Origin of the sequence: Rhodovastum atsumiense, assembly GCF_937425535.1 — a bacterium.
GTDB classification, from domain to species: domain Bacteria; phylum Pseudomonadota; class Alphaproteobacteria; order Acetobacterales; family Acetobacteraceae; genus Rhodovastum; species Rhodovastum atsumiense.
Genome location: NZ_OW485601.1, coordinates 5,955,508 through 6,068,895, shown reverse-complemented (window position 1 = coordinate 6,068,895; position 113,388 = coordinate 5,955,508). Strand labels below are relative to the sequence as shown.

At 69.7% G+C, this 113,388-nt stretch carries 103 protein-coding genes, 1 tRNA gene, 1 other RNA gene and 1 pseudogene (2 of these 106 cut by a window edge); 62 read left to right on the top strand and 44 right to left on the bottom strand.

Annotation, left to right across the window (positions count from 1 at the left end; translation table 11 throughout):
- From mlaD to NBY65_RS27295, 7 genes are all read left to right on the top strand, one after another.
- Window positions 1-38: the 3' end of an outer membrane lipid asymmetry maintenance protein MlaD gene (gene mlaD / locus NBY65_RS27325; RefSeq protein ID WP_150038690.1), read on the top strand. The gene continues 460 nt to the left of window position 1, outside the view; 38 of the gene's 498 nt are visible here — the last part of the coding sequence; its start codon lies beyond the left edge, outside the window; it ends in the stop codon at window positions 36-38.
- On the top strand, window positions 38-259 hold the full coding sequence (locus tag NBY65_RS27320) for a hypothetical protein (RefSeq protein ID WP_150038910.1): 222 nt from the start codon (window positions 38-40) through the stop codon (window positions 257-259). Before mlaD ends, NBY65_RS27320 begins: the two co-directional genes overlap by 1 nt.
- Before the next feature lie 5 nt (window positions 260-264).
- Window positions 265-780 carry a DUF2155 domain-containing protein gene (locus NBY65_RS27315; protein ID WP_250265747.1) on the top strand — a complete coding sequence of 172 codons (516 nt, stop codon included), beginning with the start codon at window positions 265-267 and terminating at the stop codon, window positions 778-780.
- A 122-nt stretch (window positions 781-902) separates the two neighbouring features.
- Entirely contained in the window at window positions 903-1,568 is a 666-nt protein-coding gene (gene otsB, locus NBY65_RS27310) for a trehalose-phosphatase (RefSeq protein WP_239002622.1), read from the top strand.
- On the top strand, window positions 1,565-2,908 hold the full coding sequence (locus NBY65_RS27305; RefSeq protein WP_150038684.1) for an alpha,alpha-trehalose-phosphate synthase (UDP-forming): 1,344 nt from the start codon (window positions 1,565-1,567) through the stop codon (window positions 2,906-2,908). The genes otsB and NBY65_RS27305 overlap by 4 nt, the downstream gene beginning before the upstream one ends.
- A 164-nt stretch (window positions 2,909-3,072) precedes the next feature.
- Entirely contained in the window at window positions 3,073-3,801 is a 729-nt protein-coding gene (locus tag NBY65_RS27300) for an HAD family hydrolase (protein ID WP_150038682.1), read from the top strand.
- Window positions 3,802-3,813: 12 nt separating this feature from the next.
- On the top strand, window positions 3,814-6,105 hold the full coding sequence (locus NBY65_RS27295) for a glycoside hydrolase family 65 protein (protein ID WP_150038680.1): 2,292 nt from the start codon (window positions 3,814-3,816) through the stop codon (window positions 6,103-6,105).
- Between the two features lie 7 nt (window positions 6,106-6,112).
- Here NBY65_RS27295 and NBY65_RS27290 read toward each other — a convergent pair whose 3' ends face one another.
- Window positions 6,113-7,540, bottom strand: a complete 1,428-nt coding sequence (locus tag NBY65_RS27290) for a dihydroorotase (protein ID WP_150038678.1) — start codon at window positions 7,538-7,540, stop codon at window positions 6,113-6,115.
- 276 nt (window positions 7,541-7,816) lie between these two features.
- On the opposite strand from NBY65_RS27290, the gene NBY65_RS27285 reads away from it, so the two are divergent.
- The 6 genes from NBY65_RS27285 (at window position 7,817) to NBY65_RS27260 (ending at window position 16,914) form a co-directional block, all read left to right on the top strand.
- Window positions 7,817-8,938, top strand: coding sequence for an NAD(P)/FAD-dependent oxidoreductase (locus tag NBY65_RS27285; RefSeq protein ID WP_150038676.1), 1,122 nt, complete (start codon window positions 7,817-7,819; stop codon window positions 8,936-8,938).
- 32 nt (window positions 8,939-8,970) lie between these two features.
- A complete protein-coding gene (locus NBY65_RS27280; protein ID WP_150038674.1) occupies window positions 8,971-12,282 on the top strand; it encodes a transglutaminase family protein in 3,312 nt (1,103 codons plus the stop codon).
- A gap of 47 nt (window positions 12,283-12,329) precedes the next feature.
- A complete protein-coding gene (locus tag NBY65_RS27275; protein WP_150038672.1) occupies window positions 12,330-12,707 on the top strand; it encodes a hypothetical protein in 378 nt (125 codons plus the stop codon).
- A gap of 270 nt (window positions 12,708-12,977) precedes the next feature.
- Window positions 12,978-13,337 (top strand): hypothetical protein, encoded by a 360-nt coding sequence (locus NBY65_RS27270; protein ID WP_150044451.1) that lies wholly within the window; start codon window positions 12,978-12,980, stop codon window positions 13,335-13,337.
- Between the two features lie 200 nt (window positions 13,338-13,537).
- Window positions 13,538-16,042, top strand: a complete 2,505-nt coding sequence (locus NBY65_RS27265; protein WP_150044449.1) for a circularly permuted type 2 ATP-grasp protein — start codon at window positions 13,538-13,540, stop codon at window positions 16,040-16,042.
- Window positions 16,039-16,914, top strand: a complete 876-nt coding sequence (locus NBY65_RS27260) for a transglutaminase family protein (protein ID WP_150044448.1) — start codon at window positions 16,039-16,041, stop codon at window positions 16,912-16,914. The genes NBY65_RS27265 and NBY65_RS27260 overlap by 4 nt, the downstream gene beginning before the upstream one ends.
- A gap of 13 nt (window positions 16,915-16,927) precedes the next feature.
- Here NBY65_RS27260 and NBY65_RS27255 read toward each other — a convergent pair whose 3' ends face one another.
- The gene (locus NBY65_RS27255) at window positions 16,928-17,239 is read right to left on the bottom strand and encodes an SCP2 sterol-binding domain-containing protein (protein WP_150044446.1); all 312 of its coding nucleotides are present in this window, start codon (window positions 17,237-17,239) and stop codon (window positions 16,928-16,930) included.
- A 150-nt stretch (window positions 17,240-17,389) separates the two neighbouring features.
- On the opposite strand from NBY65_RS27255, the gene NBY65_RS27250 reads away from it, so the two are divergent.
- The 7 genes from NBY65_RS27250 to NBY65_RS27220 all read left to right on the top strand — a co-directional run bounded on the left by NBY65_RS27250 (window position 17,390) and on the right by NBY65_RS27220 (window position 26,599).
- Complete coding sequence (locus NBY65_RS27250; protein ID WP_150044444.1) at window positions 17,390-18,718, top strand: OmpP1/FadL family transporter; 1,329 nt, start codon at window positions 17,390-17,392, stop codon at window positions 18,716-18,718.
- A 118-nt stretch (window positions 18,719-18,836) separates the two neighbouring features.
- Window positions 18,837-20,540, top strand: a complete 1,704-nt coding sequence (locus NBY65_RS27245) for a long-chain-fatty-acid--CoA ligase (RefSeq protein WP_150044442.1) — start codon at window positions 18,837-18,839, stop codon at window positions 20,538-20,540.
- Window positions 20,527-20,970, top strand: coding sequence for a MerR family transcriptional regulator (locus NBY65_RS27240; protein ID WP_150044440.1), 444 nt, complete (start codon window positions 20,527-20,529; stop codon window positions 20,968-20,970). Before NBY65_RS27245 ends, NBY65_RS27240 begins: the two co-directional genes overlap by 14 nt.
- Window positions 20,971-21,012: 42 nt before the next feature.
- Window positions 21,013-22,140, top strand: a complete 1,128-nt coding sequence (locus tag NBY65_RS27235) for a thiolase family protein (RefSeq protein WP_150044438.1) — start codon at window positions 21,013-21,015, stop codon at window positions 22,138-22,140.
- Window positions 22,137-24,440: a 3-hydroxyacyl-CoA dehydrogenase/enoyl-CoA hydratase family protein gene (locus tag NBY65_RS27230; protein ID WP_275266335.1), complete on the top strand. Its 2,304-nt coding sequence runs from the start codon at window positions 22,137-22,139 to the stop codon at window positions 24,438-24,440. Before NBY65_RS27235 ends, NBY65_RS27230 begins: the two co-directional genes overlap by 4 nt.
- Before the next feature lie 20 nt (window positions 24,441-24,460).
- Window positions 24,461-26,239: an acyl-CoA dehydrogenase C-terminal domain-containing protein gene (locus NBY65_RS27225; RefSeq protein WP_150044434.1), complete on the top strand. Its 1,779-nt coding sequence runs from the start codon at window positions 24,461-24,463 to the stop codon at window positions 26,237-26,239.
- A gap of 96 nt (window positions 26,240-26,335) precedes the next feature.
- The gene (locus NBY65_RS27220; protein ID WP_239003088.1) at window positions 26,336-26,599 is read left to right on the top strand and encodes a hypothetical protein; all 264 of its coding nucleotides are present in this window, start codon (window positions 26,336-26,338) and stop codon (window positions 26,597-26,599) included.
- A gap of 30 nt (window positions 26,600-26,629) precedes the next feature.
- Here the strand turns inward: NBY65_RS27220 and NBY65_RS27215 are convergent, their stop codons facing one another.
- Window positions 26,630-27,346 (bottom strand): phosphatase PAP2 family protein, encoded by a 717-nt coding sequence (locus NBY65_RS27215; RefSeq protein ID WP_162530827.1) that lies wholly within the window; start codon window positions 27,344-27,346, stop codon window positions 26,630-26,632.
- Window positions 27,347-27,607: 261 nt separating this feature from the next.
- Window positions 27,608-29,368: an ABC transporter ATP-binding protein gene (locus NBY65_RS27210; RefSeq protein WP_150044430.1), complete on the bottom strand. Its 1,761-nt coding sequence runs from the start codon at window positions 29,366-29,368 to the stop codon at window positions 27,608-27,610.
- 231 nt (window positions 29,369-29,599) lie between these two features.
- On the opposite strand from NBY65_RS27210, the gene NBY65_RS27205 reads away from it, so the two are divergent.
- On the top strand, window positions 29,600-30,655 hold the full coding sequence (locus NBY65_RS27205) for a glycosyltransferase family 4 protein (RefSeq protein WP_150044428.1): 1,056 nt from the start codon (window positions 29,600-29,602) through the stop codon (window positions 30,653-30,655).
- A gap of 85 nt (window positions 30,656-30,740) precedes the next feature.
- On the opposite strand, the gene NBY65_RS27200 is transcribed toward NBY65_RS27205, so the two are convergent.
- The 5 genes from NBY65_RS27200 to NBY65_RS27180 all read right to left on the bottom strand — a co-directional run bounded on the left by NBY65_RS27200 (window position 30,741) and on the right by NBY65_RS27180 (window position 35,261).
- Window positions 30,741-32,150: an NAD(P)(+) transhydrogenase (Re/Si-specific) subunit beta gene (locus tag NBY65_RS27200; RefSeq protein ID WP_150044426.1), complete on the bottom strand. Its 1,410-nt coding sequence runs from the start codon at window positions 32,148-32,150 to the stop codon at window positions 30,741-30,743.
- A 10-nt stretch (window positions 32,151-32,160) separates the two neighbouring features.
- Window positions 32,161-32,547 (bottom strand): NAD(P) transhydrogenase subunit alpha, encoded by a 387-nt coding sequence (locus NBY65_RS27195; protein WP_150044424.1) that lies wholly within the window; start codon window positions 32,545-32,547, stop codon window positions 32,161-32,163.
- A 21-nt stretch (window positions 32,548-32,568) separates the two neighbouring features.
- The gene (locus NBY65_RS27190) at window positions 32,569-33,708 is read right to left on the bottom strand and encodes a Re/Si-specific NAD(P)(+) transhydrogenase subunit alpha (protein WP_150044422.1); all 1,140 of its coding nucleotides are present in this window, start codon (window positions 33,706-33,708) and stop codon (window positions 32,569-32,571) included.
- Between the two features lie 618 nt (window positions 33,709-34,326).
- The gene (locus tag NBY65_RS27185; RefSeq protein ID WP_203330694.1) at window positions 34,327-34,854 is read right to left on the bottom strand and encodes a glycine zipper family protein; all 528 of its coding nucleotides are present in this window, start codon (window positions 34,852-34,854) and stop codon (window positions 34,327-34,329) included.
- A gap of 230 nt (window positions 34,855-35,084) precedes the next feature.
- On the bottom strand, window positions 35,085-35,261 hold the full coding sequence (locus tag NBY65_RS27180) for a hypothetical protein (RefSeq protein WP_162530826.1): 177 nt from the start codon (window positions 35,259-35,261) through the stop codon (window positions 35,085-35,087).
- Between the two features lie 44 nt (window positions 35,262-35,305).
- Here NBY65_RS27180 and NBY65_RS27175 point away from each other — a divergent pair, with 44 nt between their 5' ends.
- The 6 genes from NBY65_RS27175 (at window position 35,306) to NBY65_RS27150 (ending at window position 41,524) form a co-directional block, all read left to right on the top strand.
- Window positions 35,306-36,163 carry an alpha/beta fold hydrolase gene (locus NBY65_RS27175; protein ID WP_150044420.1) on the top strand — a complete coding sequence of 286 codons (858 nt, stop codon included), beginning with the start codon at window positions 35,306-35,308 and terminating at the stop codon, window positions 36,161-36,163.
- Window positions 36,160-38,610, top strand: a complete 2,451-nt coding sequence (locus tag NBY65_RS27170) for a spermidine synthase family protein (RefSeq protein WP_150044418.1) — start codon at window positions 36,160-36,162, stop codon at window positions 38,608-38,610. The genes NBY65_RS27175 and NBY65_RS27170 overlap by 4 nt, the downstream gene beginning before the upstream one ends.
- Entirely contained in the window at window positions 38,586-39,620 is a 1,035-nt protein-coding gene (locus NBY65_RS27165; protein WP_239003086.1) for a protein-L-isoaspartate O-methyltransferase family protein, read from the top strand. The genes NBY65_RS27170 and NBY65_RS27165 overlap by 25 nt, the downstream gene beginning before the upstream one ends.
- A gap of 22 nt (window positions 39,621-39,642) precedes the next feature.
- Entirely contained in the window at window positions 39,643-40,263 is a 621-nt protein-coding gene (locus NBY65_RS27160) for a pyridoxamine 5'-phosphate oxidase family protein (protein WP_150044416.1), read from the top strand.
- A 206-nt stretch (window positions 40,264-40,469) separates the two neighbouring features.
- Complete coding sequence (locus tag NBY65_RS27155; protein ID WP_150044413.1) at window positions 40,470-40,976, top strand: disulfide bond formation protein B; 507 nt, start codon at window positions 40,470-40,472, stop codon at window positions 40,974-40,976.
- Window positions 40,973-41,524 (top strand): demethoxyubiquinone hydroxylase family protein, encoded by a 552-nt coding sequence (locus tag NBY65_RS27150; protein ID WP_150044411.1) that lies wholly within the window; start codon window positions 40,973-40,975, stop codon window positions 41,522-41,524. Before NBY65_RS27155 ends, NBY65_RS27150 begins: the two co-directional genes overlap by 4 nt.
- 29 nt (window positions 41,525-41,553) lie before the next feature.
- On the opposite strand, the gene thiE is transcribed toward NBY65_RS27150, so the two are convergent.
- Genes thiE through NBY65_RS27135 form a run of 3 tightly spaced genes read right to left on the bottom strand, consistent with a single transcriptional unit; the run spans window position 41,554 to window position 43,624 of the window.
- On the bottom strand, window positions 41,554-42,243 hold the full coding sequence (gene thiE, locus NBY65_RS27145; protein ID WP_150044409.1) for a thiamine phosphate synthase: 690 nt from the start codon (window positions 42,241-42,243) through the stop codon (window positions 41,554-41,556).
- A gap of 5 nt (window positions 42,244-42,248) precedes the next feature.
- On the bottom strand, window positions 42,249-43,169 hold the full coding sequence (locus NBY65_RS27140; protein ID WP_150044407.1) for a class I fructose-bisphosphate aldolase: 921 nt from the start codon (window positions 43,167-43,169) through the stop codon (window positions 42,249-42,251).
- A 41-nt stretch (window positions 43,170-43,210) separates the two neighbouring features.
- Complete coding sequence (locus NBY65_RS27135) at window positions 43,211-43,624, bottom strand: hypothetical protein (RefSeq protein WP_150044405.1); 414 nt, start codon at window positions 43,622-43,624, stop codon at window positions 43,211-43,213.
- A gap of 67 nt (window positions 43,625-43,691) precedes the next feature.
- Between NBY65_RS27135 and NBY65_RS27130 the strand changes: the two genes are divergently transcribed.
- The 20 genes from NBY65_RS27130 (at window position 43,692) to thiD (ending at window position 61,435) form a co-directional block, all read left to right on the top strand.
- Entirely contained in the window at window positions 43,692-43,880 is a 189-nt protein-coding gene (locus tag NBY65_RS27130) for a hypothetical protein (protein WP_150044403.1), read from the top strand.
- A 61-nt stretch (window positions 43,881-43,941) separates the two neighbouring features.
- Window positions 43,942-44,292, top strand: a complete 351-nt coding sequence (locus NBY65_RS27125) for a cell division protein ZapA (RefSeq protein ID WP_150044401.1) — start codon at window positions 43,942-43,944, stop codon at window positions 44,290-44,292.
- Between the two features lie 9 nt (window positions 44,293-44,301).
- Window positions 44,302-44,456: non-coding RNA, 6S RNA (ssrS, locus tag NBY65_RS27120), on the top strand.
- Window positions 44,443-45,021 (top strand): 5-formyltetrahydrofolate cyclo-ligase, encoded by a 579-nt coding sequence (locus NBY65_RS27115; RefSeq protein ID WP_150044399.1) that lies wholly within the window; start codon window positions 44,443-44,445, stop codon window positions 45,019-45,021. The genes ssrS and NBY65_RS27115 overlap by 14 nt, the downstream gene beginning before the upstream one ends.
- The gene (locus NBY65_RS27110; protein WP_150044397.1) at window positions 45,022-45,837 is read left to right on the top strand and encodes a TIGR00282 family metallophosphoesterase; all 816 of its coding nucleotides are present in this window, start codon (window positions 45,022-45,024) and stop codon (window positions 45,835-45,837) included.
- 237 nt (window positions 45,838-46,074) lie between these two features.
- Complete coding sequence (locus NBY65_RS27105; protein WP_150044395.1) at window positions 46,075-46,824, top strand: YebC/PmpR family DNA-binding transcriptional regulator; 750 nt, start codon at window positions 46,075-46,077, stop codon at window positions 46,822-46,824.
- A gap of 12 nt (window positions 46,825-46,836) precedes the next feature.
- A complete protein-coding gene (ruvC, locus tag NBY65_RS27100) occupies window positions 46,837-47,334 on the top strand; it encodes a crossover junction endodeoxyribonuclease RuvC (protein ID WP_150044393.1) in 498 nt (165 codons plus the stop codon).
- Window positions 47,331-47,930, top strand: coding sequence for a Holliday junction branch migration protein RuvA (ruvA, locus tag NBY65_RS27095; RefSeq protein WP_150044390.1), 600 nt, complete (start codon window positions 47,331-47,333; stop codon window positions 47,928-47,930). The genes ruvC and ruvA overlap by 4 nt, the downstream gene beginning before the upstream one ends.
- Window positions 47,927-48,967, top strand: coding sequence for a Holliday junction branch migration DNA helicase RuvB (gene ruvB, locus NBY65_RS27090; RefSeq protein WP_150044388.1), 1,041 nt, complete (start codon window positions 47,927-47,929; stop codon window positions 48,965-48,967). Before ruvA ends, ruvB begins: the two co-directional genes overlap by 4 nt.
- Window positions 48,964-49,404, top strand: coding sequence for a tol-pal system-associated acyl-CoA thioesterase (ybgC, locus tag NBY65_RS27085; protein ID WP_150044386.1), 441 nt, complete (start codon window positions 48,964-48,966; stop codon window positions 49,402-49,404). The genes ruvB and ybgC overlap by 4 nt, the downstream gene beginning before the upstream one ends.
- A 72-nt stretch (window positions 49,405-49,476) precedes the next feature.
- A complete protein-coding gene (gene tolQ / locus NBY65_RS27080) occupies window positions 49,477-50,202 on the top strand; it encodes a protein TolQ (RefSeq protein WP_150044384.1) in 726 nt (241 codons plus the stop codon).
- Between the two features lie 17 nt (window positions 50,203-50,219).
- On the top strand, window positions 50,220-50,753 hold the full coding sequence (tolR, locus tag NBY65_RS27075) for a protein TolR (RefSeq protein WP_150044382.1): 534 nt from the start codon (window positions 50,220-50,222) through the stop codon (window positions 50,751-50,753).
- Window positions 50,754-50,793: 40 nt separating this feature from the next.
- On the top strand, window positions 50,794-51,813 hold the full coding sequence (locus NBY65_RS33930; protein WP_284347521.1) for a hypothetical protein: 1,020 nt from the start codon (window positions 50,794-50,796) through the stop codon (window positions 51,811-51,813).
- 116 nt (window positions 51,814-51,929) lie between these two features.
- Complete coding sequence (gene tolB, locus NBY65_RS27065; RefSeq protein ID WP_150045361.1) at window positions 51,930-53,303, top strand: Tol-Pal system beta propeller repeat protein TolB; 1,374 nt, start codon at window positions 51,930-51,932, stop codon at window positions 53,301-53,303.
- Between the two features lie 214 nt (window positions 53,304-53,517).
- On the top strand, window positions 53,518-53,991 hold the full coding sequence (gene pal, locus NBY65_RS27060) for a peptidoglycan-associated lipoprotein Pal (protein ID WP_150045362.1): 474 nt from the start codon (window positions 53,518-53,520) through the stop codon (window positions 53,989-53,991).
- Between the two features lie 276 nt (window positions 53,992-54,267).
- Window positions 54,268-55,149, top strand: a complete 882-nt coding sequence (locus NBY65_RS27055; RefSeq protein WP_150045363.1) for a tetratricopeptide repeat protein — start codon at window positions 54,268-54,270, stop codon at window positions 55,147-55,149.
- Window positions 55,150-55,327: 178 nt separating this feature from the next.
- Window positions 55,328-56,632, top strand: coding sequence for a tRNA lysidine(34) synthetase TilS (gene tilS, locus NBY65_RS27050; RefSeq protein WP_239003217.1), 1,305 nt, complete (start codon window positions 55,328-55,330; stop codon window positions 56,630-56,632).
- Between the two features lie 133 nt (window positions 56,633-56,765).
- Window positions 56,766-58,691 (top strand): ATP-dependent zinc metalloprotease FtsH, encoded by a 1,926-nt coding sequence (gene ftsH, locus NBY65_RS27045; protein ID WP_150045364.1) that lies wholly within the window; start codon window positions 56,766-56,768, stop codon window positions 58,689-58,691.
- A 332-nt stretch (window positions 58,692-59,023) separates the two neighbouring features.
- Complete coding sequence (gene glmM / locus NBY65_RS27040) at window positions 59,024-60,397, top strand: phosphoglucosamine mutase (protein WP_150045365.1); 1,374 nt, start codon at window positions 59,024-59,026, stop codon at window positions 60,395-60,397.
- Between the two features lie 216 nt (window positions 60,398-60,613).
- Window positions 60,614-61,435: a bifunctional hydroxymethylpyrimidine kinase/phosphomethylpyrimidine kinase gene (thiD, locus tag NBY65_RS27035; protein ID WP_150045366.1), complete on the top strand. Its 822-nt coding sequence runs from the start codon at window positions 60,614-60,616 to the stop codon at window positions 61,433-61,435.
- Window positions 61,436-61,457: 22 nt separating this feature from the next.
- Here thiD and NBY65_RS27030 read toward each other — a convergent pair whose 3' ends face one another.
- Together NBY65_RS27030 and NBY65_RS27025 are read right to left on the bottom strand one after the other, a co-directional pair.
- Window positions 61,458-62,429: a S1C family serine protease gene (locus NBY65_RS27030; RefSeq protein WP_150045367.1), complete on the bottom strand. Its 972-nt coding sequence runs from the start codon at window positions 62,427-62,429 to the stop codon at window positions 61,458-61,460.
- 348 nt (window positions 62,430-62,777) lie between these two features.
- Window positions 62,778-63,545 carry an SDR family NAD(P)-dependent oxidoreductase gene (locus tag NBY65_RS27025; RefSeq protein ID WP_150045368.1) on the bottom strand — a complete coding sequence of 256 codons (768 nt, stop codon included), beginning with the start codon at window positions 63,543-63,545 and terminating at the stop codon, window positions 62,778-62,780.
- 455 nt (window positions 63,546-64,000) lie between these two features.
- Between NBY65_RS27025 and NBY65_RS27020 the strand changes: the two genes are divergently transcribed.
- A complete protein-coding gene (locus tag NBY65_RS27020; RefSeq protein WP_150045369.1) occupies window positions 64,001-67,129 on the top strand; it encodes an acetoacetate--CoA ligase in 3,129 nt (1,042 codons plus the stop codon).
- Here NBY65_RS27020 and NBY65_RS27015 read toward each other — a convergent pair.
- Entirely contained in the window at window positions 67,110-67,985 is an 876-nt protein-coding gene (locus tag NBY65_RS27015; protein ID WP_162530869.1) for an aldose 1-epimerase, read from the bottom strand. The two genes, NBY65_RS27020 and NBY65_RS27015, sit on opposite strands and share 20 nt — an antisense overlap.
- A gap of 410 nt (window positions 67,986-68,395) precedes the next feature.
- Between NBY65_RS27015 and NBY65_RS27010 the strand changes: the two genes are divergently transcribed.
- The 4 genes from NBY65_RS27010 to serA all read left to right on the top strand — a co-directional run bounded on the left by NBY65_RS27010 (window position 68,396) and on the right by serA (window position 72,831).
- Entirely contained in the window at window positions 68,396-69,559 is a 1,164-nt protein-coding gene (locus tag NBY65_RS27010; protein ID WP_150045371.1) for a RidA family protein, read from the top strand.
- A gap of 74 nt (window positions 69,560-69,633) precedes the next feature.
- Window positions 69,634-70,323 (top strand): 2OG-Fe(II) oxygenase, encoded by a 690-nt coding sequence (locus tag NBY65_RS27005; RefSeq protein WP_150045372.1) that lies wholly within the window; start codon window positions 69,634-69,636, stop codon window positions 70,321-70,323.
- Between the two features lie 7 nt (window positions 70,324-70,330).
- Window positions 70,331-71,005: a 2OG-Fe(II) oxygenase gene (locus tag NBY65_RS27000; RefSeq protein ID WP_150045373.1), complete on the top strand. Its 675-nt coding sequence runs from the start codon at window positions 70,331-70,333 to the stop codon at window positions 71,003-71,005.
- A 584-nt stretch (window positions 71,006-71,589) separates the two neighbouring features.
- Entirely contained in the window at window positions 71,590-72,831 is a 1,242-nt protein-coding gene (gene serA / locus NBY65_RS26995; RefSeq protein WP_150045374.1) for a phosphoglycerate dehydrogenase, read from the top strand.
- 14 nt (window positions 72,832-72,845) lie between these two features.
- Here serA and NBY65_RS26990 read toward each other — a convergent pair.
- The 9 genes from NBY65_RS26990 to recG all read right to left on the bottom strand — a co-directional run bounded on the left by NBY65_RS26990 (window position 72,846) and on the right by recG (window position 82,071).
- A tRNA-Leu gene (locus NBY65_RS26990) sits at window positions 72,846-72,932 on the bottom strand.
- Between the two features lie 79 nt (window positions 72,933-73,011).
- Window positions 73,012-74,304, bottom strand: a complete 1,293-nt coding sequence (locus NBY65_RS26985; RefSeq protein ID WP_150043972.1) for an O-acetylhomoserine aminocarboxypropyltransferase/cysteine synthase family protein — start codon at window positions 74,302-74,304, stop codon at window positions 73,012-73,014.
- 227 nt (window positions 74,305-74,531) lie between these two features.
- The gene (locus NBY65_RS26980) at window positions 74,532-74,774 is read right to left on the bottom strand and encodes a hypothetical protein (RefSeq protein ID WP_150043970.1); all 243 of its coding nucleotides are present in this window, start codon (window positions 74,772-74,774) and stop codon (window positions 74,532-74,534) included.
- 79 nt (window positions 74,775-74,853) lie between these two features.
- Complete coding sequence (locus NBY65_RS26975; RefSeq protein WP_150043968.1) at window positions 74,854-75,294, bottom strand: NUDIX hydrolase; 441 nt, start codon at window positions 75,292-75,294, stop codon at window positions 74,854-74,856.
- A 3-nt stretch (window positions 75,295-75,297) separates the two neighbouring features.
- On the bottom strand, window positions 75,298-76,452 hold the full coding sequence (locus tag NBY65_RS26970; protein WP_150043966.1) for a DUF4340 domain-containing protein: 1,155 nt from the start codon (window positions 76,450-76,452) through the stop codon (window positions 75,298-75,300).
- Between the two features lie 38 nt (window positions 76,453-76,490).
- Window positions 76,491-78,398, bottom strand: a complete 1,908-nt coding sequence (locus NBY65_RS26965; protein ID WP_150043964.1) for a GldG family protein — start codon at window positions 78,396-78,398, stop codon at window positions 76,491-76,493.
- Window positions 78,398-79,129, bottom strand: a complete 732-nt coding sequence (locus tag NBY65_RS26960; RefSeq protein ID WP_150043962.1) for an ABC transporter permease subunit — start codon at window positions 79,127-79,129, stop codon at window positions 78,398-78,400. The genes NBY65_RS26965 and NBY65_RS26960 overlap by 1 nt, the downstream gene beginning before the upstream one ends.
- Window positions 79,130-79,132: 3 nt before the next feature.
- Complete coding sequence (locus NBY65_RS26955; RefSeq protein ID WP_203330661.1) at window positions 79,133-79,894, bottom strand: ABC transporter ATP-binding protein; 762 nt, start codon at window positions 79,892-79,894, stop codon at window positions 79,133-79,135.
- 113 nt (window positions 79,895-80,007) lie between these two features.
- Window positions 80,008-82,071: an ATP-dependent DNA helicase RecG gene (recG, locus tag NBY65_RS26950; RefSeq protein ID WP_150043960.1), complete on the bottom strand. Its 2,064-nt coding sequence runs from the start codon at window positions 82,069-82,071 to the stop codon at window positions 80,008-80,010.
- A gap of 40 nt (window positions 82,072-82,111) precedes the next feature.
- Between recG and NBY65_RS26945 the strand changes: the two genes are divergently transcribed.
- Both NBY65_RS26945 and mfd read left to right on the top strand, forming a co-directional pair.
- Window positions 82,112-82,393: an FAD assembly factor SdhE gene (locus tag NBY65_RS26945; protein WP_150043958.1), complete on the top strand. Its 282-nt coding sequence runs from the start codon at window positions 82,112-82,114 to the stop codon at window positions 82,391-82,393.
- Window positions 82,394-82,583: 190 nt separating this feature from the next.
- A complete protein-coding gene (mfd, locus tag NBY65_RS26940) occupies window positions 82,584-86,030 on the top strand; it encodes a transcription-repair coupling factor (RefSeq protein WP_150043956.1) in 3,447 nt (1,148 codons plus the stop codon).
- A gap of 8 nt (window positions 86,031-86,038) precedes the next feature.
- Here mfd and NBY65_RS26935 read toward each other — a convergent pair whose 3' ends face one another.
- Window positions 86,039-86,710, bottom strand: a complete 672-nt coding sequence (locus NBY65_RS26935; protein ID WP_203330660.1) for a DsbA family oxidoreductase — start codon at window positions 86,708-86,710, stop codon at window positions 86,039-86,041.
- A 128-nt stretch (window positions 86,711-86,838) separates the two neighbouring features.
- The gene (locus tag NBY65_RS26930) at window positions 86,839-87,753 is read right to left on the bottom strand and encodes a LysR family transcriptional regulator (protein WP_150043954.1); all 915 of its coding nucleotides are present in this window, start codon (window positions 87,751-87,753) and stop codon (window positions 86,839-86,841) included.
- Between the two features lie 140 nt (window positions 87,754-87,893).
- Between NBY65_RS26930 and NBY65_RS26925 the strand changes: the two genes are divergently transcribed.
- Window positions 87,894-88,556: a peroxiredoxin-like family protein gene (locus NBY65_RS26925; RefSeq protein WP_162530803.1), complete on the top strand. Its 663-nt coding sequence runs from the start codon at window positions 87,894-87,896 to the stop codon at window positions 88,554-88,556.
- A gap of 23 nt (window positions 88,557-88,579) precedes the next feature.
- Here the strand turns inward: NBY65_RS26925 and NBY65_RS26920 are convergent, their stop codons facing one another.
- The 4 genes from NBY65_RS26920 to tatB form a co-directional block, all read right to left on the bottom strand.
- Window positions 88,580-90,106 carry a two-component system sensor histidine kinase NtrB gene (locus NBY65_RS26920; protein WP_162530802.1) on the bottom strand — a complete coding sequence of 509 codons (1,527 nt, stop codon included), beginning with the start codon at window positions 90,104-90,106 and terminating at the stop codon, window positions 88,580-88,582.
- 518 nt (window positions 90,107-90,624) lie between these two features.
- Window positions 90,625-91,899 carry a serine--tRNA ligase gene (gene serS / locus NBY65_RS26915; protein ID WP_150043949.1) on the bottom strand — a complete coding sequence of 425 codons (1,275 nt, stop codon included), beginning with the start codon at window positions 91,897-91,899 and terminating at the stop codon, window positions 90,625-90,627.
- A 3-nt stretch (window positions 91,900-91,902) separates the two neighbouring features.
- Complete coding sequence (tatC, locus tag NBY65_RS26910) at window positions 91,903-92,643, bottom strand: twin-arginine translocase subunit TatC (protein ID WP_150043978.1); 741 nt, start codon at window positions 92,641-92,643, stop codon at window positions 91,903-91,905.
- A 108-nt stretch (window positions 92,644-92,751) separates the two neighbouring features.
- Window positions 92,752-93,267, bottom strand: coding sequence for a Sec-independent protein translocase protein TatB (tatB, locus tag NBY65_RS26905; RefSeq protein WP_150043947.1), 516 nt, complete (start codon window positions 93,265-93,267; stop codon window positions 92,752-92,754).
- Window positions 93,268-93,528: 261 nt separating this feature from the next.
- Here tatB and NBY65_RS26900 point away from each other — a divergent pair, with 261 nt between their 5' ends.
- Window positions 93,529-94,140, top strand: coding sequence for an acetate uptake transporter (locus tag NBY65_RS26900; protein WP_150043945.1), 612 nt, complete (start codon window positions 93,529-93,531; stop codon window positions 94,138-94,140).
- Between the two features lie 30 nt (window positions 94,141-94,170).
- Here the strand turns inward: NBY65_RS26900 and scpB are convergent, their stop codons facing one another.
- From scpB to NBY65_RS26870, 6 genes are all read right to left on the bottom strand, one after another.
- Window positions 94,171-94,908 carry an SMC-Scp complex subunit ScpB gene (gene scpB / locus NBY65_RS26895; RefSeq protein ID WP_150043943.1) on the bottom strand — a complete coding sequence of 246 codons (738 nt, stop codon included), beginning with the start codon at window positions 94,906-94,908 and terminating at the stop codon, window positions 94,171-94,173.
- Window positions 94,889-95,719 (bottom strand): segregation and condensation protein A, encoded by an 831-nt coding sequence (locus NBY65_RS26890; protein WP_150043942.1) that lies wholly within the window; start codon window positions 95,717-95,719, stop codon window positions 94,889-94,891. Before NBY65_RS26890 ends, scpB begins: the two co-directional genes overlap by 20 nt.
- Complete coding sequence (locus NBY65_RS26885; RefSeq protein WP_150043976.1) at window positions 95,706-96,437, bottom strand: site-2 protease family protein; 732 nt, start codon at window positions 96,435-96,437, stop codon at window positions 95,706-95,708. The genes NBY65_RS26890 and NBY65_RS26885 overlap by 14 nt, the downstream gene beginning before the upstream one ends.
- Complete coding sequence (gene nagZ, locus NBY65_RS26880; RefSeq protein ID WP_338110435.1) at window positions 96,437-97,441, bottom strand: beta-N-acetylhexosaminidase; 1,005 nt, start codon at window positions 97,439-97,441, stop codon at window positions 96,437-96,439. Before nagZ ends, NBY65_RS26885 begins: the two co-directional genes overlap by 1 nt.
- A 33-nt stretch (window positions 97,442-97,474) precedes the next feature.
- Window positions 97,475-97,627, bottom strand: a complete 153-nt coding sequence (locus NBY65_RS26875) for a hypothetical protein (RefSeq protein WP_162530801.1) — start codon at window positions 97,625-97,627, stop codon at window positions 97,475-97,477.
- 191 nt (window positions 97,628-97,818) lie between these two features.
- A complete protein-coding gene (locus NBY65_RS26870) occupies window positions 97,819-99,054 on the bottom strand; it encodes an FAD-dependent oxidoreductase (protein WP_150043940.1) in 1,236 nt (411 codons plus the stop codon).
- A gap of 136 nt (window positions 99,055-99,190) precedes the next feature.
- Between NBY65_RS26870 and NBY65_RS26865 the strand changes: the two genes are divergently transcribed.
- On the top strand, window positions 99,191-100,171 hold the full coding sequence (locus tag NBY65_RS26865) for a VOC family protein (RefSeq protein ID WP_150043938.1): 981 nt from the start codon (window positions 99,191-99,193) through the stop codon (window positions 100,169-100,171).
- Here NBY65_RS26865 and NBY65_RS26860 read toward each other — a convergent pair.
- The gene (locus NBY65_RS26860) at window positions 100,168-101,037 is read right to left on the bottom strand and encodes an ATP-binding protein (RefSeq protein ID WP_150043936.1); all 870 of its coding nucleotides are present in this window, start codon (window positions 101,035-101,037) and stop codon (window positions 100,168-100,170) included. The two genes, NBY65_RS26865 and NBY65_RS26860, sit on opposite strands and share 4 nt — an antisense overlap.
- A gap of 80 nt (window positions 101,038-101,117) precedes the next feature.
- Between NBY65_RS26860 and yajC the strand changes: the two are divergent.
- Window positions 101,118-101,465: pseudogene (gene yajC / locus NBY65_RS26855) on the top strand (preprotein translocase subunit YajC); the annotation flags it as partial.
- A gap of 240 nt (window positions 101,466-101,705) precedes the next feature.
- Here the strand turns inward: yajC and NBY65_RS26850 are convergent.
- Window positions 101,706-102,308, bottom strand: coding sequence for a superoxide dismutase (locus tag NBY65_RS26850; RefSeq protein WP_150043932.1), 603 nt, complete (start codon window positions 102,306-102,308; stop codon window positions 101,706-101,708).
- Between the two features lie 150 nt (window positions 102,309-102,458).
- On the opposite strand from NBY65_RS26850, the gene NBY65_RS26845 reads away from it, so the two are divergent.
- The gene (locus NBY65_RS26845) at window positions 102,459-103,244 is read left to right on the top strand and encodes a squalene/phytoene synthase family protein (RefSeq protein WP_150043930.1); all 786 of its coding nucleotides are present in this window, start codon (window positions 102,459-102,461) and stop codon (window positions 103,242-103,244) included.
- Here NBY65_RS26845 and NBY65_RS26840 read toward each other — a convergent pair.
- Complete coding sequence (locus NBY65_RS26840; RefSeq protein ID WP_150043928.1) at window positions 103,241-103,888, bottom strand: NAD(P)H-dependent oxidoreductase; 648 nt, start codon at window positions 103,886-103,888, stop codon at window positions 103,241-103,243. The genes NBY65_RS26845 and NBY65_RS26840 overlap by 4 nt on opposite strands.
- Window positions 103,889-103,971: 83 nt before the next feature.
- Here NBY65_RS26840 and NBY65_RS26835 point away from each other — a divergent pair, with 83 nt between their 5' ends.
- Complete coding sequence (locus NBY65_RS26835; RefSeq protein WP_150043926.1) at window positions 103,972-104,586, top strand: TetR/AcrR family transcriptional regulator; 615 nt, start codon at window positions 103,972-103,974, stop codon at window positions 104,584-104,586.
- A 24-nt stretch (window positions 104,587-104,610) separates the two neighbouring features.
- On the opposite strand, the gene NBY65_RS26830 is transcribed toward NBY65_RS26835, so the two are convergent.
- The 3 genes from NBY65_RS26830 to NBY65_RS26820 form a co-directional block, all read right to left on the bottom strand.
- The gene (locus NBY65_RS26830; protein ID WP_162530800.1) at window positions 104,611-105,441 is read right to left on the bottom strand and encodes a methyltransferase domain-containing protein; all 831 of its coding nucleotides are present in this window, start codon (window positions 105,439-105,441) and stop codon (window positions 104,611-104,613) included.
- Between the two features lie 68 nt (window positions 105,442-105,509).
- Complete coding sequence (locus tag NBY65_RS26825; RefSeq protein ID WP_150043922.1) at window positions 105,510-106,571, bottom strand: MaoC family dehydratase; 1,062 nt, start codon at window positions 106,569-106,571, stop codon at window positions 105,510-105,512.
- 42 nt (window positions 106,572-106,613) lie between these two features.
- On the bottom strand, window positions 106,614-107,855 hold the full coding sequence (locus NBY65_RS26820; RefSeq protein WP_150043920.1) for a CoA transferase: 1,242 nt from the start codon (window positions 107,853-107,855) through the stop codon (window positions 106,614-106,616).
- A 302-nt stretch (window positions 107,856-108,157) separates the two neighbouring features.
- Between NBY65_RS26820 and NBY65_RS26815 the strand changes: the two genes are divergently transcribed.
- Both NBY65_RS26815 and NBY65_RS26810 read left to right on the top strand, forming a co-directional pair.
- Window positions 108,158-110,131 carry an acyl CoA:acetate/3-ketoacid CoA transferase gene (locus NBY65_RS26815; RefSeq protein WP_150043908.1) on the top strand — a complete coding sequence of 658 codons (1,974 nt, stop codon included), beginning with the start codon at window positions 108,158-108,160 and terminating at the stop codon, window positions 110,129-110,131.
- Window positions 110,128-111,174, top strand: a complete 1,047-nt coding sequence (locus NBY65_RS26810) for an HpcH/HpaI aldolase/citrate lyase family protein (RefSeq protein WP_150043906.1) — start codon at window positions 110,128-110,130, stop codon at window positions 111,172-111,174. Before NBY65_RS26815 ends, NBY65_RS26810 begins: the two co-directional genes overlap by 4 nt.
- 184 nt (window positions 111,175-111,358) lie before the next feature.
- On the opposite strand, the gene NBY65_RS26805 is transcribed toward NBY65_RS26810, so the two are convergent.
- A complete protein-coding gene (locus tag NBY65_RS26805; RefSeq protein WP_162530799.1) occupies window positions 111,359-111,562 on the bottom strand; it encodes a hypothetical protein in 204 nt (67 codons plus the stop codon).
- Between the two features lie 272 nt (window positions 111,563-111,834).
- A protein-coding gene (gene uvrA, locus NBY65_RS26800; protein WP_150043902.1) for an excinuclease ABC subunit UvrA crosses the window boundary here: on the bottom strand, window positions 111,835-113,388 show its 3' portion. Its footprint extends 1,305 nt past the window's final position; only the last 1,554 of its 2,859 coding nucleotides appear in the window; its start codon lies off the right edge, out of view; the stop codon is at window positions 111,835-111,837.

The following is a 113,388-nucleotide window of genomic DNA, read 5'->3' as shown; positions in this document are numbered from 1 at the left end:
GACAGGGCAAGGGCGGGGGACCGGGGGGCGAGAAGTGATCGCGCCACCGCAGGTCTGGCCCCAGCCCGACGGCGCGCCGGTCTCCTGCCGCGAGAAGCTGCGGACGCTGACCGAGAACCATGCCGAACTCGCTCAGGTCATGCAGGATGCGTTCGAGGACGCGGTGCTGATGGGCGTCGACGAGCAGGCGATGCGCCGCATCCTGGCCGACATGGTCGGGGCGTTGCGCAGCCCGCGCCAGGCCGGGGGCAAGGCATGAAGCCCATGCCCCTGGCGGTGCTGGCGATGGTGGTGCTGCTTGCGCCCGCGGCCCGGGCGCAAGCCCCCCAGCCAGGCTCGGGTGCCTTCCCGTTCTCGCAGCCCCGATTCGGCCCGGCGCCGTCCCCGGCGCCCCAGGCCCCTGGCTATCAGGCTCCTGCCTATCAAGCCCCGGCCTATCAGGCTCCGGTGCAGGCCCCGCCGCCTCCGGTCGCTCCGGTCGATGTCTGGCAGCCCCGGACTGGTGTCGAGCTGATCATGCTGGACAAGGTCAGCGCCCGCGCGACGCCGCTCGCCGGCCGGATCAACGAGCCGCTGCAATACGGATCGTTGACCATCCTCGTCCGCAGTTGCGTCGTGCGACCGTCGGATGCGCCGCCGGATGCGGCAGCCTTTCTCGAAATTACCGATTCACGCCCGGGGCCAGCTCCATTCCGGGCCTGGATGATATTATCGGATCCATCGGTTTCCATTTTCGAGCATCCTGTCTACGACGTCAGACTGGTTGGTTGTCGGCTCTGACGCCATGCCGTCCCAATTCCGCAAGGTTCCGTGATTTGACGGAACCGCGGACTATGCTGGAGGCATAATTAAAAATGAACGTTTCTGTCAGGCTGCCTGAACGCGCAGCATTATTACTGGATATGGACGGTACTTTGCTCGACATCGCGCCGACGCCCGCGGATGTCGTGGTGCCTGTCGAATTGCCCCTTGCATTGGTACGGTTGCGGGCACGGCTGGATGATGCCCTGGCGGTGGTGAGCGGGCGGCCGGTGGAGCAGGTCTACGACCTGCTCGGGGATGCGCCCTATGCCATCGCGGGCGAGCACGGGGCGGCGATCCGCCACGCCCCCGGCGAGGCGCTGGAACGCAAGTCGTTGCCGGCGCTGCCGGCGCCCTGGATCGCCCAGGCCGAACGGGTTGCCTCCGGCTACCAGGGCGTGTTGCTGGAACGCAAGGCGCACGGCCTGGTGCTACATTTCCGCCTGGAGCCGCAGGCCGGCTCGGCGCTGCGCCAGGCGCTGCTGTCGATCGTCGGCGACGCCAACCCGGATTTCGTGGTGATGGCGGCGCACATGGCCTGGGAGGTGAAGCCGCGTGCCGCCGACAAGGGCCGCGCCGTCGCCGCGCTGATGGCCCGTGCCCCCTTCGCCGGCCGCGTGCCGGTCTATATCGGCGATGACGTGACCGACGAGGATGGCATGCGTGTCGCCCGCGAGCAGGGCGGCATTGGCCTGCGCGTGCAGGAGGCGTTCGGCGATGCGGCCGACGTGCGGGCCTGGCTGGCCGCACTGGCGGCCCACTCGTGAGCCGGCTGGTCCTGGTCTCCAATCGCGTGCCGCCGCCCCGTGAGCGGTCGGGGGCGGCGGGGGGGCTTGCAGTGGCATTGCGCGAGGCGGTCTCCAGCCATGAAACCCTATGGTTCGGCTGGTCGGGCACGGCCGGGGCGCAGGCGGCGACGCAGCCGCGCATCCATCGCAGCGGCCGCATCACCTACGCCACCCTCGATCTCGCGCAGGGCGATTACGAGGGATATTATCGCGGTTTCTCCAACGGCATGCTGTGGCCGTTGCTGCACTACCAGGTGGCTCTGGCGGAGTTCCGGCGCGAGGACCTGGGCGCCTATCAGCGCGTCAACCACGCTTTCGCCGCCGCGTTGGTGCCGCTGCTGCGGCCGAACGACTTGATCTGGGTGCACGATTATCACCTGATCCCGATGGGGGCGGCGTTGCGCGAGGCCGGGGTGCAGGCCCGCATCGGCTTCTTCCTGCACGTGCCGTTCCCGCCGGCCGCGGTGTGGGCGGCGTTGCCGCAGGGCGACGAGATGGCGCGCGAGCTCGCCTGCTACGACGTGCTCGGGACCCAGACCGAGGAAGACGCCCGGCACATGAACGAGGTGCTGCAGGCGCAGGGGCTGCCGCCGAAGGCACGGTCCTTTCCCATCGGCATCGACCCCGAGAGCTTCGCCGCGGCGGCCCGCCAGGCCGAGGGCGGCACGGAGGTGCGGCGCCTGATCCAGTCGCTGGGCGGCCGCGCACTGATCCTGGGGGTCGACCGCCTGGACTACTCCAAGGGGCTGCCGCAGCGGTTCCGTGGCTTCGCGCGGCTGCTGCGCCGCTTTCCCGAGCATCGCAACCGGGTGACCTTCCTGCAGGTGGCGCCGGTCTCGCGCGGCGACGTGGCGCAGTATCGCAGCCTCCGGCGCGAGCTGGACGAACTGACCGGGCGGATCAACGGTGAGCACGCCGAGTTCGACTGGACGCCGTTGCGCTACCTGACCCAGGCGGTGCGGCGGGACGTGCTGGCCGGCTTCTACCGGATGGCCTCAGTCGGGCTGGTGACGCCGCTGCGCGACGGGATGAACCTGGTGGCCAAGGAATACGTGGCCGCGCAGAACCCGGAAGCGCCCGGGATGCTGGTGCTCTCGCGCTTCGCCGGCGCTGCCGAGGCGATGGAAGGGGCGCTGGTGATCAACCCGCACGATCCCGACGAGACGGCGGAAGCCTTGCACGCGGCGCTGTCCGCGCCGCCGGAGGAACGGCGGACGCGCTGGCGGCAGATGTGGACGGCGGTGAACCGCCACACCTCGGCGGACTGGGCGCGTGGCTTCATGGCCGAGCTGGAAGGGACCACCGCGCGCGCGGCGTGAGGGCGCGAGGCTCGGGAAGCCTTCTTTCAGGGGAATTCCCCGGCCGGGAAGAAACGCGCTGGCCGGCGGCGTTTCTTCCCGGCTAGTCTGCCGGCCTCATCCGGGGCCGGCCGCCGAGTCACGCGGTCCCGGATCTGACATGCAAGCAGAGGTGGAATTGCCGCATGCCAGCCCAATCCGCTTCCCACCGTTCCCAGCTCCTTGCCGCCATCTTCGACGTCGACGGTGTCCTGGTGGCCTCGCCGCATGAGCGCGCCTGGCGCGAGGCGCTGACGGGCCTGACCGATCCCGCCGCCTTCACCACGGAGTTCTACCAGGCCCATGTCGCCGGCAAGCCGCGACTCGACGGGGCACGGGCGGCGCTGGAGCGGCTTGGCGTCCCCGACGCCGCCCGCGCGGCCGAGGACTATGCCGCGCGCAAGCAGCGCCGCATCGAGGAGTTGATCGAGGCGCGCAGCTTCGACGCCTTTCCCGATGCGCTGCGCTTCCTGGCCGCGATCCGGGCGCGGGGGGTGCGCGTCGCGGTGGCGTCCTCGTCGAAGAACGCGACCCGGATGATGCGGCTGATCCCCTTCGAGCCGGGGCCGACCCTGGTGGATGCCTTCGACGCCAATGTGTGCGACCGGGAGCTCCGCCACGGCAAGCCCGATCCGGAGATCTTCCTGATGGCGGCCGCGGCGCTCGGCATCGCGCCGGAGCGGTGCGTCGTGGTCGAGGATGCGCCCGCCGGCATTGCCGCCGCGCGGGCGGGTAGCATGGCGGGGCTCGGCGTGGCCCGGCTCGACGATGCGGCGCTGCTGCAGGCGGCGGGGGCCGATCTGGTGGTGACCAGCCTGGACGAAGTCGCGGTGGATGCGCTGGCGGAGGGTGTCCTCCGCAGCCGGCCGAAGTAAGGGAGTGCGACGATGGAGCGCGTGCTGGAACCGACTGCCGACCCGCTCTGGATCCTGGAGGAGCAGGGCCACAACCCCTTGCGCGAGAGCGGCATCGAATCGCGTTTCACCATCGCCAACGGCTTCCTGGGGGTGCGCGGCGCGCGGGCGGTCAGTCGCGGCCCGACCTGGGTGTCCTGGCTGCACACGCTGACCTGGTCGTCCTGGCCGCGCACCTATGTCGCCGGCCTGTTCGACACGCCCGACACCGACCCGCCGGTGCCTGCGCTGGTGCCGGCGGCCGACTGGCTGCGCGTGCGCATCCTGGTCAACGGCGCGCCGCTGCTGCTGCGCGAGGGCCATCTGCTCGCGCACGAGCGCAAGCTGGACATGAATCGTGGCGTGATGCTGACCGAATGGCACCAGCGCAACAGCCGGGGCGTGGACGTGTGGGTGCGCACCCTACGCCTGGTGTCGCTGGCGGACCGCGCCGTCGGGCTGCAGTTGCTGCGCCTCGAACTCGACCGGGACAACCTGGACGTGCGGCTAGAGGCTTCGTTCGAAGGGGCGGGGCTCGGGCTCGATCCGGTGCTGGTGGAGCCGGACCTGGGTATCTGGCGTACCTGGCAGTCGGGCAAGACGCTGGCGATGACCGGGGCCGCGTCGCTGCATCTGGACGGGCGGGAGGTGATGCCGTCGCTGCGCGACCATCTGCGCTGGTCGTGGAACTGGCAATCGGTGGCCGGGCAGGTGGTGGCGCTGGACCGGTTGGCCGCCGTGTCGCGGGGCGACAGCCCGGATGGCGGGGCCGGCCGGATGGCGCGGGAAGCGCTGGAGCGGAACCGCGCGATCGGCTGGCGCGGCGTGGTGGCGGCGCACGAGGCGGCCTGGGCGACGCGCTGGGAGTGCAGCGACATCATGGTGGAGGGCGATGACGCGGCGCTCCGCGCGCTGCGCTTCGCCATCTACCACCTGAATGGCTCGGCCAATCCCGCGGACGAGCGCGTCTCCATCGGCGCGCGGGCGCTGACCGGGGATTCCTATCTCGGCCATGTCTTCTGGGACACCGAGATCTATCTGGTGCCGTTCTACATCGTGACCTGGCCCGAGGCGGCGCGGGCGCTGCTGATGTACCGCTATCACACGCTTGGCGGCGCGCGGGCGAAGGCGGTCCGGATGGGCTGGCGTGGCGCGCTCTACGCATGGGAATCGGCCGATACCGGCGAGGAAACCACGCCCGAGGAGATCATCGGCCCGGATGGCCAGATCATCCGCGTCCTCTGTGGCCGCGAGGAACAGCACATCAGCGCCGATGTTGCCTACGCGGTGATGCAGTACTGGCGGGCGAGCGGCGATGACGGGTTCCTGCTGGAAGCCGGCGCGGAAATCGTGCTGGAAACGGCCCGGTTCTGGGCCAGCCGCGGGGTGAAGGAGGCGGACGGGCGGCGCCATATCCGCGGCGTCATCGGCCCCGACGAGTTCCACGAGACCATCGACGACAACGCCTACACGAACATCATGGCGCAGTGGAACATCCGCACCGCGCTCGACCTCGCGGCGCTGCTGCGCGAGCGCTGGCCGGCGCGCTGGGCGGAGCTGGCCGGCCGGCTCGGCCTCGATGACGCGGAGTTCGCCTCCTGGCGCGAGGCGGCGGACACGCTGGTGACCGGGCAGCTTCCCGGCGTCGACCTGATCGAGCAGTTCGCCGGCTTCTTCCAGTTGGAGGAAGTCGATCTCGCCCAGTATGCCGGCCGCACCGCGGCGATGGACGTGCTGCTCGGGCGGGAGCGGACGAAGCGTTCGCAGGTGATCAAGCAGGCCGACGTGGTGGCGTTGCTGGCCCTGCTGCCCGACGCCTTCGACGCGCGCACCAAGCTCGCCAATTTCCGCTACTACGAGCCGCGCTGCGGCCATGACAGCTCGCTCAGCCGGTCCATGCACGCGGTGGTGGCGGCACGGATGGGCGATGTGGACATGGCGCTGCGCTACTTCCGGGCGACCGCGGCGATCGACCTGGAGGACAAGGCGGCGGGCAGCGCCGGCGGCGTGCACATCGCCGCGCTGGGTGGGCTGTGGCAGACGGCGATCTTCGGCTTTGCCGGGCTGTCGCTGCGCGGCGAGGCGCCGGCCTTCGATCCGCACCTGCCGCGGGACTGGCAGGGCCTGGGCTTCGGCGTGCACTGGCGCGGGCGGCGGATCCGGGTGCGGATCGAGCCGGACGCCCTGACCGCGACGCTGGAGGCAGGCGAGCAGGTGCCGATCCTGGTCCGCGGGGTCGCCCACGAGATCCCGCCGGGGGAGACGGTGCGGATCGCGTTGGGCTGACCCGGCGTCAGAGCTGCGGCGCGGCGATGATGTCCTCGGGGATGCGGCGCGGGATCCAGGTGCCGTCGGTGAGGTCGCCGGTCAGTTCGCCCTCCTGCATGACCACCTTGCCGCGCAGGATGGTCAGGCAGGGCCAGGCCTGCGCTTCCCAGCCATGCCAGGCGGTGTGGTCGGCCTCGTGCAGGTCCTCGCTGCGGATGGCGCGCCGGCGCGTCGGGTCGAGCACGCAGATATCCGCGTCCGCGCCTTCGGCGATCGCGCCCTTGCGGGGATAGAGCCCCATCACCCGCGCGGCATTGGTGGAAACCAGGTCGACGAAGCGCCGCAGCGTGTAGCCGCGCCGCCCGACCATCTCGGTGTACATCAGTGCCAGCCGGGGCTCGACGCCGACATGGCCGCCGGCGAGGTCATCGATGCGCGTGCCCTGCATCTTCTCGGCCAGGGTGCAGCAGATCTCGTCGGTGGCGATGCAGGTGATGCTGCCGTCCAGCGTGCCGGCCCACAGCGCCGCCTGGTCCTTCTCGGACTTCAGCGAGGGAAAGGTGTGCAGCAACTGGCCGTTGCGCTTGCGGTAATCCTCGCTGGTGAACAGCAGGTAGTGCGGCAGGCTCTCGCCATAGATCGCCAGGCCCTTGGAGCGTGCCTCGCGGATCGCCGCGACCCCGGTGGCGGCGCTGACGTTCACCAGGTACAGCGCCGTCCCCGGCACGCATTCGGCCAGCCGGATCAGCCGCCGGAACGCCAGGTCCTCGGAGAGGCCGTTATGCACCTCGGCCATGTTCTCGAAGCCGACGCGGCCTTCCTGCAGCAGCTTTTCATACATGTGCATGACGATGTCGTCGTCCTCGGCATGCACGACCATCAGGCCCTTGTTGGCGGCGACCACCTGGAACAGCTCCCAGATGCTGCCGAGGTCGACCTTGCGCCCGCGCCGGCTAGGCGTGATGTCGGTGGTGAAGACCTTCACCGAGGCATGGCCGGCCCGCAGCGCCTCGCCGAGCTGTTCGAGCAGGGGGGGCGAGGCGCTGCCTTCCACCAGCAGGTGAAAGGCGTAGTCGGTGTGGCAGGCGCCATCCCAGCGTTCCTGTCGGCGGCCGATGGCGTCGCTGACGGCGCTGCCTTCGGTCAGGCGGACGCAATCGATCAGCGTGGTGGTGCCGCCGTACACCGCTGCCCGGCTGACCACGCTCGCGGGCTGGCTGCGCCGCAGCGGGCCATCCGCCATCGGCATCGGCCAGTCGCAATTGACGTGCGGGTCGATGCCGCCGGGCATGACGATGCGGCCGGTCAGGTCGATCAGGCGGGCGGAGGACGTGCCGTCGAGGCTGCCGAATGGGGCGACACACAGGATGCGTCCGGCGGCGATGGCAATGTCACAGGCATCCACGCCATCCGGCGTGACCACGCTATCGCTGCGCAAAATCAGCTCGACCATGCGCGTCTCTCCGTTTCACCCGCATCCATCCTGGGGCGCGCGCGGGGCCATGCACAACCCCGCGCATCCTTCCGCCGGCGCCCGGAGGCGGGAAGACAAGGCAAGGCAACGTCACGAAGACGTCATCTGCATACGATGAGAAGAATATCCTGCCGTCGGCATATCCCGGCCGCGGGATCGCCGCCCCGCGAGCCTTCGCGCCGGCACATGGCCGGGCCTCCAGCATAAGATGGGGTCACACTTGCTTGCTGCGTTGCAACATCCGATCTTTCACCGATGGACACGCATACGACCGACGTCATCGTCATCGGGGCCGGCATCGCCGGCGCCACTGCCGCCGCGCAGATCGCCGCTGATCGCAAGGTGGCCCTGATCGAGGCGGAGGAGCAGGCCGGGTATCACACCACCGGCCGTTCCGCTGCCATGTGGATCCTGAACTACGGCCCCGCCGATGTCCGCGTGTTGACCGGCCTGTCGCGTCCGTTTTTCGAAACCCCGCCGCAGGGCTTCACCGACGTGCCGCTGATGTCGCCGCGGCCGTTCTGCTTCCTCGCCCCGCCTGACCAGCTTGACCATCTGCACCGACTGATGGCGGAGGGGATCGGCCTGCGCGAGGCCCCGATCGCCGAGCTGCGCGCGCGCATCCCGGCGCTGCGCCCGGACTATGCCGTGGCCGCCGCGGTCGAGGACGATGCCTTCGACATGGACGTGGCCGCCCTGCACCAGGGGTTCCTGCGGCTGCTGCGCCGGCGCGACGGGGTGCTGGCGCTGCGCAGCCGCTCCGGCCGGATCGAGCGCCGCGGCGGGCTGTGGGAGGTGGAGGTCACCGGCGGGGCGGTTTTCCGTGCTCCCGTGGTGGTGAACGCTGCCGGCGCCTGGGGCGACGAGGTGGCGGCGCAGGCCGGGGTGGCACCGCTCGGGCTGCAGCCGAAGCGGCGCACCGGCATCATCATCGACCCCGCCCCCTGGGATGTCTCCACCTGGCCGCTGTTCAACGACGTGGACCACACCTGGTACTGCCGGCCGGAGGCGCGCACCCGGTTGATGGTCACCCCTTGCGACGAAACCGACATGCCCCCGCATGACGTGCAGCCGGACGAGCTGGACATCGCCATCGGCATCGACCGCATGCAGCAGGCGCTCGCCATCGAGGTGCGCCGGGTGGAGCGCGCCTGGTCGGGGCTGCGCACCTTCACCCCCGACCGCAGCTTCGCCGTCGGCTGGGACGGCACGGCCGAAGGCTTCTTCTGGAGCGTCGGGCAGGGGGGGTATGGCATCCAGACCTCGCCCGCTGCCGGGCGGCTGGTTGCCGATCTTGTGTGCAACCGCGACCCGGGAGAAGCAGGTCGCATCCTATCCAGGGTAGACCCGCGCCGCTTTGCCCGGATAAAGGGCTGACTGTTTCGTTCCCTCAGGCAGATCCGAGGACCATGTCGATCCACGTTGCGCTGACCCACCGCACGTCGTACCGCTATGACCGCGCGGTTTCCCTGGGGCCACAGACCATCCGGCTGCGCCCGGCGCCGCATGCGCGCACCCCGGTGCTGTCCTATGACCTGCGAATCGAGCCGAAGCCGCACTTCCTGAACTGGCAGCAGGACCCGCAGGGCAATTTCCTCGCCCGCGTGGTCTTCCCCGACAAGGTGACGCGCTTCGAGGTCGCGGTGGATCTGGTCGCCGACATGGCGACCATCAACCCCTTCGACTTCTTCCTCGAGCCCGAGGCCGAGACCTGGCCCTTCACCTACGACGCCGTGCTCGACCACGAGCTGGCCCCGTTCCGCAAGCTGGACGCGTCGGGGCCGCTGCTTGCCGCTCTGCTCGCCGAGGTGCCGCGTGAGCCGCAGCGCACGGTGGACAAGCTGGTGGCGCTGAACCACGACCTGCAGCGACGCATCTCCTACATCGTGCGCATGGAGCCCGGCGTCTGGACGCCGGAGGAGACGCTCGCCGCCGGCCGCGGCAGTTGCCGTGATTCCGCCTGGCTGCTGGTGCAGGTCCTGCGCCACCTGGGCTTCGCCGCCCGCTTCGTCTCCGGCTACCTGATCCAGCTGGTCGCCGACGTGAAGCCGCTGGACGGGCCGGAAGGCCCGACCGCCGACTTCACCGACCTGCACGCCTGGACCGAGGTCTACCTGCCCGGCGCCGGCTGGATCGGGCTCGATCCGACCTCCGGCCTGATGGCGGGCGAGGGCCATATTCCGCTGGCTGCCAGCCCCGATCCGCAATCGGCGGCGCCGATCACCGGGGCGGTGGAGAAGTGCGAGGTCGCCTTCGACTTCGACATGCACCTCACCCGCGTCCACGAGACGCCGCGGGTGACCAGGCCCTATGCCGAGCGGCAATGGCAGGACATCCTGGCCATGGGCGCGCGGGTCGACCGGGCGCTGGCGGCGGGCGATGTGCGCCTGACCTTCGGCGGCGAGCCCACTTTCGTCGCCGCTTCCGATCCCGACGCGCCGGAATGGAACACCGAGGCCCTGGGGCCGACCAAGCGCGGCTATGCCGGGCGGCTGCTGCGCCGGCTGGTGAAGCTGTGGTCGCCCGGCGCGGCGCTGCAATACGCCCAGGGCAAGCATTATCCCGGCGAGCAATTGCCGCGCTGGGCGTTGTTTTCGCACTGGCGCGCTGATGGCGAGCCGGTCTGGACCGATCCCGGCCTGCTCGCCGACCCCGATCGCGACCGTGACACCGCCACCGCCGAGGACGCCGCCCGCTTCACCGGCCTGCTCGCCGAGCGGCTGCAGGTCGATCCGGCCATGGTGATCCCGGCACATGAGGACGTGCATTTCTTCCTCTGGCGCGAGCACCGGCTGCCGGCCAACGTGATCGCCGAGGACAGCCGGCTGCGTGACCCGCTGGAACGCGACCGCATGGCGCGGGTGTTCGGCCAGGGGCTTGCCTCCCCGGTGGGCAGCGTGCTGCCGCTGCGCCGCATCGGTACCGATGGCGGGCGCCGCTGGCAGTCCGGGCGCTGGTTTTTCCGCGGTGACACCCTGTTCCTGGTGCCCGGCGACAGTCCGGTGGGTTTCCGCCTGCCGCTGGAAAGCCTGCCCTGGGTCGATCCGGCGCGGATCGAAATTCCCTTCGAGACCGATCCCTTTGCGCCGCGCGCCCCCCTGCCGGGCCGGCAGGACCTTGCCCTGCGGCTGCGCGGGCAGGCGGCGTTGTCAGGCAATCCCTTCGCCCCGGTGCCGCAGGACCGGCCGGTGGTCGGGCAGGAGGATCCCGACCTCGTGCGCACGGCGCTGTCGGTGGAATCGCGTGGCGGGCTGCTGCACGTGTTCATGCCGCCGCTCTATGACGTGACCGACTGGCTGGAGCTTGCCGCCGCCGTCGAGGCAACCGCCGCCGAGACCGGGCGGCAGGTGGTGCTGGAAGGCTATGTCCCGCCCTCCGACCCGCGGCTGCTGCATTTCTCCGTCACCCCCGATCCCGGCGTCATCGAGGTGAACATCCACCCGGCGGCAAGCTGGCCGGAGCATGTCGAGCGCACCACGCAGCTCTACGAGGAAGCGCGGCAGGTCGGACTGGCCAGCGAGAAGTTCATGCTGGACGGCCGCCATGTCGGCACCGGTGGTGGCAACCACGTGGTGATGGGCGGCAACACGCCGGAGGACAGCCCGTTCCTGCGCCGGCCGGACCTGCTGAAAAGCCTGCTGGGCTTCTGGCACAACCATCCCAGCCTGTCCTTCCTGTTCAGCGGCCTGTTCATCGGCCCGACCAGCCAGCATCCGCGCATCGACGAGGCCCGCCAGGACGCGCTGAACGAGCTGGAGATCGCCTTCGCCCAGATCTCGCCCTTCCGACAGACCCCGCCCTGGCTGACCGACCGCCTGTTCCGCAACATCCTCACCGACATGACCGGCAACACCCACCGCACCGAGTTCTGCATCGACAAGATGTACGACCCGGCTGGCCCGGGCGGGCGTCGCGGCCTGGTGGAATTCCGCGCCTTCGAAATGCCGCCACACGCGCGCATGTCGGCGGCGCAGATGCTGCTGATGCGTGCCGCCCTCGCGGCGTTCTGGCAGTCCCCCTATGACCGGCAATTGGTGCGCTGGGGCACGCGGCTGCATGACGAGTTCATGCTGCCGCATTTTGTCGAGCAGGATTTCCGTGGCGCGCTCGACGAACTCGCGGGCCTCGGCTTCGCGCTCGATCCGGCCTGGTTCGCGCCCCATCTTGAATTCCGCTTCCCCCGGATCGGCGACGTCTCGGTGCGCGAGGTCGAACTGGAGATCCGCCACGCCCTGGAACCCTGGCACGTCCTGGGCGAGGAAGGGGCGATCGGCGGCACCGTCCGTTACGTTGATTCCTCCACCGAGCGGCTGCAGGCACGAGTCAGCGGCTGGGCGTCGGAACGCTACGTGCTGGCCTGCAACGGCCGCGCCGTGCCGCTGGCGCACACCGGAGTGGCCGGCGAGTTCGTCGGCGGCGTGCGCTTCAAGGCGTGGCAGCCGCCCTCCGCCCTGCATCCGGTGATCCCCGCCCAGACGCCGCTGGTCTTCGATGTCTGGGACCGCTGGAGCGGCCGCAGCCTGGGCGGGCTGACCCACCACGTGGCCCATCCGGGCGGACGCAATTACGAAACTTTCCCCGTCAATGCTAACGAAGCGGAAGCCCGGCGGCGTGCACGCTTCTTCCCGTTCGGCCATACGCCGGGGTCCATGCCCGAGCCTTTGACCGCGACAGGGCCCGAGCATCCGCGTACCCTGGACCTGCGTCGCTTCGCAGTATAACGGTTGCCTCCCTCAACAATATTCTCAGGAAGCCTGGATCCTTCTCGATGTCGTACCTGAAGATCGCCCTGACTGTTTCGACCTTGTTTGGCCTGGCCGGCGTCGTGGCCGGGCTGTTTCTGCCGCAGCAACTCGCCGCCGTGAACGATGCCTGGCTGGCGACGATGGTGCTTGCCACTGCTTACGCCTGGGTGCAGGCGAAGTGGCTGGACCCGGACGCGGAGACGGCGCTGGAAGCAGCCAAGCTGCTGAGCGCGATCACCGTCATCCTGTTCGTGGTGCCGCGGCTGCCGCATTCGGCTGTCGGCAACTTCATCGGCCACCTGGAGCCGGCGGCGATGACACTGGCGCTGAACCTCATCGCCCTGGCCGGGGCTGGCGTGCTGACCGCCCGCGCCGTGCTCGCGGAACCGGACGCGGCCTGAGGCGTCCGCTCGGCGGGGTTTCACCCCGCACCCGACCAGGAGGCTCCGCCTCCTGGACCTCCGCCAAGGGCTTCGCCCTTGGATCCCATTCCTTGCCGCGCAGCGTGATTGGGGTGCAGGGGCCTTGTGGCCCCTGCCGGGTCAAGGGCAGAGCCCTTGCCTTAATCTTTCTTTGCAACAGGGCAGCGCCGCTGCCGTGACTTCCTGGACTCCCAGCCCGCCAGGAGTTAAAGTTTCCAACGAAACTTAAAGCCCGCAGGAGGCCGATCCATGGTGTCCTTCAAAGATACCGTGCCGTCCGTTGATGCGACGCTGCAAAAGGTTTCGGCGCCGCTCTACTGGTTCTTCGGATCAGGGGTGCTGGCGCTGCTCACGCTGGTATTCCTGCTCCTTTCCCCCGTGACCGCGGCCTTCCTGCTCGCGCTGTGGCTGGCCCTGGCCGGGCTTGGCGCGGCGTTGTTCTGGGATCGCGCGGCGGGGCATCCCGACGCGGCCGGGGCGCATCGCACCGCCGCGCTGCTGACCGGCATCACCGCGGTGCTGGCCGCGACCGCCGGCCGCGCCCTGCCGGCCGTGATCGCCGTCATCATAGCCGGATTGCTGACCGCGCGGGGATTGCTGCGCGACTGAAGAACGCGTTAGCCCAGGACTTTAAGAAGCAACCTTATCGGCCGGCCGGCGTCGGTTCGGCCGATGATGCTGCCGGTATCGTTTCCCTCGTCTCGACTCTGGACCTGTGCCGCTCCGGCTGAGACAGTGCGCGGCGTGAACGCCGCCACTCTTCTCCCCCGTCCTCCGACCCTCCCCGAGCTCAGCCGGAAGCGGAGCCCATGACCACGCAGATTCCACGCGACGAGATGGTCGATGGCCAGGGTGGCCTGCGGCCGCACTGGCGGGGGGTCCTGGCTGCCTTTTCCGCCATGGGCGAGGGCGGGCTCGCGACCCGGGCGCGCCGGCTCGACCGTGCCTTCGAGGAAGAGGGGATCGCCAGCGTGCTGCCCGGCGCGGCCGGGCGGCCCTGGCGCTGCGATCCGGTGCCGCTGCCGCTGGCGGCGTCCGAGTTCGCCGTCCTGCAGGAAGGGCTGGCGCAGCGGGCGCGGCTGCTGGCGCTGGTGCTGCAGGACATCTACGGGCCGCAGACCCTGCTGGCCGAGGGGAAGCTGCCGCCGGCGCTGGTCTATGCCAATCCCGGCTTCCTGCGGGCCTGCCGCATTCCCGGCCATGTGCCCTTGCTGCACAGCTACGCCGCCGACCTGATCCGCGCGCCGGACGGCACCTGGCATGTCTGGGCCGATCGCACCGCCTCGACCGGCGGCATCGGCTATGCCCAGGAGAACCGGCGCCTGCTCGCCCGCGTGCTGCCCGAGGCGTTCCGCCCGCTGCAGGTGCGCCAGCTTCGGCCGTTCTTCGATCTGTGGCAGGATTCGTTGCGGCGGCTGGGCCCTGCCGGCCAACCCAACCCGACGGTGGCGCTGCTGACCCCCGGCAATGCGGCGCCGCAATGGTTCGAGCACATGTTCCTCGCCCGCGAGTTGTCCTGCGCGCTGGTGGAGGGTGGTGACCTGACGGTGCGCGGCGGCGCGCTCTACCTGAAGACGCTGAAGGGGCTGCAGCAGGTCGATGTGCTGTTGCGGCGCCTGGACGGGCGGATGATCGATCCGCTGGAGCTGGAGCCGGGCAGCCTGCTCGGTGTGCCCGGGCTGGTGGATACGCTGCGCCAGGGCAGTGTGCGCATCGCCAATGACCCGGGCTCGGGGGTGGCGGAGGCGCCGGCGCTGGCGGCCTTCCTGCCGGCGCTGTGCCAGCGCCTGCTCGGCGAGAAGCTGCTGCTCCCCGGCGTGCCGACCCTATGGCTCGGCGACCCGGCGGCCCGGGCGGTGCTGCAGGCGAATCCGGGCGGCTGGCGGGTGGCGCCGGCGCTGGACAGCACGGTGCCGCCGGTGCTGCCCATGGCGCTGTCGGAAGTGGCGCGCGGCGAGCTGATGGCGCGAATCGAGGCCCGCCCCTGGGAATGGGCGGCGACGGCCTCGCTGCCGCCTTCGGTGGCGCCCTGCCTGGACGGGCGGGGCCTGACGCCGCGGCCGGTGCTGCTGCGGCTGTTCCTGGTGGCGGACGGGGCGGAATGGCAGGCCATGCCGGGCGGGCTCGCGCGCGTGCTCGAGGATCCCGAGCGGCTGACCGGCCGCCGGCCGGAGGTGGGCGTCTCCAAGGACGTGTGGGTGCTCTCCGAGGAGCGCGGCATGATCATGGGGCCGCCGGCGCTGAGCGTGCCGGCGCTGAAGCTGCGCCGTCCCAGCGGCGACCTGCCGAGCCGGGTGGCCGACAACATGTTCTGGCTCGGCCGCTACGTGGAACGGCTGGACCGGGCGGCGCGGCTGATGCGGTCCGCATTGCAGCGGCTGACCCGCGGCACCGGCCTGCTGCCGCGCGAGCTGCTGGAGCTGCAGATGCTCGGGCGCTGCCTGGCCGAGGCCGGGCTGGTGCCCCCCGAGGCGGCTCCGGCCGAGACGCTGGGCGAGGCGCTGCTGGCCTCGGTGCGCGACGGCGGCGCGGTGGCGGGGCTGTTCGCCTCCGTCGCCCGGCTGACCGAGAGCGTGCGCGACCGGCTGACCGACGAGATGTACGCGACCTTCACCGCCACGCTGCGGGCGGCACGGGGGGACGCGGCTGCGGCCGGGCGCAGCCTGGACGGGCTGACCCATGGCATGGTCGGCATCACCCGCTTCGCCACCGCGGTGGCCGGGGTGGCGGCCGAGAACATGGTGCGTGGCGGCGGCTGGATGTTCCTTGAACTGGGCCGGCGGCTGGAGCGGGGCTGGGCGGTGGCGGGGCAGGTGTCGCTTGCGCTCGACCAGCCGCCTTCGCGCATCGAGGCGGGGCTGCGGCTGCTGCTGGAGATCTGTGATTCGGTGATCACCTATCGCAGCCGTTACCTGGACGTGCTGCAGCCGGCGCCGGTGCTGGACCTGGTGCTGGTGGACCAGGGCAATCCGCGGGGCCTGGGATTCCAGTTGACGCAGATGCACGGGTTGCTGGACGAGTTGTCGAGCACCGCCGGGCTCGACGTGGGCGCTGCCAACGCCAATCCGCGCGAGATGCTGGCGGGGGCAGCCGCGGGGTTGCTGGCCGAAGTGGAGATCATGGTCGAGATGGTGCTGGCGGCGAGCGACCAGGCCGCTGCCGCCGCCTCCCTGCCGTCGCAGCTACGGGGGGTGGAGGCCGGGGTGGCGGCGCTGTCCGACCGCATCACCCGCCGTTACTTCGCGCTGCTGCCGGCGGTGCAGACCCTGGGCTGGTCGCCCGGCGAGGTGCCGGTGCTGCGGGGGGCGGCATGAGGTACCGGATCCGACACACCACCGAATACGTCTATGCCGATCCGGTGGATCTCGCGAGCCACATGCTGCACCTGACGCCGCGCCCGTTGCCCGGGCAGCGCGTGCTCTCGGCCGAGGTGCTGGTGTGGCCGACGCCGGGGCGGATGACCTCCGGCCCCGACCATTTCGGCAATCACGTGACCTGGGTGTTCCTCGACCAGTCGCATCAGCGCTTCGATGCGACGGTGGAGGCTGAGGTGGAGGTGGACTTTGCGTCCCCCCCGCCGGCCGACGCCACCCCGCCCTGGGAGGATGTGGTCGCCGCGGCCCGGCGGGGCGGGCCGGGGGCGTGGCAGGCCGCCGAATTCAGCTTCGACAGCCCGATGGCGCCGGCCGATGCCTCGGCGGGGCTCTATGTGCGCCAGAGCTTCCCGCCGGGCCGCCCGGTGCTGCAAGGGCTGCTGGAGCTGAACGCGCGGATGCGGCGCGACTTCGCCTTCCGACCCGGCGTCACCACCGTGTACACGCCGGTGGCGCGGGTGCTGCTGCAGCGGGCCGGCGTCTGCCAGGACTTCACCCATGTCATGATCTCCGGGCTGCGGGCGCTCGGCCTGCCGGCGCGCTACGTCTCGGGCTACCTGCGCACCCGGCCGCCGCCGGGGCAGGCCCCGCGCCGCGGCGCCGACCAGTCGCATGCCTGGGTCGGCGCCTGGCTGGGGCCGGACCATGGCTGGGTGGACCTCGATCCCACCAACGACCTGGTGGTGCGTGACGAGCACGTGGTGCTGGCCTGGGGCCGCGACTACGGCGACATCAGCCCGGTGCGCGGCGTGATCCTGGGCGGCGGCCGGCACAGCGTGTCGGTGGGCGTCGATCTCGACGCGGTGGCGTGACGGCCCGCCATTCCTAATCCTCGTCGAGCAGGCTTGCGAGTTTCAAAGCCACGCCGCGCGAGCCTTCCACCCGCAGCCGTCCGGTCGAGAAAGCCAGCATCGGGCTGAGCCGGCCGGCGATCAGCCGGGCCAGATCCTCCGAGGACAGGCGCAGCACCGTATCCGCGGCCCCGCCGCCCGACTCCACCGTGGCGCTGCCGCCGGTGCCGTCGAGCAGCATCTCGTCGCCGGTGTCGGTGATCTCGAAGCGCACGCGGTAACCCAGTCCGCGCAGCGCCGGCGTGCGGGCCCGCATGGCAGCAATCAACGTGTCACTGTCCGGCATTTTCCGTTTCCCCTCAGGCGGTTCGATTGTGCGGTGCACTATAACGTCAGACAATTGACGTTAACGTCAATGTATGTTGCAGAATGGAGTTGGACAACATCACATGGCAATCGCGTCGCGACGTGACGGACGGGAGGATAACGGGGCACAATGGCTCAACAAGAGACTGCAGCACGCTGCATGCTGCTGGCCGGCGTCGCGATGGCGGCGCTCACGGTGGGAGAGGCGCGGGCCGGCGGCTTCGCGCTGAAGGAACAGAGCGCCATGTATCAGGGCGCCGCCTTTGCCGGGGCCGCCGCCCGCGCCGATGATCCGGCGACGCTGTTCTTCAATTCCGCCGGCATGACCCGGCTGCCGGGCTACCAGGTCAGCGTCAGTTCTTCGCTGATCATGCCGCAATCGACCCTGCAGAATGCGAACGCCACCACGGTCAGCGGCTTTCCGGTGCTCGGGACGCTCGGCGGCGACATCGCCGGCGATGCGCTGCTGCCCTCGATCTTCGCCACCGCCGAGATCGGCGGTGGCTGGTGGGCGGGCCTTGCCATCACCTCGCCCTTCGGGCTGACCACCAAATACGGCACCGATTCGATCGCGCGCTACTACGCGCTGACCAGCCAGTTGCGTACCTACAACATCACCCCCTCGGTGGCCTACCAGGTGCTGCCGAACCTGTCGGTCTCGGCGGGGCTGCAGATCGAGGTGGTGAACGCGACGCTGTCCAATTCGGTAGACCTGGGCTCGGTCGGGGCCTCGCGCCGCATCCCCGGCTACTTTCCCGGGCGCAATGACGCCCTCGCCCGGCTGAAGGGCGATGACACCGCGGTCGGCTGGCAGGTCGGTCTGTTGTACGAGCCGATCGAGGGCACGCGGGTCGGCGTGAACTACCGCTCCTCGATCTATCACCAGCTCGGTGGCTCGGTCGGCTTCGAGAACGTGCAGTACCCGCTGTCGCTGCAGCCGAATTTCCGCGGCGGCCCGGCCACGGCGAAGCTCGCCACCCCGGGGCTGCTGGGCATCGGCTTCTCGCACGATATCGGGCCCGTCACCCTGCTGGCCCAGCTCGACTACAGTTTCTGGTCGAGCTTCCGCACGCTCTACATCGACTATCCCGGCGGGCCGTCGATCACCGACGAGAACTGGCGTGACACCTATACCCTCTCGCTCGGCGCGGACTGGCGGCTGAACGACAAGCTGACCCTGCGCGGCGGCGTTGCCTACGACCAGACCCCGGTGCGCAACATCGACCGCACCCCGCGCATCCCCGACGGCGACCGCTACTGGCTTTCGGTCGGCGCTACCTACAAGCCGCTGCCCAAACTGGCCATCTCTGCCGCGTATACCCACATCTTCGTCGACAACACCCATATCGGGCTGGTTGATGGCGGGCCGGGAACACCCAACTATCTGCGTGGCAATTTCAGCGCCAGCTACAATAACCAGATCGACATCGTCTCGGTGCAGGGCACCTACGCCTTCTGATACCTTCCGGCCGGGCCGCAACCGGTCCGGCCGGACACCAGCGTTCCAAGAATACCAAGAATAAGCGTTCCAGAAACCAACGTGTCGTCAACTCACGTGGCCGGGGAGGAGTGCAGGAATGGTGACGCGACAGGATGTGCAGGATCCCGGGGCGCGGCCTTGGCTGCGCGCCTATCCAGCAGGCATCGACTGGGCGTTCGACGAGGCCCCGGCCACGCTGACCGCACTGATCGACGAGGCGGTGCGTCGCTTCGGCCCGCGTCCGGCGCTCGATTTCCTCGGCCGGCGCTGGAACTATGCCGAACTCGGCAGCCTGATCGACCGGGCCGCCGCGGGCTTCGCCCGGCTCGGCGCGGGGCCGGGCACGCGCATCGGGCTCTGCCTGCCCAACACGCCGTTCTTCGTGATCGCCTTCTTCGCCGCCCTGAAGACGGGCGCCACGGTGGTCAACTACAACCCGCTCTACACCGAGGAGGAACTGGCCGCGCAGGCGGCGGATTCCGGCACCTCGATCATGGTGACGATCGACGTGCAGCCGATCTTCGGCCGGGTGGTGGCGCTGCTCGGCCATGGCACGGTGAAGCGCATCGTGGCCTGCCGCTTCCACCGGGCCCTGCGGCCGATGAAGGCGGCCGTCTTCCGCGTGGCCAAGCGCCGCGTGCTGGCCACGGTGCCGCGCAACGACGACCGTGTGGTCGGCTTCGACGCGCTGGTCGCGGAGGCGCCGATCGCGGCCCCCCCGGCGGTGGCGCCGGCGGATCTGGCGGTGCTGCAGTACACCGGCGGCACCACCGGCCTGCCCAAGGGGGTGATGCTCACCCATGCCAATCTCGCCGCCAATGTCGGCCAGATGCTGCGCTGGTTCCCGCAGTTCAGGCCGGGCGAGGAGCGGGTGCTCGCGGTGCTGCCGCTGTTCCATGTCTTTGCCATGACCATGGTGATGAACGCCGGGCTCGCCCGGGGGGCGGAACTGGTGCTGCTGCCGCGCTTCGCGCCGGCGCAGTTGCTGGCGGTGCTGCGACGGCGCCGCCCGACCATCTTTCCCGGCGTGCCGACGCTGTTCAAGGCCCTCCTCGACCACGGGGCCGGACGGCGGGATCTCTCGGACGTTCGGCTGTGCCTTTCCGGCGGGGCGCCGCTGCCGCTGGAGATCAAGCACCGGTTCGAGCAGGCGAGCGGGTGTACGCTGGTGGAGGGGTATGGCCTGACCGAGGCAAGCCCGGTCTGCTTCTGCAACCCGGTGACGGAGGGGAATCGCGCCGGCACCATCGGCCTGCCCATTCCGGGGGTGGAGGCGGAGATCCGGGCGCTGGACGATCCCACCCGGCGGGTCCCGGTCGGCGAGCGCGGCGAACTGGTGGTGCGCGGCCTCAACGTCATGCAGGGCTACTGGCAGCGCCCCGCCGACACCGGGACCGTCCTGTTGCCAGACGGCTGGCTGCGCACCGGCGATGTCGGGATCATGGACGCGGACGGTTACGTGACGCTGGTCGATCGCATCAAGGACCTGATCATCGCCTCGGGCTACAAGGTCTATCCGCGCACGGTGGAGGAGGCGATCTACCAGCATCCCGACATCGCCGCCGCGACGGTGCTGGGCATGCCCGATTCCTATCGCGGCGAGAGCGTGGCCGCCTTCGTCCAGCTGCGCCCCGGGGCGACGCTGACCGAGGCGGGGCTGCGGGATTTCCTCAGGACCAAGCTCTCGCCGATCGAGATGCCGCGGCTGATCGAGATCCGGGCCGAGCTGCCCCGGACCGCCGTCGGCAAGCTGTCGCGCAAGGAGTTGCGGGAGGAGTTGCTGCGTCGTGGATCACAATGAACCGGTCAGGGTCGAAGGGCCGAAGGGGCGGGACCCGCGCCCCCTCTACTCCGTCAACCAACTGGCCGAAGAGCTGGGAGTCACGCCGCGTGCCATTCGCTTCTACGAGGCCAAGGGACTGATCACGCCACAACGGGTGGGCCAGGCGCGGGTGTTCGACCGGCGCGACCGGGCCCGGCTGCTGCTGGTGCTGCGCGGCAAGCGGCTGGGATTCTCGCTGGGTGAGATCAAGGACTATCTCGATCTCTACGATGCCGACCGCACCCAGGCCGGGCAGTTGCGGCTGCTGCTGGCGGGAACAGAGGCCCGCATCGCCGCGCTGGAAGCGCAGCGGCGCGACCTGGACCAGGCGCTGGCGGAGCTGCGCGACATCCAGGCCCAGGCCCGGGCCGCGCTCGCCGCGCGCGGGCGTCCGGCCGGCCGGAGCTGAACGTCAGACACAAGCGGACCATCTGAGAAGGAGAATGCGGGGATGCCCGACGTCGTGATCGCGGCCTATCGCAGGTCGCCTTTCCACTTCGCCAGCAAGGGGGACCTCGCGCGCGTGCGTCCGGACGACCTGGCCGCGATCGTGGTCCGGGCCCTGGTGGCGCAATCCGGGATCGATCCCGCCACGATCGAGGACGTCATCGTCGGCTGCGCCTTCCCCGAGGGCGAGCAGGGGCTGAACGTGGCCCGGCTGATCTCCTTCATCGCCGGGCTGCCGCAGGAGACGGCGGGGGTGACGGTGAACCGCTTCTGCGGATCCTCGATGCAGGCGGTGCACCAGGCGGCCGGGGCGATCGCGCTCGGCGCCGGCGAGGCCTTCATCTGCGCCGGCATCGAAAGCATGAGCCGCGTGCCGCTGGGCGGCTACAACATCCTGCCCAACCCCGCCCTCGCGCGCGATTATCCGCAGGCCTACATCTCGATGGGCGAGACCGCCGAGAACGTGGCGCAACGCCATCAGGTCTCGCGCGCGGCGCAGGAGGACTTCGCCGTGGCCAGCCATCGCAAGGCGGCGGCGGCGCAGGCGGAGGGACGGCTCGAAGCCGAGATCGTGCCGGTCGGAGGCGTGAGCCGGGATGGCTGCATCCGGCCCGAGACCACGGCGGAGAAGCTGGCGGAGCTGAAGCCGGCCTTCCGTGCCGATGGCAGCGTGACCGCGGGCACGTCGAGCCCGCTGACCGATGGCGCCGCCGCGGTACTGGTCTGCTCCGCCGAGTTTGCGCGCCGCCACGGGCTGGAGGTGCTGGCGCGGCTGAAATCCATCGCGGTGGCCGGCTGCGCGCCGGAGGTGATGGGCATGGGACCGGTCGGTGCGGCGCAGAAAGCCCTGACGCGGGCGGGGATTTCCGCGCGCGACCTCGACGTCGTCGAGATCAACGAGGCCTTCGCCAGCCAGGCGATCGCCTGCATGCGTGAACTCGGCCTCGACGAGGCGAAGACCAACATCGATGGCGGCGCCATTGCGCTCGGCCATCCGCTGGGGGCGACGGGGGCGCGCATCCTTGGCAAGGCGGCAGCGCTGCTGCGGCGCGAGGGCGGACGCTACGCGTTGGCGACGCAATGCATCGGCGGCGGGCAGGGGATCGCGACGGTGCTGGAGGCGGTGGCGTGATCGGCAAGGTCGGGGTCATCGGCGCCGGCCTGATGGGGACCGGCATCGCCGCGCAGGTCGCCAATGCCGGCCTGCCGGTGGTGCTGCTGGACATCGTGCCGGGCGCGGCCGCGCGCGCTGTCGCCGCCGCGCTGAAGGCCGAGCCGGCGGCCTTCATGCATCCACGCAACGCGAAGCGGGTAGAGGCCGGAGACCTGGACGCCGATTTCGGCAAACTCGCTGATTGCGACTGGATCATCGAGGCGATCATCGAGCGCCCCGGCGCCAAGCGGGAGCTGTACCAACGGCTGGAGGCGGTACGCAAGGACGGCTCGATCGTTTCCTCCAACACCTCCACCATCCGGCTGGCAGACCTCGCCGCGGACATGCCCCCGCGCTTCGCCGCCGATTTCCTGATCACCCATTTCTTCAACCCGCCGCGCTACATGCGGCTGCTTGAAATCGTCGCCGGGCCGGCGACACGGCCGCAGGCGGTGGCGGCGATCCGCGATTTCGCCGACCGGCGCCTGGGCAAGACGGTGATCGACTGCGCCGACACGCCGGGCTTCATTGCCAACCGCATCGGCGCGCTGTGGATCTCCGCCGCCACGCGCCATGCCATCGACCTCGGCCTGAGCGTCGAGGAAGCCGATGCCGTCGCCGGGAAGCCCTTCGGCGTGCCCAAGACCGGCATCTTCGGCCTGCTCGATCTGGTGGGCATCGACATCGTGCCGCATGTCGGCGACAGCCTGCTGGCCAGCCTGCCGCCGGATGATCCGTATCGCGCGGTCCATCGCGCGGAGCCGCTGATCGCGCGGATGATCGCCGAGGGCCGCACCGGGCGGAAAGGCAAGGGTGGCTTCTACACGCTGCATCGTAACGGTGCCGATCGCGTCAAACTGGCAATCGACCTCGCCAGCGGGGAGTACCGCCCGGCCGGCAAGCCGCGTCTCGATTCGTTGCAGGTGGGGGCGAAGGACCTGCGCCGCCTGGCCGAGCATCCGGACCGCGGCGGACGCTATGCCCGCGCCGTGCTGCTGGACACGCTGTCCTATGCCGCCTCGCTGGTGCCGGACGTGGCGGCCACGGTCGATGCCGTCGATACCGCGATGCGGCTTGGCTACAACTGGCGCTGGGGTCCCTTCGAGCTGATCGACCGGGTCGGCGCCACGTGGCTTGCCGAGGCGCTGCGCGCGGACGGGCGGCCCGTGCCGAAGCTGCTGGAAAGGGTGGGCGAGGGCACGTTCTATCGCGTGCAGGATGGCAGCCTGCAGACCTTCACCCCCGATGGCGAGTACCACGACGTGGTCCGCCCGGAAGGCGTACTGCTGCTGCAGGACATCAAGCGCCGCTCGCGGCCTCTGGCAAAGAATGGCTCGGCCAGCCTGTGGGACATCGGCGATGGCGTGGCCTGCCTGGAATTCCACAGCAAGGGCAATTCGCTCGATCCCGACACCATGGCGATGCTGGGCAAGGCCGTGGCGATGGGCGGCAAGGGTGCCTTCCGCGCCCTGGTGATCCATAACGAGGGCCAGCATTTCTCGGTCGGCGCCAATCTGGGGCTGGCTTTGTTCGCTGCCAACATCGCCGCCTGGGGCGAGATCGAATCGCTGGTGGAGGCGGGCCAGAAAGCCTATCGCGCGCTGCGGGCCGCGCCCTTCCCGGTGGTGGGGGCGCCCTCCGGCATGGCGCTCGGCGGCGGCTGCGAGATCCTGCTGCATTGCGACGCCGTGCAAGCCCATGCCGAGAGCTATATCGGGCTCGTCGAGGTCGGCGTCGGCGTCATCCCCGGCTGGGGCGGCTGCGCCGGCATGCTGGCCCGCCTCGCCACCGCGCCGGCATTGCCGAAGGGGCCGATACCGCCGGTCGCGCGGGCCTTCGAGATGATCGCCACCGCCCGCGTCGCCAAATCCGCCGCCGAGGCGCAGGAGATGCTGGTGCTGCGCCCGACCGACGGCATCACCTTCAACCGCGATCGCCTGCTCGCCGATGCCAAGGCGCGGGCGCTGGCCCTGGTGGAAGGCTACCAGCCCCCCGCGCCGGTGACGCTGCGCCTGCCGGGGCCGAGCGGGCGGGCGGCGCTCGATCTGGCCGTCCATGGCTTCGCCCTGCAGGGCAAGGCCACGCCGCATGACGTGGTGGTCAGCCGCTTCCTGGCCGAGACCCTGACCGGCGGGCCGAAGGCCGATCCGCTCGACGAGATCCCGCTCGAACGGATCTACGACCTCGAGCGCCGCGCCTTCATGACCCTGCTGAAGCAGCCTGCCACGCTGGCCCGCATCGAGCACATGCTCGAGACCGGCAAGCCCCTGCGCAACTGAGCGGAGGATCGGAGACAGCCATGCCCAGCTATCAGCCGCCACTGCGCGACATGCGCTTCGCCTTGTACGAGCTGTGTGACTTCGCCGCCCTGCGCGCCCTGCCGGGCGGCGAGGAGCTCGCGCCCGACCTGATCGATCCGGTGCTGGAGGCCGCGGGCACGTTCTGCGCTGAGGTGCTGTTGCCGCTGAACCGCAGCGGCGACGAGGAAGGCTGTCGCTTCGAGAACGGCATCGTGCGCACGCCGAAGGGCTTCCCCGGAGCCTACCGGGCCTTCCGCGAGGGCGGCTGGACCTCACTCGGCTGCGATCCGGCCTATGGCGGGCAGGGCCTGCCGAAGACCATCGGCGTGTTGGTCGAGGAGATGATCTGTTCCACCAATCTTTCCTTCGGCATGTATCCCGGCCTCGCCCACGGCGCCTATTCGGCGCTGCTGCGGCACGGGTCGCAGGAGCTGAAGGACCGCTATCTGCCGAAGCTGGTGTCGGGCGAATGGGCCGGCACGATGTGCCTGACCGAGCCGCAATGCGGCACTGATCTCGGGCTGATCCGCACCCGCGCCGAGCCGGACGGGGAGGGCGCGTACCGGATCACCGGCACCAAGATCTTCATCTCCGGCGGCGAGCAGGACCTCACCGAGAACATCCTGCACCTGGTGCTGGCGAAGTTGCCGGACGCGCCCTCCGGCACGCGCGGCATCTCGCTGTTCCTGGTGCCGAAATTCCTGCCGGCCCCGGATGGCCGGCCGGGGCCGCGCAACGGCGTCTCCTGCGGTGCCATCGAGCACAAGATGGGCATCAAGGCGTCCTCGACCTGCGTGATGAACTTCGACGGTGCCAGCGGCTGGCTGGTGGGCGAACCGCATCGCGGCCTTGCCGCCATGTTCACCATGATGAACGAGGCGCGGCTCGGCGTCGGCATCCAGGGGCTGGGGCTCGCCGAGATCAGCTACCAGAATGCCGTCGCCTATGCGCGCGAGCGCCTGCAGGGCCGGGCGCTGGATGGCGTGCGCGATCCGGCGCGTCCGGCCGATCCGATCCTGGTGCATCCGGATGTGCGCCGCATGCTGCTGACCATGCGGGCGATGACCGAGGGCTGCCGCGTGCTCGGGGTGTGGACGGCGCTGCAGGCCGACATCGCCGAGCGCCATCCCGATCCGCAGGAACGTCAGGCGGCCGAGGATTTCGTCGCGCTGATGACGCCGGTGGTGAAGGCGCTGTTCACCGATGTCGGCTGGGAGATGACCGCCCTGGGCATGCAGGTGCTCGGCGGCCATGGCTATATCCGCGAATGGGGCATGGAGCAGTACGTCCGCGACGCCCGCATCACCCAGATCTACGAAGGCACCAACGGCATCCAGGCGCTGGATCTGGTCGGGCGCAAGCTGCCCGCGCATGCCGGGCGCTATCTGCGTCGCTTCTTCCATCCGTTGCTGGCCTGGATCGAGGCGCACCAGGACGACGAAGCGCTCGGGGAATTCGTGCTGCCGCTGTCCAAGGCGTTCGGACGGCTGCAGCAGGCCACGGCGGAAGTGGCGCGGCGCGGCCTGGCCGATCCCACCGAGGCGGGGGCGGCGGCCAGCGAGTATCTGCGCCTGTTCGGGCTGACCGCGCTCGGCTGGATCTGGGCGCGCGCCGCGGCGGCGGCGCTGCCGCAGGCCGAAACCGACGCCTTCCACCGGGCCAAGCTGGCGACCGCGCGATTCTACATGCAGAAGCTGCTACCGCAGACCAGCGCCCTGACCGCGTCCATCATGGCAGGCGGGGCCACGCTGCGGCAGTTCGAGGACGCGGCCTTCTGATTCGGCGCCGCGGCTTCGTCCCTGGCAGGTTGCCCTCCATGAAGACGCCGCAATCGCGGCGTCTTCTGGTCGGTGCGATCGCAAGGAGAAGCCGGCATGGTCACCATGCGCAGGAATCACGTTCGCAGCCGGAGCCTGGCGGTGGCCGCCATGGCCGCACTCCTGGCTCTTGGCGGCTGCGTGGCCTATCCCGCCTATCCCGCCCCCGTCTATGGGCCTGGTTACGCCTATGCCCCGGGTTATGTCTATGCTCCCCCGCCCGTGGTGTCCGGCGGCGTCGTGGTCGGTGGCGGCGGCTATGGCTATGGTTGGCGCCGTCCCTATGGCTGGGGATATCGCGGCTGGGGGCCGCGCTGGTGACGCCAGCCGGTTCCGACGGCCCGGCCCGCGTCAGTGTGGGGCCAGAAGATTGAAAGCCAGCCCTGCGGCATTGCGGGACTGGCTGAACAGATGCGCGAACTCGCACGTGATCCAGAACGCGCCGGCATAGAATGATCCGGGATGCCTGGTCCGCCACAGGTCCAGACGCGCGCGTGTCTGTTCCAGCGGCAGCGACAGCACGGCCAGCATGCAGCCGATCCCGAACACCGCCCCGGCCATCACGTCGCTTGGATAATGCTGGCCCAGATACAGCCGCGGGAACTCGATCATCCCCGCGCACCACGCCAGCGCCAGCAGGCCGACCCGCCGGTTCACCCAGCACAGCCCGACCGCCAGGGAAAAGAACAGGATCGCGTGGCTGCTCGGAAAGGAGCCCCAAGGCCCCAGTTCCATGGCGTCACGCAGGTGCGCGATCTGCCCGGCCTCAAGCCCCGGCGGATGCCGGTGTACCGCCAGGACTGATTGCAGTGCCCGTGACAGCAGCACGACCACGAGCGAAGTGAGCAGCACCAGCGACAGGGTCTGCCGGCGCTCTTCCTGCCGGGCAGGCGGTTCTTGCGGGCTGGTGTGCCACCACGCGAACCAGAACAGCATGACCAGGAAGATGCCCTGGGCGAAATCGCACTGGGCCAGGGCCAGCATCGCCGCGTGGAACTGCTGGTTCTCGCCCACGCAGGCTGCGAGCAGCCCCAGGATGGCAAGATCGAAGCGGTCCAGCAGCGCCATGACTTTCCCCGGCGGCACGCGTGAGACGAAGCGGCGGATACATACGCTACCGTTCCGTTCCTGTCCTGGTTCGAATGCGTATAATTCTTTCACATACCCGTCAGAATTGAGACGCAGCCTGCAGACTGGCCACATGCCCCAGGGCGCTCGCGGAATCAACAGGCCCGTGATGGGCCGGATCACCGGCCATCACGGGCCTCGCGGAGTCGATTGCTGGAAGCTGGGCTTTCCCCGACGATCGGGGAAAGCGGACGCGCCTGCCTATGCCGCGGCTTCGATCACGCGGAAGCCTTGCCGGCGCAGCAGCTCGCGATAGGGGCCGTGGCGGTTCTCGAGCTCGGCCGGGGAACCGTCCTGCACGATGCGGCCGTTCTGCATGACCACGATGCGGTCGAAGTCGCGCAGGGTGGACAGGCGGTGCGCCACCGCGATCACCGTCCGCCCCTGCATCAGCCGGTCGAGCGCCCGTTGCACCGCCGCCTCGCTCTCCGTGTCGAGCGCGCTGGTCGCCTCGTCCAGCACCAGGATTGGCGCGTTGCGCAGGAAGGCCCGGGCGATCGCCAGGCGCTGGCGCTGCCCGCCCGAGAGCTTCACGCCGCGGTCGCCCACCAGGGTCAGCCAGCCCTGTGGCAGCGCCTCGATGAACTCGCGGCAGCCCGCGGCCTCGGCGGCGGCGCGCACTTCCTCGTCATGCGCGTCGGGACGGCCGTAGCGGATGTTCTCCATCACCGAGCGATGGAACAGCATGACATCCTGTGGCACCACCGAGATCGCCGCGGTCAGGCTTTCCTGCGTCAGGTCGGCGATGTCGACGCCATCGACCAGGATGCGCCCGGCCTGCGGCACGCGCAGCCGCTGCAGCAGTGCCAGCACGGTGGACTTGCCCGAGCCGGAGCGGCCGACGATGCCCACCCGGCTCCCCGGGGCGATGCCAAGCGTGAAATCGCGCAGCACGGCGCTGGCCTCGGGGTAGGAGAAGATGACGTTGTGGAAGGCGACCTCGCCGCGCGGCGCCGGCAGCGCCTGCGCATCCTCACGGTCCTGCAGCTCGTGCGGCAGCAGCAGGGTGGCCAGCGCTTCGCTGACCCGGGCGACGTGCTGCACCATGTCCACCAGCGCCACCGCAAGGTCGCGGGACCCGTGCAGGATGGTGAAGCCGAGCGTGCACACCAGCACCACGTCGCCGGCCGAGGCCAGGCCCTGCTGCCACAGCATCACCGCCCAGGCGAGCAGGCCGGCGGTGAGCACCGCGGTGGAGGCGGCGTGGAACAGCCGCAGCTTTTCCAGGTAGCGCAGGCTGCGGCCACGGCTCTGGATCTCGCGGTCGATCTTGCTGGCGAAGCGCTCGCGCTCGCGCAGCGTGGCGCCGAAGGCGCGCACCAGCGGCATGTTGTTGATGACGTCGACCAGCTCGCCATCCACCGCGGCGGCCTGGGTGGCGTAGTCCTGGTGCAGCGCGTCGCCGCGGGCGGCGATGCGCATGATCACCGCGGCGAGGCAGGCCGAGACCGCGATCAGCACCAGCGCCATCACCGGATCGACGGTGCCGAGCAGCACGATCGACAGCAGCACCGCCAGCGACGGCGGCAGCACGTTCCAGAAGAACATGCTTTCCACGAGGTAGATCGCGTTCGAGGTCGCGGTGATGCGGCCGGCCAGCATGCCGGGCAGGCGGTCGGCGAAATAGGACGGCGCGTGGCCGGTCAGGTGGCGGAACAGGTCACGGCGGATGTCGCCCGTGACCGCCACCAGCACATGGGTCGCGACCCAGCCGCCAACGCGCCAGGAGAGGTTGTCGGCGGCCACCAGCGCCGCGAGGATGGCAAAGGCCATCCACACATCTCCGTGATTCGACAGCGAGTCGACCAGGTTCTTCACGCCGTATTGCGCGCCGACCGAGAAGGCCACGGCGGCGATGACCGAAACCAGCAGCACCGCATGGCCAGGTAACCGCTGCCGGGCATAGCCGAGCATGAAGGCAATCGGATGACCGGTTCTGACAAGGACCGGAGAAGCCTGCATGTACCGAAACTCCTGTGCCTGCGCCGGCGCATAAAGGACCGGCTGCCTCGCGGTTCCGTCGCTGGGAGCCGCCCTCGAGCAAGTGGGGTTGCATGCTGCGGACTGTTCTGCCCGACGCACTAAGTAGAACTTTGCAATGGGGCAAATCTGGGGCAATCACTGCCCTAATCATGCCCAACATCTATGAGATTATGTGACTTGTAGTAGAATGTCGTTCAGGGAAAGACCAATATGCGCATCGCTCAGATCTCTCCCCTGTCTGAAGCGGTTCCTCCAAGATTTTATGGCGGCACCGAACGGGTTGTTTCCTATCTTACCGAAGAGCTGGTCGAGATGGGCCATGAGGTGACGTTGTTTGCCAGCGGCGATTCCTGCACCTCGGCAACGCTGGAGGCACTGTGGCCGCGCGCGCTGCGACTGGATCCGGGGGTGCGCGACGTGGTGGCGCTGCACACGCTGCTGCTGGAACATGTCAGCCGTCGCGCTGGCGATTTCGACGTGCTGCATTTCCACCTCGACTACCTGCCGTTCCCGCTGTTCGCCCGTCAGGCCACGCCCTTCGTCACCACCTTGCACGGACGGCTCGACCTGGCAGAACTGCAGACGGTGTACGCCGCCTTCCCGGAGCTGCCGCTGGTGTCGATCTCGGACGCCCAGCGCCGGCCGCTGCGACAGCAGAACTGGGCGGCCACCATCTATCACGGCCTGCCGGAGAACCTGCTCAGGCCGGTGCCCGGCGTGGTGCCGTCCTATCTCGCCTTCCTTGGCCGCATCTCGCCGGAAAAGGGGCCCGACCGCGCCATCCGCATCGCCCGGCGCTGCGGCATCCCGTTGAAGATGGCGGCGAAGGTCGACCGGGTCGACCAGGATTACTTCGATACGGTCATCCGGCCGATGCTGGCCGAAGGTGGCGCCGAAATGATCGGCGAGATCGGCGAATCACAGAAGGCCGAGTTCCTGAGCGGGGCACACGCCCTGCTGACGCCGATCGACTGGCCCGAGCCCTTCGGCATGGTGATGATCGAGGCCATGGCCTGCGGCACGCCGGTGATCGCCTGCAACCGCGGCAGCGTCCCGGAAATCGTGGAGGACGGCGTCAACGGCTTCATCGTCGAGGACGAGACCGGCGCGGTGGCGGCAGTGGAACGGCTGGACCGGATCGACCGGCGCACGGTCCGCCAGCACTTCGAGGCGCGCTTTACCGCGCGGCGCATGGCGCAGGATTACCTTGATGTCTACCGCGACCTGGTGCTGACCGGTCAGCCGAGGCTGCGGGTGGTCGGATAAATAAAAAAGAAAGCCCAGGAGGCTTTGCCTCCTGGACCTCCACCAAGGGCCACAAGGCCCTTGGATCCCATTCGTTAAGCCGAAATCAGTGGCCGAGGGACTTGACGATTTCCTCGGTCATCTTCTTGGCGTCGCCGAACAGCATCATCGTGTTGTCGCGGAAGAACAGCTCGTTGTCGACGCCCGCATAACCCGACGCCATCGAGCGCTTGATGAACAGCACCGTGCCCGCCTTCTCCACGTCAAGGATGGGCATGCCGTAGATCGCCGAGCTGCGGTCCGTCTTCGCCGCCGGGTTGGTCACGTCATTGGCGCCGATCACGTAGGCAACGTCCGCGGTGCTGAACTCGTTGTTGATGTCCTCGAGCTCGAACACCTCGTCGTACGGCACGTTGGCCTCGGCGAGCAGCACGTTCATGTGGCCGGGCATGCGGCCGGCGACCGGATGGATGGCGTACTTGACGTCCACGCCTTCCTTCTTCAGCAGGTCGGCCATCTCACGCACCGCGTGCTGCGCCTGCGCCACCGCCATGCCGTAGCCGGGCACCACGATCACCTTGGCGGCGTTCTTCATGATGAACGCGGCATCGTCGGCGGCACCGGACTTGACGGACCGCTGCTCCTTCGCGCCGCCCGCGGCGGCCGCGCCGCCCTCGGACCCGAACCCGCCCAGCAGCACGTTGATGATGCTGCGGTTCATGCCCTTGCACATGATGTAGGACAGGATCGCACCCGAAGCACCGACCAGCGCGCCGGTGACGATCAGCGCTAGGTTCTGCACGGTGAAGCCGATGCCGCACGCCGCCCAGCCCGAGTAGCTGTTCAGCATCGACACGACCACCGGCATGTCCGCGCCACCGATCGGGATGATCAGCAGGAAGCCGATCGCGACCGAGAGCAGGGCCAGGATCCAGAACACCGTCTGGTTGCCGCCGGTGGCGACGAACAGCACCACCAGCAGGAAGATCACGCCACCGAGGATGGCGTTGAACCGGTGCTGGTTGGGGAAGGTGATCGGCGCCCCGCTCATGATGCCCTGCAGCTTGGCGAAGGCGATCACCGACCCGGAGAAGGTGATGGCACCGATGGCCAGGCCCAGCGACATCTCGACCAGGCTCTGCGTGTGCAGGTGGCCCGGCGTGCCGATGTTGAAGGCTTCCGGCGCGTTCAGCGCGGCGGCGGCAACGAACACCGCGGCCAGGCCGACCAGCGAGTGGAAGGCCGCCACCAGCTGCGGCAGCGCCGTCATCTGGATCTTCCAGGCGACGAACGCGCCGACGCCGCCGCCGATCGCCATGGCCAGCAGGATCAGCGGAACGCCCGCGCCCGAGAACATGCCATGATGCGACAGGGTGACCAGCACGGCGACCGCCATGCCGATCATGCCGAACTGGTTGCCCCGGCGGGAGGTCTCGGGATGGGAAAGACCGCGCAGCGCCAGGATGAACAGCACCGCGGCGATCAGGTACAGGAACGAAGTGAGGGATGCGGACATGATCTGGCCCTCACGCCTTCTTCTTGGACTTGAACATGGACAGCATCCGGTAGGTCACCAGGAAGCCGCCGAAGATGTTCACGCTCGCCAGCGCCACCGCGATCGCGCCGAAGGCCGAGGCAGCCCCGGAAACGGCGAGCCCGGTCGCCAGCATGGCGCCGACGATGATGACCGAGGAAATCGCGTTGGTGACGGCCATCAGCGGCGAATGCAGCGCCGGCGTCACGTTCCACACGACGTAGTAGCCGACGAAGCAGGCCATCAGGAAGATGGCGAAGAGGAACACGAAGGGTTCCACCGCCTCGGCGACCGGCTCGATGCCGCTGGCCTGGGCCGCCTGCGCAACCGCCTGGCCCGCCAGCATCATGGCCTGGTCGGCCAGCTGGATCAGGTTCATCCTTGTCAGTCCTCCGGGGAGTTAGGCTGCCTGCTTGGGCAGGAAATCGGGGTGGACCACGGCGCCGCCGCGGGTGAGCATGACGCCCTTCACGATGTCGTCCTCGGGCGGCAGCTTCGGGGCCTTCTCCGCCTTGTCCCAGAACGTATTCAGGAAGGTCAGCAGGTTGCGCGCATAAAGGCTGCTCGCCGCCACCGGGATGCGGCCCGGCCAGTTGCGCCAGCCCAGGATCTTCACGCCGTTCGGCGTGATTGTCAGCTCGCCCGGCGTGGTCAGCGCGCAGTTGCCGCCGGCCTCGGCGGCGAGATCGACGATCACGCTGCCTGCCTTCATGCCCTTCACCATCTCCTCGGTGACGATGACGGGCGCCTTGCGGCCCATCACCAGCGCCGTGGTGATGACAAGGTCGTTCTTGGCGATGGTGGTGAGCATCAGCTCCGCCTGCTTGCGACGGAACTCGTCCGTCATCTCGCGGGCATAGGCGCCGGTCTGCTGCGCGCTCTCGGCGTCGTCGACACCGATATACGTGGCACCCAGCGAGCGGATCTCTTCCTTCGCGGCGGGGCGGACGTCGGTGGCCGAGACGATCGCGCCCAGGCGGCGTGCCGTGGCGATCGCCTGCAGCCCGGCGACGCCGGCGCCGATGACGAAGACGCGGGCGGGCGGAACGGTGCCGGCCGCGGTCATCATCATGGGGAAGCCGCGATCGAAGGCAGCGGCGCCCTCGATGACGGCGCGGTAGCCCGCGAGGTTGGCCTGGCTGGACAGCACGTCCATCGATTGCGCGCGGGTGATGCGCGGCAACAGCTCCATCGCCGCCGCGTCGATCCCGGCCTCGGCCAGCGACGGCACGAGAGCCCGGTCGGCATGGGCGCCGGCGGTGCAGACCAGGAGCGCGCCACGCGGAATGGCGGCACGCTCGGCGGGGGCGGGGGTGCGCACGGCGAAGACGATGTTCGCCCCGGCGAGGGTTGCCTTGGGGTCGGGCGCGATCTCGGCGCCGGCCGCGCGGTAATCCTCGTCGGAAATGGCCGAGGCCAGGCCGGCGCCGCTTTCGACGACGACGGTCAGGCCGAGGCCTGCGAGTTTCTTCACGGTTTCTGCCGTGGCGGCGACGCGTGTCTCAAAGTCGCCGCGTTCCTTCAGCACCGCAAGGCGCATCGGGTATCCTTTCGTGCTGGCGAGGGAGGCGGGGGGCAGCCGCCTGTTCAGAATCGGCGGCACCATGCCCGCGCGGGCAGGGGCAAGCAAGAGGGACAAGTTTCGGATGCAACCCGGTTGCAGCCGGGAGTTGGCGCGGGAAAACCCGCATGGTCCGGCCCTTTCCGGCCTGTTTCTTGTGCTGGCGCCTGTTCGCGTCCCGGCTTGTGACGGCGGCGTGCCAAAGCGGCCTTGATCCAGATCAAAGGCTTGGCGGTGTTCCGAGGCATCCCGGTACCGCCGGCCGTGAACGGGCCGCGGGAGGAACGGCAAAGAATCTTTGCGTACGAAGCTTTCCCGGTTTGCATCTCTGCGCCCGCCGCGACCCTGTATTGAAGTTTTCTTGCGCTCGGGGGCAGGGGCGATCTGCGCGGCCGGCGCCGGCCGGGCGCGGTCCGCCAGCGCGGCCGCACCTTGTCGGGGGCAGGCCGGGTGCCGGAGGCCGGGATTTTCAGGAGGCGAACCGATCCGGCTGCGGGCGGGCCGGAGTCGTCAGCCCTGGCAACGACTCCGCTGGCGCGGCGAGCGTATCATTCCCGCATCACCGCGCCGCCATCCGGGAGCCGGTCGGCCGCTGACTTACCAGGTGCGGCCGACGCCGTAGCTGACGGTGGGACCGTAATAGTAGGTCGGCGCGGGATAGGAATAGACCGGCACCGGGTAGCTGGGCTGCTGCACGGTGTAGCCACCCGCCACCATGCATTGCGTGTAGGCGATGTCGTAGCGCTGTTGCAACGAGGCGGCCGAGGTCCGTGCGTTGCTGGATCCGATCGCGCCGCCGGCGAGCAGGCCACCCGCGCCGCCGATGGCAGCGCCGGCCCCGGCATTGCCGCCGATCGAGCCGAGCGCGGCCCCTGCCGCGGCCCCGAGCGCCGTGCCCAGCACGGCGCTGCCGACGGCGCTCTGGTTGGCAGCCCGCGCCGGGTCGCCGTAGCCGATCTGCCCGCTGGCGTAGTTGCGGCAGTTGATATCCTGCGCCTGGAACTGTGCGAAGTTCTCGCCCTGGCGCGGCATCGCGACCACGGACGGGCCGGTCGGCGGTGCCACCGTACAGGCCGCGGCCGCGAGCGGGGCGAGAAGGGCGAAGCGAAGGAGGGGGCGGGTCATGGGATTGATCCTGTGGCCGACGTGAAGGCGCGCTGCCGGCAGCATGGCCGGTCGGCGTTCGGGGAGACGCCGTTGCGGACCGCCGGTGGAAAAGCCGCCTGGAAATCCAGGCATGCCGGTTTGAATATGGTTCGTCTCCGATGCCGGATGAAGTCCAATCCTGGCCGGGATGATGGCGAAATCGCGGATGGCATGTGCGGCGGCGGCCCGGTCAGGCCAGAATGTCGGCCCTACCGGCCGGTGCCGGGGGTCAGCGGCGCACAATTACGCCGTCCCTGCAGAAGGCAGTCCTCGGTGCGGCTGGCTTCGTGCAATGCTTGCGACAGCCAGACTCCGAGCACGGCAATCGCGATGACGGCAAGCAGGGCGATGATCGCGCCGCGGCGGGAAGGAGGTTGGTCGTCCATGACGTCTTGGTTGACATGACTCCAGGGTATTGGCAGTTGAGCGCATGCTTCGTGCCTCGGCAACAGCCACTTTCCTGCTCGCCTGCCTCTTGTTTGGCAGGCCGGCGCTGGCGGCGGACCGGTATTTCGTCACCAGTGACGGCGTCCGCCTGCATTACACGGAGGTCGGCCAGGGCCGTACCATCGTCATGGTCCCCGGCTGGACCATGCCGGCCTGGATCTTCGACCGGCAGATCCGTGCCTTTTCCCGCTTCTACCGGGTGGTGGCCTTCGACCCGCGCTCGCAGGGCGAGAGCGAGGTGGCAAGCAGCGGCCACGATCCCTGGCGGCGCGGGCAGGACATCGCCGAACTGCTCGAGCAACTCGGGCCGGAGCCGGTGCTGCTGATGGGCTGGTCGCTCGGCGTGCTCGACAGCCTCGCCTATATCAACGGCCATGGCGACCGGCGCGTGGCCGGGCTGGTGCTGATCGACAATTCGGTGGGCGAGGACCCGCCGCCCAGTGGCTCGGGCTCCGCCGCGCCGCGCCGCCGTGGCGCCCCGCCCACGCGCGCCGAGCGGATGCGCGCCTTCGTCGACGGCATGTTCACCCGGCCTTTGCCGAAATCCTATCTGGAACGGCTGGTGGAAGCCTGCCTGCGCACCCCGCCCGCGGCCGCGGCGGCGCTGCTCTCCTATCCGGTGCCGCGCACGTTCTGGAAGGAAGCGCTCTATTCCACCTCGCACCCGGTGCTCTACGTGGTCCGCCCGACCTGGGCCGGGCAGGCGGCGAACGTGGCGCAGCGCCACCCGAACGCCGAGACGGTGATCATGCAAGGCGTCGGCCACGCCTTGTTCGTGGACGATCCGGACCGCTTCGACCGCGTGGTCACCGATTTCATCCGCCGTCGCGTCTGGCCGTGAGGGCACGGGCCGGGCTCTCCGCGCTGGCGCCGCTGTTCCTGGTGTCGCTGGCGACGGTTGGTTACGAGATCGCGCTGACCCGGACCTTCGCCGTCGCGAAATGGTCGGAATACGGCTACTGGGTGATTTCCATCGTGCTCGCCGGCTTCGCGCTGAGCGGCGTGGTGATGGCGCTGGCGCGCGACCGCTTTGCCCGGCACGGCGCGGCCTGGCTGGCCTGGCTGCCGGTCGGGCTGATCGCGGCGGCGGCGCTGGGCTACCACCTGGTGGCGATCAATCCCTTCAACCCGCTGCAATTGCAGAATCCCGCGACCTTCGCCGACCAGCTCTGGAACATCGCCGGGTATTATGCCGGGCTGCTGCCGTTCTTCTTCCTCTCCGGCCTCTATATCAGCCTCTGCTTCGTGCTGAACGACCAGGATGTCGGCCGCGTCTACGGCTTCGACCTGACCGGGGCGGGGATGGGCGCGCTGGCCACGCTGGGGCTGATGGCGCTGGTGCACCCGTTCCGGCTGGTGCCCTGCCTGCTGCTGCCGCTGGCCGCCGCCGCCCTGTTCGCCCGGGTGCGGCGCCGCGCGGTGCTCGGCGCGGCGCTGGCGGCGCTGCTCGGCGGCGAGGCGCTGCTGCTGTTCGGCGCCCACGCACAGTTCAACGATTTCAAGGCGATCTACGCGCCGCTGCATGTGCCGGACAGTCAGGTGGTCAGCCAGATCACCTCGCCGCGCGGCCTTTACATGCTGCTCGACGATTTCACCGAGCGCGTGGACACCGACATCTCCAACAACGCCGGGATGCTTGGCCTGTCCGGCCCGCCCGAGACTTTCGGGCTCTACCGCGACGGCAACCGTCTCGCCGCGCTGCCGAAGGCCGCGGCCGAGGCGCCCTATGCCGGGGCGACGCTCGCCGCCCTGCCGTATGAGCTGCGCCCGCATGGGCGGGTGCTGCTGGCCGGCGCCTCCGGCGGCTTCCGCATCGCCGAGGCGCGGGCGCTCGGCGCGGCGGACATCCTGGCGCTGGAACCCGAGCCGGTGCTGCGCGGGGCGTTGCGGCAGGGGCTCGGCCCGTCCCCGGCGGTGGCGGGCGCGGCGATCTCTCAGGTGAGCCCGATCGCGGCGTCACGGGCGGGCGGGGGCTGGGACATCATCGACATCGCCCCGGATTTCCTGGACGCCGCCGAGGCCAATGCCAGCGCCTTCGCCGCCGAGGCGATCGCCACCTACCTGCAGGCACTGGCGCCGGGCGGCATCATCTCGATTCCCGTCTCGATCCGCGAATTCCCGGCCTATGCGGTGCGGGTGCTGGCGACGGTGCGGCAGGGCCTGCTGCGCGCCGGCATCACCGATGTTCCCGCCCATGTGCTGGTCTACCGCTCCGCCTGGAACGTGCGTGTGCTGGTATCGAACGCGCCCTTCGATGCCGGGCGGATCGCCGTGGCGAAGCGGTTCTGCGACGACCGCTCCTTCGACATCAGCTATTACCCGGGCATCGACGTCGTCGCTGCGCGGGCCTCGATCTACAACGACCTGCCGGCGGTTTCCTTCGAGGCGGGCGAGGTCACCTCGGGCGACGGCCCGCACGACGCCATTGCCGACGAGGCGCTGGCGGTGCTGCGCGGCGACCCGACCGCCTCCGGGGCCGCGTTCAACCTCGCGCCGATCACCTATGACCGCCCGTCCTTCTACGCGGTACTGCGCCTGTCGCAGCTCGGCACCATTCTCAACCGCCTGGAGATCCTGCCGCAGGCCGAGATCGGGCCGCTGGTCAATCTTGCCGTGCTGGCCCAGGCGGTGGTGATAGCGCTGCTGGTGTTGGCGGTGCCGCTGCTCGGCGGGCGGCGCTTCCGCGACGCCGGGACGGAACGGGTGGGGGCGGCGCGGGCGGCGCTCTATTTCGCGACCCTCGGGCTCGGCTTCCTGGCGATCGAGATCTTCCTGATCGAGCGGGCGAGTTTCTATCTCAACGACCGCACCACCGCCTTCGCGCTGGTGCTGACCGGGATGCTGATCTTCTCCGGCCTCGGCAGCATGCTCGCCGGACGCTTCGCCGGGCGGGAGCGGCTGGGGGTGGCGATCGCCGGCGGCGTAGTGCTGGCCTGGTGTGCGGCCCTGCTGCTGGGGCTGCAGGATTTCATGCTGGCGACGCTCGACCTGCCGTTTGCGGCGCGCGCGGCGGTGGTGCTGGCGCTGCTGGCCCCGGCCTCGGTGGCGCTGGGGCTGCCGTTCCCGCTCGGCCTGTCGCGCATGGGCCATGGCGGGTTCCTGCCCTGGGCCTGGGGGCTCAACGGCGCCTTCAGCGTGGTGGCGACCCCGCTTGCCAACCTGATCGCCATCACCTCCGGCTATGACCGGGTTCTGCTGCTGGCTTTGCTGCTGTATGCGGTGGCGGTCGTCTCTTGTCCCTCCAGCAGGCAGAAAGATTTGCAGTGGTCTCCAAGCGCAGTTCCCTGACACGTCGCTGTTTTTCCGCCGGCGCCGCGGCCACGCTGGTCGCCGGTTCCCCGCTGCTGGCCGGCCGCGCCGGAGCCGCCGCGCCCTGGACGCGGCAGGCCTATCTGGAGGCGATGGCCGCTTCCGGCCGCCCGACCGAGCTGTCGGAGACGCAGTTCCAGGCCATCCAGGCGCGCAAGCCCGCGGCCATGAAGCGGATCGAGACCTACCTGAAGGAACGCCTCGGCGAGGCCGATCCGACGGTGATGGCGGCCTTTCGCGAATTGCCGCGTGAGTATTTCCACTACCAGTACGACAACCGCCAGGCGACGCCGGGCGTCGCCTACGAGGAAACGCCGAAGCCCTGGGCGCTGGGCTACGGCTCGGCGCTGTCGGATTACCTGGGTCAGGCGTACATGACCCAGATCGCCAAACCGAAGCCGGGCGACGTGACGCTTGAGATCGGCACCGGCAGCGGCTTTCAGAGCGCGCTGCTCAGCCGTATCGTGAAGCAGGCCTATTCGATCGAGATCATCGAGCCGCTTGGCCGCGCGGTCGGCAGGATCTTCGCCCCGCTCGGCTTCACCAATGTCCATACCAAGGTGGGCGACGGCTATTACGGCTGGCCGGAAGTCGCGGGCGGGTTCGACATCATCATCGTCACCTGTGCCGCCCAGTATGCGCCGCCGGAGCTGTTCAAGCAGCTCAAGCCGGGCGGGCGGCTGGTGATCCCGATCGGCCAGCCCTTTAAGCGCGGGCAGATCCTGTACGTCTACACCAAGGACGAGGAGGGCAAGATCCACTCGCGGCGGGATGTCGGCGTGTATTTCATCCCCATGACCGGGGCGATGATGAAGACTCCGGCGCCGAAGCCCGAGACGAAGCCGCAGGCAGCGAAGCCCGAGCCGAAGCCCGAGGCTGCCACCCCCGGGACCGACGCTGCTCCGGATACCAGCGTTGAGGCGCCGGAGATGGAGGCTCCGCCACCGGGACCGGAGACACCGAAGCCGGACTCGGGTTCCGGCGGATAGGCCCAACGAAGGGGGGGGACACATGCCGACCGACCACGTGATCCGCGACGAAGCGGCGCTGGCGGCCTTGTACGGGGCGCCGGTACCGGCCTCGATCGCGAAGGAGGTGGATCACCTCCACCCCCTGTACCAGGAGTTCGTGCGGGCCGCGCCCTTCGTGGCGCTGGCCACGTCGGGCCGGGACGGCCTGGACGTCTCGCCGCGCGGCGATGGTCCCGGCTTCGTCGCCATCGGCGACCCGCATACCCTGCTGCTGCCGGACCGGCCGGGTAACAACCGCATCGACAGCCTGCGTAATATTCTTGCAGATTCAAGGGTTGCACTGCTTTTTCTCATACCGGGTGTGAACGAGACCCTGCGGGTGAACGGCCGCGCGGAGATCTCGGTCGATCCGGACCTGCTGGCGCGTTTCGAGGTCGGCGGGAAGCCGCCGCGCAGCGTGCTGGTGGTGCGGGTGGAAACCGTGTTCTTCCAGTGCGCGCGGGCACTGATGCGCGCCTCGCTGTGGGATGCGTCCCGCCATGTCGCGCGCACGGCGCTGCCCAGCAATGGCACCATCCTCGCCGCCCTGAGCGCGGGGCGGGTCGGCGGAGAGGAATACGACCGTTCGGCTCCGGCACGGCTGGCCAAAGGGTTGTATTAGCTTCAGGAAGGCCAGGGCTCCGCCCTGGACCTGCCAAGGGCCACAAGGCCCTTGGATCCCATTCTCGCTGCGCGGCACAGAGTTATGGGTTCCAAGGGCGAAGCCCTTGGTGGGGGTCCAGGAGGCGAAGCCTCCTGGTCGGGTGCGGGGCAACGCCCCGCCCACGCGAGTTGCCCAGCGCACGCAGCCGGGCCATAGGTCAGCGCATGACGTTGACGATTCCCCCGCTTCGCGCCGCCCTGGCGCTGAGTGCGCTGGTCGCGGCGGTCGCCCTGGGCGTGGCGTTCGCGGCCGAGATTTTCGCCGGTCTGGTCCCCTGTGCGCTGTGCCTGCTGGAGCGCTGGCCCTATCGCATCGCCCTCGGCATTGGCCTGATCGGGGTGCTGCTGCCGCCGCGCTGGGCGCGGGCGGCGCTGGCGCTGCTCGGCGTGGTGGTGTTCGCCGGTGCGCTGATCGCCGCGGTGCATCTCGGCGTCGAGGCGCGGTGGTGGCCAAGCCCGCTGCCGGAATGCGCGGCGCCGCGCCTGACTCATGGCTCGATCGCCGACCAGTTGGCGGCCTTGCCGGAACGCCCGGCCAAGCCCTGTGACGAGCCGACCTATCTGATCCCCGGCCTGCCGCTTTCGACCGCCGCGCTGAACCTGATCGTGGCCCTGGCCTTCTCCGGCGGCATCGCCACATTCCTGTTGCGAAGCAGAAGGAGTGCCGCATGAGCGAAACCGCTGCCGGCCGGCTGCCGGGTGATCCCACCGCGCGTGAAACGATCGAGCGCATCATCCGCGTGGACCATGCCGGGGAGTACGGGGCGAAGCGCATCTACCAGGGCCAACTCGCCGTGCTCGGGCGCCGTGAGCAAGGTGAACTGCTGCGTCACATGAAGCAGCAGGAACAGGCGCATCTCGACCGTTTTTCAGAGCTGGTGGTGGCAAGGCGGGTGCGGCCGACGGCGCTGCTGCCGCTCTGGCACGTGGCGGGCTTCGCGCTGGGGGCGGTGACGGCCGCGCTGGGGCCGCGTGCGGCCATGGCCTGCACGGTGGCGGTGGAGGAAGCGATCGACGAGCACTATGCCGGGCAGGCAGCGGAGCTCGGCGAGGACGAGGCGGAGCTACGCGGCACCATCGAGACCTTCCGCGCCGAAGAACTGGAACACCGCGACATCGGCCTCGCCCATGGCGCCGAGGACGCACCGGGGTACCGGGTGATGTACACCCTCATCAAGGCCGGGTGCCGCATGGCCATCGCTGCCAGCGAACGCGTCTGACCGATTGTTCCTGAAGCGTATTTTCCGCTTCACTCCCCCTGCGTCGGCTGGATCCCGGCCGGCCCCGCCGGCGGCAGGTCCCGCTCGGCCGCGGCGATGGCGGCGTTCATTGCCCGCACGCCCGCGACCGGACCGTCCGGATGGTTCCAGACCGCGCCCGTCACGGCGAGGAAATCCGCCCCGGCCTGGACCAGCGGGGCGCAGTTGGCCGGGGTGATGCCGCCGATCGCGACAGAGGGCAGTTCCATCACGCCCGACCACCAGCGCAGGATTTCCGGTTCGGCGCGGGTCGGGGCCTGCTTGGTGGTGGTGGGGAAGAAGGCGCCGAAGGCGACGTAGTCGGCGCCGGCCTCGCCCGCCTCCATGGCGAGATGGCGGCTGTCATGGCAGGTCACCCCCAGCATCAGGTCGCCGAGGATCTTGCGGGCAACCAGTGCCGCGGTGTCGTCCTGGCCGACATGGGCGCCGTCGCAGCCATGGGCGACGGCGAGGTCGGGCCGGTCGTTCAGGATCACCGCGACGCCGCGGGCCTGCGCCACCGGCCGCAGCACGTCGATGGCTCGTCGCAGCGCGTCGTCAGGCAGGTCCTTGAGCCGGATCTGCAACGCCGCCACGTCGTCCGCGTCCAATGCGCGGGCGAGCGTGTCAGCGAAGCCGACCGGCTCGAGGACGGGCGGCGTGATCAGATAGAGCCGGCACCGATCCTGCGCCGCCGACATGGGGGTCAGGCCTTCCCCTGGTAGATTTCGATGATCTTGTTCAGCATCGCCAATGCTTCGGCCTTGGGCCGCTGGAAGGTGTTGCGGCCGATGATCGAGCCGTTGGCGCCGCCGTCGCGCAGGCCACGGATGGTTTCGTACAGCCCTTCCGCGTCACTGGTCTCGCCGCCGGAGAACACCACGATGCGCTTGCCGCCGAAGCAGGCCTGCACCACGTGCTCGATGCGCTTCGCCATGGTGGAGCGGTCGATGTCGTAGGTCTGGTAGGTCTTCTTGGCGGCGTCGAGGCTGACCACGTCGGTGGGCGGCTTCACCTTGATGATGTGCGCGCCGAGCAGCGCGGCTATGTGCGCGGCATAGGCGCAGATGTCGAGCGCGGTCTCGCCGGCCTTGTCGAGCAGCGGGCCGCGCGGATAGCTCCACACCACCACGGCGAGGCCGGCGGCCTTGGCTTCCTCGGTCAGCTCGCGCAGCTCTTCCATCTGGTCGAAGGCGTATTCGCTGCCCGGATAGATGGTGAAGCCGATTGCCGAGCAGCCGAGCCGCAGCGCGTCGCTGACGCTGCCGGTGACCGCCTGGTCCTTGGTGGTGGCGAGGCTGTTGGAGCTGTTCACCTTCAGGATGGTCGGGATGGCGCCGGCATAGCTGGCCGCGCCGGCCTCGATCATGCCGAGCGGCGCCGCGTAAGCGGACAGCCCCGCCTCGACGGCGAGCTGGAAATGATAATGCGGATCGTAGGCCGGCGGGTTGGGGGCGAAACTGCGGGCGGGGCCGTGTTCGAAGCCCTGGTCGACCGGCAGGATCACCAGCTTGCCGGTGCCGCCGAGCTTACCCTCCATCAGGATGCGGGCCAGGTTGGCCTTGGTGCCGGGGTTGTCGCTCTCGTAGCAGTCCAGGATCTTCTTGACGCGCTGCGTGATGCGCATGGCGGCCTCCTTCTGGCTCGGCTCTCCGGATGGCGGCGGTCCTAGCTCACTGGCACGGTCCTGTCACCCCGAAGCCATGCATCGAGATGCCACGCGGCGCCGGGAAAGCCCAGGTCGAGCGCGGGGGGCGCCCGTTCCAGGATCGTCGCGCCGAGCGGGGCGGCCACGGCTGAAACCGTTGCGAAGGCGGGGCACCGCGGATCGAGCACGAGCCGGCGTTCGCCGACCCGCAGCGCCGCCATCGCCTGCCCGGGCGAATCGGCGCAATCCAGGATCGCGGAGAATTCAACCAGGGGGAATTCGCGCCGAAGATGTTCGACCATGGCATGCCACCACAGGCAACCGCCGAAGGAAGCCGCGCCCGGCGCGGAAACCAGGGTGGCAGGACGGCTGTATTGCAGGGCCATGCGCCCGTGGTCCAGCCCATGGACCATGACCGCCGGATGGAGGATCATGCTTGACGTTCAAGTCCTTCGGCGCTTGAAACTCAAGCCTCACCGGAGCGCCGGAGGGCTTGAGTAGATGGATTCCGACGACCCGGCCGATGCGGCGGCGCGACTTGAGGTGGCGCTGGAGCGTATCGCTGTGTTGGCACAGCGGCCCGCCGCGCCGCCGGCTGCCGGTTCTTCAGCCGATGTGCGAGAAATCGCGCAGCGGCTTGATGTGCTGATCGCGAAGCTGCGCGCTGCGCTGGACAGAAGTCCGGTCTGAATGGGGCTGTCGGCGGGTGCCGGCATAGGAAAGGCCGGATCCAGCAGGAAAGGAGACTGCCTTGGCGCAGGTCACGGTGAAGGTCAACGGCTACGTCTATACGGTCGGATGCGAAGACGGGCAGGAAGCCCACCTGCAGGCCATGGCCGCGCAGGTGGACAGCCGGATCGACAGCATCAAGGCGCTCGGCGGCCCCTCGGGCGAGTCGCGGCTGCTGCTGCTGGCCTCGCTGCTGATGGCCGACGAGATCCACGATATCCGCGCCGAGCTCGAACAGCTCCGGGCGCTGGTGAAGCGCACCTCGGCGATCCGTACCACGGCCGAGCCGGCGGTCGATGCCGCGACGACGAAACGGCTCGGCGATCTCGCCAAACGCGCGGAGGAGATTGCGGACAGCATGGAGCGTCCCTAAGTTGGGGATGCGGGGCTGCCCGGTGCGTCAGGCTTTTCATCCCCGGGGCCGATAAGCATCCTCCGGGAGCTGGCACTGCCGTGATCGTGGTCATGGTACCCGGCGCCCACCTGCTCACGCGGGCCTTGGGAGGGTGGTACGCCAACGGCCATGGCGGCTCCGCACAGTTCCTTTCCTGATCTCGCCGCCGCCAAGCGGGATTTGCGCCGCCGGATGCACGCCGTCCGGGCGGGTGCCGATCCCGCGGCGGGCACGGCGCTGTCCGCGCATGTGCTGCAGGCGATGCCGCCCGGTCCGGGGGCGGTGGTGTCCGGCTTCTGGCCGATGGGGCCGGAGATCGACATCCGCCCCTTGCTGGAAGCCCTGCACGCGCGCGGCCATGCGGTCGCGCTGCCCGAGACGCCGCCCCGCGGCAACCCGCTGATCTTCCGTCTGTGGCATCCCGGCATGGCGCTGCTGCCCGAACGATTCGGCACCGCGCGCCCGACCGGGGCAGTGGTGCGTCCGGACTGGCTGCTGGTGCCGCTGCTGGCCTTCGACCGGACCGGGCGGCGCCTCGGCTATGGTGGCGGCTATTACGATCGTACCCTGGCCGGCCTACCCGGTGCGATCGCGATCGGATGCGCCTATGCCTGCCAGGAGGTGGACGTGGTGCCGGCGGATGACTACGACGCCAGATTGCACGCGATCGCCACCGAGCGCGGCGTGATTCCCTGCAGCGGAGACTAGATGCGGATTCTGTTCCTGGGCGACGTGGTCGGGCGCACCGGCCGGGATGCCGTGGTGAAGCGGCTGCCCGGCCTGCGCGAGCAACTGCGCATCGACATGGCGGTGGTGAATGCCGAGAATGCCTCGCACGGATTCGGGCTGTCGCCGGAAATGGCGCGTGCCTTCTTCGCCGCCGGCGCCGACGTGATCACGCTCGGCAACCATGCCTGGGACCGCAAGGAGATCATCCCCTACATCGCCGAGACGCCGCGGTTGTTGCGGCCGATGAACTTCCCGCCCGGCACCCCGGGCGCGGGCAGCGTGGTGGTGGTGCTGCGTGGCGGCCACCGCGTGCTGGTGATGACGGTGATGGGCCGGCTGTTCATGGATGCGCTCGACTGCCCGTTCCGCGCCACCGCGGTGGAGCTGTCCAAGCACCGCATCGGCGTGAACTGCGCCGCCGTCATCATCGACGTCCATGCCGAGGCCACCAGCGAGAAGATGGCGTTCGGCCATTCCTTCGACGGCCAGGCCAGCCTGATCGTCGGCACCCACACCCACTGCCCCTCGGCCGATCACCAGATCCTGCCCGGCGGCACCGCGTTCCAGTCGGAAGTGGGCATGTGTGGCGACTATGACAGCGTCATCGGCATGCAGAAGGAAGTAGCGGCGGCCCGGTTCTGGCGGAAGATGCCGGGCGAGCGCCTCAGCCCGGCCGAGGGCGAGTGCACCCTGTGCGGCACTTTCGTCGAGGTGGACGACATCACCGGCCTGGCGAAGCGCATCGAGCCGCTGCGCGTGGGCGGGCGGCTGTCGCAGACCATGCCGGCAGTGTAGAAGCCCTCCGAACGACCGCGACGGGAAGGCCAGGGCGCTGCCCTGGACCCGGCAGGGCTCTGCCCTGCACCCGCCAGGGGCCCGAGGCCCCTGGACCCCATTCCTTCGTGAACGGGTTCCAAGGGCGAAGCCCTTGGCGGAGGTGCAGGAGGCGGAGCCTCCTGCCGGGGTCCGGGGCAGCGCCCCGGCTCTCCCGTCGCGGTCGTCTTGCGCGGTTTTCAGCCCCGGGGAACGATCATGGCAGGCCATTCGCAGTTCAAGAACATCATGCACCGGAAGGGCGCGCAGGACGCCAAGCGCGCGCGCGCCTTCGCCCGGTTGATCCGCGAGATCACGGTTGCCGCGCGCAGCGGCCTGCCGGATCCTGCCTCCAACCCGCGCCTGCGCGCGGCGGTCATGGCGGCGCGCCAGGCCAACATGCCCAAGGACACGGTGGACCGGGCCATCAAGAAGGCGGTCGGGGCTGGCGCGGGCGACGACTACGCGGAGGTCCGCTACGAGGGCTACGGCCCCGCCGGCGTCGCGGTGATCATCGAGGCGCTGACCGACAACCGCAACCGCACCGCCGCCGATGTCCGCTCGGCCTTCGCCAAGCATGGCGGGGCGCTGGGCGAGACCAACAGCGTTTCTTTTCTGTTCTCGCGGCTCGGGGTGGTGCGCTATCCGGCATCGGTGGCGGACGAGGATTCGATGCTGGAGGCGGCGATCGAGGCGGGGGCGGACAATGTCGAGAGCGGTCCGGACGGGCACGAGGTGACCTGTGCCGCCGACAGCTTCTTCCCCGTGCGCGATGCGCTGGAGGCGAAGTTCGGCTCGCCCGAGGAGGCGAAGGTGGAATGGCGCCCGGCCACCACGGTGACGCTGGACGAGGAGAAGGCGGCGTCGCTGCTGAAGCTGCTCGACGTGCTGGAGGACAATGACGACGTGCAGAACGTCTATGCCAATTTCGACATTCCCGAAGCCGTGCTGGCGAAGCTCTCGGGCTGAGGGGAGGCGACGCTGGTCTGCCTGCTCGGCATCGATCCTGGGTTGCGCTTCACCGGCTGGGGGCTGGTGGAGGCCGATGGCAACCGGTTGCGTCATCTCGGCGACGGGGTGATCCCCACCGATTCGGACGATCCGGTGCCGGAGCGGCTGCGCCGGCTGCACGAGGGGCTGACCGCGCTGATCGCCGAGTATCACCCGCAGGAGGCGGCGGTGGAGGAGACCTATGTCAACCGCAACGGTGCCTCCACGCTCAAGCTTGGCTATGCGCGCGGGGTGGCGTTGCTGGTGCCGGCGCTGGCGGGGATCTCGGTGGCGGAGTACGGCGCCATGGCGGTGAAGCAGTCGGTGGTCGGCACCGGCGCCGCGAGCAAGGATCAGGTGCAGATGATGGTGCGCCGGTTGCTGCCGGGGGCGCTGATCCGGCGCGCGGACGCGGCGGATGCGCTGGCGGTGGCGATCTGCCATGCGCATCACCGCGCGACGGCGCGGCGCTGGGCAGGGGTGCGATGATCGCGCAGCTCCGTGGCCGGGTCGAGCAGATCGAGGCCGATCGCTGCGTCATCGACGTGAACGGCGTCGGCTATCTGGTGCAGGCCTCCACCCGCACCCTGGCCATGCTGCCGGCCGGCGAGATCGCCACCGTGCTGGTCGAGACCCAGGTGCGGGAAGACGCCATCACCCTGTTCGGCTTCGCCGAGGCCGCCGAGCGGGAATGGTTCCGGCTGCTGACCACGGTGCAGGGGGTGGGGGCGCGGGTGGCGCTGAATATCCTCTCCGCCCTCTCGCCACGCGATCTGGTGGGGGCGATCCAGGCGGGCGACCGCGGCTCGCTGACGCGGGCGCAGGGCGTGGGGGCGAAGCTCGCGGTGCGGCTGCTGACGGAATTGCGCGAGAAGGCTGGCGGCATGCCGGTGGGGGTCGGCTTCTCGCCGGTGCTGCCGCCGCCGGTCGGCGGGGTGGAGGCGGATGCGCTGTCCGCCCTGTTGAACCTGGGCTACCGCCGGCCGGAGGCGGCGGCGGCGCTGGAGCGGGTGATGCAGCGGCTGGGCGATGACGCGGCGCTGGACGCGGTGATCCGCGAGGGCCTGAAGGAACTGGCAAGGTGAGCAAGGACGATCGCCCCGTCTCCCCCGCGCGCGCCGAGGAGGATGCCGCCGAGGCATCGTTGCGGCCGCAGACGCTCGCCGAGTTCATCGGCCAGAAGGCGTCGCGGGAGAACCTGTCCATCTTCATCCAGGCCGCGCGCGCCCGCGGCGAGGCGCTGGACCACGTGCTGCTGCACGGTCCGCCCGGCCTGGGCAAGACCACGCTGGCGCAGATCGTGGCGCGCGAGCTGGGCGTCGGCTTCCGCGCCACCTCCGGCCCGGTGATCCAGCGCGCCGGCGACCTCGCGGCGATCCTGACCAACCTGCAGCCGCGCGACGTGCTGTTCATCGACGAGATCCACCGGCTGCAGCCGGCGATCGAGGAAGTCCTTTATCCGGCGATGGAGGATTTCCAGCTCGACCTGATCATCGGAGAAGGGCCGGCGGCGCGCAGCGTGCGCATCGACCTCGCGCCCTTCACCCTGGTGGGCGCCACCACGCGGGCGGGGCTGCTCGCGACTCCGTTGCGGGATCGATTCGGCATCCCGCTGCGCCTGGTGTTCTACACGCCGGAGGAACTGGAACTGATCGTGCGCCGCGGCGCGCAGAAGCTGGGCTTCGGCCTGACGCCGGAGGGCGCGTCGGAGATCGCCCGGCGCAGCCGCGGCACGCCGCGCATCGCCGGGCGGCTGCTGCGGCGGGTGCGCGACTTCGCCCTGGTGCAGGGCGACGATCCGGTGGACCGCCCGACCGCCGACGCCGCGCTGCGGCGGCTGGAGGTGGACCGGCTGGGGCTCGATGCCATGGACCGGCGCTATCTGCGCCGCATCGCCGAGCACCACCATGGCGGCCCGGTCGGGGTGGAGACGCTGGCGGCGGCGCTGGCCGAGGCGCGCGACACGCTCGAGGACGTGGTGGAGCCCTTCCTGATCCAGGAGGGCCTGGTGCTGCGCACCAGCCGCGGGCGCATGCTGGGCGAGCGCGGCTGGAAGCATCTGGGGCTGCCGCCGCCCGCGGGCACGCAGCCGACGCTCGATCTGCTGGGAGAGGAAGAATGAGCGAACGATACGAATCGGCGTCGCAACCGGGCGGCCATCGTTATCGTTTGCGTACCTATTACGAGGACACCGATGCCGGCGGGGTGGTCTATCACGCCAACTATCTGCGATTCGCCGAGCGGGCGCGAACCGAAGCGTTGCGCGACGCCGGCGTTCCGCACGCGGAAATGGCATCACAGCATGGCCTAATCTTCATGGTGCATCGTCTCGAAGTGGATTATCTCGCACCGGCGCGGCTGGACGATGCGCTGGTGGTGGTGACGCGGGCGGTCTCGGTGCGGCCGGCCTCCGTGCAGGTGCGCCAGTCCATCTTCCGCGAGGGTGAGGAACGACCACTGGCGGTGCTGGAGGTGCGGCTGGCCTGTGTGCGGGCTGCCGACCAGCGCCCCGGGCGAGTGCCGGCCCGCTGGCATGACGCCCTGGTGTCGCTTTCGTAAGGCCACGAATCGGCCGTAATGCCAACTGTATGAGGTCGCGCGCGGCCGGTGGTCGCGCTGCTGTTGAGGGGAATGGCGGAATTGGACCGGGCGGTTGACGCGGTGAACATCGGAACGGCGGCCGGCGACCTGTCGATCCTGAGCCTGTTCTTGCAGGCCGACATTGTCGTCAAGCTGGTGATGATCCTGCTGGTGCTGGCCAGCGTGTGGGTCTGGGCGATCGTGTTCGAGAAGATCACCACCCTGCGTCGGGTCAACAAGGCGGCCGACAGCTTCGAGGACCGGTTCTGGTCCGGCGGCAGCCTCGACGAGCTGTTCGAGGACGAGGGCGCCAAGCCCACCCATCCGATGGCGACCGTCTTTGGCGCCGCGATGGCGGAATGGCGCCGTTCGGCCCGCGTGGCCGGCGCCGACGTCGCCCGCAGCGGCGTGCGCGACCGGGTGGAGCGGGCGATGAACGTCGCCATCCAGCGCGAGATGGAGCGGATGGAGCGCTGGATGATCTTCCTGGCCTCGGTCGGCTCGACCGCCCCCTTCGTCGGCCTGTTCGGCACGGTCTGGGGCATCATGCATTCGTTCTCGGCGATCGCGGCGATGCACAACACCAATCTCGCCGTGGTGGCGCCGGGCATCGCCGAGGCGCTGTTCGCCACCGCGATCGGCCTGGTCGCGGCCATTCCGGCCGTGCTGGCCTACAACAAGATCAGCACCGACCTCGCGCGCTTCGCTGCCCGGCTGGAACAGTTCGCCACCGAGTTCGGTGCGATCCTGTCGCGCCAGAGCGAGGAGCGCGCCTGAGGTAAGGAGAGACGACGATGGCCGCATCCCTGCAGGGTCCCGGACGGGGCCGCGGCCGCTACCGGCCGCTCGCCGAGATCAACGTGACCCCGCTGGTCGACGTCATGCTGGTGCTGCTGATCATCTTCATGGTGACGGCGCCGCTGATGAGCAGCTCGGTCAATGTCGACCTGCCCAAGGTCAACGCCACCCCGATCAACCAGGACAACGAGCCGCTGCAGGTTTCAGTGAATGCGCAGGGCCAGGTGTTCCTGATGGATTCGCAGGTGGAACTGTCTGAACTGGTGGCCAAGCTGCAGGCGATCGCCCAGGACCAGAAGGACCGGCGCATCTTCGTGCGCGGCGACCGCGGCAACACCTATGGCCGGATGATGGAGGTGATGGGCACCATCATCCAGGGCGGCTTCACCAAGGTCTCGCTGCTGACCGAGCAGGTTTCCGGCAAGGCCGCTTCCTCGGCGCCGGGCGCGGCACCTGCCGTTACCGCGCCGGCCCCGGCCAGTGCGCCGGCCCCGGTGGGCGCGGCGCCACGCCGGCAGGGCCGCGGCTGAGGCCAGGCAGACGACAGCCCGGCCAGGTGGTGCTTTGCCCATGTTCACGCCCGTGACCCGCCTTCTGTTCTGGTGGCGGACTCGTACCCCGCTCAGCCGCAGCGCCGCCGTCTCGGCGCTGCTGCATCTGCTGGTTTTCCTGCTGCTGGTGACCGGCCTCAATATCCGCATGCCGGAAGAGCCGCCGCTGATGGAGGTGGAACTGGCGATGGAGACGGCCGAGCAGGGGCCGCCCCAGGAAGCGCCGAAGGCCAACGTGCCGAGCCCGCTGCCGGCGCCCTCTTCGCGGCCGGCGCCGCAGGTGACGCCGCAGCCGCCGATTCCGGAGCCGCCCAAGCCGCAGCCGGTCGAGCCGCCGCCGCCTCCTCCTCCTCCGCCGCCTCCACCCCCGCCGCCGCCCACGCCGGAACCGCCGCCGCCGACGCCGCAGCCGCCCGCGCCGCCGCCGCCTTCGCCGGAGCCGTCGCCGCTGCCGGTGCCGCCGCCGCCGCCGCCCGCGCCCCCGGCGCCGCCGCCGCCCACGCCGCAGCCGCAACCGCCGGCCCCGACTCCGCCGCGGGTGCCGCCGCCCCCGGCGCCGCCGAGCCGCACCAGCCAGCCCAACGTGACGAAGAATCCGGCGCCTGACAGCCCGGCGCTGGAGAACACGCTCGAGCGGCTGCGCGCGCTGCAGCGCCAGCAGCAGCCGCCGACCGCGCGCGCCAACCCCGCCCAGGGCAGCAGCGGCGGCAGCCCGAACGGCACGCTGACTGACAAGCTCAACACCGCCCAGCGCGGCGCCATCGGCGAGCGGGTGCGGGAATGCTGGACCAAGGACGCCGGCGCGCTCGACCTCGAGAAGATGCAGGTGCTGCTGATGGTCACCGTCGACGGCGAGGGCGTGGCACGTGACGCGGTCGTGGCCGACGAGGATCGCGGCCGTCTTGGCGATCCGCGCTTCCGCGCTTTCGCCGAACGGGCGGTACGTGCGGTGCTCAACCCGCGCTGCGCCAACCTGCCGATGCCGCAGGGAGTGGTCCAGGGCGGCCGGGGCACGCTGAAGTTTCGTTTCAGACCATAAACGAAGACGATCTCGGCCGGGAATTCACCCCGATGACAGATCATGGCATGTGCTGCACGGATATCCTCCGGCAGTTGCGACCGATTCCTGAGATTTCTGCGGACAGGTGACCTAGCATGACGGATGACCTGAAGCCTTCCCGCCGCGTCCTCATCGCCGGCACGGCGGCGACGCTGTTTGCCCCGGCCATCGCCGCGCGACGGTCCTGGGCGCAGGATGCCGCACCCGGCAGTGCGGTGATCGACGTCAACCGTGCGCGGACCGACCCGATTCCGATCGCCATCCCCCCGCTCGTGGCGGGCGGCGGCGACACGGCGCGGCTCGGCCAGGACATCGCCGGCGTCATTTCCAACAATCTCGGCCGCTCCGGGCTGTTCCGGCCGATCGACCCGGCCGCCTTCATCAAGGCGCAGGGCGGCGGCGACGTGCCGAACTTCCAGAACTGGAAGGCGATCGGCGCGCAGGCGCTGGTGACCGGACGGGTGGAAAGCCAGGGCGGCGACAAGGTCCGGGTGGAATTCCGCCTGTGGGACGTGCTGCCCGGCCAGCAGATCCAGGGCACCGCCTATACCACCACGCTGTCGAACTGGCGGCGCATCGCCCATATCATCAGCGACGTGATCTACGAGCGCCTGCTGGGCGAGAAGGGCTATTTCGACACGCGCATCGTCTACATCGCCGGCAGCGGGCCGCGCGACCGGCGCGTCAAGCGGCTGGCGATCATGGACCAGGACGGCGAGAACAACCGCTTCCTGACCGATGGCGGCTTCATGGCGCTGACGCCGCGATTCCATCCGACGCGCGATGAAATCGCCTTCATGAGCTACCTGAACAACCGGCCGCGGGTCTACCTGTTCGATCTCGGCTCCGGCCGGCAGCGTCTTCTCGGCAATTTCGACGGCATCACCCTCTCGCCGCGGTTCTCGCCGGATGGCGGCAGCGTCGTCATGGCGCAGACCACCAGCACCGGTGGCTCGGCGATCATCCAGGTGCCGGTGGGCGGCGGCGGCGGGCGGCGGCTGACCGATGGCAGCGCCATCGACGTCTCGCCCTGCTTCAGCCCGGACGGCTCGCAGATCGTGTTCAACTCCGACCGCGGTGGCGATCAGCAGCTCTATGTCATGAGCGCGGGCGGGGGGGGCGCGCGGCGCATCAGCTATGGCCAGGGCCGCTACGCGACGCCGGTCTGGTCGCCACGCGGCGACCTGATCGCCTTCACCCGCTTCGGCGGCAGCGGTTTCGCGATCGGGGTGATGCGGCCGGACGGATCGGGGGAACGGATTCTCTCCGAGAGCTATTTCTGCGAAGGGCCGACCTTCGCCCCGAATGGCCGCGTCATCATGTTCTGGCGCGAATCGCCGGCGCGCGACGCCCGTGGCTCCGGCTTCTCGGCGCGGCTCTATTCGATCGACATCACCGGCTTCAATGAACGGGCGGTGACGACACCGACGGATGCATCCGATCCGGCCTGGTCACCGCTGGGCGCTTAAAAAACATGCGGAGCGGCGAGGCACTGTGGTACGGATGCATAGGTTCATGGATGACATGTGCCTTCCAGATGACAGCAATCCTTGACCGCGTTCATTCCGCCGGTCTAATGCGACCATGTATTGGCAACGGCGCTTCGACCGGAGCCGTCGCTCCGCCTGTACGGCCGATGATCAGATCGTCAAGATCAGCAGCTCTTCCAGGGATGCAACACCGATGAACATCAAGATGCTGGGCGCCTTCGCCGCCGTCGCTCTCGTTGCGGCCTGCGCGAACACGGACCAGGGCGCAACTGCCGGGTCCGGCGCGCAAGTCACCACGGCGGGCCCGGTTCCGGGCAGCCAGGAGGATCTGGTGAAGAACGTGGGGGACCGCGTCTTCTACGCTTTCGACAAGTCCTCGCTGCAGGCCGAGGCCCGCTCCACTCTGGACCGTCAGGCCGCCTGGCTGCAGCAATACGGCCAGAACAACGTGCAAGTCGCCGGCAACTGCGACGAGCGCGGCACCGAGGAATACAACATCGCGCTCGGCCAGCGCCGCGCCAACGCCGCGCGTGACTACCTGGTGGCCAAGGGCGTGTCCGCGGCCCGCATCACCACGATCAGCTACGGCAAGGATCGTCCGGTGGCGCTGGGCTCGAACGAGCAGGCCTGGGCGCAGAACCGCAACGCCATCACCTCGGTGCGCTGAGGCCGTCAGGCCTCACCGCTACCTTCGACCCGATCGAATCCGCAACGGTTTCGATTTGCTACGCTACAGGAACCGGCGGCCTTCGGGTCGCCGGTTTCCTTTTGTGCAGTTTCGAATCCGGGATCTTCCGCCTGAGGCAAAATCCGTCCGGGTTGCGTCCGTATTGCAGGGGCCGCGTGCCAGCCACCGCACGGCCCTCCGTTGGCCCTGATCCGTGTGACAACCCGCACGAGCCTGCTTAGAAGACCCGCCATTTCGCCCTGCACGGAGTCGTCGATGAAGCACGTCCTTGCTGCCGTCCTGCTTGTCGCGTTCGCCCTGGTCGCGAGCGTGCCGGCGTATGCGCAGTTCGACAGCCGCGAGGCGATCGGGCTGAACAACCAGATTGCCGAACTCCGGCGCGACCTGCAGATGCTGCGGGAGCAGGTGGCGCGTGGCGGTGGCGGTGGTGGGGCCGCGGCGGCGCCGTCTTCGCTCGGCAGCCGCGGCAGCTTGCCGCCCTCCGGCGCCAGTTCGGATCTGCTGGCGCAACTGCTCGATCGGGTCAGCAACCTCGAGGACGAGGTGCGGCGCCTGCGGGGCCGCGTCGACGAAGGCGACAACGCGCGCCAGCGGATGGGCGAGGACCTGTCCAAGCAGATCGGCGATCTCGCGTTCCGCGTCGACGGCATGAGCTCGGGCGGGGCGTCGCGACCGGGTGCGCCGGCCGCCCCCGCCGCCCCGGCGGCCGCGTCGCCGGCCGCGCCTGCGCCCGCCGCGACCGCCACGCCACGCCGCACCCCCGAGCTGGTGCTGCAGGAAGGCAATGCCGCCCTGGCCCGGCGCGACTACGCGACGGCCGAGCAGGCCGCGCGCGAGGTGCTGTCGGGGCCGCGCACGCCGCGCAGCATCGATGCCAATTTCCTGCTGGCGCAGTCGCTGGCGGGACGGCGCGACTGGGCCAAGGCCGCGGTCGCCTATGATGACACTTACAATCGCAGTCGTACCGGCTCGCGCGCCCAGGACAGCCTGCTGGGCCTGGCCACAGCCTTGAGCAATCTCGGCGAAAAGCGCGCCGCCTGCGAGACACTGGGCAAGCTGACCTCGGAGTTTCCCTCGCCGCGGCCGGAGGTGCGCAAGGGAATCAGCGACACCCGGCAAAGCGCGGGCTGCCGCTAGAAGTGCGTAAAAGACCAGGGCTCTGCCCTGGACCTGCCAAGGGCCACAAGGCCCTTGGATCCCATTCTCGCTGCGCGGCACAGAGTATTGGGTTCCAAGGGCTTTGCCCTTGGTGGAGGTCCAGGAGGCGAAGCCTCCTGGTCGGGTGCGGGGCAACGCCCCGCCTGCCGCTTCGCGCATGACCCCGATCGCAGCCCCCGAGTTCGCGGCGCTGATGGCGCCGCTGGGGCCGTTCGAGCCGGCGCCGCTTCTGGCGGTCGCGGTCTCGGGCGGGGCCGACAGCCTCGCGCTGGCGCTGCTGGCGCGCGACTGGGCGCGGGCGCGCGGCGGCATGGTGACCGGACTGGTGGTGGATCACGCGTTGCGCCCGGAATCCGGGGCCGAGGCGGCGCTGACGCTGCAGCGGCTGGCCGGACTCGGCATCGCGGCGCGGCTGATCGTGCTGCAGGGGTTGGCGCATGGCCCCGCTTTGGCGGCACGGGCGCGGGCGGCGCGGCATGCGGCGCTGACCGAGGCCGCGGCGGGGCTCGGCATCGTGCACCTGCTCATGGGGCATCACGCCGGCGACCAGGCCGAGACGGTGGCGATGCGGCGCCTGGCCGGCAGCGGCCCGGCGGGACTGGCCGGCATGGCCGCGCTGGTCGAGGGACGATCGCTGCGCCTGCTGCGCCCCTTGCTGCCGGTGCCGCCGGGCCGGTTGCGCGCCACGCTGCGCGCGGCCGGGCTCGACTGGGTGGAAGACCCGTCCAACCGCAACCCGGCGGCTCTGCGCGCGCGGCTGCGTCTGGCGCGGGGCGATGCGGACGGGGCAGGGGTGCTGACCCGCGCGGCCGGGGAGGCGGCGGCGGCGCGCGGCGCGGCGCGGGCGGCGGTGGACCATGAGGTCGCGGCCGAGCTGGCGGCACGAGTACGCCTGCATCCGGGGGGCTATGCAATGGTGGCGCCGGGGCCGTTATCGCCACCGGCGCTGGGGGCGTTGCTGCGCGTCATCGCCGGCGCCGCCCATGCCCCGCCGCCGGCGCAGGTGGCTGCCCTGGCCGTTGCGCTGCGGCCGGCGACGCTGGCGGGGGTGCGGGTGATGCCGGCCGGTCGGCTCGGCCCGGGCTGGCTGCTGCTGCGGGAGGCCGCCGCGATGGCCGCCCCGGTGCTGGCGCGGCCGGGGGCGGTGTGGGACGGTCGGTTCCGCCTCGCGGACGGGGCGGCGCTGCCAGAGGCTGCCTGGTTCGGGGCGGTGGGTGACGATGCCGCAAGGCTGCGGCACCTGAAGGCGGCCCAGCATCTGCCGGCGGCGTTGCTGCGCACGCTACCGGCGCTGCGGCTTCACGGAGAACTGTTCGTCGTGCCGCATCTTGGCTATGCTGGCCCGGTGTCTTGCCACTTAACGATAATTCTTCACGCGGTCGAGTCACCTATTGCCGGTGCACCCTTTCTGCCGTCGGCGGGGTTGTGCCCGAAGGGTGTCCAGGCCAGGGTGGGGATGTGAAACGCCAACGGGCTCCCTATGTTCTGTGCTGGCGGGAACGGCCGGACGAGGGTCGGAACCGGGGGATTATCTGCCGCGGCGGCGCGGCGGGGTCCGTAACACGAATATATGGCTCGTCAGGCCAGGGAATCGAATGAGCAATTTCGGCCGCAACCTCGCTTTATGGGTCATCATCGCGCTGCTGCTGGTGGTCCTGTTCAATTTGTTCCAACCGGGAACCAACAGGTCCGGGGCGACGCAGGTCGCGTATTCCGACTTCATCGGCGAGGTAACCGCCGGGCGGGTGCGTGACGTGGTCATCCAGGGCCGCACCGTCTCCGGGCAATTGACCGACGGTCGCAGCTTCCAGACCTATACGCCGGAGGATCCGGCCCTGGTCTCGCGGCTGACCGAAAAGGGCGTGCGTGTCATCGCCAAGCCCGAGGACAGCGACGTCAATCCGTTGCTGCACTATATCCTCTCCTGGTTCCCCATGCTGCTGCTCATCGGCGTGTGGATCTTCTTCATGCGCCAGATGCAGTCGGGCGGCGGCCGGGCCATGGGCTTCGGCAAGAGCCGGGCGCGGCTGCTGACGGAAAAGCAGGGGCGCGTGACCTTCGAGGATGTCGCCGGCATCGACGAGGCCAAGGGCGAGCTGCAGGAAATCGTCGAATTCCTGAAGGATCCGCAGAAGTTCCAGCGCCTTGGCGGCAAGATCCCCAAGGGCGTGCTGCTGGTCGGCCCGCCGGGCACCGGCAAGACGCTGCTGGCGCGCGCCATCGCCGGCGAGGCCAACGTGCCGTTCTTCACCATCTCGGGTTCCGACTTCGTCGAGATGTTCGTGGGCGTCGGCGCCTCGCGCGTGCGCGACATGTTCGAGCAGGGCAAGAAGAACGCCCCCTGCATCATCTTCATCGATGAAATCGATGCGGTGGGGCGTCATCGCGGCGCCGGACTGGGCGGCGGCAATGACGAGCGCGAGCAGACGCTGAACCAGATGCTGGTCGAGATGGACGGCTTCGAGAGCAATGAAGGCGTCATCCTGATCGCGGCCACCAACCGGCCGGACGTGCTGGATCCGGCGCTGCTGCGCCCGGGCCGCTTCGACCGGCAGGTCGTGGTGCCCAACCCGGATGTGAACGGTCGCGAGAAGATCCTGCGCGTGCACATGCGCAAGGTGCCGCTGGCCTCCGACGTCGATCCGAAGACCATCGCCCGCGGCACGCCCGGCTTCTCCGGCGCCGATCTCGCCAACCTGGTCAACGAGGCCGCGCTGCTGGCCGCCCGCCTGGGCAAGCGCGTGGTGGCGATGGCTGAGTTCGAGAACGCCAAGGACAAGGTGCTGATGGGCACCGAGCGCCGCTCGCTGGTGATGAGCGAGGCGGAGAAGCGCATGACCGCCTATCACGAGGCCGGCCACGCGCTGTGTGCCCTGCACGAGCCGGAATGCGACCCGGTGCACAAGGCCACCATCATCCCGCGCGGCCGCGCGCTGGGCCTGGTGATGAGCCTGCCGGAGGGCGATCGCTACTCCAAGAGCAAGTCCAAGCTGCTCGCGGAGCTGACCATGGCGATGGGCGGGCGCGCCGCCGAGGAGATCATCTTCGGCGCCGACAAGGTCTCCAACGGGGCCGCCGGCGACATCAAGATGGCCACCGATCAGGCCCGCCGCATGGTCACCGAATGGGGCATGAGCGACAAGCTCGGCATGATCGCCTATGGCGACAACAGCCAGGAAGTGTTCCTCGGCCATTCGGTGACGCAGAACAAGAACGTCTCGGAGGCGACGGCGCGGGAGATCGATGCCGAGATCAAGTCGATCATCGACACCTCCTATGCCAAGGCCCACACCGTGCTGACCGAGAATCTCGAGGAACTGCACCGGCTGGCGCGCGGGCTGCTGGAATACGAAACGCTGTCCGGTGACGAAATCCGCACCGTGCTGCGTGGCGACCCGGTGATCCGCAAGGTGGTGGACGAACCGGCGCCGGAAAGCCGCCGCGCCTCGGTGCCGACTGCCGGACGGCCGGTGCCGCCGGCGCCGGCACCGGGCCTGGGGCCGGCACCGCAGCCCGGCTGATCCGCGGCGCCCTATCCCGAATCGCCCGCCCTTTTCCCCCACCGGGGGAAAAGGGCGGGTTTTTTTGTGCTGGCGTGTTCGGGTTGGGGGCGCCCTGGCTTGTCCATGACCGGCGCGGAAACACTTCGCCATTAAAGTTGCATATCAAGAGATAGACCTAAGGCATTCTGGCTGTTTACTGTCGCAGGCAAAGCACTTTAGTGTGGCAATAGTGATGGATGCAGGTGTATCCGTCGCGGAATCGGAACGCCGGGGCAGGGGCCGTATCGGGCCCGCACCGGGATCAGGGGGCCGCGACAGGTGCGGCTCCCGGCATATGGGATAAGCGCTGCATGACGACCAAGCGACGCCTGTTCGGCACCGACGGCATCCGTGGCACGGCCAATACCGAGCCGATGACGGCGGCCCTGGCGCTGCAGCTGGGTCAGGCCGCCGGCCTGATCTTCAAGCGCGGCGCGCATCGCCACCGGGTGGTGATCGGCAAGGACACCCGGCTGTCGGGCTACATGATCGAACCTGCGCTGACCGCCGGCTTCATCGGCGCGGGCATGGACGTGGTGCTGGTCGGGCCGCTGCCCACCCCCGCCATCGCCATGCTGACGCGCAGCCTGCGGGCCGATCTCGGCGTCATGATCTCGGCCAGCCACAACCCGTACGAGGACAACGGCATCAAGCTGTTCGGCCCGGACGGCTACAAGCTTTCCGACGAGACCGAGGCCGGGATCGAGGCGTTGATGGAGGGCGACCTCACGCCGCAGCTCGCCGCGCCGTCCCGGCTGGGTCGGGCCTCGCGGCTGGAGGACGCGGCGGGCCGCTATATCGAGGCCGCCAAGGCCAGCTTCCCCCGCGGGTTGCGACTGGAGGGGCTGCGCATCGTGGTGGATTGCGCCCATGGTGCCGCCTATCGGGTGGCGCCGACGGTGCTGTGGGAGCTGGGCGCCGAGGTGATCCCGGTCGGTGTCGCCCCCGATGGGTTCAACATCAACCGTGGCTGCGGCTCGACCGTGCCGGAGATGATGTGCACCGAGGTGAAGCGCCAGGGCGCGCATCTCGGCCTGGCGCTGGACGGCGATGCCGACCGGGTGATCCTGTCCGACGAGCAGGGGACCATCATCGACGGCGACCAGGTGCTGGCGCTGATCGCCGGGTCCTGGGGCGAGGCGGGGCGGCTGACCGGCGATGCGATTGCCGCCACGGTGATGTCGAACATGGGGCTCGAGCGTTTCCTGGCCGGGCGGGGGCTGCGGCTGGAGCGCACCCAGGTCGGCGACCGCTATGTCATGGAGCGCATGCGCGAGAAGCGGCTGAACCTGGGCGGCGAGCAGTCGGGCCACATGATCATGTCCGACTATGCCACCACCGGCGACGGGCTGCTCGCGGCGCTGCAGGTGCTGGCGGTGCTGGTGCAGAGCGGCCGGCCGGCGAGCGAGGTCATGCGGGTATTCACACCGTTTCCGCAGAAATTGAAGAGTGTTCGGTTCCGGGGGGGCTCGCCGCTGGCGCAGCCCCGGGTTGCCCAGGCGATCGCCGCGGCCGAGCTGCAACTGGGCAGGTCGGGCCGGCTGTTGATCCGCAAGAGCGGCACCGAGCCGGTGATCCGGGTGATGGCCGAGGGCGAGGACGAGGTGCTGGTGACGAAGCTGGTCGACGGGCTGTGCGACGAGATCGCCGCCGCGGTTGAGGAACCGGCCCAGGCGGCTGATTAAAAAGACTAAAGAGCCGAGACCAGAGATGTAGGGCGGACGCAGTCCGCCAACGCAAGCCGGCAACCTTGCGGCGCTTTGCGATGGCGGATTGCGCTGCGCTGATCCGCCCTACACCTGGGGTCCGGGGCAACGCCCCGGAACGATCCGCGCGAGAGGCCAGCAGCGCTCCTCACCCGGCCCATGCTAAGCTCCTGATCTTCGAAGTGGGAAGAAACCATGAAGGGTCGGGTGCTGGTCATTGCCGGGTCGGATTCCGGCGGCGGCGCGGGAATACAGGCGGACATCAAGACAATCACGGCGCTGGGTGGCTTCGCCATGACGGCGATCACGGCGCTTACCGCCCAGGACACGCGCGGGGTGCATGACATCCACCCGGTCCCGCCGGCCTTCGTGCAGGCGCAGATGCGGTGCGTGCTTGGCGATCTTGGCGCGGATGCGATCAAGACCGGCATGCTCGGCGACGCCGCGGTGGTGGATGCCATCTGCGAGGTGCTGGCGGAGCAGGCCGGCGAGCCGGCGCTGGTGGTTGATCCGGTGCTGGTGGCCAAGGGCGGGGCGCGTCTGACCGCCGATGCGGCGCTGCAGCGGATCCGTGACTTCCTGTTGCCGCGGGCGGCGCTGATCACCCCGAACCTGCCGGAAGCCGAGGTGCTGACCGGGCTCTCGATCGCCGACGAGGCCGACATGCAGCGGGCCGCGGCGGCACTGCTGGCGCTCGGCGTGCCGGCGGTGCTGTTGAAGGGCGGGCATCTCGACGGCGACAGGCCGGAGGTGGTGGACCTGCTGGCGACCCGGGACGGCGTCACCGCCTTCCGCTCCCCCCGGATCGCCACGCGGCACACCCATGGAACCGGTTGCACCCTGGCGAGCGCGGTGGCGGCGGGGCTGGCCCAGGGGATGCAGATGGTCGATGCGGTGCGCCGCGCGCGCGCCTATGTGCAGGCGGCGATCGCGGCGGCACCGGGGCTGGGCGGTGGGCACGGGCCGCTCGACCACAGCGTCACCATGGATCCGGCGCGGCTGGTGCGGCGGGCCTGACCCCGCCGCCCCGGCCGGGGGATCAATGCAGCCTCGGCCCGCGCAGGAAGGACATGCGGTCGGCGGACATCACGCAGACCGTCTGGGTGCTGCCGTCGCGGTTGACGCGCAGCACCACCGGGGCGCCGGCGGTGCCGGTCGACCACACTTTCCGCCATAGCGAGGCGAGGTCGGTGATGCTTTCCTCGCCCACGCCGATGATGCGGTCGCCCTGCAGCAGGCCGGCGCGTTCGGCGGGGCCCTTGGTGGCGGTGCCGCCGATGACGATGCCGCCGTCGCTCTCCATGGCGTACAGGCCGAGCCAGGGGCGGGGCGGGGCCTTGGGGCGGCCGAGGGTGAGGATGTCGTCCAGGATCGGCGGCAGCAGGCCGATCGGCACGATCATGTTCAGGTCCATCCGGCGCTTGCCGTCGCCCTGCTGCAGGATCAGCGAGCCGATCCCGAGCAGCTTGCCGTCGCGCCCGAGCAGGGCGGCGCCGCTCCAGAACGGATGCGCCGGGGCGGTGAACAGCGCCTCTTCCAGCAGGTACTCCCAGTAGCCGGCGAATTCCTGCTTGCCGACCACCTTGGTTTCCACCGCCCGTTCGCGTCCGCCGCAGGCGGCGATGATGCCGGTGGTGCCGAGCGTCGCGGCATCCGAGTTCCCGAACTCGACCGCCGGCAGATTGAGCCGCCCCAGTGCCTGCACCAGCCCGAATCCGGTGGCCTGGTCGAAGCCGAGCGCATGCCCGGGCACCGCGCGCCCGTCACCGGTGATCAGCCAGACGGTCTCCGCCTCGGTGATGAGGTAGCCGATGGTCAGCACCAGCCCGTCTTCGCGGATGACGATGCCGCTGCCCGTGCGCTCGGTGCCGAGGGTCGAGGCGGTGAAGGCGTCGGGCGGCACGTTGGCGCGCAGGCCGACCACGGCGCGCAGGGTGCGCTCCAGGTCGAAGCCGTACTCGTCCGGATCCGGCTGCAGGTTGGTCGGGATATCCCAGTCGGGCTCGTCCATGTGTCGGCGCAAATCCTTCGTCGGCTCGCAGACATGTCATACCGTCCGCCTTATGTGTTGGCCCGTCGCAACGGGTCAACGGCGGCTGGCAAAGAGTCTTCAACGGCGGCTGGCAAAGAGTCTTGGGTGGGCGCGCGGCCGCCCCGCCAGCCCTGCGCGCGATGTCGGGTCCCCGGTGTGACGGAAGCGTCACCGGCCGGGCGTCAGCCAGTATAGCGGAAGCCGCCGGGGCGACAAAACCCGGGGCGGGTGCATCGCCCGGCGGGGGATCGGGGCGGGATCCCCGGCGATGCCGACGGCCGGACACGTTGGCGCGAGCCGCACCGCGCGGGGGCGGCCCGGTGAGGTCTAAAGTGCCGCGGAGGCGCCGCCATCGACCGTCAGCACCGATCCGGTGACGAAGGAGGCCGCGTCCGAGGCCAGGAAAACCACCGCGCCGCCAAGCTCGGCGGGGTCGCCCCAGCGATGCATCGGGGTGGCATCGATGACCCATTGGTTCAACACCGGATCGTCCTGCACCGGCCCGGTCGCATCGGTCGGGAAGTAGCCGGGCGCGATCGCGTTCACGGTGACGCCGGCGGTGGCGACTTCCACCGCGAGCGCGCGCACCAGGCCGTGCAGCCCCGCCTTGGCGGCGACATAGGCGGGAATCGTCGGCCTGGCACGGTCGCCCATGATCGAGGAGGTCAGGATGATCCGGCCATGCCCCTGCGGGATCATCAGCCGCAGCGCCTCGCGGGCGCAGCGGAAGCAGGAACTGAGGTCGGTCTCCAGCACCTGGTGCCAGTCGGCGTCGCTGAATTCCAGCACCGGCTTGCGGATGATGCCGCCGGCATTGCCGACCAGGATGTCGAGCCGGCCATGCGCCTCGGTGATCTCGGCGAAGGCATCCTGCACGGCGGGGCCGTCGGCGACGTCGAAATACAGGATCTCGGCGGCCGGCGTGCCGCGTTCGGCGAGCGTCGCGGCGCGGGCGGCGAGGGCGGCATGGTCGCGGCCATGCAGCAGCAGGCGCGCGCCGCTCGCGGCGAGCGCCTGTGCCATGGCCCAGCCGAGCCCGCGCGAAGACCCGGTGACGAGGGCGAGGCGGCCGGTGAGGTCGAAATTCGGCTTCATGGCAGGACTCCTCCGGGGGGCGGCGCTTGGGCGGGCCGCTTGCCCTGGCCGATTGTGCCTCCCCCGCCACATCCGGCGTCAAGGCTCGCCAGGCCGTGCACACGGCCCCGCCACGCTCACGTCGGCGGGAGCCGCCGCCGGCCCAGGCCGCACGGGACGGACGGGCGAGGGGGGCGGGAAATGGCCATATCGAGGCGATTGCTCATCTGCAATTGATTGCACTGCGTGATCGTGACGGCATCTGGCATTTCCGCCAACAAAATTAAAGGCAAGTCCATAAATTAAACGCGTTGTTGCGAATGGAACCATATAGTCTGCGTTGCGTTAACCGCATCGCGTCGTAGGAATATATTTTCCAGTTACAACTTGACGCCGAGATGATTAAGAAAAATCATTCTAAGTAGTACAGTAGTGCATCTATATTATTCTAACTCTTCAGGCGAGGAGATCGGCTTTTGTCTTTCGCTATGCGCGATATCGAGGACAAGCGCCCTTTTCTGCGGATCACCGGCCGCAAGGCGGCCGCGCCGGCACCGATGTGGGTTCCCGATCCCCTGGCGGTCGCCGGCTCGGCCTTGAGCGATTTCATGGCGTTCTGCCGCAGCAGGAGCCGGCTCGATCTGGCCGACCCCGCCGCGCTGCATCGCTTTTCGGTCGAACGGTTCCAGACCTTCTGGGGGTATTTCCTCGACTGGTCGCAGCCACTGCATGAAGGGGAAAGCGAGGTCGTCTGCACCAGCCAGAGCTGCGAGACCGCCCGCTTCTTCCCGGGCCTGCGGCTGTCCTATGCCGAGAACCTGCTCGCCGCGCGGGCGCCCGGGGATGATGAGCGACCGGCGATCATCGCCTGCCACGCCGATGCCCCGCCTGAGATCCTGACCCGCGCGCAGTTGCGCCACCGGGTGCAACATGTCGCCGGCGGGCTGCGCCGGCTCGGGATCGGGCCGGGGGACCGCGTCGCGGCGATCGCGGGCAATGGCTGGCAACCGGTGGTGGCCGCCCTCGCCTCCAGCATGCTCGGCGCGAGCTTCTCCGCCGCCGCCCCGGACATGGGGGCGGAGGCCGTGCTCGACCGTTTCGGCGAACTCGAACCGGTCCTGCTGTTCTGCGACGGCGCCACCGATCCGCGCCGCGGCGAGCGGCTTGCCGCGATCATTGCCGGCCTGCCGGGCCTGCGCGGCGTGGTCACGCTCGATGACGGCGCGGCCGTCGCCGCCGGCTGTCCGGTGCATCGCCTGCACGACCTCGCCGCCGGCCCGGCGGAAGGCCGCTGGCAGCGCTTTCCCTTCGATCATCCACTGTTCGTGCTGTTCTCCTCCGGCACCACGGGCCGGCCCAAATGCATTGTGCACGGCGCCGGCGGGACGCTGCTCGAGCATCTGAAGGAGCATCGCCTGCACGGCGATCTCGGGCGGTCGGACCGGCTGTTCTTCCAGACTTCCTGCGCCTGGATGATGTGGAACTGGCAGCTCTCGGCGCTCGCCACCGGGGCCGGCATCGTCGTGTACGACGGCCCGGTGACCGGCCCCGGAACGCTGTGGGACATCGTCGCCGCCCAGCGGGTCACGCGCTTCGGCACCAGCCCGGCCTATCTGCGGCTGTGCCAGGAACGCGACTACGTGCCCGCGCGGGCCCATGACCTTTCGGCCCTGCGCGGCGTGATGTCCACCGGCTCGATCCTGTACGATGACCAGTTCGACTGGGTGATGCAGGCGGTCGGACGGGTGCCGGTGCAGTCGATCTCGGGCGGCACCGACATCATCGGCTGCTTCGTGCTCGGCAATCCCAACCTGCCGGTCTGGCGCGGCGAGGCACAGTGCCGCAGCCTCGGCCTCGACGTGCAAGCCGTCGACGCAAGCGGGGCGACAGTGCTGGACCAGGTCGGCGAACTGGTCTGCCGCACGCCGTTTCCCTCGCGGCCGATCGCCTTCCTCGGCGATTCCGACGGCGGCCGGTTCCACGGCGCCTATTTCGCCCGCACCCCGGGGGTGTGGACGCATGGCGACCTGGTCTCGTTCACGCCGCACGGCACCGCCCGGCTGTACGGGCGCTCGGACGGGGTGATCAACGTGCGGGGCATCCGCATCGGCCCGGCCGAGTTCGACGCGGCGTTGCGCGATGTCACCGAGCTGCGCGCCTGCCTCGGCGTCGAGCAGGCGGCGCCGGAGGAGCCGGGGGGCACCCGCCTCGTGCTGCTGGTCGCGCTGCAGCCGGGCGTGACGCTGGACGCGACGCTGCAGCGGCGGATCCGCGCGGCGCTGGCGCGCCGGGCCTCGCCGGCGCATGTGCCCGCCGTGATCGCGGCAATCCCGGACATGCCGACCACGCACAGCGGCAAGCGTTCCGAGCGGGCCGCGCATGACGCCGTCAACCGCCGCCCCGCCGGCAACCGCGCGGCGCTGCGCAATCCCGACGTGCTCGACCTGATCGCCAGCCATCCTGACCTGCATGGGGCAGGTGGGCCGGCGGCGCCCGTCATGGCGGACCGCGGAACGCCGCTGGAGCGGCTCACCGCGATCTGGGAGAGCGTGCTCGGCATCGCCCCGATCGGGCTCGATGACAATTTCTTCGATCTCGGCGGGCATTCGCTGACCGCGCTGCGCATCGCCGACGCGGTCACGGCGAGCTTCGGGCAGGCACTGCCGGTGACGGCGCTGCTGCGGGCACCGACCATCGCCGGCCTCGTCGCCCTGCTTGAACAGAACCAACCCGGGGGCAACACGGTCGCCGAGCTTCGGCCCGGCGGCTTTCCGCCGCTGTTCGTCGTGCCCAGCATCGCCGGCACCGTGATCGAGATGTACCGCGTGCTGTCGGCGCTGAACGCGGGGCGGGCCGTCTATGCGCTGCAGGCGCGCGGGGTGGACGGGACCGAGCCACGGCGACGGATCGACGAAATGGCCGCGGACTACATCTCCGGCATGCGCTCGGTGCAGAAGCAGGGGCCCTATGCCTTCGTCGGCTATTCCTTCGGCGGGCTGGTCGCCTACGAGATGGCCTGCCAACTGCGCGCGCAAGGCGAGCAGGTCGCCCTGGTCGCGCTGATCGACAGCGGCATCCACCCGCGGAATCTTTCGACGCGCGGCTGGCTCGGGTTCCACGCCAGGGTACTGCGCCACGTGGTCCGGCAACTGCACAGCGCCAGCAGCCGGGAACTGCGCCAACTGGCGTCGCGGGTGACGCATGGGGTGGGACGGAAGGTGCAGCAGGTCCTGGGCCGGCCGAGCCGGGTGCGCAGCGTGGCCGGGCACGCGCTGCCGCCGGCCTTGCAACGGGTCAGGGCGGCCGCCGGCTTCGCCTATGCGCGTTACCGGCTGCCGCCTTATCCCGGAAAGGTGGTGTTCTTCCGCGCCACCCGGCGCGATCCCCTGTATTGCGAGCCGGTCGAGATCCTGGCCCACCGCAGCGGCGCGGTGGAGGTGTACCACCTTCCCGGCGACCATGCCGACATGGTCGAAGGCAACAATGCGGTTAACCTGGCCGGCCGGCTCGATACCCTGCTCGGCAGGCCGCAGGACGCGGACGTCGCCTCTCCCGGCCCCGGCGGGCCGGGAAGCGGCGCCCAGGTCAGAGCGTCTCCAACGTGAAGGTGACCCGCCCGCGCAGCGTGTCGCCCGATTCGAGCACGGTGAAGCCGTGGTCCTTGCCGTCGAGCCGGTTGAGGCCGTCGTTCATGTTGGACACCGGCTCGACGCAGAAATAGTCGCGCCCGGGCGGCACGTAGACCACCAGGTGGCGGAACACCGGGTCGGCGGTGATGGTCAGCGCCAGCTTCGCCTCCGGCCAGGTCAGCCGAACCGGCCGCGTCCAGTCGACGAAGCAATCATCGATGCCCTCGACCGGGGCACGCGCGGTTGAATGGTCCCATTCGGCGGGCACCGCGGTGCGTTCGCCCGGCACCGCCTCGCCCGGCCGCTTGCGCCAGACCCCGCCGGCCTGGAACTGCAGCGTGCAGCCCGGGGTGCGCGGGAAATAGGGGTGCAGGCCGAAGGCGACCGGGGCGGCATGGGTGTGGGTGTTGGTGATCTCCATGTCGCAGATCAGCCGGTCGGGCTGCAGCTCGAAATTCTGCTCGGCCCGGAACGAGAACGGCCAGAGCGGCCCCGGGATATGGTCGAGCACCAGGATGGCGTCGTCCGGATCGGCATCGGCGACGCGCCAGGGCTCCTTCCAGCCGGCGCCATGGATGGCGGCGCCGTCCAGCAGGGCCGGCAACTCGTGCGTCATGCCGCGCCAGGGAAAGCGGCGGCCGGCGACGCGGCCGGAGAAGGGGAACAGCGGGAAGCAGCCCAGCCCCCGCGCGTTCTTCTGCGCCAGCGCGTCCTCCTGCACCGGTCGCAGGATGGACACGTCGCCCCGCGTCCAGGAGGCGATGGCGCCGCCGATCTCGGGGGCGAGGGTGAGCGTGCAGTCGCCGGCGGCGATCTCGAGAAGCTCTGTCATGGGTCTGGCTCCAGGCGCAGCGTATGCCCGGCCGCCTGTGCCGCGGCCAGGCCGGAAGGAGGGCGGAACATGCCCCCTTCCGGGCCCTTGCGGTAGGGGGCCCGCGTCGCGGCCAGGGCGGACGGATGCGCGACCCGGCGCGCGCCGGTGGAGGCAGGGTGAAACCATCGCGCTAGAATAATAACGCGAATGATCCTGGAAATACTTCCACCATAAGAAAGACCTGGATGGTAATGTTATTACAGATATAATGATTTTGACCGAGATCAACGACGCTCGCGTGCATGGAATTTTAAGCGAATCGCCGAAGAGCTGAGCATTTGCGCGGATTCGTGCCGGCGTGATCGGCCTCACCGGGGCTGGCGAGTCGGCTGCTCTTGCGTCCCTCCGTACAGACAGGGAGACGATTGATGCACGGATGTGTCGGAGCCAGGACGGCGAGCCGCAGTTTCACCGGCAGTTCCGGCGGCACCGAGCATGTCATCATCGTCGAGGCCCTCCCGGGCCCGGATTTCGCCGAGCAGCTCGAGGCCGTGGCCCGTGCCTATGCCGAGATGCAGCGGCGCCTGGAGCTTGACGCCGCGACCGCGGTGTTCCGTCGCCTGCACGTGAGCGACGTGATGAACCAGGCGGTACAACTGCGCGCCAGCCCGCTCTGCGACGATCCCGCCAGCGGGCCGGTGGCGGTGTCGGTGGTGCAGCAGCCGCCGCTGCCGGGCAGCAAGCTCGCGCTGCTGGCGTATCATGTCGCCGCCCCGGGGATGGCGAAGCGGCGCATTTCCCCCCGCCACCTGCTGGTCGGGAAGGCGGAGCTCGGTCATCTCTGGAGCACCGGGCTGTGCGTGGGCGAAGCCCCGCCACCGGCCGACGCCACGGCCCAGACCCGCGCGGCCTTCGACGAACTGGTCGGGACGCTGGCGGGGCAGGGCGGCACGCTGGCGGAAAACGCCGTGCGCACCTGGATCTATGTCAAGGACGTGGACGTGCTCTACCAGGACATGGTGGACACGCGCACGCCGCTGCTGGCCCGCCACGGCCTGACCACCGAGACCCATTACATCGCCGCCACCGGGATCGAGGGCGCCTGCGGCGGGCGCCACGACGTCATTGCCATGGACGCCTATTCGGTGCTCGGCCTGGTGCCCGGACAGGTCACCTATTTGAACGATTTCAGCCGGCTCTGCCCCACCAAGGATTACGACGTGACCTTCGAGCGGGGCACCCGCGTCGGCTATGCCGATCGTGCGCACCACTTCATTTCGGGAACCGCCAGCATCGATCACCTCGGACGCGTCGTGCATCCGGGCGACGTGATCCGCCAGCTCGACCGCACGCTCGGGAACGTCGAGGCGCTGCTGCAGAGCGGCGCCGCTTCGCTCGAGGACCTGATGTACCTGCTGGTCTATCTGCGCGATCCCACCGATTCCGACCGTGTGCAGTGGCATCTGCGCGCGCGCCTTCCGCATCTGCCCATCCTGATGGTGCAGGGGCCCGTCTGCCGGCCGGAATGGCTGGTGGAGGTGGAGGGCATCGCCATCACCGCCCAGAGCCAGCCGTTCCTGCCGGATTTCTAGAGGCCCGGTCACGTCGGATGCCACCGGACCCCCGTTCGTGCCGTCCCCAGCCTGAACTCGCAGGGAGATGCCCGATGCAGAAGGACGACGCCCCCTTCACCATGCTCGACGAGGCCGCCATCGCGGCGGCGGAGCTGCACCGCGAGCCGTATGACTACAGCTATGTGGACCAGGCGATCCCGCTGACCCACAAGGACGCGGTGCTTGCCGACGCCCCGCAGATTCCCTGGCGCGGCAGCTACGGTCTGCCCGACCTGAAATACGGGCCGGCTTTCGGCGCGGTTATCCAGGACCTGCTGAGCCCGCGTTTCCGCAGGCTGGTGGAGCGGAAATTCGACATCGACCTCAGCCAGCGCCCGCCCTGCATCGTCATGATGGGCAACACCACCGGCGCCTACAACGAGGGCTACGCCCATCCGGATTCGAAGCACAAGATCATCACCGTGATCGTCGGCTTCAGCCGGGAATGGCCCTATGAGCATGGCCGCCTGCGCGTGCTGCGCAGCAACGACCGCGAGGACTACGCCTTCGAGTTCCCGCCCGAGTTCGGCCGCATCCTGATGTTCCGCGTCTCCGACAAGTCCTGGCACGGCTTCCTGCCGCAGAAGGGCGAGCGCATGAGCCTGCAGCTCTGCTACGTCGATTCCGAGTGGTACGTGCGCAAGGAATACTGGCGGCACAGCGTCAGCGCCTTTGCCAAGTCGGTGGGGCCGCTGCGGCAGGTGCTGCAATGGGCGCCGCGGCGCCTGCCCTGGGCCTCGTGAGGTGACCATGTATCCCCCCGTTCCCAGGCTCGACACGGTCGTGCACCATTTCGTCGCGGCGCTGCACAAATCCCACCAGGCGGAATGGCCGTACCGGCACTGGCGGCTGTCGAACGTGTTCCCGGTCGATCTCTGCACCGGCATCCTGACGCTGCCGATCGCCCCTCCGGCGCTGGGCGTCACCGACGGCACGCGCGGCAGCTACAATGACCGCCGCACCTTCTTCACGCCGCGGTTGCTGGAAAAATTCCCCAGCTGCGCCGTGCTGGCCGAGGCGCTGCAACAGCCCGAGGTGGCGCGGCTGCTGGCCGAGACCCTGCATGCGGACCTCGCCGGCGGCTACCTGCGCATCGAATACATCCAGGACACCGATGGCGCCTGGCTGGAACCGCACCGCGACATTCCGGAAAAGCTTTTCTCGATGGTGGTGTACCTGTTCACCGGGCCGGATGCGGCGGAATGGGGCACCGACATCTACGATGCCGACCGGCGCTGGGTTGCCCGCTCTTCCGGGGAGTTCAATTCCGGCGTGATCTTCATCGCCGGGCCGGATACCTGGCATGGCTTCGAGCGCCGGCAGATCATCGGCGTGCGGCGGCTGATGGAAGTCAATTACGTCCGGCCGAGCTGGCGCGACCGCGACCAGCTTTGCTTCCCGGATCGTCCGGTCTCGCTGGCATAACCCAAAAACGATTGCGGCGCCGCTCCGTCAGTCTGGAGCGGCGCCGCATCATAATGGCTCGGGCGGTAGGATTCGAACCTACGACCAATCGGTTCGGTCTGTTGCCGCGATTCCTCGCGGTGCCGGACTATGTCTTCACCCTCGGCGTGACCGTTAGGGTGTCGGGCGCTCGTGGGCGGGTTATTGGATGGGCTCCTCACCGCCTAGTCTCTACACCTTCCAGACGACCTTTATGCCCTTCGTCTGGCTTGGCTCGGCGTTGCCCTCGTCTCGCGACGGTGGGGTTCCACCGAATTCACCCGATTTTCGACTGAGGTCTCCCTCTGAAGTGTCAAAAATTTAACAGCCGATTGCTCTACCGCTGAGCTACGCCCGACCATGGGCGGGTGTTTAGTTGGCCCGGCGGACGCGGTCAACAGGGAGATTTCAGCCGGACGGCGCGGGGCAGACCGGCGCACCGAGCCGATCAACCGGGCTGTTCGCGACTCTGCACCGCCTGCCATGGCAGGCAGGCTGGGCCTCGTCTTGCCTGGTTAGGACGGTCCCGCTATCGGGGGAGGCCACCTCCGTCCAGGACCTGCCGCATGTCCCAGAGCGTTCCCTCCATTGCCTCGTCCGGGCAACTCCGCGTCCTGCTGCTCGAAGGCATCGCCGACAGCGCGACCGCGCTGTTCGCCCGCGCCGGCTTCGCCCATGTGGAACGCCGCGCCGGGGCGCTGCAGGGCGCGGCGCTGGCCGAGGCGTTGCGGGGCGTGCATTTGCTGGGCATCCGCAGCCGCACCCGGCTCGACGAAGCGGCTCTCGCCGCCGCGGACTCCCTGCTGGCGGTGGGATGCTTCTGCATCGGCACCAACCAGGTGGACCTGCGCACCGCCCGCGAGCAGGCCATTCCGGTCTTCAATGCCCCGTTCAGCAACACGCGCAGCGTCGCCGAGCTGGTGATGGGGGAAATCGTCATGCTGCTGCGCCGCATCCCCGACCGCAGCCGCGCCGCCCACCAGGGTGGCTGGGACAAGAGCGCCGCCAATTCCTGGGAGGTGCGCGGCAAGACGCTGGGCATCGTCGGCTACGGCAATATCGGCAGCCAGCTCGCCGCCCTGGCCGAGGCCTTCGGCATGCGCGTGCTGTACCACGACATCGCCATCAAGCTGCCGCGCGGCAACGTGCAGATCTCGGCGGGGCTGGCGGCGCTGCTGGCCGAATGCGACGTGGTCAGCCTGCACGTGCCGGAAACCCCCGATACGGTGGGGCTGATCGGGCGCGATGAAATCGCGGCGATGAAGCCGGGCAGCTTCCTCATCAACAACAGCCGCGGCACCGTGGTCGATCTCGACGCGCTGGCGACGGCGCTGCGGTCGGGACACCTGCTCGGCGCCGCGGTGGACGTCTTCCCGGTGGAACCCACCGGGGACGGGGAGAAGCTGGTGACGCCGCTGCAGGGCCTGCCGAACGTCATCCTGACGCCGCATATCGGCGGCTCGACCATCGAGGCGCAGTGGAACATCGGCGAGGAAGTGGCGCGCAAGCTGATCGACTACGCCGATGCCGGCACCACGCTCGGCGCGGTGAATTTCCCGCAGGTGCAACTGCCGGACCGGGCCCAGAACGCGCGCTACATCCATGTGCATCGCAACGTGCCGGGCATGCTCGGGCAGGTGAACCTGGTGTTCAGCCGGCGCGGCCTGAACATCGCCGCGCAGTACCTGCAGACCGAAGGCGATCTGGGTTACGTCGTCATCGAGGCCGAGGGCCAGGCCGCCGCGGCCGAGGTGCTGGCCGACCTGCAGGCGATCGAGGGGACGATCCGCGCCCGGCTGCTGCACTGATGATGGGGGTGATGTGGTGGCCCTCCCCGGATTCGAACCGGGACGCCCGCAAAGGCGCGCGATTTTGAGTCGCGTTCGTCTACCAGTTCCGACAGAGGGCCATGAGGCGCTTCCTAGCACGGGTTGTGCAGGCAACCAACCCCCTCCGGGGTGCGGGGGCCTTGCGGCCCCCGCCTCCGGTCAGGCGCCCACGGCGTCGAGCGCCTGGGCCAGATCGGCGATGATGTCGTCGATATGCTCGATGCCGATCGAAAGCCGGACATAGCCCGGCGACACGCCGGTCGCCGCCTGCTCCTCGACGCTGAGCTGGGAATGGGTGGTGCTCGCCGGGTGGATCGCGAGGCTGCGCGCATCACCGATATTGGCGACGTGGTAGAACAGCTTCAGCTGGTCGATGAAGCGCCGCCCGGCCTCGGCCCCACCGGCGAGTTCGAAGCCGAGCAGCCCGCCCTGGCCGCGGGTCAGGTATTTCCGCGTCCATTCGGCATCCTGGCCGGTGGTGGTGGAGGGGTGGATCACCCGGGTCACTTCCCGGCGTTCCCGCAGGAAGTTCGCCACCGCCAGCGCGTTCTCGCTGTGCGCCTTGACGCGCAGGGCCACGGTCTCGATGCCCTGCAGGATCAGGAAGGCATTGAACGGGCTGAGCGCGGCGCCGAGGTCGCGCAGCAGCGTCACCCGCGCCTTCAGGATATAGGCGATCGGCCCGAGCGGCTTGGCCGCCTGCGACCAGACCGCGCCGTGGTAGCTCGGATCAGGCGTGTTCAGCGCCGGCTGGCGGGCGGCATGGGCTTCCCAGTCGAAATTGCCGCCATCGACGATCAGGCCGCCGATCGAGGTGCCGTGGCCGCCCAGGTATTTGGTCAGCGAGTACACCACCACGGCGGCGCCGTGCTCCAGGGGCTTCACCAGCACCGGGGCGGCGGTGTTGTCGACGATCAGCGGGATGCCGAAGCGCCGGCCGATGGCCGCGACCTCGGCGATCGGGAAGACGCGCAGCTTCGGGTTGGGCAGGGTCTCGGCGTAGTAGGCGCGGGTGCGGTCGTCGGTGGCGCGGGCGAAGGCTTCCGGATCGGAGGGATCGACGAATCGCACCTCGATTCCCTGGTCCTTGAGCGTGTTGGCGAACAGGTTCCAGGTGCCGCCATAGAGGTCGGTCGAGGAGACGATGTTGTCGCCGGCGCGCGCCAGGTTCTGCACCGAGAACGCGCTCGCCGCCTGGCCCGAGGCCAGCGCCAGCGCCGCCACGCCGCCTTCCAGCGCCGCGACGCGCTTTTCCAGCACGTCGTTCGTGGGGTTCATGATGCGGGTGTAGATGTTGCCGAGCGCCTGCAGCCCGAACAGCGCCGCGGCGTTGTCGGCCGATTCGAACTGGTACGAGGTGGTCTGGTAGATCGGCACGGCAACGGCGGTGGTGGCGGGGTCGGCGCGCCAGCCGGCGTGCAGGGCAAGGGTCTCGGGATGGATGCTGGTCATGGCGGCCTCCTCTGGCTCAGCGTGCAGTTGAAGCGCCTTTTACAATTCCGGGCAAGTAATCAGATTATATACTTTTTCAAAAAGTAATTTGCTCCCGCCCTGATCCGTCCCCGCGCGGGTTGCGCCCCTGGACGCAGGCCATGCTGCCGTGTCGGGTCACACGGCAGCAATGCTGTCGCTGCGGGCCAGGGCAGGCCGAGTCGCTGGCGACTCGGCCCACGCCAGGCTCAGCCGTTTTGGCCAGGGTGCTCCCCGGTGCGCCCGAATGCGCCGGGGCGGTCATCCCGGGCGCTGGTCGGCGGCGGTGCATGGCGGTCGCCATGACCGGGCGGCGTGTCGGCGGGCAGTTTTCCCGCTTCCCCATTTAACTTGCGCGCATCGGCCCTGACCACACCGATCGCCGGGTTGACCACCATCGCCAGGATGCTGATGCGATCAATAATCGACGTGAGCCCGAAGAAACCTGCCATCGCGTGACTCTCCCCCCTTGGGTTTGTGTGCAGGACCAACGGGACGGTCAGGGGGAAGTTCACGGTTCGATCGGGGATGTCACACACCAAGCTGCTGGCGGGCGATGCCGATCACCCGATGCACTTCGTCCCACAGCGCGTAGGCGTCCAGGGCATCGAGTCGGGCCCAGACGACCTCGGCCACGTCGTCGCCGGGCGCGAGCACGCCCCCCGCCGGCAGGCCGTAGAAATCGAGGATGGTGTAGTGGTACCGCACCCGGCCGGCCGCGTCGCGGTGGATGGAATCGACGTTGGCGGCAAGCTGCAGCGGGCCAGCGGTGAGCCCGGTCTCTTCCAGCAATTCCCGGCGGGCGGCCTGTTCCGCCGTCTCGCCGAGTTCCTGCGCGCCGCCGGGCAGGGTCCAGGCCCCGAGCGCCGGGGCCTGGCCGCGCCGGGCGAGCAGCACCTCGCCGCCGGCATGCGGACGCAACAGGCAGATGCCGATGCCGACGATGGGCCGGGTGGGGTACTCGCGGCTCACCGGCTATTCGGCTTTCTGCTCTGGCTCGGCTTCCGGTGCCGGCGTGTCGCCGGCCGGGGCGGCCGCATCCGGAGCCGCTGTCCCGGCGGGCGAGGCCGGCGCGGCCTGCGGCACTGGCGTTTCGGTCGGGGCAGCCGCTTCCGGGGCGGCCGGCTTCTGTGGTTCCTCCGCCTTCAGTTCGGTCAGCGTCGGCACCAGCGACCGTTCCTTCCACGATCCGATCTGGTAGGTCCAGCCGGTGACGCGGGCGGCCAGTTCCTTCGCCTGCGCGCTGTCGCCCCGCGCGGCGAACTGCACCCAGATGTCCTTGTCGGCGCGGAACACCGTCGCGTCCACCACGGTGCCATCGGTCAGGGTGATCGTCGCCGTGCCGAGCTTCTCGCCGGGTTGCTGCGCCGCCGGCTTCACGTCGGTCAGGGTGAGCTGCTCCAGCCCGCGGAAGACGTCCTCGACGCGGTAGTCATCCAGCTTCGGATGGTCGGCGGGCTCGGCCAGCACCGGCTTGTCGCCGTCGCGGCCGAAGCGCAGCACCGCGTCGTCGCGATGCACCACCACCGAGGCGACCTGCTTGGCGTCGATATTGGCGATGTCGCGCAGCAACCAGAGCTGCGGATCGGCATCGACCGGCAGCCGCCCCTCGGCCAGCCACGACCGCGCCTCGTTGGGCCGGCGCACATAAATCGATTCGGGCAGGTTGGCCTGGGCGCGGACGCGGCGATGGCCGAGGATCAGCTCGGCCAGCACCTGCCCCGATCCGTCCAGCACGCGCAGCCCCGTGGCGGTCGCGGTCGGGGAGGCGGGGTCGCCCACGCCAAGCCGCTCGTACATCGCCGGATCGGCGGTGCGCGGCTCGGTCAGGTGCAGTTCGGTCAGGCCGGTGAGCAGCTCGCGCAGCTTCCCGGCCTGCACCGGGTAGTTGCCGCGATCGGCGAGGCCCCAGACATCGCCCTGCTTGGTGATGACCAGGGGCTGGCCCTTGGTGGTCAGCTCGACCCGGGCGGCCTGCTGCAGGCGGCCGGCGAGCCCCGGGAACACCAGGGTGCCCGCCTGCGTCGGCGCGGTCTGCGTGACCGCAATCGGCCCGCGGCCCCAGATCAGGGCGGCGCCGAGCACGACGACCGCGACGCCCCCGAGGATGGCAACGATGCGAGGGTTCATGCCAGTTTCCTCACGCCACGATTCTCCTCACGTCCCGATCACGCGCGCGCCGGGCGGCGGCGCCGGCGGGCGATGCCGCGCGCCACCGCCAGCCCGGTCAGGATCGCCGGCACCAGCAGGATGTCGATCAGCCGCAGCCGCGTCTCCAGCCCGGCGATGTCGCGCCGCAGGTCGAACTGCACGGCCCGCAGCTTGTTGCGGGTGTCGGCGATCTCGCGCCGCAGGTCGTCGATCGCCTGGCGCTGCTCGGGGGTGATGACGGCGGCGGTGGCCTGGCCGCCGCGCCCGGTGCGCAGCTCGGCGAGCTTCTTCTGCGTCTCGTCCAGATGCGTCTGCAGCGCCTGCTCGGTGCGGCGGAAGCGGGCCTCGGCCGCCTTCTGCATGTCCTCGACCACGTCGAAGGGGCGTTGCGAGGTGCCACGGCCGCGCAGCCCGATCAGCGCGTCGCCGCCGGCGAGTGTGCCGATCAGGTTGGCGACGAACGGGCCGTTGTCGGAGAAGGGCGTCGCGTCCTGCTGGCCGAAGAAATTCTGCACCCGCACCCAGAAGCGGTCAGCGAGGATGTCCGAATCGCCGACCACGACCAGATTGGCCGGGCCGTCGGTATGGGCCTTGTGCTCGGGGAAGCCGGCCGGACGCTGCTGGCCCTCGGCGAGCGGCGGCGGGGCGGAGAAGGCACTGGCGAGTTCCCCGCGCACGCGGGCCGCGATCACGCGGGGGCCGCCCTCCGGCTTGAAGCTGCCCAGGATCTTGCCCGGATCGGGCATGGCCCGCACGCTTTCCACCGGGATCGTGCCCGACTGGTCGGAGGAAGACAGCAGCGGCGTGAAGGTGATGGCGGCACCATCCTTCTTGCCGATGGCACCGGCGGCGGCGACGGTGACCTGTTCCAGGTCCGCGGTCGCCGGGTCATCATGGTTGAGGCCGTCGCGGATGTTGAACCAGGCGACGTAATCGACTGCCTGCACCCGGTCGCCGGGGGCGGCGCGCACCCGCCAGGCACCCTTGAGGTCGCCGACCACGGTCTTCGGATCGAAGGTGATGCCCCAGACATCGAACAGCTTCGCCAGATTGCTCGCGGTGTTCTCGCTCGGCATGCCGGTCGGGCCCGGCTGCGCCGCCTGTGCCTCGCTGTGCGGATCGACCATCACCATCAGCCGCCCGCCACGCATGACGAACTGGTCGATGGCATAAAGCGTCGCGTCGGACAGGTTCTGCGCCTGCGCCACCAGCAGCACCTGCACGTCCGGATCGATCACCTGCGCATCGGTCGGCACGGTCTTCACCGTATCCAACTGGCGCAGTTGCAGCATCGAGACATACGGTGCGCCGGGGCCGCCCACGCCGCCGCTGTTGCGCATCATCATCATCATGCGCGGATCGCCGTCGAGCGGCAGCGAGGACATCACCCCCACCACCGGGCGCTTCGGATTGGACAGCTCGTAGACGAGGCGCGTCAGGTCGTATTCCAGGAAGCGCTCGCGGTCGGGCTGCAGGAAGGCGATGATCCGCTCGTCGTCGAGCAGGTTGGTGCCGACCAGGCCAAAATAGACCTGCTCCCCCCCCTGGTCGAGCGGCACGCCCTGCAGCCCGTAGGCCACGGCGCGGTCCTCGGTGTCGCTGAACGGCTCGGGATCGTAGAATTCGAGCCTGATGTTGCCGTGGCCGATGCGCGCGTATTCGCGCAGCATGTCGCGCACGCGGTCGGCATAGGCGCCATAGGAGGGAATGCGGGCGCCGAGGCTGCGGGAGAAGTAGAATCGCAGCGTCACCGGTTCCTTCAGCCCGGCGACGACCGTGCGGGTGCCGGGCGAGAGCGTGTAGAGCCCCTGCTGCGTCAGGTCGAGCTGCGCATTGGCCAGGAAGCGGCCGGCAAACATGTTGAGGCCGATCAGGATCGCGGCGACCGCGACGACGCCGGCGACGGAGGTCCAGGTGCGGCGCATCAGTCAGCCTTCCTGTGCTCGACGATGACGGTGTTCACGAACAGCCAGAACCCGATGAAGGAAGCGAAGAAGATCAGGTCGCGCAGCCCGACCACGCCGTGGGTGAAGCCCTGGTAGCGCTCGGTGACCGAGAGCGCACGGGCGATGTCGGCGAAGACCGGCAGATGCTGGGCGAGGAAATCGGTCACCAGCGGATAGGAGGCGACCGCGAACAGGAAGCAGACGGCGACCGCGATGACGAAGGCGATCACCTGGTTCCTGGTCAGCGCCGACAGCGCCGCCCCGATCGCGAGGAAGGAGCCGGCGACCAGCAGCGCGCCGACATAGCCCGCGGCGATCACGCCGTTGTCGGGCCGGCCGAGATAGTTGACCGTGAGCACGAAGGGGAAGGTCAGGGCCAGCGCGATCGCGCAGAACGCCCAGGCGGCCAGGAACTTGCCGATCACCGCCTGTGCCTGCGTGATCGGCAGGGTCAGCAGCATCTCGATGGTGCCGAGCCGCCGCTCCTCCGCCCAGAGCCGCATGGTGATGGCGGGCACCAGCAGCAGGAACACCCAGGGCAGGAAATTGAAGAAGGGGGCGAGGTCGGCCTGGTTGCGATCGAAGAAATTGCCGAGGTTGAAGGTCAGCACGCCCTGCAGCACGAGGAAGATGACGATGAAGACCACGGCGACGGGGGTGGCGAAGTAGCCGCTGAACTCGCGGCCGGCGACGGCGAGGATGTTGCGCATGGATCAGGCGGCGATGCGGGATGAAGGCGGGGTCTGGGTGATCTGGCGGAACACGTCCTCGAGGCGGCCGGAGGGATGCAGCTTCTCCAGGGCCCCGGGCTTGTCGTCGGCGACGACGCGGCCGCCGGCGATGATGATGGCGCGCGTGCACACCGCGTCCACTTCCTCGAGGATATGGGTGGAAATCACGATCGCCTTGGTCGGCGCCATCCGGTGGATCAGCGCGCGCACCTCGTGCTTCTGGTTGGGATCGAGCCCGTCGGTGGGCTCGTCGAGGATCAGCACCGGCGGATCGTGCAGCAGTGACTGCGCCAGCCCGACCCGGCGCTTGAAGCCCTTCGACAGCGTCTCGATCGGCTGCTGGCGCACCCCTTCCAGCGTGGTCAGGTGCAGCGCCCGCGCCACCCGGTCGCCCAGCTCGCCGCCGCGATAGCCGCGCACCCGGGCGACGAAGCGCAGGAATGCTTCCACCGTCATTTCCGGATAGTTCGGCGCGCCTTCCGGCAGGAAGCCGAGGCAGCGGCGCGCGGCGACCGAATCGGTCTGCACGTCGTGGCCGCAGATGCGCGCGGTGCCGGCGGTCGGCGTCATGAACCCGGCCAGCATGCGCATGGTGGTGGACTTGCCCGCGCCGTTCGGGCCAAGGAAGCCAAGGACCTCGCCCCGGGCGACCTGGAACGAGACATCATCCACGGCGGTGAACAGGCCGAAGCGCTTGGTGAGCCCCTGGATGTCGATCAGGGCGGGCTCGGTGGTACCGGTCAAGGTCTCTTCCCTCCGCAATCGTGGCCGGCCGGAATAGCGGAAACCCGCCGCTTTGCAACCCGGGGAAGCCCGGGCGCGGCGGGGGATGGGGAAATATTCATTCAATCACAACGTCACCCTGCCCGCAGCGTCCGGAACGCCGCCCGCTTCTCGAACAGGTGCAGCAGCACCCGTGCCGCCTCGCCGCGCTCGCTGCGCAGCTCCGGGTCGCGCTGGGCCAGCACTTCCGCGTCCCGCGCGGCCATGTGCAGCAGGTCCTCGTGCGCCTCGGCATCGGCCAGCCGCCAGCCGGGCAGGCCGGCCTGCTTCGTCCCCAGCAGGTCGCCGCCGCCGCGGATGCGGAAATCCTCGTCGGCGATGCGGAACCCGTCACCGGTGTCGCGCAGCAGGGTCAGCCGCCGCCGCGCCGGTTCGGCCAGCCCGTCGGCGTGCAGCAGCAGGCAGAAGCTGGCCTCCCGCCCGCGGCCGACCCGCCCGCGCAACTGGTGCAACGGGGCGAGGCCGAAGCGCTCGGCGTGCTCGATCACCATCACGCTGGCCTCGGGCACGTCGACGCCGACCTCGATGACGGTGGTGGCGACCAGCAGCCGGGTGCGCCCGGCGGCGAAATCGGCCAGCGCCGCTTCCCGCACCGCCGCGTCCTGCCGGCCATGCGCCAGCCCGACCATATCCCCGAAGCGGCCGCGCAGCCCGGCGAAGCGTTCCTCGGCGGCGGCAAGGTCCAGCACCTCGCTCTCGGCCACCATCGGGCAAACCCAGTAGACCCGCGCCCCGCCGGCCAGCGCCCGGCCGATCGCATCGACCAGATCGGGCAGGGTGGCCAATGAATGCAGCGTCGTGCGCACCGGCTGGCGCCCGGCCGGCTTGCCGGTCAGGCGGCTGACCTGCATCTCCCCCCACTGGGTCAGCAGCAGCGTGCGCGGGATCGGCGTCGCGGTCATCACCAGCACGTCCGCGGCCTCGCCCTTGGCGCCCATGCGCAGGCGCTGCTCCACCCCGAAGCGGTGCTGCTCGTCGATCACCGCCAGCCCCAGGTCGCGGAAGGTCACGCTGTCCTGCACCAGGGCATGGGTGCCGACCACCACCGGCACGGACCCATCGGCCAGCCCTTCCAGCAGGCGCGTCCGCGCCTTGCCGGTCACCGAGCCGGTCAGCAGCGCGCAGGGCACCGGGCAGATCCGCTCCAGCGTGCGGAAATGCTGGCGCGCCAGGATCTCGGTGGGCGCCATCATCGCCGCCTGGGCGCCGGCCTCGACCGCACGCAGCATCGCCAGGACCGCCACCAGCGTCTTGCCGGACCCGACATCGCCCTGCAGCAGCCGCAGCATCCGCCGGGGGGCCGCGAGGTCCGCATCGATCTCCGCCAGCACCGCCTGCTGTTCGGCCGTCGGCACGTGGCCGAATCGGGCCAGCGCCTCGGCGCGCAGCGCCCCGTCGCCGGACAGGCCACGACCCGGCCGCTCGCGGGCGCGGCGGCGGACGAAGGCCAGCGCCAGTTGCCCGGCCAGCAACTCGTCATAGGCCAGCCGGCGCCGCGCCGCCGGGGGCGGCGGCACCTCCGGCGCATGCAGCATGCGCAGCGCCGCGGCGAAGTCCGGCCAGCCCTCGCGCCGCAGCAGCGCCGGGTCATGCCATTCCGGCAAGGCCGGGATACGGGTCAGCGCATCGGCCACCGGCTTGCGCAGGTTCCAGGCGAACAGCCCCGCCGTCAGCGGCCAGACCGGCTCGATCCAGGGCAGCGCCGCTTCCTGGCCCGCCGGCACCACGTGGTCGGGGTGCACCATCTGGCCGCGGTCGTCGAACTTGCCCGAGACCAGCACCCGTGCCCCCCTTGCCAGCTTCGCTTCCGGGAAGCGGCGGAAGAACACCAGATCCGCCGCCCCGCTGCCGTCGCGCACCACCACGCGGGTGGGCTGGCGGGGGCTCGCCGGCTTGTCGATGCGCACCACCTCGGCCTCGATCGTCACCAGCGCCCCCGGCACGGCGTCGCGAATCGCGATTCGCGCCCGCCGGTCGATCCAGCTCTCGGGCAGGTGAAACAGCAGGTCGATCACCCGCGCTCCCCCGGCGGCACGGCCGATCAGGCTCGCGACCTGCTCGCCGACGCCGCGCAGGGCGGTCAAAGGCTCGAAAAGGGGGGCACACAGGCTGGAAGGGATGGGGGAGGGCGGTTGCACGGCTGACTCTGTCCAATCCCGGGTCTATATGACCCCAACGATGACCGAACCAGCCCCGCAGCCGCAGGACCCACGGCGGCGCCGTCTGCTGTTCCGCGCCACCCACCGCGGCACCCACGAGAACGACCTCCTGATCGGCGGCTACGTGCGCCGCCACATCGATGCGCTGACCGACGCGGAAATGGACGCGCTCGAGGAAGTCATGGAACTTCCCGACGCCGACCTCGCCGATTGGCTCACCGGCCGGCGCCCCGTGCCGGCCGAGGTCGATTCGCCCATGCTTCGCGCCCTCCGCGCCTTCGCATTGCAGAGGCCGCGATGATGCCGGACCTTGGCGGGGCGTTGCCCCGCACCCGACCAGGAGGCTTCGCCTCCTGGACCTCCACCAAGGGCTTCGCCCTTGGAACCCCTGATTTCTGTGCCGCGCAGCGCGAATGGGATCCAAGGGCCTTGTGGCCCTTGGTGGGTCAAGGGCGAAGCCCTTGCCTTCCTTCCTGTGGGAGGCTGCCGGCATGACCGCGGTTTTCGGTGTCCCGGAAGGCTGGGATGCCATGCTCCTGGCCCGGCGGGCGGCGGAGCATGCCGGCCCGTTGCTGCATGCCTGTCGCGACGACGCGCGCATGTCGCGTCTGGCCGAGGCGCTGGCCTTCTTCGCCCCCGACGCCGAGGTGCTGCGCTTCCCGGCCTGGGACTGCCTGCCTTACGACCGGGTCTCCCCGAATCCCGAACTGGTAAGCGAGCGCATCGCCACGCTGGCGCGGCTGCTGGAGCCGGCGCGCCGGGTGCGGATCGTGCTGACCACGGTGAATGCGCTGGTGCAACGGGTGCCGCCGCGGCACGTGTTCCATGGCGCGAGCCTGGCGCTGGCGCAGGGCGGCACGCTCGATCCCGACCAGCTGGTGCGCTTCCTGGAAGCGAACGGCTATGGCCGGGCCGGCACGGTGATGGAGCCGGGCGAGTATGCGGTGCGCGGGGGGATCATCGACATCTTCCCGGCGGGAAGGCCGGAGCCGGTACGGCTTGATCTGTTCGGCGACACCATCGAGAGCATCCGGGCCTTCGACCCGGCCAGCCAGCGCAGCGGCATCGTGCTGAAGCAGGTGGTGCTGCGGCCGGTGTCCGAGGTGTCGCTCGACAAGGCGTCGGTTGCCCGGTTCCGCACCGCCTGGCGTGACCTGTTCGGGCAGGCGGCGGCGCAGGACCCGCTGTACCTGTCGGTGTCCGAGGGCCGGCGGCATCCCGGCATGGAACATTGGGTGCCGCTGTTCCACGAGGGCATGGAGACGCTGCTCGACTACCTGCCCAAGGCGTCCTGCAGCCTCGACCACCAGGCCGAGGAGGTGCTGGCGGCGCGGCTGGAGATGATCGCCGACCACTATGCGGCACGCCGGCAGGTGCCGCGCGAAGGCGAGGCGACGTACCGGCCGTTGCCGCCGGCCCGGCTTTATTTGTCGCAGGCCGACTGGGACTCGATGCTGGGGGCGGGACCGCTGTTCAGCTTCAGCCCCTTCGCCCGGCCGGAGGGCGCGACCGGGGTGGATGGCGGCGGCCGGCCGGGGCCGATCTTCGCCCAGGGCTCGGCGGCGACCGGCGGCGGGCCGGGCATCAACGTGTTCGCGCAACTGCGTGCCCAGGCCGATCGCTGGCTTGGCGAGGGGCGGCGGCCGGTGGTCGCGGCCTGGACCCGCGGCTCGCGTGACCGCATCGCCAATCTGCTGCGCGAGCACGGCTTCCGCGCCGAGGCGGCGGATGACTGGGCGGCGGCGCAGAAGTTGCCGGTGGGCGTGGTCGGACTGGTGACGCTGGGGCTGGAGCGCGGCTTCGTCGCCGAGACGCTGGCCTTCGTTTCCGAGCAGGACCTGCTGGGCGAGCGCATCTCCCGCCCGCCGCGCCGGCGCAAGCGGGCCGACCAGTTCATCGCCGAGGCCACCGAGATCGCCGAGGGCGACCTTGTGGTGCACCAGGACCACGGCATCGGCCGCTATGACGGGCTGGTGACGCTGACCGTCAACGGCGCGCCGCATGACTGCCTGCGCCTGCTGTACGAGGGCGACGACAAGCTGTTCCTGCCGGTCGAGAACATCGAGGTGCTCAGCCGCTTCGGCAGCGAGACCGCCGGGGTGGCGCTGGACAAGCTGGGCGGCACCTCCTGGCAGAACCGCAAGGCCAAGGCGCGCCAGCGCATCCAGGACATGGCCGGGGCGCTGATCCAGATCGCCGCCGAGCGCCGGCTGCGCGAGGCGGAGACGCTGGCGCCGCCGGAAGGGGCCTGGGACGAGTTCTGCGCCCGCTTCCCGCATGCCGAGACGGAAGATCAGGCGCGTGCCATCGCCGACGTGCTGGAAGACCTGGCCTCGGGCCGGCCGATGGACCGGCTGGTCTGCGGCGACGTGGGCTTCGGCAAGACCGAGGTGGCGCTGCGGGCGGCCTTCGTCGCCGCCATGTCCGGCAGCCAGGTGGCGGTGGTGGTGCCGACCACGCTGCTGAGCCGGCAGCATTTCCGTACCTTCTCCGCCCGCTTCGAGGGGCTGCCGGTGAAGGTGGCGCAGCTTTCGCGCATGGTGACGGCCAAGGAGGCGGCGGAAGTGCGGCGCGGCCTCGCCGATGGCAGCGTCAACATCGTGGTCGGCACGCATGCGCTGCTGGCCAAGGGGATCAGCTTCTCGACCCTCGGCCTGCTGATCGTGGACGAGGAGCAGCATTTCGGCGTCGCCCACAAGGAGAAGCTGAAGGCGCTGAAGGCCGACGTGCACGTGCTGACGCTGACCGCGACGCCGATCCCGCGCACGCTGCAACTGGCGCTGACCGGGGTGCGGGAGATGAGCCTGATCGCGACCCCGCCGGTGGACCGGCTGGCGGTGCGCACCTTCATCATGCCGTTCGACGCGGTGGTGATCCGCGAGGCGATCCAGCGCGAGCGCTTCCGCGGCGGGCAGGTGTTCTGCGTGGTGCCGCGCATCGAGGACCTGGGCAAGATGGCCGAGCGCCTCGCCGAGATCGTGCCGGAGGCGCGGACGGTGCAGGCGCATGGCCGGCTGGCGCCGACCGAGCTCGAACGGGTGATGACCGAGTTCTCCGACGGGCGGTACGACATCCTGCTCTCGACCAACATTGTCGAGAGCGGGCTCGACATGCCGGCGGTGAACACGCTGGTCATCCATCGGGCCGACATGTTCGGGCTGGGACAATTGTACCAGTTGCGCGGGCGGGTCGGGCGGGGCAAGCAGCGCGGCTATGCCTACCTGACCTGGCCGCAGGCGCACCGGCTGAGTGCGGCGGCCGAGAAGCGGCTGACCGTGATGCATTCGCTGGATGCGCTGGGGGCGGGCTTCACCCTGGCCAGCCACGACCTGGACATCCGCGGTGCCGGCAACCTGCTCGGCGACGAGCAGAGCGGCCATATCCGCGAGGTCGGCATCGAGCTGTACCAGCAGATGCTGGAGGACGCCGTCGCCGATTTGCGGGCGAGCAAGGGGCGGCGGGCGGTCGAGGACCGCGACTGGACGCCCAATATCAGCCTTGGCCTGCCGGTGCTGATCCCGGAAGCCTATGTGCGCGACCTGCCGGTGCGGCTGGGGCTGTATCGCCGCATCGGTGCGCTGGCCTCCGATGCGGAAACCGAGGCGATGGCCGCCGAGCTGGTCGACCGCTTCGGCAAGCTGCCGGAGGAGGTGGAGAACCTGCTGCAGGTGGTTTCGCTCAAGCGCGCCTGCCGCGCGGCCGGGGTGGAGAAGCTGGAGGCTGGGCCGAAGGGCATGGTCCTCAGCTTCCGTGGCAATGCCTTCCGCAATCCGGCCGGGTTGGTGAGCTGGCTGGCCAGCAAGGGCGGGGCGGTGAAACTGCGCCCCGATCACAAGCTGGCGATCGTGCGGGAAATGAGCGTGGCCGAGCGGGTGCGGATGGCGCGCGACACGGTGGCGCATCTCAGCCGCATCGCCGCCCAGGCGAAGGCGGCGTAGCGCCGGGGTCAGAAGCCTTCGGTGGCGTCCACCAGGGCGACGTCGAGCAGGCGCTCGATCACCTCGGGTTCCTGCGCGCCGGCGATGGCGTGGCGGCCGCCGATGACGAAGCAGGGCACGCCGTTGATGCCCAGGCGGTGCGCCCGCAGGTTCTCGGCGTGGATGATGTCGGCCTCGGCATCGCTGGCCAGGAAGGCGTGCACGGCGCCGCCGTCGAGGCCGCAGGCGGCCGCAATGGTAGCCAGCGTGTCGATGTCGCCGATGTCCCGGCCATCGGTGAAATGCGCGGCGAACAATGCCTCGACCAGTTCCAGCCCGCTGCCGTGGCGGGTGGCCCAGCGCACCAGGCGATGGGCGTCCACCGAGGAGGGCGTGCGGCGGATGCGGTCGAAGCGGAACTGCATGCCCTCGCCGTGGCCGATCTCGGCGATGGAGCCATACAGCCTGCGGGCGCGTTCCTCGCCGCCGAACTTGCGCACGATGTAGTCGGCGCGCGAGAGCCCGGCGCGCGGCATGTCGGGATTGAGCAGGAACGGGCGCCAGGAGAGATCGGAGGTCAGGTCCGGGCGGCGGCGCAGCGTGCGCAGCAGGCGACGCAGGCCCAGGTAGCACCACGGGCAGACGAGATCGTGCACGACCTCGATGGTCAGGCGGACGCGGGGGGGGGCGAGGATGTTCACGGAACCAGCCGCCGACTCATCTGGCAAAGAGCGTGCATCAGGCAAATATCGTGCCTGGATGCGGCCGGTGCAAGCGGTGGTGGCCAGGACGTCGACCTTATCTCAAGCCTTTGTCCGCGTCCGTCCGGTCAGGCGACGCCATAGGCGGAAATCACCGGATCCAGCCGGAACTCGTCGACGATGAAGTCGATCACCGTTCGGGTTCGTGGCGCGAGGAACCGCCTGGAGGGATAAACCAGCGAGATCGGCCGGTGCGGCGGCCGCCAGGCCTGCAGCAGGGGACGCAGCCGCCCTTCGCGCAGTTCCTCGCGCAGCATCCAGGTCGGCACCAGCGCCACCCCGACCCCGGCCAGCGCCGCTTCCAGCGCCGCCTCGATGCTGTTCACGCGCAGCCTGCCGTGCACGGCGACGGGAACGGTTTCCTCCGCCCCGGTGAAGTTCCAGGTTTCCGGCGTGGGACCGCGGGTGAAGATGATGCAGTCGTGGCCGGCGAGGTCGGAGGGATGCCGCGGCTCGCCATGCCGGTCGAGATAGGCGGGCGCGGCCACTGCCTGCGAGGTGGTCACGCCGACCCGCCGGGCCACCAGGGTCGGGTCGGCCACGCTGCCGACGCGGAGGGTGAGGTCGAGTCCCTCCTGCACCATGTCCACCACGTCGTCGGCCATCACCAGCTCGACCGACAGCTCCGGGTAGCGCGCCAGCAACAGGCCGATGCGCGGCGCCACGTACATCCGGCCGAACACCGTGGGAGAGCCCAGCCGCACCAGCCCCGCCGGCGAGGCACGCCGTCGGCCGATCGCCGCTTCCGCCTGTTCCACCGCCTCCAGCACGAAGCGGGCATGCGCCAGCAGGTCGCGCCCGTCCTCGGTCAGGGTCAGGCTGCGTGTGCTGCGCTGCAGCAGGCGGGCGGCGAGATGCTCCTCCAGGGCCGCAATCTGCCGGGACACCGCTGGTTGGGTCGCGCCGATCTCGCGCGCCACCGCCGAAAAACTGCCGGTTTCGGCGACCCGGACGAAAGTTCGCATGGCGATCAGCAGGTCCATTGGCACCTCAAAGTCCGGCGCATGAATATCATCACATCCCAGGCGATTTGCCCCGGATGCAACATGGATCATATGTGTGGCAAGAGGACCGGGCCGGGCGGCACGGGATGCACCGGGTGGAAGGGGAGAGTGGGGGAGTCATGGGCGGGTTGGTCCGACAGCTTGAGGCATTCATGCAGGGATTGCTGGAGCGCACGGATCCCGCCACAGCCAGGACGCTGCGCGGCGGGATCGAACGGCTGGTGCGCGACGGAGTGGCGCAGCGGGCGCCCGGACCCGGCACGCCGGCCCCGGATTTCATCCTGCCCGACCAGGATGGCCGGGAGGTGTCGCTGTCGCGCGAACTCGGGCGTGGGCCGGTGGTGCTGACTTTTTTCCGTGGTGGCTGGTGCCCGTTCTGCACCATCACTTTGCGCGCCCTGGCCCGCATTCACCCCGCGCTGTGCCGGCACCAGGCGCAGGTGCTGGCGGTGTCGCCGCAGGGGGCGCGGCACTGTGCCGATACCGTCCTGTGCAATCAGTTGCCGTTCCGGGTGCTGGGCGACCACGACAACCAGGTGGCACGGCGCTACGGCCTGCCGGTGACCCTGTCGCCGGAGCTACAGGACATCTACCGCCGCTTCGGCCATGACCTGCCCGCGATCAATGGCGTCGATGCGTGGGAGCTGCCGATCCCGGCGACCTTCCTGATCGGCACCGACGGACGGATCCGGCAGGCCCATGTCGATCCGCGCCCGCATCGCCGCATGGAGCCGGAGCAGGTGCTGGCGGGGGTGGAGACGCTGGCCGCGCTCACGGAGTAACGGCAGGGGGGCGGGGCGCGCGCTCAGAGAACCTGCAGGCGGACGGGGGCGGCCGGCTCCTCGTCGTGATGAGGCAGGCGAATGGTGACCGTGGTGCCCTGGCCGGGCGCGCTGGCGATGTGCGCGCTGCCGCCGGATTGCCGGGCGAAGCCGTGTACCTGGGCCAGCCCGAGCCCGGTGCCGCGCCCGGGCCCCTTGGTGGTGAAGAACGGCTCGAAGACCCGTGCCATCACCTCCGGCGGCATGCCTTGGCCGGTATCCTGCACGGTGATCACGACCTGCTCCGCCCCTTGCGGTGCCGTCGCGCGTTCCCGGCAGGTGCAGAGCCGCAACTGCCCGCCTTCGGGCATGGCGTCGCGCGCGTTCACCGCGAGGTTGAGCAGGGCGGTGGCAAGCTCGTTCGGGTCGACCAGTACGGAGCCGGCCTCGGGGGAGAGGTCGCAGGCGATGCTGACGGTGCCGCCCACGGCCTGCTGCAACAGCTTCTGCTCGATCGTGATCGCCTCGTTCACGTCGACCAGTTGCAGCCGGGTCGGCTCGCGGCGCGAGAGGCGCAGCAACCGTTCTGCCAGCGCCGAGCCGCGTTCGGCCGCCGCCAGCACCTTGCCGGCGAGGGCGCGCGATCGACCATCGGTCAGGCGTGGCATCAGCAGCTCCAGCCCGCCGATGATCAGCACCAGGATGTTGTTGAAGTCATGGGCGAGGCCGCTGGTCAGGCGCCCGACCGCCTCCATCTTCTGCATCTGCCGCAGCGCTTCTTCAGTGCGGCGGTTGGTGGTCACGTCCAGGTGCAGCACCACCGCGCCGCCATGGCCGGCGCCCAGCGGCAGCGGCGTCGCCATCAAGCGGAACCAGCGTTCGCCCTGTGCGGTGGGGCAGGGATAATCGCAGGTGAAGTGCTGCAACTCGCCGGTGAGGATGCGCGGCAGCGCGGCGGCGATGGCGACCGCCTGCTCGTCACCGGGGGACGGAGGCGAGCCGTCGGAAGGCATGCAGGCCGCCAGATAGTTGCAGCCCAGGAAGGCGGCGGGATCGCGCACGCCGTTCCCGGCGGCGAAGCGACGCCAGGCCTCGTTGACCGCGATGATGGTGCCGGACTGGTCCAGCAGCGCCACATGCGCCGGCAGGGCATCGAGGATCGCCGCCTGGCGGGCGGCGAATCCGACCGGCTCTGCCTCCGTGGCGCCGCGGCCGGCGGATGAGGGGGGGGCGAGTTCAGTGGCGCCGAAGGCAAGCCGGGTGACGCGCCCGTCCAGGCTTCGCACCGGCCCGATGGCGATGTGCAGGCGCCTCATGCCGTGGTCGGGGAGATGCACCGCCTCCTGGTACTGCAGGCGGCTGCCCCGGGCCGCCTGGTCGAGCCCCTGTTGCAGACGCCGGCGCGCGGCCTCGTCCCTCCACCAGCCGGCATCGCGAATCCAGGCTCCGGGGCCGGCGAGGCAGGCAGCGGCAAGAAGTGCATCGTTGGCCTCGACGATCTGACCCTGCAACGTAAATACGCCATAAAATGTAAATATGGCTGCAAGGTACTCGCTGGTTTCTTCAGGCATTTTGCTAAGCATCAGACCCGCTTCCGGCAGGCCCGGGCGCCGATAATCAACTCATGATGCTGTAGCTGCCGCATCATTCGACGCGAAAACTCTTGTGGGGCACTGTCGTGTTACTATCAGCACCTATTGGGTCGGTGCAAGCGCAAGGATGCAAGTGACCTGTGCGGCCCTTACAACCGGCCATTGCTTGACCTGTTTGGGAGATGTCTTGGTTCGCGCGAGCAATCCAGATGAAGCGCGAAGTAAAACCCGTGACGATCAACTTCGGATTCCGGCCAGTCACCGTGACGCCTCCTTGTCCGTGACGCCATCTCCGTGGCCAGGCTGCGTGGGCCTTGCCATGGGGCGGAACGAATGAGAGGCGGCCAGGTTCGGGGCCGTATCGGATTTAACGCCACGGACTGCGGCGTACAGGGGGGCGTGCCGGCCTGGCATGGCCGGCACGCCACGCGGATCCTTGTGGTAGCAGAAAATTCCGCCGCCGGACCTGGGCGGCCCGGGCGCCGTGCCCGGCCCGGTCAGGCGGCCGCGATGCGCTCCTGGCCGCCCATGTAGGGCCACAGCACCGGCGGGATCAGGATCGAGCCGTCGGCCTGCTGGCCGTTTTCCATCACCGCGATCAGCGCGCGCCCGACCGCCACGCCGGACCCGTTCAGCGTGTGCACATGGGCGACCGACTTGTCGTCGGTGCCGCGGAAGCGGGCGTTCATCCGGCGCGCCTGGAAATCCCGCGTGTTGGAGCAGGAGGAGATCTCCCGCCACATCTGCTGGCCCGGCAGCCACACCTCCAGGTCGAAGGTTTTGGCCGCGCCGAAGCCGGTGTCGCCGGAGGACAGCACCACCCGCCGGTACGGCAGGTTGAGCAGTTCCAGCACACGTTCGGCACAGGCGGTCATGCGCTCGTGCTCGGCGTCGCTTTGCGTGGGATGGGTGATCGACACCAGCTCGACCTTGCGGAACTGGTGCTGGCGCAGATAGCCGCGGGTGTCGCGCCCGGCCGCACCCGCCTCCGAGCGGAAGCACTCGGTCAGCGCGGTCACGCGGATCGGCAGCCGTTTCTCCGCCACGATCTCGCCGGCGACCATGTTGGTCAGCGGCAGTTCGGCGGTCGGGATCAGGTAGCGGCCGTCGGTGGTCTTGAACAGGTCTTCCTCGAATTTCGGCAACTGGCCGGTGCCGTAGGCCGAGGTGGCGTTGACCAGCAGCGGCACGATGGTTTCCTCGTAGCCATGCTCGCGCGTGTGCAGGTCGAGCATGAACTGGCCGAGCGCGCGTTCCAGCCGGGCGAGCGGGCCGCGCAGCACGGTGAAGCGCGCGCCGGCCAGCTTCGCCGCGGTGGCGAAATCCATCAGCCCGAGCGCCTCGCCCAGTTCGAAATGCTGCTTCGGGGCGAAGCCGAGGTCCTTCGGCTCGCCCCACTGCTTCAGCACCACGTTGGCGGTTTCGTCCGGGCCGTCCGGGACGTCGGGATCGAGGATGTTGGGCAGGCTTTCCAGCACGGCGCGAATTTCGGCATCGAGGCGCGCGACATCGGCCTCCAGCCCTTCCATCTCGGTGCGCAGTGCCGTCGCCTCGGCTTCCAGCGCCGTGGTGTCCTCGCCCTTGCGCCGGCCTTCGCCGACCTGCCGCGACAGCGCGTTGCGCCGCGCCTGCTTCTCCTGCAGCGCGGTCTGGGCGGCGCGGCGGGCGGCGTCGCGTTCCAGCAGCGCGGGGGAAGCGGGCGGCATGCCGCGGCGGGCGAGGGCAGCGTCGAAGGCGGCGCCGTCGGCGCGGATGGTGCGGATATCGTGCATGACTCAGACCTCGACGGGCTTGGGCTCGACCAGCTTGGCCGCGATGATCGAGATTTCGTAGAGCCCGATCAGCGGAATCGCCAGCCCGCATTGGGTGATGACGTCGGGCGGGGCGAGGATGGCGGCGACGATGAACATCCCGACGATCGCGTAACGGCGGTACTTCTTCAGCCCGGCCGAGGTGACGATGCCGACCTTGGCCAGCAGCGACAAGGCCACCGGAAGCTGGAAGGTGATGCCGAAGGCGAAGATCAGCTTCATCACCAGGTCCAGGTATTCAGAAACCCGCGCTTCCAGTTGGATCGGCAGGCCACCCGCCCCCTGCGGGTTTTCGAAGCTGAGGAAGAAGCCCCAGGCGAAGGGGAAGATGACGTAGTAGGCGAGCGCGCCGCCGAGCAGGAACAGCAGCGGGGTGGCGCACAGGAAGGGCAGCAGCGCCCGTTTCTCGCTGCGATAGAGCCCCGGGGCGACGAACAGCCAGATCTGGCCGGCGACCACCGGGAAGGAAATGAAGGCCGCGGCGAAGAAGGCCACCTTCAGGTCGGTGAAGAACGCCTCGTACAGCGCGGTGAAGATCATGCGGCGGTTCTCGCCGCGCGCTTCCATCAGGTCGGCCAGCGGTTTTGCCAGGAAGGAGTAGATGTCGGCCGAGAAATGGTAGGTGATGAAGAAGCACACCACGAAGGCGGCCAGCGCCCAGAGCAACCGGCGGCGCAGCTCGATCAGGTGATCGAGCAGCGGCATCGGCTTGTCGTCGATGATGTCTTCTACCGGTTCGGGCGCGGGCTTGGGGGCCGAGGACTTCTTGCTCAGGAAGGGGATGCGCACGGTACTCTCGCGGACGTTCGGCGGTCAGGCACGCAGGCGGGGCGGGCGGGCCGCCGAAGGCGGGATGAAGGCGGGGGGAGGCGGCGGCGGCACCGCATATTCGGGCGGGACGAAGGCCGGTGCTTCCACCCCCATGGGCGGCGGCGTGGCGGCGGCTTCCGCCAGCGGGGCCGCGGCTGCGCCATCCTCGGGGGCCGGGGGCGCGATCGCGGTGGGCGTGGCGGGCGGCACCCAGGTCGGTGTCGGCTGAAGTGGATTCGTGTTGAAGGTCTGGCGCAGCCCGCCATCCGGATCGATCGCCCGCTCGACCGTGCCCTTGATGTCGAAATTGCGGATCTCGTTGATCTGGCTGCGGACTTCCTCGAGATTCGCCTCGCGGACCATCTCGTCCACGTGGGTCTGGAACTCGCTCGCCATGCGGCGGGCCTTCTTGATGACGTTGCTCACCGCCTTCATGGCGATGGGCAGGTCTTTCGGACCGATGGCGATCAGGGCCACCACGCCGATCAGGACAATCTCGGACCAGGCAAAGTCGAACATCTGCGCGCGCCACACTCCCGGGCCGGCGTGGTTAGCAGGAAACCCGGGAGATGGGAAACCGGGGGACCAATTCGTCTCTCACCGTAATGTGCCTGCCGCCGCGACGCAAAGTGGGAAACAAGCGCTGAATTGTATCGAGATGAGCCTGGCGCTAGATTGGTCGCAGAGTCGACATATCAATCATCAGTAAGTCGAAATTGAAACGTCGCCTGCAACAAAAGCGAAAAATACCCGAGAACGTCCCAAGAAAGGTGAACCTTCATGACTGAAGTCAAGCCGATTACGATCGGAAGCCAGGGTCCACTGGTATTTTCTCCCGCCAAGGCAGGCAATCCCGCGGTCGTCGGCCTTTCCGGCTTCGGCGTGACGACGCTGATGCTGGCCTTGCACAATCTCGGCCTTGCCAGCACGGGGCCGGTCATCTGGCTCGCTTTCGTCTATGGCGGTTATGCCCAGTTTTCCGCGGGGCTGCAGGAACAGCGCGCGGGCAACAACTTCGGCTATGCCGCCTTCACCTCGTACGGGGCCTTCTGGATCAGCCTCGCCGCCATGCTGGTGGCCAACAAATACGGCGTCTTCCCGGTCACCGACCGTGACGTCGGCAGCTTCATGCTGGTCTGGACGATCTGGACCGGCATCATGCTGATCGCCTCGGCCCGCATCCACGCGACCATGTTCACCGTGTTCGCCCTGCTGTTCGGCGCCTTCGTGCTGCTCGACATCGAGAAGTTCGGCGGCGGCGAGGCGTTCGGCCTGGCCTGCACCGTGACCCTGCTGGTGCTGGTTTCCGTCGTTTTCTACATGCTCACCAGCATCCTGCTGAAGGATCTGACCGGGCGCGACATCCTGCCGGTGGGTCGTCCGCTCGCCTGAGCGGGCATCCGCCCACCGGCCGAATCGGGGTCAGGCGGACGGCGATTCCGCCTCGCCCTGGCCGGCCACCGCATCCGCCGCGATCCCGGCCTCCGGGGTCGCGGCGGCGGCGTCCTCCCCGCCACCGGGAGAGGGAGGCTCGACCATCAGGTCCTCCCGCCGCGGCAATTGCCTCAGATCATTGAGCCCGAACTGCGCGAGGAAGGCCGGCGTGGTCGCCCACAGCGTCGGCCGGCCCGGCGATTCCTTGCGTCCCTTCGGTGCGATCAGCCCGTTCTCGAGCAGCGCGTCGAGCGTCGTCTGGGCCAGCGAGGCGCCGCGGATTTCCTCGATTTCCGCGCGCGTGACCGGCTGGTGGTAGGCGATGATGGCCAGCGTCTCCATTGCCGCGCGCGGCAGCCGGCGCGGCACCTGCACCACCTTGCGCAGCCGCGGGGCGAGATCCGCCGCGGTGCGGAACTGCAGTCCGCCGGCGACCTCGGCCAGTTCCACCCCGCGTCCGGCATAGCGCGCGCGCAGCGCGGCGATGACGGTCTCGGGATCGAGCCCGACCGGCAGCATGCTGCCGAGCGCGCGCAGCGGCACCGGGGCGGTGGAGGCGAATACCATCGCCTCCACCAGGCGCAGCGCGTCCTCCAGCGCCTCCGGCGTCGGCCCGGCGGCCTCGGGCGCGGCCGATTCGGCTGCGGGGGCAGGCTCCGGCGGCAGGATCTCGGGCGTGGCGGGCTCCGCAGGCGGAAGCGCGGGATCAGGGGAGGGATTGCTCATCGGTTTCCTCGTCGGCCGCGGCGACCGCGGCCGGGCACAGCAGGATCGGCCCGAACGCCGATTCCTGGCGCAGCCGCACCGCGCCGTCGCGGGCCATTTCCAGTCCTGCCACCAGGGTGCTGGCCAGGGCCGCGCGGCGTTGCAGCGGCGTGCCGATCCCCTCCGGCAGGAACTGCTCGAGGCTCGCCCAGTCCGGCAGGCTGCCGACCATGTGGGCAAGCCGGGTCAGGGCGTCCTTGATGGTCCACAGCGTGACCGGGCGCGGCCGGTAGCGGCGGTTGCCGGCGCTGCGGCGCATCGCCACCAGGTAGCCGCGCATCAGCCCGGGCAGGTCCACCCCGAGCCGGGAGTGGTCGGTCTGGGTGAAATCCTCGGGCTCGCCGCGGGGGAACACGTCCTGGCCGAGTTGCGGCCGGGCGCCGAGCCAGGCGGCGGCAAGGCGGATCGCCTGCAGGTCGCGCAGCCTTGCGGCCAGCACCTCGGCCGCCAGCTCGCCTTCCTCGGCGGCGGCGCTGCCCGCGGGCAGCAGCAGGCGCGACTTCAGCCAGGTCAGCCACGCCGCCATCACCAGCCAGTCCGCCGCCAGCTCCAGCCGCACGCGGCGGGCGCCCTCGATCACCCCCAGGTACTGGTCGACCAGGGAGAGGATCGAGATCTTCGCCAGATCCACCTTCTGCCCGCGCGCAAGCTCCAGCAGCAGGTCGAGCGGCCCTTCGAAACCCTCGAGATGCACCACCAGGGCTTCGCCGGCGCGCGCCTCGGCGGGCGGCGCTTCCGGGGCGGCCGGACCAGCGATCTCAGCCACCGCCATCCCCGTCGAGGAAGCGCAGCACGATCACCAGGTCGCGGGGATGGCCGGCGAGGGCGGCAAGGAAGCGGAAGATCGGATCGGCGATGCCGTGCAGCCACCAGCGCAGCGGGTCGAAGCCGATGCCGAACTCGGCCAGCGCCGCCGGCAGCAGGAACACCACCAGCAGCACGACGGCGATGCCGGCCCGTTCCATTCCCGCCCAGGCGATGGCCAGCCGCTCCGGCAGCACGCCGACCGCGATGCGGCCACCATCGAGCGGGGGGATCGGCAGCAGGTTGAACGTACCCAGCGCCAGGTTCGCCATCAGGAAGAACGCCAGGAAGCCGATGGCCCAGAGCCGAGGCTCCCAGGGCAGCAGCGGGGTCGCGTGCAGCAGCAGCAGGGCGAGAAAGGCGAGCGCGTAGTTCATCAAAGGCCCGGCCAGGGCTACCAGCGCCATGCTGCGACGCGGATTGGGCAGGCGCCTGATGTCGATCGGCACCGGCTTGGCCCAGCCGAAGAACACGCCCCCGCCGGTGCGCGCCAGCGCCTGGGCGATCAGGAACAGGCCGGGCACGATGATGGTGCCGACCCGGTCCACGTGCACCAGCGGATTGAGCGACAGCCGCCCCATGCGCTTCGCGGTGTCGTCGCCGAGCGCGAGCGCCGCATAGCCGTGCGCGATCTCGTGCAGGATGATCGCCACGACCACCGCGACGAAGGACAGCACCCACTCCATCACCACGACAGCAGCGCCTTCCGTTCGGTTTCCAGGGCCGGCCCGTCCAGTGCGGCGCGACGGCCGGCCGCCAGCGTCCGCGCCGCTTCGAGCCGGCACCGCGCCTGCGGCGTGAGCGGCGGCGCCTGGATCAACAGGTCGGTGGTCGGCGCGATCTCGCCACTGCAATAAAGCGCGACATCGCACCCCGCCGCGAGGCAGGCGAGCGCCCGGTCCGCTGGCGTGCCGCGCAGCGCCTGCATGGCGAGATCGTCGCTGACGAGCACCCCGGTGAAGCCGAATCGGTCGCGCACCACCCCTTGCAGGATGCGGGGCGACAGCGTCGCCGGGGCCGCGGGATCGAGCCCGCGATACAGGATGTGCGCCGTCATCAGCCAGGGCAGGTCGGCATTGGCGGCGAAGGGATGCCAGTCCGCCGCGAGGTCGGGTTCCGCCACCTCGGGCAGGGCCAGGTGGCTGTCCACCATGGCGCGGCCATGGCCGGGCGCGTGCTTGCCGACCGGCTGCACCCCGGCGGCCAGCAGCCCCTCGGCGAGGGCGCGGCCGAGTCGGGCCACCGTCCCGGGATCGGCGGAGAAGGCGCGGTCGCCGATCACCGCGTGCGCCCCGGGCAGGCCCAGGTCGAGCACCGGCGCGCAGGCCACGTCAAAGCCGGCGGCGGCGCAGTCGAGGCCGATCAGTGCGCCGGTCAGCCAGGCGGCGCGCAGGCCGGCGGCGGGATCGGTGGCGAACAGCGCGCCATGCGCGGCGGCGGAGGGGTGGTCGCGCCAGTGCGGCGGGCGCAGGCGGGCGACGCGGCCGCCTTCCTGGTCGACCATCAGCACGGCGTGCGCGGGCAGGACCGCACGCAGCGCCGCGACCAGCGCGCCGAGCTGCGCGGGGTCGCGGATGTTGCGCGCGAACAGGATGATGCCGGCGGGCGGGTGGGCCCGGAACAGTGCCGCCTCCTGGGCGGTCAGTTCAGGGCCCGAGATGCCGACGATGGCAGCCTTGATCAGGGACATTCCGTCGCGGATAGCACCCCGCGGCGCGACGCGTCACCCCTTGGCAGGCTGGCTGGTGGTCTGACGCGGCTGGTCACGCTCGGCCTCGGCCGGTTGCGGCGCCGGGGGTTCGGCGCGGGCGGGACCGGCACAGACGTCGAAATCCGTGTCGTCGCTGGGCGTGAAGCGAAACTTGAGCAGGGTCATGTGGGCCTCCTGGTGATGGGGCCGCTCCATGGTTGGCGAACGATCGTCAGCAAATGTCCTGACAGACGAAAGCCGCCTCGATGGGGCGGCTTCGGTGTCATCGGAAACAGAGAACCTAGGCCGCCAGAATGTAATACCAGCGGCGCCAAAATCGTTCAGGTCGGTGATTGATCCTGACCATGCGCAACGATCTACACCACCGGGGTGGTGCCGCGCAAGCCGGGATCGACATGCTCGGGGCGCAGCCCGAGTCCGATCAGCCGGGCGGGGACGCGTCGCAGCCAGGGCAAGCGGGCGAGCAGGCGCACCGGCAGCGGCGGGCGCGGCGCCTGCCGGCCGCCCAGCACGCGGGCGATGATGCGGCCCTGGGCCAGCACCTGCAGGCGCTGCGTCGCCCAGGTCGGCCAGGCCCGCCGGCGCTGCACGCGGCGCAGGTCCGACACCCGCAGCCGGCGCTCGCGCAGCGGCGCGGCCAGGAGGTTGGCGGCGGCGACCGCGTCCTGGATGGCGAGGTTGATGCCGACCCCGCCGATCGGCGACATCGCATGCGCGGCATCGCCGATGCACAGCAGCCCCGGCCGCGACCAGGCTCGCAGCCGGTCGACCGCGACCGTCAGCAGCTTCACCGCCTCCCACGCGGTGACGGCGGCGGCGCGGGCCGCCAGGAACGGGGCGAGCCGCGCCAGCCGGGCATGGAAATCGGGCAGCCCGCGGGCGCGCAACGCCTCGAATCCGCCCTTGGGGATGACGTAGCCGCATTGCCAGTGCCCGCCGCGGTCGATCAGCACCAGGATCTCGCCGGCCCCGAACACGCCCATGCTCTCCTGCGGGTCGGACGCCTCGCGCGGCAGACGAAACCACAGCACATCCATCGGTGCGCCGAGCCGGCGCACCGGCAATCGTGCCGCCTGCCGCACGATGGAGCCGCGGCCGTCGACCCCCACCACCAGATCGGCCCGCACTTCCAGCGGGCCTGCCGGCGTGCGCGCCTGCACCCCGACAACCCGGCCCGCCTCGGTGAGCAGGCCGGTGACCTCCGCCTGCATGCGCAGGTGAAAGCCGGGATGACGCGCCGCGTCGCGGGCGAGGAAATCCAGGAAATCCCATTGCGGCATGAAGGCAATGAACGGGCATCGCACCGGCAGGGCGCTGAAATCGGCGATGGCGAATCGCGCGCCGTCGATCACCGCGGCGAGTTCATGCGCAGGCTGGTGCGGCAGGCGCAGCAGCTCCTCCAGCAGGCCGAGCTCCGCCATCACCCCGAGCGTCGAGGGGTGGATGGTGTCGCCGCGGAAGTCGCGCAGGAAATCGGCATGCTTTTCCAGCACCAGCACGGCCACGCCGGCGCGCGCAAGCAGGTTGCCGAGCATCACCCCGGCCGGGCCGCCGCCGGCGATGCAGCAGGTGGTCTCGATCCGGTCGGTCATGCGCCGTCGTCCTTCCTTCCGGTGCCGCCCGCGACAACGGGTTCGGCAAGTGTGACGGCGACGCGCCGCAAACAACCTGCCGTGGCGACCGGAGCTGCCGTATAATTCGATGCTCAAGAAACCAACGGGAGGGAACATGACGCAGATTCGCGGCTTCGTCCCGCCGACCCGCCAGGTCGACGCATTGGGGGTCCATTCGCTCGATCATTTCTGCCTGAGCGTTCCGGATCTGGAAGAAGCACGGCGCTTCTTCACCGCCTTCGGCCTCGACGTGCGCGCCCGCGCCAATGCGCTCGACCTGCATACCGAGGGCCATCCGCATCGCTGGGCGACGCTACGCGAAGGGGCGGGGCGGGAAGGGGCGCTGCAATACCTGTCCTTCGGCGCCTTCGCCGACGATCTCGGGCGATTCGCGGCGCGGCTCGACGCGCTGGGGGTGGAGCGGATCACGCCCCCCGCGGGCACCAGCGGCGACGGGCTGTGGTTTCGCGACTGCGACGGCACCGCGATCGAGATCCGGGTCGCCCCCAAATCCTCCCCCAACCAGAAGGCTGGCACCGAGACCGGATCGGTCCCGGCCGGGCTGCGGGGAGCCACTCCGCGCGAACTGGCGCCGCGGGTGCGGCCGCGGCGGATGTCGCATGTGCTGGTCTTCGCCCGCGACCTCCGGCGCTCGATCGGTTTCTATCAGGAGATGCTCGGGCTGCGGCTGTCCGACGAGGTGGGGGGCCTTGCCGCCTTCCTGCACGGCGTGCACGGCAGCGACCACCATCTGCTGGCTTTCGCCGCCGCGGACGCGCCGGGCTATCATCACTCGGCCTGGGACGTCGACAGCGTCAACGCGATCGGCCTCGGGGCGATGCACATGGCCGGAAGCGGCTGGCACGTCGGCTGGGGGCTCGGACGCCATGTGCCGGGATCCAACTACTTCCATTACGTCCGCGATCCCTGGGGAAGCTGGGTCGAATATTCGACCGACATCGACTACATCCCGGTTGGACAGGACTGGCAGCCGCAGTCGCACGGCGTGGAAAACGCGCTGTGCCTGTGGGGACCCGAACCCCCGGCGGATTTCCTCGCCAATCCAACACGACGGCGTAACGATGGCCCGGCCTAGACCGCCATATCCAGGCGCCCGGCGAGGTCCTGGATGAACTGCCAGGCCACCCGGCCCGAGCGGGCGCCGCGCGTCACCGACCACTCCGCCGCCTCGGCCCGCAATTGTTCGGGCTCGATGGCCAGGCCGAAGGCCGCGGCATAGCCCTCGACCATGGCGAAATACGTCTCCTGGTCGCAGTTGTGGAAGCCGATCCACAGCCCGAAGCGATCCGACAACGAAACCTTCTCCTCGGTGGCCTCCGAGGGATTGATCGCGGTCGAGCGCTCGTTCTCCATCATGTCGCGCGGCATCAGGTGGCGACGGTTGGAGGTGGCATAGAACAGAACGTTCTCCGGCCGGCCTTCGATGCCGCCGTCGAGCACCGATTTCAGCGCCTTGTAGTCGGCGTCCTCGCGTTCGAAGGAGAGGTCGTCGCAAAGGATCAGGCAGCGCCGCCGCTGGCCGCGCAGCAGGCGCAGCAATTCGGGCAGGCTGGTGATGTCCTCGCGGTGGATCTCGATCAGGGCGAGGCTGCCCGGGCGCCCGGCATTGGCGGCGGCGTGGGCGGCCTTGACCAGGGAGGACTTGCCCATGCCGCGCGCCCCCCACAGCATGGCGTTGTTCGCGGGCAGGCCACGGGCGAAGCGCAGCGTGTTCTCCACGATGATGCGCTTCTGCCGCTCGATGCCCTGCAGCAGCACGATGTCCACGCGCGCGATGCGGGGCACCGGCAGCAGAGTGCCGGGCAGGCCCGGACGAAGCGATGGCTGCCAGAGGAAGCCATCGGCGGCCCCGAGATCGGCCGGCGGGGGCGATGGCGGGGCCATGCGTTCCACCGCCGCGGCGATCCGCAGCACGGCTTCGATCAGGCGGTGTTTCTTCATCGGGCGGGCTTCCGGGAAACTTGACGTTCGGGGGGCGGAAACTATGGTCCCGCGCGACCCATAGCAACCGGGACCACCTCATGCTGATTTCTCCCGCCTACGCGCAGGATGCCGCCGGCGCCGGCGCCGCCGGCGCGTTCATGCAATTCCTGCCGCTGATCCTGATTTTCGCGGTGTTCTATTTCCTGCTGATCCGCCCGCAGCAGCAGAAGCAGAAGCAGATGCGACTCGCACTCGCGGCGCTGAAGCGGGGCGACCGCGTGATCACCGGCGGCGGCGTGCTCGGCACCGTCAGCAAGGCGCCGAAGAACGAGGATCGCGAGATCGAACTCGAGATCGCCCCCAACGTGCGCATCGCCGTGCTGCGCGAGACGATCAGCGCCGTGATCACGCCCCAGCCGGCCAACGACTCCAAGCCCGCCGCGAAGCCGGCCAGGGCTGCCGGCGAGGCCGCCAAGCCGCTGCCGGATATCAAGGCGGTGAAGGAATGGCTCGATAAGAAGGGCTGGTTCAACAAGAAGAAGGTCTGATCCGGACGGGTCACGACCCATCGGTCCGCTGCGCGGGCCGCTCGCCAGGGGGCTTCGCCCCCTGGACCCCCACCAAGGGCCACACGGCCCTTGGATCCCGATCGTTTCCGTCGGGAATGGGGCAGGGAAGCCCTGGGCTCAGCCGAGCTGGGCTTCGGCGAACTCGTAATTGGCGAGCTTGTCGAGGTAGTTCTGGGCATAGTCCGGACGGCGGTTGCGGAAGTCCAGGTAGTAGCTGTGCTCCCACACATCGAGGCCGAGCAGCACCTTGCCTTCGCCGGAGGCGAGCGGGTTGGAGCCGTTCGGGGTCTTGGTGACCTTGAGCTTGCCGTCGCTGCCGAGCACCAGCCAGGCCCAGCCTGACCCGAACTGGCTGATCGCCGCCGCCTTGAAGGCGTCCTTGAACGCGGAAACCGAGCCGAAATCGGCGGTGATCTTCTGCTCCAGCTTGCCCGGAATGCCGCCGCCCGTGGGCGAGAGGTTCTGCCAGAACAGGATGTGGTTCCAGTGCTGGCCGGCATTGTTGAACACCGGCGCCAGATCGGGCTTCTCGTGGGACAGCTTGATGATGTCCTCGAGCGACTTGCCCTTCAGGGCATCGTTCTTCTCGACGAAGCCATTGAGCGCGGTCACATAGGCTTGATGATGCTTGCCATGGTGTAGCTCCAGCGTCTCCTGGCACATGCCACGCTCGGCGAGCGCATTGTGCGAGTAGGGCAGGGAGGGGAGTTCAAAGGCCATGGAGCGTTCTCCGATCTGTTCAGACCGTTGCGGTTGCGATGGGACGCCGCCGCAACAATGCCCACGCTAGCTATGAACGCTCCTGGGCATCGTCAACCCGCGCCCGGCTCAAGCTTGCGCGTTTCTCCGATCCGGAGGAAAGGCGCGGGCATGAGCCCAGACCCCCTGCTGGCCCTGGTGCGCCGGCATGATCCCGACCGGTTCCTCGCCTGCCTGTTCGCCCCGCCGGAGCGGCGCGGCACCTTGCTCGTGCTCTGCGCCTTCAACCACGAGATCGCGCGGGCCCGCGAAGTGGCGAGCGAGCCGACCCTGGCGCTGATCCGGCTGCAATGGTGGCGCGAGGTGATCGAGGGCGCGCGCCGCCAGCACGAGGTGGCAGGCCCGCTCGGGGCCGCGCTCGACGAGGGCCGGCTGCGGCCGGCCGAGTTGCTGGAGATGATCGAGGCACGGGAAGCCGAGACCGAGCCCGCCCTGCGCGACCGCGACGCCTGGGAAACCTATCTGCGCGGCACGGCGGGGGCGCTGGCGGCGGCGGCCGGGCATGCGCTCGGGGCCGAGGGGGCGCTGCTGGAGCGGCTGCGCGGCCTTGGCATGGCCTATGGGGTGGCAGGCCAGTTGCGCAGTTTCCGGCTGCTGGCGCGACAAGGGCGGTGCCTGCTGCCGGAGGACATGCTGGCCGGGCAGGGCCTGAGCGTCGCCGAGGCGATCGCCCGGCCCGCCGCCGAGGGCGTGCGGGCCATCCGCGCGCATCTGGCGCAGTACGGGCGGGAGTTGCTCGCGCAGGGCGCCGGAGGGCTGCCCCGCCCGGTGCTGGCGGCGGCGCTGCCGGCGGTGCTGGCGCGGCGCGACCTGCGCGATCCCGAGGCCGCCCCCGGCCCGCGCGGCCTGGGCGACCGGCTGGCGGTGCTCCGCGCCGCCGTGCTCGGGCGGGTTTAGACGGGCGCCCTTCGCTCTTCCGGCCCATAACCGGTGGGGGCTGTGCGCCCGTGCGGTGCCGCGGCGGCCAGTCTGCTGCCGATGTTGAAAGCCTGGTGCAGCACCTTTTCCCGGGATGGCGCATCGGCATGCAGCAGCACGTCCGATCCCACCACCGGCGCGCCGCAGTAGCCGAAGATCCCGTGGTCGATTTGCGTCCGCATGGCATCGGCGTAGCCATGCCGCGCGAAGGTCCCCTGGTCGGCGCCGCCGATGCCGACGAGTTGCACCGCCAGACGGCCGAGCCGCTTCACCGTGGTGCCCTCCGGCTGGTCGTCATAAGCCCAGCCCTGGGTGAAGACGCGATCGATCCATCCCTTCAGCAATCCGGGCATCGACCACCAATAGATCGGGTAGACCAGCACCAGCAGGTCGGCCCGGTCGATCCGCCGCTGTTCGGCGAGAACGCCGGCATCGGCCGCGCCGCGGCGGTTGAACAGCGCGATGTCCGCGACCGTGAAGCGCGGGTCGAAGCCTTCGGCGGCGAGATCGGCCATCTCGGTCGTGTGGCCAGGATGGGCTTCGATGCCGGCGATCACCTGCCGCGCAACCGCATGGGTGAAGGATGCGGCATCGGGATGTGCCGTAACGACGAGGGCATGCATGGCGGACCGTCCGATTGGTTGGCTCGCGGGTGCGAGCGTCATATACTTTTGGTAAGTTACTTTTAGTAGGTTGTTTGTCAAGCATGCCCAGCGCCAAGCCGATGCCTGCTCCGGCCCGCCGCCGCCTGTCCCGTGAAGAGCGGCATGCGCAGTTGATCGACACCGCCCGGCGCCTGGTGCGGGAAGAAGGGACCGACGCGTTGACCCTCGGGCGGCTCGCCGGGCAGGCCGGCGTGACCAAGCCCGTGGTCTACGACCATTTCGAGACGCGCAATGGCCTGCTGGTCGCGCTCTATCGCGACTACGACGCGCGCCAGACCGCGATCATGGATGCCGCGCTGGCAGCCTGCGCCCCCACCCTGGCGGCCAGGGCGGAGGTCATCGCCTCGGCTTACGTCAGATGCGTCATGACGCAGGGCCAGGAGATCCCCGGCGTCGCCGCCGCGCTCGTCGGCGCCCCGGAGATGGACGCACTGAAACGCAGCTACCAGGCCGGCTTCATCGACAAGTGCCGTGCCATCCTGGCCCCCTTCGCCGAGGGCGGCAGCCTTGCCCTGGCCGCCCTCTGGGCCATGCTGGGCGCGGCGGATGCCCTGTCCGATGCCGCGGCACGCGGTGAGATCGCCAGGGACGAGGCGGTGCAGGAGCTACGCCGCATCATCCTCGGCATGGTGGAACGCGCGCGGCCCGGCCCCTGAAAATCCGTCGCGTGTGCCCGTGGGTCAGAGCGGCTTGCGCAACAGGCAGTCGAAGGCGCCGAGGCGCCCCTCGGCCATCGCCCGCGCGTTGTTGCGCATCGCCGGGATCAACGAGGCCCCCATCAGCACGTGCATGCCAAGCCGGGGCGGGCCCGAGGCCGCGATGCGGCGCCGCGCTTCCTCCTGGGCGGCGATGCAGGCGGCGGTGGTATCGTGCAGCGCTACCAGGGTGAAGCCGGCCTCGCGTGCGTGCCGGGCGATCGCTTCCGGCGGATCGAGGAAGCTGGTCGCGGAATCGCTTGCCCAGGGCTGGGGATAATCAGGCGGGCCGGCCGGTCCCAGCGTGATCTGTGCCAGCGCGAAAGCGCCGCCCGGACGCAGCACCCGGAAGGCTTCGGCGTAGAAGCGCGGCTTGTCGGCGATGTTCATGATCGCGTTCTGCGAGAAGACATGGTCGAAGCTGGCATCGGCGAAGGGCAGGTCGGTGGCGCTGCCGGGCACCGCGCGCACCCGGCCCGTGAGGCCGCAGGCAGCGGTCAGGGTGTCGGCGGCGGCGCAGTACTCCGCGATCAGGTCGAGGGCGGTCACCTCGCAGCCATGCTGCGCCGCGATCCAGCGTGCCGGGCCGCCGAGCCCCGCCCCGATGTCGAGGATGTGGTCGCCATCCCGCGGGGCCAGCAGCCCGGCCAGTTCCGCCGTGGCATCCAGGCCGCGCCCATGGAACTGGTCGAGCGGCGCCAGGGTCCAGGGCGTCAGCGGAACCTCCGCTCCCTCGGCCTCGCGCAGGGCCGCGAGCAGGCCGGCGGCGATGTCACCGCGCGCATAGTGACGGGAAATCGACGCAACATCGGCCATGGCCGGGTTTCTCCTCCCTGATCGACAGGGAGGATTATGTCGCATAGCCGGTTCCGTTGCGCGACCGCTCAGATCCGGCGTGGCATCAGCACCGTGGTGTCGAGGTCGAGCACGACCGCGGGATGCGGCGCGCCCTTGGCGTCGCGATCGGGGAAGTCGCCGCAGGGATGGTCCTTGGCCGCGACCGTGCGCAGGCGCAGTGCCCCGAGATCGGCCCGCCCCGGCAGCGCATCGCGGGCGACCACCTCGGACCAGGCGTAGATCGTGTCGCCGGCGAAGACCGGGGCGACGTGGCGGCCGGCATTGAGCGCCGCCACCTTGAAGGCGTTGGCGAGGCCATTGAAGGACAGGGCGCGGGCCAGGCTGATGACGTGGCCGCCATAGACCAGCCGGCGCCCGAAGCGCCCGCCACGGGCGGCGTGCAGGTCGAAATGCACGCGGGCGGTGTTCTGCCACAGGCGGGTGGCCAGCATATGATCGGCTTCCTCGATGGTGACGCCATCCACGTGGTCGATCCGCTCGCCTACGTCATAGTCGTCCCACAGCGCGGTGCTGCCCGAGAGGGTGGTGTCGTAGCCACGCAGATCCACGCCGTCCGGCACGACCAGCGCATCGACGGGCACGTGGGCGGGAAGCTCCGGCGCCACCGGCGCGGGCGGCGGCGCGTCGAGGACGCGCTTGCGCACGAGCACCCAGCGCACATAGGACAGAACCTCTTCGTCGTATTGGTTGATGCCGACCGAGCGCACATGGACCACGCCGGCATCGCCCTTGGCGCTCTCGCGCAGCCCGATCACTTCCGAGACGGCGCGGAGCGTATCGCCCGGATAGACCGGCCGGCCGAACCGGCCATCGGCATAGCCGAGATTGGCCACCGCATTGCGCGAGATGTCCGGCACGGTCTTGCCGAACACGATGTGGAACACCAGCCAGTCATCCAGCGGCGCCCCCGGCAGCCCGATCGCCGCGGCCAGGGTGCGGCTCGACTGCACGGCGAAGCGCGAGCCATAGAGCGCGGTGTGCAACGCCACGTCGCCTTCGGTGACGGTGCGCGGCGTCGCGTGCACGATGGTCTGGCCCAGCCGGAAATCCTCGAAGAAGGCGCCGTCCGTGGTCTTGCTGCCCGACATGAGGTTTCCCTTGTCCCGGTGCGGATGACGTGCGCCAGCGTCTCAGGTGACCTGCGGCGGTCCCGCCACCACCCCGGCCGCGCGCAGGCGTCCGATCTCGGTGTCGCTCAGGCCCAGCTCCTGGCGCAAAATCTCGTCCGTGTGTTCGCCCAGCAGCGGCGCGCGACGTGGCGGCTGGCGGGGCAGGGCGCCGAAGGCGATCGGCGAGCCAGGAACCCGGTAGCGACCGATCCCGGGTTGATCGAGCATCGCGAACATCGCATTGGCGGGCGAGCAGCGCGGGTCTTCCGCGAGCATTTGCCGGAAGGTCTGATAGGGGCCCCAGCACACCCCGGTGCCATCGAAGGCCGTGCGGATCTCATCGAGGCTGCGCGCCAGGCACCAGGGGCGCAGCAACGCGGAGATCGCCTCGCGCGCCTGGAAGCGGTCCCCCTCGCGGTGGCGCAGATCGCATTCCAGCAGTGCTTCCAGCGCCTCGAACCGGGCGGCGAGGCCGGTCGCCTTGCCGAGTTCCCGCCACATGCGATCGGTGACGACGGCGATGTAGATCAGGCGGCCATCCCGGGTTTCGAACGGCGCGCCATAGGCGCCGTACAGTTCGTTGCCGCAGGCACGCCGGTCGGTGTCGTTGACCTCCACCTCGGCGATGCAGCCCAGATGGCCGGTCATGGCAAAGGCAATGTCGGAGAGGGCGATGCGGACTTTCTGGCCTTCGCCCGTCAGCCGCCGGTGCCGTTCCGCGGCGAGCAACGCCAGCGCGAGATGCGTCCCCGCCAGCGCGTCCCAGACCGGCATGACATGGTTGACCGGGTTCACCGCCGCGCTGCCGCGATCCGGGCCGGTGACGAAGGGAAAGCCCACGGCGCAGTTCACGGTATAGTCGACCGCCGCGCTGCCATCGGGATTGCCGACCAGTTCCAGCATGATGAGATCCGGCCGCTCGGCGCGCAGGGCCTCGTAGCTCATCCAGCCCTTGCCGGTTGGGAGGTTGGTAAGAAACAGGCCGTTGCCCGGCCCCGGAGCGGCCAGCAAGGCGCGGACCAGCGCCTGGCCTTCGGGTTTCGTGGTATCCACCGCGAGCGAGCGTTTGCCCTTGTTGAGCCCGGCCCAATACAGACTTTGGCCGTCAGCGGTGACGGGCCAGCGCCTGGCGTCGGGTCCGCCCTGCACCGGATCGAACCGGATCACGTCCGCGCCCATCTGCGCCAGCGTCATGCCGGCCAGGGGGGCGGCGACGAAGGCCGATGCTTCCACCACGCGGATGCCGTCCAGAATGCCGGGCATGAGGCCCCCCTGGGTGTTGTCGCCGGCCGGAAGCGGCCGCGCCGCGTTGGAATGGTCGTGAGAACTGAGCGTGCGACAGTCTGCCCCAGCCGATCACGGCGGGGCGAGGATCATCAATGATGGTGCCCATCAATCACGCTTGAAATGCGGCAACCGGTGCCAGTACGCTGATGGCCACACGCTGACCATCGCCACAGGAAACGCCGTCACGACGCCACAGGCTGGCCGGGGCCGGGGATCCGGGCGTGTTGTCGCGCCTGTCCCCGCCGCAATGGCCGCCCCGCGGGCAGGGAGGACGCGCCGTGCGCAGCAAAATCGTGACAGCCGACGAGGCGATCGCCCTGATCCGTGACGGCGATACCCTCTCGAGCACCGGATTCGTGCAGACCGGTTTCGCCGAGGCCCTGCTGGTGGCATTGGAACGGCGCTTCCTTGCCACCGGCCGGCCACGCGACCTGACCTTGTTCGCCGCCGCCGGGCAGGGGGACGGCAAGGAACTCGGCCTCAACCATCTCGGCCACGAAGGATTGCTGCGGCGGGTGGTGGCCGGGCACTGGGCGCGCATGCCGAAAGTCGGGCAGCTCGCGCTCGCCGACAGGATCCAGGCCTACAACCTGCCGCAGGGCATCATCTGCCAGTTGTTCCGCGACCTCGCCGCGGGCAAGCCCGGCACGTTTTCCAAAGTTGGCCTGCACAGCTTCGTCGATCCGCGCCACGGCGGCGGACGGATCAACGCCGCCACCACCCGCGACATCGTCAGGCTGGTCGAGGTCGATGGCGAGGAATGGCTGTTCTACAAGGTCGGTCGCGTCAACGTCGCCTTCATCCGCGGCAGCACCGCCGACACCTTCGGCAACATCACCATGGAGCGCGAGGCGCTGCTGCTCAACAACCTCGCCATGGCGATGGCGGCGAAGAACAGCAACGGCATCGTCATCGCCCAGGTCGAGCGCATCGCCGAACGCGGCGCGCTGCCCGCGCGGCAGGTCAAGATCCCGGGGATCCTGGTCGATTGCGTCGTCGTCGCCGAGCCACACCAGCACCGGCAGACGGTGTCCACCCAGTACAACCCGGCCTATGCCGGTGAATTCCGGGTGCCCCATATCGGCCCGGTGGCAGCCGCGCTGGATGCGCGCAAGATCATCGCTCGCCGTGCCGCTTTCGAACTGCCGCCCAACGGCATCATCAATCTCGGCGTCGGCATGCCCGAAGGCGTGGCCGGGATCGCCGGCGAGGAACGCATTTCCCATCTGCTGACACTGACCGTGGAATCCGGTCTGATCGGTGGCATTCCCTCGACCGGCGGCGATTTCGGCACTGGCGTCAACATGGACGCGGTGATCGAGGAAAACCAGCAATTCGACTTCTACGACGGCGGCGGCCTCGACATGGCCTGCCTTGGCATGGCCGAGTGCGACGCGGCGGGCAATGTCAATGTCAGCCGCTTCGGCAGCCGCCTGACCGGCGCCGGCGGGTTCATCAACATCAGCCAGAATGCACGGCTTGTCGTATTCGTCGGCACCTTTACCGGCGCGGGGCTTCAGGTCGCGGTGGAGGACGGCCGGCTCCGCATCCTTGCCGAAGGGCGGCGCCGGAAATTCGTGCGGCAGGTCGAGCAGATCACCTTCAACGGCCAGTACGCGCATGATCGCGGCAAGCCGGTCTATTACGTCACCGAGCGCTGCGTGTTCCGGCGGGTGCCCGAGGGGCTCGCGCTGATCGAGGTCGCCCCCGGCATCGACATCGGCCGCGACATCCTCGCGCAGATGGATTTCACCCCGGTCATCGATGAACCGATCCCGATGGATCCGCGCATCTTCATGGCGGAACCGATGAACCTGGAAGCGGAACTGCTCAACCTGTCGCTGCCGGAACGCGTCATCTACGATGCCGGGCGCAACATCCTGTTCCTCAATTTCGAGGGCCTGTACGTGCGCGTCGCCGGGGACGTGCAGGCGATCTGGGATATCTGCGAACAACGCTGCCGCGCGGCCGGCAAGCGGGTCGGCGTGGTCATCAACTACGACCGGTTCCGCATCAGCCAGGAGGCAACCGACGCCTACGCGGAGATGGACCGGCATTTCCTGGCCCATTACTTCACGCGAATCACCCGCTACGCCACCTCGGCCTTCCTGCGCGCCAAGCTCGGCGAGGCGCTCTCGCGGCGCGACATCGCCCCGCACGTGTTCGAGCGCCGGGAGGACGCGCAGGCCTTCCTGACGACGCTCGGCGAGACGGCGCAGGCCACCAACCAGGATGAGGAGACGCGTCCATGAAGCTGCCCGGCGACTTCTATCGCCCGCTCGCGATCGGGGCACCGACCCCGCTGCGCGAATTGCCCGTCGTGCCGGAGCGCATGCTCCATTTCTTCCCGCCGCATCTGGCCAAGGTCCGCGCGAAGGTGCCGGAGCTGGTCGGCAAGGTCGACGTGCTGGTCGGCAATCTCGAGGACGCCATCCCGGCCGATGCGAAGGAGGCGGCGCGGACCGGGTTCATCGAACTGGCGGAGGCGGTCGACTTCCGGGAAACGCGGCTGTGGACGCGCGTCAACGCGCTCAACAGCCCCTGGGTGCTGGATGACCTGCTGCAGGTCGTCGGCCGGGTGGGCCACAAGCTCGACGTAGTGATGCTGCCGAAAGTGGAGGGGCCCTGGGACATCCACTATCTCGACCAGTTGCTTGCTCAGCTCGAGGCACGGCACCGGATCGGCCGGCCCATCCTGATCCACGCGCTGCTGGAAACCGCGCTCGGCGTGCGCAACGTCAACGAGATCGCCGCCGCCAGCCCGCGCATGCACGGCATGAGCCTCGGGCCGGCGGACCTGGCCGCGTCGCGGGGCATGAAGACCACGCGGATCGGCGGCGGCCATCCTTCCTATGGCGTGCTGGCGGACGCGACCGCGGACGGCGCCCCCCGCGCCTTCGTGCAGCAGGACCTGTGGCACGCCACCGTGGTGCGCATGGTCGATGCCTGCCGGGCCAGCCAGCTCCGCCCGTTCTACGGCCCGTTCGGGGATTTCGAGGACCCGGCCGCGTGTGAGGCGCAGTTCCGCAACGCCTTCCTGCTTGGCTGCGTCGGCGCCTGGACGTTGCATCCGAGCCAGATCGCCATCGCCCGGCGCGTGTTCAGCCCGGAGCCGGCCGAGGTCCGCATGGCACTGCGGATCCTGGAAGCGATGCCCGACGGCAGCGGCGCGGCGATGCTGGATGGCAAGATGCAGGATGACGCCACCTGGAAACAGGCCAAGGTGATCGTCGATCTGGCCCGGCTGGTGGCGGGGCGTGATCCGGAATTCGCGGCGCTGTATGGGTTTGGCTGAGCCAGGCGGGGCGTTGCCCCGCACCCGACCAGGAGGCTTCGCCTCCTGGACCTCCACCAAGGGCTTCGCCCTTGGAACCCGATACTCTGTGCCGCGCAGCGCGAATGGGATCCAAGGGCCTTGTGGCCGTCACGCGACCGCGTGCGTGCGCACGACGGCAGGTCCAGGGCGGAGCCCTTGCCTTTCAATAAAGCGTGTTGTGAACCGGGTAGCGGCTGGCCTGCAGCCGGGAACGGGCGACGCGGCGGACATCGTTCAGCGAGGGCCAGGAACTGCCGTCGATTTCCTCGAGCCGCAAATCAGTGGCCACGAAGCGGAAGCCTTCGTGCAGGCGCACCGCAGCGCCAACGAAAACGCCATCGATCTCAATGACATGGGATTGCAGCATCATATATCACCGGACCGGATCAACCGGTCGGAGCCTTCTATCGTGGAGGGAATGAACGAGTGAGGGGCGGTCAAATGCCGGAAAGGCAACAGCAAACCACGCCTCGCATTCGGATATAATTGCTGGCGAGGGCTGGCGAACGCCACATGGTTGCTCTCTCTCACTCCGTAAGCCGGAAGGAATGCGCTTTTAAACCACGGCGCGTTGCCGCAGTCAATGGAAATGCACATCATGAACGTGGATAATCTGTTAAACGATCGAATTCCGTGATTTCAGGCCCGCTTGCGCGAGCGTTCCGGCCGGCGCGGCGCCAGCAGCGGGGCGAGGAAGCGGCCGGTATGGCTCTCGGCGTTGGCTGCGACCTGCTCGGGCGTGCCTTCGGCGACGATGCGCCCGCCGCCTTCGCCGCCTTCCGGCCCAAGATCGATGATCCAGTCCGCGGTCTTGATGACTTCCAGGTTGTGCTCGATCACCACCACCGTGTTGCCGGCATCGACCAGCGCGTGCAGCACCTCCAGCAGCTTGCGTACGTCCTCGAAATGCAGGCCGGTGGTGGGTTCGTCGAGGATGTAGAGCGTGCGCCCGGTGGCGCGGCGGGCCAGTTCCTTGGACAGCTTGATGCGCTGCGCCTCGCCGCCGGAGAGCGTGGTGGCCTGCTGTCCCAGGCTGATATAGCCAAGCCCGACCTGCTGCAGGATCTTCAGCCGGTCATGGATGCGGTTGACGGCAGAGAAATAGGGCACCGCCTCGTCCACCGTCATCGCCAGCACGTCGGCGATCGACTTGTCGCGGAACTTCACTTCCAGCGTCTCGCGATTGTAGCGCTTGCCCTTGCAGGTGTCGCAGGTGACGAAGATGTCGGGCAGGAAGTGCATCTCGATCTTCAGCACGCCGTCGCCCTGGCAGGCCTCGCAGCGCCCGCCCTTGACGTTGAAGGAGAAGCGGCCGGGCTTGTAGCCGCGCGCGCGGGATTCCGGCAATTCGGCGAACCAGTCGCGGATTGGCGCGAACAGGTCGGTGTAGGTGGCCGGGTTCGATCGCGGTGTGCGGCCGATCGGCGACTGGTCGATGTCGATGATCTTGTCGAGCAGATCGAGCCCTTCGATGCGGCCATGCGGCGCCGGCACCTCGCCGCTGCCCATCAGCCGGCGGCTGACCGCCTTGTAGAGCGTGTCGATCACCAGCGTGGACTTGCCGCCGCCGGAGACCCCGGTGACGCAGGTGAAGGTGCCGAGCGGGAAGGCCGCGGTGACGTCCTTGAGGTTGTTGCCCTTGGCGCCGACGACGCGAAGGATGCGGTCCTTCTGCAGCGGGCGGCGCATCGGCGGCACCTCGATCCGCCTGCGCCCCGAGAGATAGGCGCCGGTGAGGGAGGTGGGATGCGCGGCGACCTGCGCCGGCGTGCCCTTGGCCACCACCTCGCCGCCATGGATGCCGGCCGCCGGCCCCATGTCGATCAGGTGGTCGGCGGCGCGGATCGCGTCCTCATCATGCTCGACCACCAACACGGTGTTGCCGAGCGATTTCAGCCGCCGCAGCGTTGCCAGCAGCCGTTCGTTGTCGCGCTGGTGCAGCCCGATCGAAGGCTCGTCCAGCACATACAGCACGCCGGTCAGGCCCGAGCCGATCTGGGACGCGAGGCGGATGCGCTGGCTCTCCCCGCCCGAAAGGGTGGTGGAGCCGCGCGCGAGCGTGAGGTAGTCGAGCCCCACATCCACCAGGAAGGTCAGGCGTTCGATGATCTCGCGCAGGATGCGGCGGGCGATCTCGGCGCGTTGCGGCGTCAGCGTGGGCATCACCTCGTTGAACCAGGCCAGCGCCCGGCG

Coding starts and splice junctions, on each gene's coding strand:
- NBY65_RS27315 (WP_250265747.1), top strand. CDS start 265: ATGCCCCTGGCGGTGCTGGCGATGGTGGTGCTGCTTGCGCCCGCGGCC.
- otsB (WP_239002622.1), top strand. CDS start 903: ATGGACGGTACTTTGCTCGACATCGCGCCGACGCCCGCGGATGTCGTG.
- NBY65_RS27300 (WP_150038682.1), top strand. CDS start 3,073: ATGCCAGCCCAATCCGCTTCCCACCGTTCCCAGCTCCTTGCCGCCATC.
- NBY65_RS27295 (WP_150038680.1), top strand. CDS start 3,814: ATGGAGCGCGTGCTGGAACCGACTGCCGACCCGCTCTGGATCCTGGAG.
- NBY65_RS27290 (WP_150038678.1), bottom strand. CDS start 7,540: ATGGTCGAGCTGATTTTGCGCAGCGATAGCGTGGTCACGCCGGATGGC.
- NBY65_RS27285 (WP_150038676.1), top strand. CDS start 7,817: ATGGACACGCATACGACCGACGTCATCGTCATCGGGGCCGGCATCGCC.
- NBY65_RS27280 (WP_150038674.1), top strand. CDS start 8,971: ATGTCGATCCACGTTGCGCTGACCCACCGCACGTCGTACCGCTATGAC.
- NBY65_RS27275 (WP_150038672.1), top strand. CDS start 12,330: ATGTCGTACCTGAAGATCGCCCTGACTGTTTCGACCTTGTTTGGCCTG.
- NBY65_RS27270 (WP_150044451.1), top strand. CDS start 12,978: ATGGTGTCCTTCAAAGATACCGTGCCGTCCGTTGATGCGACGCTGCAA.
- NBY65_RS27265 (WP_150044449.1), top strand. CDS start 13,538: ATGACCACGCAGATTCCACGCGACGAGATGGTCGATGGCCAGGGTGGC.
- NBY65_RS27260 (WP_150044448.1), top strand. CDS start 16,039: ATGAGGTACCGGATCCGACACACCACCGAATACGTCTATGCCGATCCG.
- NBY65_RS27255 (WP_150044446.1), bottom strand. CDS start 17,239: ATGCCGGACAGTGACACGTTGATTGCTGCCATGCGGGCCCGCACGCCG.
- NBY65_RS27250 (WP_150044444.1), top strand. CDS start 17,390: ATGGCTCAACAAGAGACTGCAGCACGCTGCATGCTGCTGGCCGGCGTC.
- NBY65_RS27245 (WP_150044442.1), top strand. CDS start 18,837: ATGGTGACGCGACAGGATGTGCAGGATCCCGGGGCGCGGCCTTGGCTG.
- NBY65_RS27235 (WP_150044438.1), top strand. CDS start 21,013: ATGCCCGACGTCGTGATCGCGGCCTATCGCAGGTCGCCTTTCCACTTC.
- NBY65_RS27225 (WP_150044434.1), top strand. CDS start 24,461: ATGCCCAGCTATCAGCCGCCACTGCGCGACATGCGCTTCGCCTTGTAC.
- NBY65_RS27220 (WP_239003088.1), top strand. CDS start 26,336: ATGGTCACCATGCGCAGGAATCACGTTCGCAGCCGGAGCCTGGCGGTG.
- NBY65_RS27215 (WP_162530827.1), bottom strand. CDS start 27,346: ATGGCGCTGCTGGACCGCTTCGATCTTGCCATCCTGGGGCTGCTCGCA.
- NBY65_RS27210 (WP_150044430.1), bottom strand. CDS start 29,368: ATGCAGGCTTCTCCGGTCCTTGTCAGAACCGGTCATCCGATTGCCTTC.
- NBY65_RS27205 (WP_150044428.1), top strand. CDS start 29,600: ATGCGCATCGCTCAGATCTCTCCCCTGTCTGAAGCGGTTCCTCCAAGA.
- NBY65_RS27200 (WP_150044426.1), bottom strand. CDS start 32,150: ATGTCCGCATCCCTCACTTCGTTCCTGTACCTGATCGCCGCGGTGCTG.
- NBY65_RS27195 (WP_150044424.1), bottom strand. CDS start 32,547: ATGAACCTGATCCAGCTGGCCGACCAGGCCATGATGCTGGCGGGCCAG.
- NBY65_RS27190 (WP_150044422.1), bottom strand. CDS start 33,708: ATGCGCCTTGCGGTGCTGAAGGAACGCGGCGACTTTGAGACACGCGTC.
- NBY65_RS27185 (WP_203330694.1), bottom strand. CDS start 34,854: ATGACCCGCCCCCTCCTTCGCTTCGCCCTTCTCGCCCCGCTCGCGGCC.
- NBY65_RS27180 (WP_162530826.1), bottom strand. CDS start 35,261: ATGGACGACCAACCTCCTTCCCGCCGCGGCGCGATCATCGCCCTGCTT.
- NBY65_RS27175 (WP_150044420.1), top strand. CDS start 35,306: ATGCTTCGTGCCTCGGCAACAGCCACTTTCCTGCTCGCCTGCCTCTTG.
- NBY65_RS27160 (WP_150044416.1), top strand. CDS start 39,643: ATGCCGACCGACCACGTGATCCGCGACGAAGCGGCGCTGGCGGCCTTG.
- NBY65_RS27155 (WP_150044413.1), top strand. CDS start 40,470: ATGACGTTGACGATTCCCCCGCTTCGCGCCGCCCTGGCGCTGAGTGCG.
- NBY65_RS27150 (WP_150044411.1), top strand. CDS start 40,973: ATGAGCGAAACCGCTGCCGGCCGGCTGCCGGGTGATCCCACCGCGCGT.
- thiE (WP_150044409.1), bottom strand. CDS start 42,243: ATGTCGGCGGCGCAGGATCGGTGCCGGCTCTATCTGATCACGCCGCCC.
- NBY65_RS27140 (WP_150044407.1), bottom strand. CDS start 43,169: ATGCGCATCACGCAGCGCGTCAAGAAGATCCTGGACTGCTACGAGAGC.
- NBY65_RS27135 (WP_150044405.1), bottom strand. CDS start 43,624: ATGATCCTCCATCCGGCGGTCATGGTCCATGGGCTGGACCACGGGCGC.
- NBY65_RS27130 (WP_150044403.1), top strand. CDS start 43,692: ATGGATTCCGACGACCCGGCCGATGCGGCGGCGCGACTTGAGGTGGCG.
- NBY65_RS27115 (WP_150044399.1), top strand. CDS start 44,443: ATGGCGGCTCCGCACAGTTCCTTTCCTGATCTCGCCGCCGCCAAGCGG.
- NBY65_RS27110 (WP_150044397.1), top strand. CDS start 45,022: ATGCGGATTCTGTTCCTGGGCGACGTGGTCGGGCGCACCGGCCGGGAT.
- NBY65_RS27105 (WP_150044395.1), top strand. CDS start 46,075: ATGGCAGGCCATTCGCAGTTCAAGAACATCATGCACCGGAAGGGCGCG.
- ruvA (WP_150044390.1), top strand. CDS start 47,331: ATGATCGCGCAGCTCCGTGGCCGGGTCGAGCAGATCGAGGCCGATCGC.
- ybgC (WP_150044386.1), top strand. CDS start 48,964: ATGAGCGAACGATACGAATCGGCGTCGCAACCGGGCGGCCATCGTTAT.
- tolQ (WP_150044384.1), top strand. CDS start 49,477: ATGGCGGAATTGGACCGGGCGGTTGACGCGGTGAACATCGGAACGGCG.
- tolR (WP_150044382.1), top strand. CDS start 50,220: ATGGCCGCATCCCTGCAGGGTCCCGGACGGGGCCGCGGCCGCTACCGG.
- NBY65_RS33930 (WP_284347521.1), top strand. CDS start 50,794: ATGTTCACGCCCGTGACCCGCCTTCTGTTCTGGTGGCGGACTCGTACC.
- tolB (WP_150045361.1), top strand. CDS start 51,930: ATGACGGATGACCTGAAGCCTTCCCGCCGCGTCCTCATCGCCGGCACG.
- pal (WP_150045362.1), top strand. CDS start 53,518: ATGAACATCAAGATGCTGGGCGCCTTCGCCGCCGTCGCTCTCGTTGCG.
- NBY65_RS27055 (WP_150045363.1), top strand. CDS start 54,268: ATGAAGCACGTCCTTGCTGCCGTCCTGCTTGTCGCGTTCGCCCTGGTC.
- tilS (WP_239003217.1), top strand. CDS start 55,328: ATGACCCCGATCGCAGCCCCCGAGTTCGCGGCGCTGATGGCGCCGCTG.
- ftsH (WP_150045364.1), top strand. CDS start 56,766: ATGAGCAATTTCGGCCGCAACCTCGCTTTATGGGTCATCATCGCGCTG.
- glmM (WP_150045365.1), top strand. CDS start 59,024: ATGACGACCAAGCGACGCCTGTTCGGCACCGACGGCATCCGTGGCACG.
- thiD (WP_150045366.1), top strand. CDS start 60,614: ATGAAGGGTCGGGTGCTGGTCATTGCCGGGTCGGATTCCGGCGGCGGC.
- NBY65_RS27030 (WP_150045367.1), bottom strand. CDS start 62,429: ATGGACGAGCCCGACTGGGATATCCCGACCAACCTGCAGCCGGATCCG.
- NBY65_RS27025 (WP_150045368.1), bottom strand. CDS start 63,545: ATGAAGCCGAATTTCGACCTCACCGGCCGCCTCGCCCTCGTCACCGGG.
- NBY65_RS27015 (WP_162530869.1), bottom strand. CDS start 67,985: ATGACAGAGCTTCTCGAGATCGCCGCCGGCGACTGCACGCTCACCCTC.
- NBY65_RS27010 (WP_150045371.1), top strand. CDS start 68,396: ATGCACGGATGTGTCGGAGCCAGGACGGCGAGCCGCAGTTTCACCGGC.
- NBY65_RS27005 (WP_150045372.1), top strand. CDS start 69,634: ATGCAGAAGGACGACGCCCCCTTCACCATGCTCGACGAGGCCGCCATC.
- NBY65_RS27000 (WP_150045373.1), top strand. CDS start 70,331: ATGTATCCCCCCGTTCCCAGGCTCGACACGGTCGTGCACCATTTCGTC.
- serA (WP_150045374.1), top strand. CDS start 71,590: ATGTCCCAGAGCGTTCCCTCCATTGCCTCGTCCGGGCAACTCCGCGTC.
- NBY65_RS26985 (WP_150043972.1), bottom strand. CDS start 74,304: ATGACCAGCATCCATCCCGAGACCCTTGCCCTGCACGCCGGCTGGCGC.
- NBY65_RS26980 (WP_150043970.1), bottom strand. CDS start 74,774: ATGGCAGGTTTCTTCGGGCTCACGTCGATTATTGATCGCATCAGCATC.
- NBY65_RS26970 (WP_150043966.1), bottom strand. CDS start 76,452: ATGAACCCTCGCATCGTTGCCATCCTCGGGGGCGTCGCGGTCGTCGTG.
- NBY65_RS26965 (WP_150043964.1), bottom strand. CDS start 78,398: ATGCGCCGCACCTGGACCTCCGTCGCCGGCGTCGTCGCGGTCGCCGCG.
- NBY65_RS26960 (WP_150043962.1), bottom strand. CDS start 79,129: ATGCGCAACATCCTCGCCGTCGCCGGCCGCGAGTTCAGCGGCTACTTC.
- NBY65_RS26945 (WP_150043958.1), top strand. CDS start 82,112: ATGACCGAACCAGCCCCGCAGCCGCAGGACCCACGGCGGCGCCGTCTG.
- mfd (WP_150043956.1), top strand. CDS start 82,584: ATGACCGCGGTTTTCGGTGTCCCGGAAGGCTGGGATGCCATGCTCCTG.
- NBY65_RS26930 (WP_150043954.1), bottom strand. CDS start 87,753: ATGGACCTGCTGATCGCCATGCGAACTTTCGTCCGGGTCGCCGAAACC.
- NBY65_RS26925 (WP_162530803.1), top strand. CDS start 87,894: ATGGGCGGGTTGGTCCGACAGCTTGAGGCATTCATGCAGGGATTGCTG.
- NBY65_RS26920 (WP_162530802.1), bottom strand. CDS start 90,106: ATGCCTGAAGAAACCAGCGAGTACCTTGCAGCCATATTTACATTTTAT.
- serS (WP_150043949.1), bottom strand. CDS start 91,899: ATGCACGATATCCGCACCATCCGCGCCGACGGCGCCGCCTTCGACGCT.
- tatC (WP_150043978.1), bottom strand. CDS start 92,643: ATGCCGCTGCTCGATCACCTGATCGAGCTGCGCCGCCGGTTGCTCTGG.
- tatB (WP_150043947.1), bottom strand. CDS start 93,267: ATGTTCGACTTTGCCTGGTCCGAGATTGTCCTGATCGGCGTGGTGGCC.
- NBY65_RS26900 (WP_150043945.1), top strand. CDS start 93,529: ATGACTGAAGTCAAGCCGATTACGATCGGAAGCCAGGGTCCACTGGTA.
- scpB (WP_150043943.1), bottom strand. CDS start 94,908: ATGAGCAATCCCTCCCCTGATCCCGCGCTTCCGCCTGCGGAGCCCGCC.
- NBY65_RS26890 (WP_150043942.1), bottom strand. CDS start 95,719: ATGGCGGTGGCTGAGATCGCTGGTCCGGCCGCCCCGGAAGCGCCGCCC.
- NBY65_RS26885 (WP_150043976.1), bottom strand. CDS start 96,437: ATGGAGTGGGTGCTGTCCTTCGTCGCGGTGGTCGTGGCGATCATCCTG.
- nagZ (WP_338110435.1), bottom strand. CDS start 97,441: ATGTCCCTGATCAAGGCTGCCATCGTCGGCATCTCGGGCCCTGAACTG.
- NBY65_RS26875 (WP_162530801.1), bottom strand. CDS start 97,627: ATGACCCTGCTCAAGTTTCGCTTCACGCCCAGCGACGACACGGATTTC.
- NBY65_RS26870 (WP_150043940.1), bottom strand. CDS start 99,054: ATGACCGACCGGATCGAGACCACCTGCTGCATCGCCGGCGGCGGCCCG.
- NBY65_RS26865 (WP_150043938.1), top strand. CDS start 99,191: ATGACGCAGATTCGCGGCTTCGTCCCGCCGACCCGCCAGGTCGACGCA.
- NBY65_RS26860 (WP_150043936.1), bottom strand. CDS start 101,037: ATGAAGAAACACCGCCTGATCGAAGCCGTGCTGCGGATCGCCGCGGCG.
- NBY65_RS26850 (WP_150043932.1), bottom strand. CDS start 102,308: ATGGCCTTTGAACTCCCCTCCCTGCCCTACTCGCACAATGCGCTCGCC.
- NBY65_RS26845 (WP_150043930.1), top strand. CDS start 102,459: ATGAGCCCAGACCCCCTGCTGGCCCTGGTGCGCCGGCATGATCCCGAC.
- NBY65_RS26840 (WP_150043928.1), bottom strand. CDS start 103,888: ATGCATGCCCTCGTCGTTACGGCACATCCCGATGCCGCATCCTTCACC.
- NBY65_RS26835 (WP_150043926.1), top strand. CDS start 103,972: ATGCCCAGCGCCAAGCCGATGCCTGCTCCGGCCCGCCGCCGCCTGTCC.
- NBY65_RS26830 (WP_162530800.1), bottom strand. CDS start 105,441: ATGGCCGATGTTGCGTCGATTTCCCGTCACTATGCGCGCGGTGACATC.
- NBY65_RS26825 (WP_150043922.1), bottom strand. CDS start 106,571: ATGTCGGGCAGCAAGACCACGGACGGCGCCTTCTTCGAGGATTTCCGG.
- NBY65_RS26820 (WP_150043920.1), bottom strand. CDS start 107,855: ATGCCCGGCATTCTGGACGGCATCCGCGTGGTGGAAGCATCGGCCTTC.
- NBY65_RS26810 (WP_150043906.1), top strand. CDS start 110,128: ATGAAGCTGCCCGGCGACTTCTATCGCCCGCTCGCGATCGGGGCACCG.
- NBY65_RS26805 (WP_162530799.1), bottom strand. CDS start 111,562: ATGCTGCAATCCCATGTCATTGAGATCGATGGCGTTTTCGTTGGCGCT.